This is a genomic window from Streptomyces mutabilis (assembly GCF_014649815.1).
GTDB lineage: Bacteria > Actinomycetota > Actinomycetes > Streptomycetales > Streptomycetaceae > Streptomyces > Streptomyces mutabilis.
The window spans coordinates 622838-735202 of sequence record NZ_BMTT01000002.1 but is presented as its reverse complement, the minus strand read 5'-3'; the positions used below and the strand labels follow the sequence as shown (position 1 = coordinate 735202).

The 112365-nt window shown below is 72.6% G+C and carries 103 protein-coding genes and 9 pseudogenes (2 of these 112 only partly in view); 60 read left to right on the top strand and 52 right to left on the bottom strand.

The features are described from left to right. The 3 genes in view from IE142_RS07625 to thpR are tightly spaced (at most 34 nt apart) and all read left to right on the top strand, a layout consistent with a single transcriptional unit that may run on beyond the window. On the top strand, window positions 1-419 hold the 3' portion of the coding sequence (locus IE142_RS07625; protein ID WP_043381673.1) for a MarR family winged helix-turn-helix transcriptional regulator. The gene continues 19 nt to the left of window position 1, outside the view; only the last 419 of its 438 coding nucleotides appear in the window; the start codon falls outside the window, past its left edge; it ends in the stop codon at window positions 417-419. Between the two features lie 25 nt (window positions 420-444). Next, complete coding sequence (locus tag IE142_RS07620; protein ID WP_191884952.1) at window positions 445-1806, top strand: MFS transporter; 1362 nt, start codon at window positions 445-447, stop codon at window positions 1804-1806. A 34-nt stretch (window positions 1807-1840) separates the two neighbouring features. Next, the gene (gene thpR, locus IE142_RS07615; protein WP_191884951.1) at window positions 1841-2437 is read left to right on the top strand and encodes an RNA 2',3'-cyclic phosphodiesterase; all 597 of its coding nucleotides are present in this window, start codon (window positions 1841-1843) and stop codon (window positions 2435-2437) included. Between the two features lie 140 nt (window positions 2438-2577). Here the strand turns inward: thpR and IE142_RS07610 are convergent, their stop codons facing one another. Together IE142_RS07610 and IE142_RS07605 are read right to left on the bottom strand one after the other, a co-directional pair. After that, a complete protein-coding gene (locus IE142_RS07610; RefSeq protein ID WP_191884950.1) occupies window positions 2578-3570 on the bottom strand; it encodes an aldo/keto reductase in 993 nt (330 codons plus the stop codon). A gap of 52 nt (window positions 3571-3622) precedes the next feature. Further along, a complete protein-coding gene (locus tag IE142_RS07605; protein ID WP_191884949.1) occupies window positions 3623-4210 on the bottom strand; it encodes a Uma2 family endonuclease in 588 nt (195 codons plus the stop codon). A gap of 91 nt (window positions 4211-4301) precedes the next feature. On the opposite strand from IE142_RS07605, the pseudogene IE142_RS07600 reads away from it, so the two are divergent. Then, a pseudogene (locus IE142_RS07600) lies at window positions 4302-5056 on the top strand (aminoglycoside adenylyltransferase family protein). Here the strand turns inward: IE142_RS07600 and IE142_RS07595 are convergent. Then, window positions 5035-5718, bottom strand: coding sequence for a GDSL-type esterase/lipase family protein (locus tag IE142_RS07595; protein WP_191884948.1), 684 nt, complete (start codon window positions 5716-5718; stop codon window positions 5035-5037). The pseudogene IE142_RS07600 and the gene IE142_RS07595 overlap by 22 nt on opposite strands. A 100-nt stretch (window positions 5719-5818) precedes the next feature. Between IE142_RS07595 and IE142_RS07590 the strand changes: the two genes are divergently transcribed. Beyond that, window positions 5819-6799, top strand: a complete 981-nt coding sequence (locus tag IE142_RS07590; protein WP_191884947.1) for a WD40 repeat domain-containing protein — start codon at window positions 5819-5821, stop codon at window positions 6797-6799. Here the strand turns inward: IE142_RS07590 and IE142_RS07585 are convergent. Continuing rightward, a complete protein-coding gene (locus IE142_RS07585) occupies window positions 6773-7576 on the bottom strand; it encodes a TetR/AcrR family transcriptional regulator (protein WP_191884946.1) in 804 nt (267 codons plus the stop codon). The two genes, IE142_RS07590 and IE142_RS07585, sit on opposite strands and share 27 nt — an antisense overlap. Window positions 7577-7669: 93 nt before the next feature. On the opposite strand from IE142_RS07585, the gene IE142_RS07580 reads away from it, so the two are divergent. Continuing rightward, complete coding sequence (locus tag IE142_RS07580; RefSeq protein WP_191884945.1) at window positions 7670-8680, top strand: ATP-binding cassette domain-containing protein; 1011 nt, start codon at window positions 7670-7672, stop codon at window positions 8678-8680. Further along, window positions 8677-9501, top strand: coding sequence for an ABC transporter permease (locus IE142_RS07575; protein ID WP_191884944.1), 825 nt, complete (start codon window positions 8677-8679; stop codon window positions 9499-9501). Before IE142_RS07580 ends, IE142_RS07575 begins: the two co-directional genes overlap by 4 nt. Window positions 9502-9574: 73 nt before the next feature. On the opposite strand, the gene serC is transcribed toward IE142_RS07575, so the two are convergent. Then, window positions 9575-10693 carry a phosphoserine transaminase gene (gene serC, locus IE142_RS07570; protein WP_191884943.1) on the bottom strand — a complete coding sequence of 373 codons (1119 nt, stop codon included), beginning with the start codon at window positions 10691-10693 and terminating at the stop codon, window positions 9575-9577. Between the two features lie 111 nt (window positions 10694-10804). Between serC and IE142_RS07565 the strand changes: the two genes are divergently transcribed. Next, window positions 10805-13666, top strand: a complete 2862-nt coding sequence (locus IE142_RS07565; RefSeq protein WP_191884942.1) for an FAD-binding and (Fe-S)-binding domain-containing protein — start codon at window positions 10805-10807, stop codon at window positions 13664-13666. Window positions 13667-13830: 164 nt separating this feature from the next. Here IE142_RS07565 and IE142_RS07560 read toward each other — a convergent pair whose 3' ends face one another. Further along, complete coding sequence (locus IE142_RS07560; RefSeq protein ID WP_191884941.1) at window positions 13831-14082, bottom strand: hypothetical protein; 252 nt, start codon at window positions 14080-14082, stop codon at window positions 13831-13833. A 186-nt stretch (window positions 14083-14268) separates the two neighbouring features. Between IE142_RS07560 and IE142_RS07555 the strand changes: the two are divergent. The 3 genes and pseudogenes from IE142_RS07555 to IE142_RS37625 all read left to right on the top strand — a co-directional run. Beyond that, window positions 14269-14481, top strand: a pseudogene (locus IE142_RS07555) (GntR family transcriptional regulator); the annotation flags it as partial. A 37-nt stretch (window positions 14482-14518) separates the two neighbouring features. Further along, the gene (locus IE142_RS36390) at window positions 14519-15133 is read left to right on the top strand and encodes an FG-GAP repeat domain-containing protein (protein WP_229830223.1); all 615 of its coding nucleotides are present in this window, start codon (window positions 14519-14521) and stop codon (window positions 15131-15133) included. A 345-nt stretch (window positions 15134-15478) separates the two neighbouring features. Continuing rightward, window positions 15479-15697 (top strand): annotated as a pseudogene (locus IE142_RS37625) (VCBS repeat-containing protein); the annotation flags it as partial. A gap of 332 nt (window positions 15698-16029) precedes the next feature. Here IE142_RS37625 and IE142_RS07545 read toward each other — a convergent pair. Continuing rightward, complete coding sequence (locus tag IE142_RS07545; protein ID WP_191885069.1) at window positions 16030-16650, bottom strand: dihydrofolate reductase family protein; 621 nt, start codon at window positions 16648-16650, stop codon at window positions 16030-16032. An 89-nt stretch (window positions 16651-16739) separates the two neighbouring features. Further along, window positions 16740-17192, bottom strand: a complete 453-nt coding sequence (locus IE142_RS07540) for an NUDIX hydrolase (protein ID WP_191884940.1) — start codon at window positions 17190-17192, stop codon at window positions 16740-16742. Between the two features lie 195 nt (window positions 17193-17387). On the opposite strand from IE142_RS07540, the gene IE142_RS07535 reads away from it, so the two are divergent. From IE142_RS07535 to IE142_RS07480, 12 genes and pseudogenes are all read left to right on the top strand, one after another. Then, window positions 17388-18398: an EamA family transporter gene (locus tag IE142_RS07535; RefSeq protein ID WP_191884939.1), complete on the top strand. Its 1011-nt coding sequence runs from the start codon at window positions 17388-17390 to the stop codon at window positions 18396-18398. Window positions 18399-18488: 90 nt separating this feature from the next. Next, window positions 18489-20270 carry a serine/threonine-protein kinase gene (locus tag IE142_RS07530; RefSeq protein WP_191884938.1) on the top strand — a complete coding sequence of 594 codons (1782 nt, stop codon included), beginning with the start codon at window positions 18489-18491 and terminating at the stop codon, window positions 20268-20270. 19 nt (window positions 20271-20289) lie between these two features. After that, the gene (locus tag IE142_RS07525; protein WP_191884937.1) at window positions 20290-20547 is read left to right on the top strand and encodes a hypothetical protein; all 258 of its coding nucleotides are present in this window, start codon (window positions 20290-20292) and stop codon (window positions 20545-20547) included. Between the two features lie 175 nt (window positions 20548-20722). Beyond that, complete coding sequence (locus IE142_RS07520) at window positions 20723-21517, top strand: TIGR03084 family metal-binding protein (RefSeq protein ID WP_191884936.1); 795 nt, start codon at window positions 20723-20725, stop codon at window positions 21515-21517. Continuing rightward, on the top strand, window positions 21514-23184 hold the full coding sequence (locus IE142_RS07515; protein WP_191884935.1) for an acyclic terpene utilization AtuA family protein: 1671 nt from the start codon (window positions 21514-21516) through the stop codon (window positions 23182-23184). Before IE142_RS07520 ends, IE142_RS07515 begins: the two co-directional genes overlap by 4 nt. Continuing rightward, window positions 23181-24779: an acyl-CoA carboxylase subunit beta gene (locus IE142_RS07510; RefSeq protein ID WP_191884934.1), complete on the top strand. Its 1599-nt coding sequence runs from the start codon at window positions 23181-23183 to the stop codon at window positions 24777-24779. The genes IE142_RS07515 and IE142_RS07510 overlap by 4 nt, the downstream gene beginning before the upstream one ends. A gap of 10 nt (window positions 24780-24789) precedes the next feature. Further along, complete coding sequence (locus IE142_RS07505) at window positions 24790-26637, top strand: acetyl/propionyl/methylcrotonyl-CoA carboxylase subunit alpha (protein WP_191884933.1); 1848 nt, start codon at window positions 24790-24792, stop codon at window positions 26635-26637. A gap of 80 nt (window positions 26638-26717) precedes the next feature. Next, the gene (locus IE142_RS07500) at window positions 26718-27857 is read left to right on the top strand and encodes an acyl-CoA dehydrogenase family protein (protein ID WP_191884932.1); all 1140 of its coding nucleotides are present in this window, start codon (window positions 26718-26720) and stop codon (window positions 27855-27857) included. 28 nt (window positions 27858-27885) lie between these two features. Further along, window positions 27886-28572, top strand: a pseudogene (locus IE142_RS07495) (AMP-binding protein); the annotation flags it as partial. A gap of 26 nt (window positions 28573-28598) precedes the next feature. Further along, a complete protein-coding gene (locus IE142_RS07490; protein ID WP_191884931.1) occupies window positions 28599-29333 on the top strand; it encodes an enoyl-CoA hydratase family protein in 735 nt (244 codons plus the stop codon). Then, complete coding sequence (locus IE142_RS07485) at window positions 29321-29983, top strand: TetR/AcrR family transcriptional regulator (protein ID WP_191884930.1); 663 nt, start codon at window positions 29321-29323, stop codon at window positions 29981-29983. Before IE142_RS07490 ends, IE142_RS07485 begins: the two co-directional genes overlap by 13 nt. Next, window positions 29976-30545 carry a hypothetical protein gene (locus IE142_RS07480; protein WP_191884929.1) on the top strand — a complete coding sequence of 190 codons (570 nt, stop codon included), beginning with the start codon at window positions 29976-29978 and terminating at the stop codon, window positions 30543-30545. The genes IE142_RS07485 and IE142_RS07480 overlap by 8 nt, the downstream gene beginning before the upstream one ends. A 42-nt stretch (window positions 30546-30587) precedes the next feature. Here IE142_RS07480 and IE142_RS07475 read toward each other — a convergent pair whose 3' ends face one another. Then, window positions 30588-31502: a YceI family protein gene (locus IE142_RS07475; protein ID WP_191884928.1), complete on the bottom strand. Its 915-nt coding sequence runs from the start codon at window positions 31500-31502 to the stop codon at window positions 30588-30590. 328 nt (window positions 31503-31830) lie between these two features. Further along, complete coding sequence (gene pdxH / locus IE142_RS07470; RefSeq protein WP_191884927.1) at window positions 31831-32508, bottom strand: pyridoxamine 5'-phosphate oxidase; 678 nt, start codon at window positions 32506-32508, stop codon at window positions 31831-31833. Window positions 32509-32761: 253 nt separating this feature from the next. On the opposite strand from pdxH, the gene IE142_RS07465 reads away from it, so the two are divergent. The 3 genes and pseudogenes from IE142_RS07465 (at window position 32762) to IE142_RS07450 (ending at window position 36527) form a co-directional block, all read left to right on the top strand. Beyond that, on the top strand, window positions 32762-33862 hold the full coding sequence (locus IE142_RS07465; RefSeq protein ID WP_043381618.1) for a citrate synthase 2: 1101 nt from the start codon (window positions 32762-32764) through the stop codon (window positions 33860-33862). 362 nt (window positions 33863-34224) lie between these two features. Beyond that, window positions 34225-34958 (top strand): annotated as a pseudogene (locus tag IE142_RS07455) (GNAT family N-acetyltransferase). Window positions 34959-35078: 120 nt separating this feature from the next. Beyond that, entirely contained in the window at window positions 35079-36527 is a 1449-nt protein-coding gene (locus tag IE142_RS07450) for a PAS domain-containing protein (RefSeq protein ID WP_191884926.1), read from the top strand. Between the two features lie 76 nt (window positions 36528-36603). Here the strand turns inward: IE142_RS07450 and IE142_RS07445 are convergent, their stop codons facing one another. After that, window positions 36604-37359, bottom strand: coding sequence for an SIS domain-containing protein (locus IE142_RS07445; protein ID WP_191884925.1), 756 nt, complete (start codon window positions 37357-37359; stop codon window positions 36604-36606). Between the two features lie 212 nt (window positions 37360-37571). Here IE142_RS07445 and IE142_RS07440 point away from each other — a divergent pair, with 212 nt between their 5' ends. Together IE142_RS07440 and IE142_RS07435 are read left to right on the top strand one after the other, a co-directional pair. Beyond that, the gene (locus IE142_RS07440) at window positions 37572-38264 is read left to right on the top strand and encodes an iron-dependent transcriptional repressor DtxR (protein WP_100046119.1); all 693 of its coding nucleotides are present in this window, start codon (window positions 37572-37574) and stop codon (window positions 38262-38264) included. Window positions 38265-38834: 570 nt separating this feature from the next. Beyond that, window positions 38835-39779, top strand: coding sequence for an alpha/beta fold hydrolase (locus IE142_RS07435; protein WP_191884924.1), 945 nt, complete (start codon window positions 38835-38837; stop codon window positions 39777-39779). Between the two features lie 23 nt (window positions 39780-39802). Here IE142_RS07435 and IE142_RS07430 read toward each other — a convergent pair. From IE142_RS07430 to IE142_RS07425, 3 genes and pseudogenes are all read right to left on the bottom strand, one after another. Then, window positions 39803-40225, bottom strand: a pseudogene (locus IE142_RS07430) (transporter); the annotation flags it as partial. A gap of 5 nt (window positions 40226-40230) precedes the next feature. Beyond that, a pseudogene (locus IE142_RS36380) lies at window positions 40231-40407 on the bottom strand (ABC transporter ATP-binding protein); the annotation flags it as partial. 141 nt (window positions 40408-40548) lie between these two features. After that, window positions 40549-41202, bottom strand: coding sequence for a bifunctional DNA primase/polymerase (locus IE142_RS07425; RefSeq protein WP_191884923.1), 654 nt, complete (start codon window positions 41200-41202; stop codon window positions 40549-40551). Between the two features lie 322 nt (window positions 41203-41524). On the opposite strand from IE142_RS07425, the gene IE142_RS07420 reads away from it, so the two are divergent. Then, a complete protein-coding gene (locus IE142_RS07420) occupies window positions 41525-42910 on the top strand; it encodes an NsdA family TPR-like regulatory protein (RefSeq protein ID WP_191884922.1) in 1386 nt (461 codons plus the stop codon). Window positions 42911-43109: 199 nt separating this feature from the next. Continuing rightward, window positions 43110-44975: a hypothetical protein gene (locus IE142_RS07415; RefSeq protein WP_229830217.1), complete on the top strand. Its 1866-nt coding sequence runs from the start codon at window positions 43110-43112 to the stop codon at window positions 44973-44975. A 76-nt stretch (window positions 44976-45051) separates the two neighbouring features. Here the strand turns inward: IE142_RS07415 and IE142_RS07410 are convergent, their stop codons facing one another. Then, window positions 45052-46368: an ABC transporter substrate-binding protein gene (locus IE142_RS07410; protein ID WP_191884921.1), complete on the bottom strand. Its 1317-nt coding sequence runs from the start codon at window positions 46366-46368 to the stop codon at window positions 45052-45054. Between the two features lie 117 nt (window positions 46369-46485). On the opposite strand from IE142_RS07410, the gene IE142_RS07405 reads away from it, so the two are divergent. Beyond that, entirely contained in the window at window positions 46486-46986 is a 501-nt protein-coding gene (locus IE142_RS07405; RefSeq protein WP_043381596.1) for an SCO4402 family protein, read from the top strand. Between the two features lie 47 nt (window positions 46987-47033). Next, entirely contained in the window at window positions 47034-47927 is an 894-nt protein-coding gene (gene purU, locus IE142_RS07400) for a formyltetrahydrofolate deformylase (protein ID WP_191884920.1), read from the top strand. A gap of 150 nt (window positions 47928-48077) precedes the next feature. On the opposite strand, the gene IE142_RS07395 is transcribed toward purU, so the two are convergent. The 3 genes from IE142_RS07395 to IE142_RS07385 are packed head-to-tail and all read right to left on the bottom strand — an operon-like array spanning window position 48078 to window position 50503. Continuing rightward, entirely contained in the window at window positions 48078-48863 is a 786-nt protein-coding gene (locus tag IE142_RS07395; protein ID WP_191884919.1) for an ABC transporter permease, read from the bottom strand. Beyond that, entirely contained in the window at window positions 48860-49825 is a 966-nt protein-coding gene (locus IE142_RS07390) for an ATP-binding cassette domain-containing protein (RefSeq protein ID WP_191884918.1), read from the bottom strand. The genes IE142_RS07395 and IE142_RS07390 overlap by 4 nt, the downstream gene beginning before the upstream one ends. Window positions 49826-49837: 12 nt before the next feature. Then, window positions 49838-50503, bottom strand: a complete 666-nt coding sequence (locus tag IE142_RS07385; protein ID WP_191884917.1) for a DUF4097 family beta strand repeat-containing protein — start codon at window positions 50501-50503, stop codon at window positions 49838-49840. Between the two features lie 224 nt (window positions 50504-50727). Between IE142_RS07385 and IE142_RS07380 the strand changes: the two genes are divergently transcribed. Continuing rightward, complete coding sequence (locus IE142_RS07380; RefSeq protein ID WP_191884916.1) at window positions 50728-51462, top strand: helix-turn-helix domain-containing protein; 735 nt, start codon at window positions 50728-50730, stop codon at window positions 51460-51462. A 7-nt stretch (window positions 51463-51469) separates the two neighbouring features. Here IE142_RS07380 and IE142_RS07375 read toward each other — a convergent pair whose 3' ends face one another. Together IE142_RS07375 and IE142_RS07370 are read right to left on the bottom strand one after the other, a co-directional pair. Continuing rightward, the gene (locus IE142_RS07375) at window positions 51470-53116 is read right to left on the bottom strand and encodes a zf-HC2 domain-containing protein (RefSeq protein ID WP_370466311.1); all 1647 of its coding nucleotides are present in this window, start codon (window positions 53114-53116) and stop codon (window positions 51470-51472) included. Next, window positions 53113-53703, bottom strand: a complete 591-nt coding sequence (locus IE142_RS07370; protein WP_191884915.1) for a sigma-70 family RNA polymerase sigma factor — start codon at window positions 53701-53703, stop codon at window positions 53113-53115. Before IE142_RS07370 ends, IE142_RS07375 begins: the two co-directional genes overlap by 4 nt. 358 nt (window positions 53704-54061) lie before the next feature. On the opposite strand from IE142_RS07370, the gene IE142_RS07365 reads away from it, so the two are divergent. The 3 genes from IE142_RS07365 to IE142_RS07355 all read left to right on the top strand — a co-directional run bounded on the left by IE142_RS07365 (window position 54062) and on the right by IE142_RS07355 (window position 56058). After that, a complete protein-coding gene (locus tag IE142_RS07365; protein ID WP_043383526.1) occupies window positions 54062-54442 on the top strand; it encodes an STAS domain-containing protein in 381 nt (126 codons plus the stop codon). A gap of 115 nt (window positions 54443-54557) precedes the next feature. Next, a complete protein-coding gene (locus tag IE142_RS07360; RefSeq protein ID WP_191884914.1) occupies window positions 54558-55070 on the top strand; it encodes an EF-hand domain-containing protein in 513 nt (170 codons plus the stop codon). Window positions 55071-55587: 517 nt separating this feature from the next. After that, window positions 55588-56058, top strand: a complete 471-nt coding sequence (locus IE142_RS07355; RefSeq protein WP_043381582.1) for an ATP-binding protein — start codon at window positions 55588-55590, stop codon at window positions 56056-56058. Between the two features lie 366 nt (window positions 56059-56424). Here IE142_RS07355 and IE142_RS07350 read toward each other — a convergent pair whose 3' ends face one another. After that, window positions 56425-57441: a GlxA family transcriptional regulator gene (locus IE142_RS07350; RefSeq protein ID WP_191884913.1), complete on the bottom strand. Its 1017-nt coding sequence runs from the start codon at window positions 57439-57441 to the stop codon at window positions 56425-56427. Between the two features lie 71 nt (window positions 57442-57512). On the opposite strand from IE142_RS07350, the gene IE142_RS07345 reads away from it, so the two are divergent. Next, entirely contained in the window at window positions 57513-58838 is a 1326-nt protein-coding gene (locus tag IE142_RS07345) for an MFS transporter (RefSeq protein WP_191884912.1), read from the top strand. On the opposite strand, the pseudogene IE142_RS36375 reads toward IE142_RS07345, so the two are convergent. Next, a pseudogene (locus IE142_RS36375) lies at window positions 58835-58965 on the bottom strand (IS481 family transposase); the annotation flags it as partial. The gene IE142_RS07345 and the pseudogene IE142_RS36375 sit on opposite strands and share 4 nt — an antisense overlap. A gap of 9 nt (window positions 58966-58974) precedes the next feature. After that, window positions 58975-60177, bottom strand: a complete 1203-nt coding sequence (locus IE142_RS07340; protein WP_191884911.1) for a flavin-containing monooxygenase — start codon at window positions 60175-60177, stop codon at window positions 58975-58977. A gap of 264 nt (window positions 60178-60441) precedes the next feature. Between IE142_RS07340 and IE142_RS07335 the strand changes: the two genes are divergently transcribed. Beyond that, on the top strand, window positions 60442-61053 hold the full coding sequence (locus IE142_RS07335; protein ID WP_191884910.1) for a GNAT family N-acetyltransferase: 612 nt from the start codon (window positions 60442-60444) through the stop codon (window positions 61051-61053). 7 nt (window positions 61054-61060) lie between these two features. Here the strand turns inward: IE142_RS07335 and IE142_RS07330 are convergent, their stop codons facing one another. The 3 genes from IE142_RS07330 to IE142_RS07320 all read right to left on the bottom strand — a co-directional run bounded on the left by IE142_RS07330 (window position 61061) and on the right by IE142_RS07320 (window position 62926). After that, on the bottom strand, window positions 61061-61744 hold the full coding sequence (locus IE142_RS07330; RefSeq protein ID WP_191884909.1) for a pyridoxine/pyridoxamine 5'-phosphate oxidase: 684 nt from the start codon (window positions 61742-61744) through the stop codon (window positions 61061-61063). Window positions 61745-61771: 27 nt separating this feature from the next. Further along, entirely contained in the window at window positions 61772-62197 is a 426-nt protein-coding gene (locus IE142_RS07325; RefSeq protein ID WP_191884908.1) for a pyridoxamine 5'-phosphate oxidase family protein, read from the bottom strand. Window positions 62198-62287: 90 nt separating this feature from the next. After that, window positions 62288-62926, bottom strand: coding sequence for a LysE family translocator (locus IE142_RS07320; RefSeq protein WP_191884907.1), 639 nt, complete (start codon window positions 62924-62926; stop codon window positions 62288-62290). Between the two features lie 82 nt (window positions 62927-63008). Between IE142_RS07320 and IE142_RS07315 the strand changes: the two genes are divergently transcribed. Further along, complete coding sequence (locus IE142_RS07315) at window positions 63009-63461, top strand: Lrp/AsnC family transcriptional regulator (RefSeq protein ID WP_191884906.1); 453 nt, start codon at window positions 63009-63011, stop codon at window positions 63459-63461. Window positions 63462-63488: 27 nt separating this feature from the next. On the opposite strand, the gene IE142_RS07310 is transcribed toward IE142_RS07315, so the two are convergent. After that, complete coding sequence (locus IE142_RS07310; protein ID WP_191885066.1) at window positions 63489-64124, bottom strand: TetR family transcriptional regulator; 636 nt, start codon at window positions 64122-64124, stop codon at window positions 63489-63491. A 134-nt stretch (window positions 64125-64258) separates the two neighbouring features. Between IE142_RS07310 and kbpA the strand changes: the two genes are divergently transcribed. After that, window positions 64259-65026: an AfsK-binding protein KbpA gene (kbpA, locus tag IE142_RS07305; protein ID WP_370466310.1), complete on the top strand. Its 768-nt coding sequence runs from the start codon at window positions 64259-64261 to the stop codon at window positions 65024-65026. 234 nt (window positions 65027-65260) lie between these two features. Then, window positions 65261-67669 carry a protein serine/threonine kinase AfsK gene (gene afsK, locus IE142_RS07300; protein WP_191884904.1) on the top strand — a complete coding sequence of 803 codons (2409 nt, stop codon included), beginning with the start codon at window positions 65261-65263 and terminating at the stop codon, window positions 67667-67669. A gap of 99 nt (window positions 67670-67768) precedes the next feature. Here afsK and afsS read toward each other — a convergent pair whose 3' ends face one another. The 3 genes from afsS to IE142_RS07285 all read right to left on the bottom strand — a co-directional run bounded on the left by afsS (window position 67769) and on the right by IE142_RS07285 (window position 71679). Beyond that, the gene (gene afsS / locus IE142_RS07295; protein ID WP_191884903.1) at window positions 67769-67960 is read right to left on the bottom strand and encodes a regulatory protein AfsS; all 192 of its coding nucleotides are present in this window, start codon (window positions 67958-67960) and stop codon (window positions 67769-67771) included. A gap of 212 nt (window positions 67961-68172) precedes the next feature. Then, complete coding sequence (gene afsR / locus IE142_RS07290) at window positions 68173-71145, bottom strand: SARP-family global regulator AfsR (protein ID WP_191884902.1); 2973 nt, start codon at window positions 71143-71145, stop codon at window positions 68173-68175. Between the two features lie 90 nt (window positions 71146-71235). Beyond that, window positions 71236-71679 carry a nitroreductase/quinone reductase family protein gene (locus tag IE142_RS07285; protein WP_191885065.1) on the bottom strand — a complete coding sequence of 148 codons (444 nt, stop codon included), beginning with the start codon at window positions 71677-71679 and terminating at the stop codon, window positions 71236-71238. A gap of 99 nt (window positions 71680-71778) precedes the next feature. Here IE142_RS07285 and IE142_RS07280 point away from each other — a divergent pair, with 99 nt between their 5' ends. Then, the gene (locus tag IE142_RS07280; protein ID WP_191884901.1) at window positions 71779-72624 is read left to right on the top strand and encodes an endonuclease/exonuclease/phosphatase family protein; all 846 of its coding nucleotides are present in this window, start codon (window positions 71779-71781) and stop codon (window positions 72622-72624) included. On the opposite strand, the gene IE142_RS07275 is transcribed toward IE142_RS07280, so the two are convergent. Further along, the gene (locus tag IE142_RS07275) at window positions 72596-74119 is read right to left on the bottom strand and encodes a CehA/McbA family metallohydrolase (RefSeq protein WP_191884900.1); all 1524 of its coding nucleotides are present in this window, start codon (window positions 74117-74119) and stop codon (window positions 72596-72598) included. The genes IE142_RS07280 and IE142_RS07275 overlap by 29 nt on opposite strands. A gap of 209 nt (window positions 74120-74328) precedes the next feature. Here IE142_RS07275 and IE142_RS07270 point away from each other — a divergent pair, with 209 nt between their 5' ends. The 3 genes from IE142_RS07270 to IE142_RS07260 all read left to right on the top strand — a co-directional run bounded on the left by IE142_RS07270 (window position 74329) and on the right by IE142_RS07260 (window position 78201). Continuing rightward, window positions 74329-76923, top strand: coding sequence for a bifunctional FO biosynthesis protein CofGH (locus IE142_RS07270; protein ID WP_191884899.1), 2595 nt, complete (start codon window positions 74329-74331; stop codon window positions 76921-76923). Window positions 76924-77090: 167 nt separating this feature from the next. Further along, window positions 77091-77540 (top strand): hypothetical protein, encoded by a 450-nt coding sequence (locus IE142_RS07265; protein WP_191884898.1) that lies wholly within the window; start codon window positions 77091-77093, stop codon window positions 77538-77540. Window positions 77541-77637: 97 nt separating this feature from the next. Further along, entirely contained in the window at window positions 77638-78201 is a 564-nt protein-coding gene (locus IE142_RS07260) for a hypothetical protein (RefSeq protein ID WP_229830215.1), read from the top strand. Here the strand turns inward: IE142_RS07260 and IE142_RS07255 are convergent. Beyond that, a complete protein-coding gene (locus IE142_RS07255; protein ID WP_043381516.1) occupies window positions 78185-78691 on the bottom strand; it encodes a DUF2165 domain-containing protein in 507 nt (168 codons plus the stop codon). The two genes, IE142_RS07260 and IE142_RS07255, sit on opposite strands and share 17 nt — an antisense overlap. 51 nt (window positions 78692-78742) lie before the next feature. Here IE142_RS07255 and IE142_RS36370 point away from each other — a divergent pair, with 51 nt between their 5' ends. Together IE142_RS36370 and IE142_RS36365 are read left to right on the top strand one after the other, a co-directional pair. Continuing rightward, the gene (locus IE142_RS36370) at window positions 78743-79093 is read left to right on the top strand and encodes a hypothetical protein (RefSeq protein ID WP_229830213.1); all 351 of its coding nucleotides are present in this window, start codon (window positions 78743-78745) and stop codon (window positions 79091-79093) included. After that, window positions 79021-79386, top strand: a complete 366-nt coding sequence (locus tag IE142_RS36365; RefSeq protein ID WP_229830212.1) for a hypothetical protein — start codon at window positions 79021-79023, stop codon at window positions 79384-79386. Before IE142_RS36370 ends, IE142_RS36365 begins: the two co-directional genes overlap by 73 nt. A 686-nt stretch (window positions 79387-80072) precedes the next feature. On the opposite strand, the gene IE142_RS07245 is transcribed toward IE142_RS36365, so the two are convergent. Beyond that, window positions 80073-80420 carry a DoxX family protein gene (locus IE142_RS07245; RefSeq protein WP_191884897.1) on the bottom strand — a complete coding sequence of 116 codons (348 nt, stop codon included), beginning with the start codon at window positions 80418-80420 and terminating at the stop codon, window positions 80073-80075. A gap of 93 nt (window positions 80421-80513) precedes the next feature. Here IE142_RS07245 and IE142_RS07240 point away from each other — a divergent pair, with 93 nt between their 5' ends. The 3 genes from IE142_RS07240 to IE142_RS07230 all read left to right on the top strand — a co-directional run bounded on the left by IE142_RS07240 (window position 80514) and on the right by IE142_RS07230 (window position 83115). Then, window positions 80514-81422 carry a LysR family transcriptional regulator gene (locus tag IE142_RS07240; RefSeq protein ID WP_191884896.1) on the top strand — a complete coding sequence of 303 codons (909 nt, stop codon included), beginning with the start codon at window positions 80514-80516 and terminating at the stop codon, window positions 81420-81422. A 100-nt stretch (window positions 81423-81522) separates the two neighbouring features. Next, entirely contained in the window at window positions 81523-82638 is a 1116-nt protein-coding gene (locus IE142_RS07235) for an ADP-ribosylglycohydrolase family protein (RefSeq protein WP_191884895.1), read from the top strand. Window positions 82639-82704: 66 nt separating this feature from the next. Beyond that, on the top strand, window positions 82705-83115 hold the full coding sequence (locus tag IE142_RS07230; protein WP_191884894.1) for a VOC family protein: 411 nt from the start codon (window positions 82705-82707) through the stop codon (window positions 83113-83115). 194 nt (window positions 83116-83309) lie between these two features. Here the strand turns inward: IE142_RS07230 and IE142_RS07225 are convergent, their stop codons facing one another. The 3 genes from IE142_RS07225 to IE142_RS07215 form a co-directional block, all read right to left on the bottom strand. After that, the gene (locus IE142_RS07225) at window positions 83310-84896 is read right to left on the bottom strand and encodes a sodium:solute symporter family protein (protein WP_191884893.1); all 1587 of its coding nucleotides are present in this window, start codon (window positions 84894-84896) and stop codon (window positions 83310-83312) included. A gap of 214 nt (window positions 84897-85110) precedes the next feature. After that, on the bottom strand, window positions 85111-87018 hold the full coding sequence (locus tag IE142_RS07220) for a DUF8823 domain-containing protein (protein WP_191884892.1): 1908 nt from the start codon (window positions 87016-87018) through the stop codon (window positions 85111-85113). 191 nt (window positions 87019-87209) lie between these two features. Beyond that, a complete protein-coding gene (locus tag IE142_RS07215) occupies window positions 87210-89675 on the bottom strand; it encodes a D-alanyl-D-alanine carboxypeptidase (protein WP_229830210.1) in 2466 nt (821 codons plus the stop codon). Window positions 89676-89864: 189 nt separating this feature from the next. Between IE142_RS07215 and IE142_RS07210 the strand changes: the two genes are divergently transcribed. The 3 genes from IE142_RS07210 to IE142_RS07200 all read left to right on the top strand — a co-directional run bounded on the left by IE142_RS07210 (window position 89865) and on the right by IE142_RS07200 (window position 92165). Next, the gene (locus tag IE142_RS07210) at window positions 89865-90623 is read left to right on the top strand and encodes a GOLPH3/VPS74 family protein (protein ID WP_100047997.1); all 759 of its coding nucleotides are present in this window, start codon (window positions 89865-89867) and stop codon (window positions 90621-90623) included. A 315-nt stretch (window positions 90624-90938) separates the two neighbouring features. Continuing rightward, complete coding sequence (locus IE142_RS07205; RefSeq protein ID WP_191884891.1) at window positions 90939-91796, top strand: helix-turn-helix domain-containing protein; 858 nt, start codon at window positions 90939-90941, stop codon at window positions 91794-91796. A gap of 177 nt (window positions 91797-91973) precedes the next feature. After that, window positions 91974-92165 (top strand): DUF397 domain-containing protein, encoded by a 192-nt coding sequence (locus IE142_RS07200; protein WP_043381490.1) that lies wholly within the window; start codon window positions 91974-91976, stop codon window positions 92163-92165. Window positions 92166-92335: 170 nt separating this feature from the next. Here IE142_RS07200 and IE142_RS07195 read toward each other — a convergent pair whose 3' ends face one another. Together IE142_RS07195 and IE142_RS07190 are read right to left on the bottom strand one after the other, a co-directional pair. After that, a complete protein-coding gene (locus IE142_RS07195; RefSeq protein WP_229830207.1) occupies window positions 92336-92857 on the bottom strand; it encodes a glutathione peroxidase in 522 nt (173 codons plus the stop codon). Between the two features lie 9 nt (window positions 92858-92866). Further along, window positions 92867-93865 carry an ArsR/SmtB family transcription factor gene (locus IE142_RS07190; protein ID WP_191884890.1) on the bottom strand — a complete coding sequence of 333 codons (999 nt, stop codon included), beginning with the start codon at window positions 93863-93865 and terminating at the stop codon, window positions 92867-92869. Between the two features lie 82 nt (window positions 93866-93947). On the opposite strand from IE142_RS07190, the gene IE142_RS07185 reads away from it, so the two are divergent. Beyond that, window positions 93948-95162, top strand: coding sequence for an MFS transporter (locus tag IE142_RS07185; protein WP_191884889.1), 1215 nt, complete (start codon window positions 93948-93950; stop codon window positions 95160-95162). A 171-nt stretch (window positions 95163-95333) separates the two neighbouring features. After that, window positions 95334-96422 (top strand): PP2C family protein-serine/threonine phosphatase, encoded by a 1089-nt coding sequence (locus IE142_RS07180; protein WP_191884888.1) that lies wholly within the window; start codon window positions 95334-95336, stop codon window positions 96420-96422. A 17-nt stretch (window positions 96423-96439) separates the two neighbouring features. Here the strand turns inward: IE142_RS07180 and IE142_RS07175 are convergent, their stop codons facing one another. The 7 genes from IE142_RS07175 to IE142_RS07145 form a co-directional block, all read right to left on the bottom strand. Continuing rightward, a complete protein-coding gene (locus IE142_RS07175; RefSeq protein WP_191884887.1) occupies window positions 96440-97141 on the bottom strand; it encodes a DUF5701 family protein in 702 nt (233 codons plus the stop codon). Continuing rightward, window positions 97138-97866: a CatB-related O-acetyltransferase gene (locus tag IE142_RS07170; protein WP_191884886.1), complete on the bottom strand. Its 729-nt coding sequence runs from the start codon at window positions 97864-97866 to the stop codon at window positions 97138-97140. Before IE142_RS07170 ends, IE142_RS07175 begins: the two co-directional genes overlap by 4 nt. Then, window positions 97863-98756 (bottom strand): Vgb family protein, encoded by an 894-nt coding sequence (locus tag IE142_RS07165; RefSeq protein WP_191884885.1) that lies wholly within the window; start codon window positions 98754-98756, stop codon window positions 97863-97865. Before IE142_RS07165 ends, IE142_RS07170 begins: the two co-directional genes overlap by 4 nt. Before the next feature lie 108 nt (window positions 98757-98864). After that, the gene (locus tag IE142_RS07160; protein WP_191884884.1) at window positions 98865-99698 is read right to left on the bottom strand and encodes a PIG-L family deacetylase; all 834 of its coding nucleotides are present in this window, start codon (window positions 99696-99698) and stop codon (window positions 98865-98867) included. Window positions 99699-100386: 688 nt separating this feature from the next. Next, complete coding sequence (locus IE142_RS07155; RefSeq protein WP_229830204.1) at window positions 100387-100941, bottom strand: phosphodiesterase; 555 nt, start codon at window positions 100939-100941, stop codon at window positions 100387-100389. A gap of 170 nt (window positions 100942-101111) precedes the next feature. Then, window positions 101112-102275 carry a zinc-dependent alcohol dehydrogenase gene (locus tag IE142_RS07150; protein WP_229830202.1) on the bottom strand — a complete coding sequence of 388 codons (1164 nt, stop codon included), beginning with the start codon at window positions 102273-102275 and terminating at the stop codon, window positions 101112-101114. Between the two features lie 20 nt (window positions 102276-102295). After that, a complete protein-coding gene (locus IE142_RS07145) occupies window positions 102296-102760 on the bottom strand; it encodes a hypothetical protein (protein ID WP_191884882.1) in 465 nt (154 codons plus the stop codon). Window positions 102761-103213: 453 nt separating this feature from the next. Here IE142_RS07145 and IE142_RS36360 point away from each other — a divergent pair. After that, window positions 103214-103414: pseudogene (locus tag IE142_RS36360) on the top strand (hypothetical protein); the annotation flags it as partial. 44 nt (window positions 103415-103458) lie between these two features. Here IE142_RS36360 and IE142_RS07140 read toward each other — a convergent pair. The 6 genes from IE142_RS07140 to IE142_RS07115 all read right to left on the bottom strand — a co-directional run bounded on the left by IE142_RS07140 (window position 103459) and on the right by IE142_RS07115 (window position 108800). Next, a complete protein-coding gene (locus tag IE142_RS07140; RefSeq protein WP_191884881.1) occupies window positions 103459-104001 on the bottom strand; it encodes a DUF1360 domain-containing protein in 543 nt (180 codons plus the stop codon). Next, window positions 103985-104956: a Rieske (2Fe-2S) protein gene (locus tag IE142_RS07135; protein ID WP_229830199.1), complete on the bottom strand. Its 972-nt coding sequence runs from the start codon at window positions 104954-104956 to the stop codon at window positions 103985-103987. Before IE142_RS07135 ends, IE142_RS07140 begins: the two co-directional genes overlap by 17 nt. A gap of 95 nt (window positions 104957-105051) precedes the next feature. Continuing rightward, window positions 105052-105513, bottom strand: a complete 462-nt coding sequence (locus tag IE142_RS07130) for a phosphotransferase (protein WP_191884880.1) — start codon at window positions 105511-105513, stop codon at window positions 105052-105054. A gap of 126 nt (window positions 105514-105639) precedes the next feature. Beyond that, window positions 105640-106734 carry an HTTM domain-containing protein gene (locus IE142_RS07125; protein WP_191884879.1) on the bottom strand — a complete coding sequence of 365 codons (1095 nt, stop codon included), beginning with the start codon at window positions 106732-106734 and terminating at the stop codon, window positions 105640-105642. Then, entirely contained in the window at window positions 106724-107341 is a 618-nt protein-coding gene (locus IE142_RS07120; protein WP_191885060.1) for a DUF5819 family protein, read from the bottom strand. Before IE142_RS07120 ends, IE142_RS07125 begins: the two co-directional genes overlap by 11 nt. 241 nt (window positions 107342-107582) lie before the next feature. Next, window positions 107583-108800 (bottom strand): ice-binding family protein, encoded by a 1218-nt coding sequence (locus IE142_RS07115; protein WP_268252953.1) that lies wholly within the window; start codon window positions 108798-108800, stop codon window positions 107583-107585. Here IE142_RS07115 and IE142_RS37315 point away from each other — a divergent pair. The 3 genes from IE142_RS37315 (at window position 108772) to IE142_RS38700 (ending at window position 110316) form a co-directional block, all read left to right on the top strand. Further along, window positions 108772-108903: a hypothetical protein gene (locus tag IE142_RS37315; protein WP_258876816.1), complete on the top strand. Its 132-nt coding sequence runs from the start codon at window positions 108772-108774 to the stop codon at window positions 108901-108903. The genes IE142_RS07115 and IE142_RS37315 overlap by 29 nt on opposite strands. Before the next feature lie 520 nt (window positions 108904-109423). Further along, window positions 109424-110047, top strand: a complete 624-nt coding sequence (locus tag IE142_RS36350) for a DUF5994 family protein (RefSeq protein ID WP_370466309.1) — start codon at window positions 109424-109426, stop codon at window positions 110045-110047. Continuing rightward, the gene (locus tag IE142_RS38700; protein ID WP_370466308.1) at window positions 110044-110316 is read left to right on the top strand and encodes a DUF5994 family protein; all 273 of its coding nucleotides are present in this window, start codon (window positions 110044-110046) and stop codon (window positions 110314-110316) included. The genes IE142_RS36350 and IE142_RS38700 overlap by 4 nt, the downstream gene beginning before the upstream one ends. A gap of 159 nt (window positions 110317-110475) precedes the next feature. On the opposite strand, the gene IE142_RS07110 is transcribed toward IE142_RS38700, so the two are convergent. Then, complete coding sequence (locus IE142_RS07110) at window positions 110476-111102, bottom strand: hypothetical protein (RefSeq protein WP_191884877.1); 627 nt, start codon at window positions 111100-111102, stop codon at window positions 110476-110478. 352 nt (window positions 111103-111454) lie between these two features. Between IE142_RS07110 and hemL the strand changes: the two genes are divergently transcribed. Next, window positions 111455-112365, top strand: partial view of a glutamate-1-semialdehyde 2,1-aminomutase gene (gene hemL, locus IE142_RS07105; RefSeq protein WP_191884876.1) — the 5' portion only. 406 nt of this gene lie beyond the right edge of the window; the window shows 911 of its 1317 coding nt (coding positions 1-911); it begins with the start codon at window positions 111455-111457; the stop codon falls past the right edge of the window.

The window sequence follows — 112365 nt, the reverse complement described above, 5'->3', positions numbered from 1 at the left end:
GCGACGACGCCGCCGCCGTGAACTCCCTGCGCTCCGCCGTGATGCGGCTGTCCCGTCGGCTCAAGCACCAGCGCGTCGACGAGTCGCTCAGCCCGACCGAGATGTCGGTGCTGGGCACCCTGTCCAACTGCGGCAGCGCGACCCCGGGCGAGCTCGCCCGCAAGGAACACGTCCAGCCGCCGTCGATGACCCGCATCGTGGCGCTGCTGGAGGCGAAGGGTCTGGTCCGGCTGGAGCCGCACCCCGAGGACCGGCGCCAGAAGGTCGTGACGCAGACCGAGCAGGCCGTGGTGATGCTCGAGGAGAGCCGCCGCAAGCGGAACGCGTTCCTGGCCACGCTGGTCGAGGGACTCGACGAGGAGGAGTGGGCGACCCTGCGTGCCGCCGCCCCCGTGCTCGAGAAGCTGGCGCACGTGTAAGCAGACCGACGAGGAGGCGAACCCTTTGAGTACGGGACCCGGAACAGCTTCCGCCCCCGCACCTGACGGCCACGACGACCCGACCACCCCCGACGCCCCTCGCAAGACGTCGATGTTCGCCTCCCTGAGGGTCAGAAACTACCGCCTGTTCTTCATGGGACAGGTGGTCTCCAACATCGGCACCTGGATGCAGCGCATCGCCCAGGACTGGCTGGTGCTCAGCCTCACCGGTTCCTCGGCCGCCGTCGGCATCACCACGGCCCTGCAGTTCCTGCCGATGCTGCTCTTCGGCCTCTACGGCGGCGTCCTCGTCGACCGGCTGCGCAAGCGGCCCACGCTGCTGGTCACCCAGTCGTCGATGGCCGTGACCGCGCTCTTCCTCGCCGTCCTCACCCTGACCGGTCACGTCCAGGTGTGGCACGTCTACGTCGCGGCCTTCGCGATGGGTCTGGCCACGGTCGTCGACAACCCGGCCCGCCAGTCCTTCGTCTCCGAGCTCGTCGGCCGGGACCAGCTCCAGAACGCGGTCAGCCTCAACTCGGCGAACTTCCAGTCCGCCCGCCTGGTCGGCCCCGCCGTCGCCGGCCTGATGATCACCGGGGTGGGCACGGGCTGGGCGTTCCTCGCCAACGGCCTGTCCTTCGTCGCGCCGCTGAGCTGCCTGCTGCTGATGCGCGCCCGCGAACTGCACGCCGTCGAGCGCGCGCCGCGCGGCAAGGGCCAGCTGCGGGAGGGCCTGCACTACGTGGCCGGCCGCCCCGAGCTGATCTGGACCATCGTGCTGGTCGGCTTCATCGGCACCTTCGGCTTCAACTTCCCGGTGTTCCTGTCCGCCTTCGCCGACGACGTCTTCGACGCGGGTGCGGGCGCCTACAGCCTCTTCAACACCCTCATGGCCGTCGGTTCCCTCGCCGGCGCCCTGCTCGCCGCCCGGCGCGGCACGGCGCGGCTGCGCGTGCTGATCGCGGCGGCGCTCGCCTTCGGCGCCCTGGAGATGGTGGCGGCGACGGCCCCGCGGTTGTGGCTGTTCGCCCTGCTCATGGTCCCGATCGGCGTCTTCAGCATGACGGTCAACGTCACCGCCAACACCAGCATCCAGATGTCCACCGACCCGGCCATGCGGGGCCGTGTCATGGCCCTCTACATGATGGTCTTCCTCGGCGGCTCCCCGGTCGGCGCCCCGATCGTCGGCTGGGTCACCGACGCGTACGGCGCCCGTGCGGGCTTCGCCGCGGGCGGCGCGGTGGCGGCGACGGCGGCGCTCGTCATCGGCCTGGTCCTGGCCCGCGTCGGCAACCTGCGCCTGTCGGTCGGCTGGCACCGGGGGCACCCGCAAGTGCGGTTCGTGCCGCGGGAACGGCGGAAGGAACTGGCGCCGGCGGCGTAGGGGCCGGGAGGTACGGGTCTGACAGGGTGATGCCATGAGACTCTTCGCCGCCGTACTGCCCCCCGAGGACGTGGCCGCCGCCCTCGCCGCCGAGGTGGCGGCGCTGAGGAGGCTGCCCGGCGCGGAGGGGCTGCGCTGGACCGGGCGTCCCGGCTGGCCCCGCGGCGGAGTCGCTGATTGGCACCTCACCCTCGCCTTCTACGGCGAGGTCGACGACGACCTCGTACCGGACCTCTCGGCCCGCCTGGAGCGGGCCGCCCACCGCACCGCACCCTTCCCGCTGGCGCTGCGCGGCGGCGGGCAGTTCGGGCACGGCCGGGTCCTGTGGACGGGAGCGGACGGTGACCTGGCGACGCTGCAGCTGCTCGCCGACCGCGCGGAGTCGGCGGGGCGCAAGTCGGGCGTCGAGATGGGCGCGCACCGGCGCTACAAGCCCCATCTGACGGTGGCCCGCGGCCGGGTGGCGTTCGACGTGCGGCCGTACGTCGAGGCCCTGGACGGCTTCGCCAGTCCCGCCTGGACGGTGACCGACCTCGCGCTGGTGCGCAGCAATCTGCCGAGGTCCGGGGTGCCGGGCGAGCAGCCCCGTTACGAGACGGTCGCCCGCAGCCCGCTCGGCGCGTCCGGTTAGGCTCGGGGACGTGGACCCGAAGACCCGTAACCGGATCATGGCCGGTGTGCTCGTGCTCATGCTCGTGGTGGTGGCGGTGGCGGCGGCCCTCGGCTGACCGGGCCGTGGGCGGCCGCCGCCCCGCTCACCACGTCACTGCGCTACCAGGCGAACGCCTCCGGAGAGGGCCCGGGTCCCGGGAAGATCTCGTCCAGCCCGGCCAGCAGCTCGTCCGACAGCTCCAGCTCCACGGCCCGCAGCGCCGACGCGAGCTGATCGGCCGTGCGCGGGCCGACGATCGGGCCGGTCACGCCGGGCCGGGTCAGCAGCCAGGCCAGCGCGGCCTCGCCGGGCTCGACGCCGTGCTTGTCGAGCAGGTCCTCGTACGCCTGGATCTGTGCCCGCTTGGCGGGGTCGGCCAGGGTGTCGGCCGCCCGGCCGGAGGCGCGGCGCCCGCCCTGCACCTCCTTCTTGAGGACCCCGCCGAGCAGTCCGCCGTGCAGCGGCGACCAGGGGATGACGCCGAGGCCGTAGTCCTGCGCGGCCGGGATGACCTCCATCTCGGCGCGGCGCTCGGCCAGGTTGTACAGGCACTGCTCGCTGACCAGGCCGATGGTGCCGCCGCGCCGGGCGGCGGTCTCGTTGGCCTGCGCGATCTTGTAGCCGGGGAAATTCGACGACCCGGCGTACAGAACCTTGCCCTGCTGCACCAGCGTGTCGATGGCCTGCCAGATCTCGTCGAAGCCGGTGGCGCGGTCGATGTGGTGGAACTGGTACAGGTCGATGTGGTCGGTCCGGAGCCGCTTCAGGCTGGCGTCGACCGCCCGCCGGATGTTCACGGCGGACAGCTTGTCGTGGTTGGGCCATGCCTCGCCGTCGGCGCCCATGTTGCCGTACACCTTGGTGGCGATCACGGTCTTGTCGCGCCGGTCGCCGCCCTTGGCGAACCAGTTGCCGATGATCTCCTCGGTGCGGCCCTTGTTCTCGCCCCAGCCGTACACGTTGGCGGTGTCGAAGAAGTTGATGCCGGCGTCCAGCGCCGCGTCCATGATGGCGTGGCTGTCGGCCTCGTCGGTCTGCGGACCGAAGTTCATCGTCCCGAGGACGAGCCGGCTGACCTTGAGTCCTGTGCGTCCCAGCTGCGTGTACTCCATGGTCCCCAAGCCAACGGCTTGGAGTGCGCTCCAGGCAAGCGGGTCGGGTGGGTCAGTCGCGGGGGAAGGTGTCGGTCCTCAGGGTGAGGCCGAGGACGGTGTCGGTGAGGTCCAGTTCCTGTCCGAAGGCGACGCGGGTCTCGGTCGTGTAGTCGCCGTCCTTGGGGTGCGTGAAGACGTGGCAGCGGCCCTGGTACGGGTCGGCGATGAGGTAGAGGGGGACCTCGGCGGTGGCGTAGGCGAGCTTCTTGGGGCCATAGTCGTTGGCGGCGGTGCCCTGGGAGATGACCTCGGCGACGAACTCGACGTCCTGGTATCGCCGGTGGCCCGTTTCGTCATGCTCCGCGCCGTCGCGGAGCTTGGCCACGTCCGGGCAGAAGCCGTTCATGGGGCCCGGGAAGTCGATGCGGACGTCCGAGAGGACCAATACGTCCATACCGAAACGGTCCTCGATGGCCCGTACGATCCGGCGGATGATTGCCCAGTGCGTGTCGCGCTGCGGTGTCATGTGGACGTTGCCCTCGACGATCTCGACCCGGAATCCTTCGGGGACGGGCATCCGCTCCAGCCGCTTGAACCACTCGTCCAAGCACTCCGTGTTGGCGTCGGCCATGGCGATCCTGTCGTCTACGACGGTCATCGTGGCGCTCCTCCCCGGCTGCCCCGACGACGGTTACAGCCGCGCGGTACAAACGATACGCACGGCGACCGGGGCACGGGAGGACGCGCATATGCCAGAGCGGGACCGCACCGACCACCTCGTCACCCTGGTCCGGCGCCACCTCGGCCACGACGCCGTGCTCGGCGTCTACGCGCACGGCTCCGCCACCCTCGGCGGCCTGCGCCCGCACAGCGACCTCGATCTGCTCGTCGTCGTACGGAACCCCACGACGCACGCGCGACGCGCCGCACTCACGGAAGAGTTGCTGACGGTGTCCCAAGGCGCAGGGCGCCGCCCCGTCGAGCTGATCGTCGTCGTCCACGGCGACGTCCGGCCGTGGCGCTACCCGCCCCGCCGCGACTACCTCTACGGCGAGTGGCTGCGCGCCGCCTACGAGCGCGGCCACGTCCCCGGGCCCGAGGACGACCCCGACCTGGCCCCGCTCCTGACCATGGTGCTGCGCGCCGACACCCCGCTGCACGGCCCGCCGCCCTCCTCGACCCCGTCCCGCACACGGACCTGCGGCGGGCGATCGTCGCCGGGTTGCCGGAGCTGACGGCCGAGCTGGAGCCGGACACCCGCAACGTCCTGCTCACCCTCGCCCGGATCTGGAGCACGCTCGTCACCGGCGGGATCCGGTCGAAGGACGCGGCGGCCGACTGGGCCCTCGCCCGGCTGCCCGCCGGGTACCGCGAGCCCTTGGCCCACGCCCGCGCCGTCTACCTCGGGCACGAGCACGACGAGCACTGGGACGAAGGCGTGCGCCCTTGCGCCGACCACATGGTCCGGGCGATCCGGGAGACCTACGGGGAAGCGGCCGAGTAGGGCCCGCCCAGCCCCCACCCCTCGCCCATCGCCTCCGCGAACGCGCCCGCGATGAGGTGCTCGCCACTCGCGTTGGGATGCGTGCCGTCGTGGGTGTCGACGTGGAAGTCGTACGACTGAGGCGGCGGGACGAGAAGCAGGGAGGAGCCCGGTTCGTCGAGGTCGGCGACCGTCTTCGCCAGGAGTTCGTTGAAGCGGTGGACCTGCCCGGCGAACGTCTCGTCGGCGTCCACCCGGACGTTGTGCAGCACCGGCATCACGGCCATGCGGACCCGCGGGTTCGCCGAGCGGGCGTCCGCCACGAAGGCGTGGACGTTGTCGGCGGTCTGCTCGGCGTTGGTGTAGAAGCCGAGGTCGATCAGGCCGAGCGAGACCAGGAGCACGTCCGCGCGGCAGGACCGTACCGTCTCGCCGATGACCGGGGTCATGTGGTGCCAGCCCTCGCCCCAGCCCGCCAGGTGGGCGCGGGGGAAGTCCGGGTCGGCGTAGGCGTACGAGGTCGGCTCGTCCGTCGACGGGTCGTGCAGCGTCTCGCGCGGGCCCACGAACGTGAAGGGGCGACCGCAGGAGTCGCGCAGGTGCCGCCACAGCCGGTAGCGCCACGTGTGTTCGCCGGCGCTCCCGATCGTCATGGAGTCACCGACGAACATGAACCTGAGCATCCGCTCATCATGGACGATGGGCCCGACCGGCGCGATGTGAGTCCGGCCACGCAGGGTGACCGCCGACGTGAACGCCCGTGCGGGATGGCAGGCTTGGCGCATGCGCCGATCTCTCGCCGTCCTCGCCTCGGCCCTCCTCGCGGGCGCGTTCGCCGTGCCCGCCTCCGCCGCCGACGGGGACGACGGGAGCGACGGCTTCACGATCAAGGACCCGCGCATCACCGAGTCCAGCGGCCTCGCCGCCTCCCGCCTCCACCCCGGCGTCTACTGGACGCACAACGACCAGGACAACGGCCCCTACCTGTACGCCGTGGACGGCTCCACCGGCGAGACCGTCGCGCGCGTCGCCCTCTCCGGCGTGGGCACGCCCCGGGACGTCGAGGCGATCTCCATCGGGCCGGACAACCGGATCTTCGTCGGCGACATCGGGGACAACGACGGCGTGTCCTGGCCGTACGTGTGGATCTACGAGCTGCCCGAGCCGACGGAACTGAGGGACCAGACGGTCAAGGCGACGCAGTACGTCGTGAAGTACGCGGACGGCTCCCGCGACGCCGAGTCGATGGCCGTCCACCCGACGACCGGGCGGGTCTACATCATCGACAAGCACGAGGACGGCGGGCATCTGTACGAGGGCCCCGAGAAGCTCTCCGCCTCCGGCGCCAACGTCTTCCGGCCCACCGCCCCCGTCGAGCTCTGGGCCACCGACGCCGCCTTCTCCCCGGACGGGAAGACGCTCGCCGTGCGCGGGTACCTCGGGGGCGTCTGGTACGACTGGAACGGCGGGAAGATCCAGCGCAAGGGGCGGATCAGTGTGCCGCTGGGGCAGGGGGAGTCCGTCACCTACACCCCCGACGGGGAGAAGCTGCTGCTCGGCATGGAGGGCGTCAACAGCCCGGTCAAGGCCGAGGACGCGCCGGGCCGGAGCAGTGGGTCGGGCGGGGGCGGGTCCGGTGCCTCGGGCGGGGGCGCCGACGGGGCCGACGGTCCGGGCGGGGACACGCTCAAGGTCGGGGCGGTCGGGCTGCTCGTGGCGTGCGCCGTCCTGTTCGGACTACGACGGCTGTTCCGCGGCCGCTGACCCGTCCGTCGCCGGCCCGTCCGCCGCGCGCCGCGCGGCCACCAGCACCTCCAGCCCGTCCAGGATGCGCCGCAGCCCGAACTCGAAGTGGTCGAAGCCGGTGCCGAAGGCGTCTTCGGACAGGGAGGCCAGCACGGGGTAGCGCCCGCTGGTCATGGCCTTCACCAGCGCCGGCTCCTGGGCCCGCCAGAACTGCGCGTCCGTCATCCCGGAGGTGCGTTCCGCCTCCTCCTGGTACACCTGCGTGCGGGCGGCCCCGACCACGTACCCGTCGATCATGACGATCGTCGACACCAGCTCCGGGTCGGTCAGACCCATCGGCCTGATCCGGGCGAGCACCTTCTCCATGCCGTCCAGCGCGGCCGGGCCGAGGACCGGGCGGGACTGGTTGACCTCCAGCAGCCAGGTGTGCCGGCGGTAGAGGGCGAGCGTGGCGTGGCCGAGGGCCTCCAGCGCCGAGCGCCAGTCGCCGTCGCCGAGGTCGTCGGGGTCCTCGGAGGGGCGCTGCACGCGGTCCAGCATCAGGTCGAGCAGCTCGCCCTTGCCCGGGACGTAGCGGTACAGGGACATGGTGCCGGTGCCCAGCTCCGTGGCGATGCGGCGCATCGAGACCGCGCCCAACCCGTCCCGGTCGGCGACCTCGACGGCCGCCTCCACGATCCGCTCCAGCGTCAGCCCCGGCTTGGGCCCCCGGCTGGGTCGCCGGCCGCTGTCCCACAACAGTTCCAGGGTGCGGTTGATGTCACCGCTGCCGCTGGTCTCCGTACCGCTCGCCATGGGGCCAGTCTAGGTGCGCGGACAGAAACTGGGTACGGCGTACGCGCAAACGGGTACGGTGTACTCAGTTGTGGAGTGAAAGGGGGACCGACCATGAGCGACGGGCACGCGGTACGGGCCGAGGGGCTGGAGAAGCGGTACGGCGACAAACGCGCCCTCGACGGCTTCGACCTGGCCGTCCGCGAGGGCACCGTGCACGGGCTGCTGGGGCCGAACGGCGCGGGCAAGACCACGGCCGTGCGCATCCTGTCCACGCTGATCCGGCTGGACGGGGGACGGGCCGAGGTGGCCGGCCTCGACGTCGCCCGGCAGGCGCGGGAAGTACGGGCGCGGATCGGCCTGACCGGCCAGTACGCGGCCGTGGACGAGGTGCTGACCGGCCGGCAGAACCTGGAGATGTTCGGGCGGCTGTTCCACCTGGGCGGCAGGCGGGCGCGGGCGCGCGCCGTCGAGCTGCTGGAGCAGTTCGACCTGACCGACGCCGCCGACCGGGGCGTCGGCAAGTACAGCGGCGGCATGCGGCGGCGTCTCGACCTCGCCGCGTCGATGATCCTCGCCCCGTCCGTGCTGTTCCTGGACGAGCCGACCACGGGTCTGGACCCGCGCAGCCGGGGCGAGGTCTGGGACTCGGTCCGGTCGCTGGTGGCGAGCGGCACGACCGTGCTGCTGACCACGCAGTACCTGGAGGAGGCGGACAAGCTGGCGTCCCGCATCACCGTCATCGACCGGGGCCGGGCCATCGCCGACGACACCCCGGACGGGCTGAAGAACCTGGTCGGCGGCGACCGGATCGAGGTCGTCGTGGCCGAGCGGTCCGAGATCGGGCGGGTGGTGAAGACGGTCGCCCGGGTCTGCGAGGGCGAACCCGAGACCGACGAGGGGACGCTGCGCGTGCACGCCCCGGTCACCGACCGGGTGTCGGCCCTGACCGAGGTGGCGCGCACCCTCCAGGACGAAGGTGTCCGGGTGGAGGACATCGGGCTGCGCAGGCCGAGCCTCGACGACGTGTTCCTGCGCCTGACCGGACACCGCACGGACCGCACGGACCGCACGGACCGTGCGGACCGTGCGGACGCCGCGGAGAAGGACGCGGTGGCGGCATGAGCGCCCTCGACCTGACGCCGGCCCCGCCCGAGCGCGGCCGGCTGTACTGGCTCCTCGCCGACTGCGGCAACATAGTCCGCCGCGGCCTGACCCACTACCAGCGCCAGCCCGTCAACATCGCCTGGCAGCTGGGTTTCCCGATCCTGTCCGTCCTCCTCTACGGCTATGTCTTCGGCAGCGCGATGACCGTGCCCGGCGGCGGGGACTACAAGGACTTCCTGATGCCGGGCATGTTCGTGATGACCATGGCCTTCGGGTTCATCAACACCGCGACGGTAGTCGTCCACGACTCCACGAAGGGCGTCATCGACCGGTTCCGCTCCATGCCGATGTCGTCGTCGGCGGTGGTGGCCGGGCGGGGGGTCACGGATCTGGTCGTCGCCTGCGCCGAGCTGGCCATCATGATGCTGACGGCGTTGGCCATGGGCTGGCGGCCGGACGGCGGCTGGGGATTCCTGGCCGCGTTCGGACTGCTGCTGTGGCTGCGGTTCGCGCTGATCTGGATCGGCGTGTGGCTGGGGCTCCTCGTCCCCAACCCGGAGGCGGCGGGCGGCCTGTTCGCGGTCGCGTTCCCGCTGACGATGATCTCCAGCATCTTCGTCGCCCCGCAGCTCATGCCGGACTGGCTGGGCTGGGTGGCCGCCTGGAACCCGATCTCCTCCACGGCCGCGGCGGCCCGCGAGCTGTTCGGCACGCCGGTCGGCGGCGGCGACTCCTGGGTCGAGCAGCACGCGCTGCTGATGGCGGGGGTGTGGCCGGTGGTGCTGACGGCGATCTTCCTGCCGCTGGCAGTGCGACGCTTCCAGCGGCTCAGCCGGTAGGCGCGGGGGAGCAGTGAGGGGCGCCCGGCTGATCGCCGGGCGCCCCTCACCGTCGTACTGCGAGCGTGTCGCGTCAGAGCTTCTCGATCACGTAGTCGACGCACTTCGTCAGCGCCTCGACGTCCGCCGGGTCGATCGCCGGGAACATCGCGACGCGCAGCTGGTTGCGGCCGAGCTTGCGGTACGGCTCGGTGTCCACGACGCCGTTGGCGCGCAGCACCTTGGCGACCGCGGCGGCGTCGATGTCGTCGGAGAGGTCGATGGTGCCGATGACCTGGGACCGCTTGGCCGGGTCGGAGACGAACGGGGTGGCGTACTTGGCCTCCTCCGCCCAGGTGTACAGGCGGGTCGAGGAGTCCTTGGTGCGGCCGGTGGTGAAGTCCAGGCCGCCCTGGCCGTTCATCCACTCAAGCTGTTCGTTGAGGAGGAACAGGGTGGCCAGCGCCGGGGTGTTGTACGTCTGGTTCTTGCGGGAGTTGTCGATCGCGGTCGGCAGCGAGAAGAACTCCGGGACGTGCCGGCCGCTCGCGTGGATCCGCTCGGCGCGCTCGATCGCCGCCGGGGAGAAGACGCCGATCCACAGGCCGCCGTCGGAGGCGAAGGACTTCTGCGGGGCGAAGTAGTAGACGTCGGTCTCGGCGATGTCGACCGGCAGGCCGCCGGCGCCGGACGTCGCGTCGACCAGCACGAGGGAGCCCTCGTCGGCGCCGACGACCCGCTTGACGGGCATGGCGACGCCGGTCGAGGTCTCGTTGTGGGTGAACGCGTACACGTCCACGCCGGCCTCGGCCCGCGCCTCGGGGTGCGTGCCCGGGTCGGCGGAGACGACGGTCGGCTCGGCCAGCCAGGGCGCCAGCTTGGCGGCCTTGGCGAACTTGGAGGAGAACTCGCCGAAGCTCAGGTGCTGCGACTTGTTCTCGATCAGGCCGTGGGTCGCGATGTCCCAGAACGCGGTGGAGCCGCCGTTGCCGAGGACCACCTCGTAGCCGTCGGGGAGCCGGAACAGCTCGGAGATGCCCTCACGGACCTTGCCGACCAGGTTCTTGACGGGCGCCTGGCGGTGGGAGGTGCCGAGCAGGGACGTACCGGTGGCGGCCAGGGCGTCCAGCGCCTCCACCCGCACCTTGGAGGGACCCGCGCCGAATCGACCGTCCGCGGGCTTGATGTCAGCAGGAATCTGGATCTCAGCCACGTGCCGGAGCGTATCCCGTCGGCCAAACCGGACGGAGACATGTCCGTCCGATGAGACGAGATCTCCGCCTTGCGGACCTGTGCCAAGCCACAAGCGCTCATGCTGGAGGGCATGACCGATCTGGAGGCAGCACTGCGCAGGGCCGTACGCGGCGAGGTCGGATTCGACGTCACGTCCCGGGCGCTGACCACCATGGACGCGTCCAACTACCGGCGGGTGCCGCTCGGCGTGGTGGCACCCCGGGACGCCGACGACGTGGCGGCGGCGCTGGAGGTCTGCCGGGAGCACGGGACGCCGGTGGTCGCGAGGGGCGGCGGCACGTCGATCGCCGGGCAGGCGACGGGCACGGGCGTCGTCCTGGACTTCACCCGGCACATGAACCGGCTGCTCTCGCTCGACCCCGAGGCCCGCACCGCGGTCGTCCAGCCCGGCCTGGTCCTCGACCGCCTCCAGGAGGCCGCCGCCCCGCACGGCCTGCGCTTCGGCCCCGACCCCTCCACCTACAGCCGCTGCACCCTCGGCGGCATGATCGGCAACAACTCCTGCGGCTCCCACTCGGTGGCATGGGGCACGACGGCGGACAGCGTGCGGGAGCTGACGGTGCTCACGGCGCGGGGGCGGTCCCTGCGGCTCGGGCGGGACTGGGCCGGGGCGCCACAGGGCCTGCGCGAGCTGGTCGACGGCGACCTGGCGCGTCTGCGCACCGGCTTCCCGGACCTCCCCCGCCGCATCTCCGGCTATGCGCTGGACGCGCTGCTGCCGGAGAACGGCGCGGACGTGGCCCGCTCCTTCTGCGGCTCGGAGGGCACGCTGGGCGTGCTGACGGAGGCGGTGATCGGGCTGGTCGAGGCGCCGAGGGCCCGTGCGCTGGCAGTCCTCGGATACGCCGACGAGGCGGGGGCGGCGGAGGCCGCTGCCGGGCTGCTGCCGCTCGGGCCCCTGACAGTGGAGGGCATGGCGGTGGACCTCGTCCCGTCCACGCGGGGGCTGCCGCGGGGCGGGGCGTGGCTGTTCGTGGAGACGGGCGGCGATTCGGAGGCCGAGGCGCGGGCGCGCGCGGAGGCGGTGGTGCGGGCGGCGGACGTCGTGGACACGCTGGTGGTGACCGACCCGGCCGGTCAGCGGAGGCTGTGGCGCATCCGGGAGGACGCGAGCGGCACGGCGACGCGGATGCCGGACGGTGCGGAGGCGTGGCCCGGCTGGGAGGACTGCGCGGTGCCGCCGGCCCGCCTGGGCGGCTACCTGCGGGACTTCCGGGCGCTGCTCGCCGCCCATGACCTGCGCGGCACCCCGTACGGCCACTTCGGCGACGGCTGCATCCACGTACGCGTCGACTTCGACCTGCTGACGGAAGCCGGGGTCGCCCGCTTCCGCCGCTTCTCGGAGGAACTGGCGGACGTGGTCGTCGCGCACGGCGGCTCGCTCTCCGGGGAGCACGGCGACGGGCAGGCGCGGGCGGAACTGCTGCCCAGGATGTACGGCGAGGAGACCGTCGCCCTCTTCGAGCGGGCGAAGGGCGTCTGGGACCCGGACGACCTCCTCAACCCGGGCATGCTGGTCCGCCCGGCCCCGCTCGACGCGAACCTCCGCTTCTCCGTCCTGCCGCGCGAGCCGGTGCACGTGGAGTTCGGCTACCCCGCCGACGGGGGCGACTTCTCGGCGGCGGTGCGCCGCTGCGTCGGCGTCGCGAAGTGCCGTACGACGTCGGTGACCGGCTCGGGCGTGATGTGCCCGTCGTTCCGGGCGACGGGGGAGGAGGAGCACTCCACGCGGGGCCGCGCCCGCCTGCTGCACGAGATGCTCGCCGGTGAACTGGTGACGGACGGCTGGCGGTCGACGGAGGTCCGCGACGCCCTCGACCTGTGCCTGTCCTGCAAGGGCTGCCGCTCCGACTGCCCGGTCGAGGTCGACATGGCCACGTACAAGGCGGAGTTCCTGCACCACCATTACGCGGGCCGTCGCCGCCCCGCCGCCCACTACGCGATGGGGTGGCTGCCGGTGTGGCTGCGCTGGGCGTCGCGGGCGCGGGTGGCGCCGGTCGTCAACGCGCTGGCGTCGGTGGGGCCGTTGTCGGCGGTGGCGAAACGGCTGGGCGGGATCGCGGGGGAGCGGGAGGTGCCGCGGCTGGCGGGGGAGACGTTCAGCCGGTGGTGGCGCGGGCGCGGCGGGCCGCGCGGAGAGGGCGAGTTGGTGGTCCTCTGGCCCGACACCTTCACGGAGCACCTCTCACCCTCCGTGGGCCGGGCGGCCGTACGGGTGCTGGAGGCGGCGGGGCTGCGGGTGGTGCTGCCGCCGACGCTGTGGGGGCGTGCGGTGGTCGGGGACGGTACGTCGAGGTCGGCTCTGGCACTGTTGGCCGCCCGCAGGGGCCGGGTCTGCTGCGGACTGACGTACGTGTCGACGGGCCAACTGGACCGCGCCCGAGCGGTGATGCGCCGCACGCTGGACCTGATGGCCCCGGTGCTGGAGACCTCGGCACCGGTCGTCGTCCTGGAACCGAGCTGCGCCGCCGCCCTGCGCACGGACCTGCCGGAGCTGCTGCACGACGATCCGCGAGCCGCTCGGCTCGCGGCCCGCGTCCTGACCTTCGCGGAGGCACTGGAGTGTCACGCCCCCGACTGGACCCCGCCCGCCGTGGACCGTCCGGTCACCGGCCAGACCCACTGCCACCAGCACGCGGTCCTGGGCGACGCGGCCGACCGCCGCCTGCGCGAGGCGGCGGGCCTGACCGGCGAGCTGGGCGGCGGCTGCTGCGGCCTCGCGGGCAACTTCGGTTTCGAGGACGGCCACTACGAGGTCTCCGTCGCCTGTGCCGAGGACCAGCTGCTCCCGGCGGTGCGCGAGGCGCCGGCCGGGGCGGTGGTCCTGGCGGACGGCTTCTCGTGCCGGACGCAGCTGGAGCAGCTGGCGGGGGTGCGGGGGCGGCATCTGGCGGAGGTGCTGGCGGAGGGGCTGGAGCAGCGGCCGGAGTGACGGAGGCCATGGCCGGTGGAACTCGACCTCGGGGCGGGACGCCGTGGGGCCGTCGAGCAGAGGCTGGGGGATGCCGCGCAGGTGGAGTTCGAAGAAGGCGTGAACACAGTCGGGCTTGCCCTCGGGTCCGGACCAGGGGAGCAGGCGGGGTTCGCGCGGTGCCGTCATGCCGCTGCCCCCAGCTCGTACGGGGCGGGGAGGACGACACACGGGCGTACGGCCACGGTGCCCGTGCCGTCGAGGGTGGGGGGCAGGCCGTAGGGGCTGCGGTGGGTGGGGAGGGGGACGATGCCAATAGTGGACGAAGAAAGCGGTGCGGTGAGGGTTGCCGGGCGCGGGCCGGTGCGGCGGTGAGTGCCTCGGGGTTCGAGAAGCGGGGCCGCCCAGGTGACGAGGCGGCCGATAAGGTACGGCATGTCATCAGCTCCTCAGGGGTCTCAGCTGGTGGCCGCGCCCCCGGACGGCTCCACCCGTCGCGGGGGCATTCATCTGGAGTAGCCAGCGCGGTCTACCGCGGTCGCGCGGTCTACCGCGCCGTATTAGCGTCCACCGCATGACTCCCGAGCTCGACACGCACCCGGCCCGTCTGGCGGCAGGTCGCCGCTGCCATTGAGGCGCGTATCGCTGACGGCACCTACTCCGTGGGCAGCCGGGTTCCATCGGTGGTCGAGCTGTCGGCCGAGTTCGGCATTGCCGCCTCGACTGCGCAGAAGGCGCTGGCCCACCTCAAGGCGGAAGGGCTGATCCGGGCCGAGGTCGGCCTCGGTTCCTTCGTCGCCGAGCGGCCGGGAGGCAGTGGCGCCGACCCGGCTTGACCGGAACCGTGCCGGACAGCCGCTGCGTGATGTCTGTATGGACGGTTCGGGTGGTCGAGGGGGAGGGGCGCGGCGGCGCGTCGGTGAGCGGGAGTGGTTCGTGGTGGGCGGTGCGGCCCTTGTCGCGCTGGCCGCCGTCACGGGTGCGGTGATCGCGGGCGACTCCGCGACCGACGTCACAGCGCCGCACGACTGCCGGACCTCGGTGCACGGCACCGCGCCGGTGACACAGCGGCCCGCGTCCGAGACCACCCCCGCCGCCGACTTCGACGGGGACGGTCACCCCGACCTGGCCTTCGGCTCGCAGGGGGACGTGGAGGGCGGGGCCGGAGGCGGCAGCATCGAGGTGGCGTACGGGGAGGGGGACGGGACGGGGCCGACACGCTGTCAGCACCTCACGCAGGACGACCCCGGCATACCGGGGAAGAACCGAGACGAGAGCTTCTTCGGGTCCGACGTGGTCGCCCGCGACCTCGACGAGGACGGGTACACCGACCTCGCCGCCGCCGTCTTCGACTGGAGGCCGAGCGTGATCGTCATGTGGGGCTCGGCGACCGGGGCTGTCCCGCGCCACCCGGGTGCCGGGGACGGACACCAGTCACGTCTCCTGGGACATCGACCCGATCCTGGACGAGCAGCTCGCCGCGGGTGACTTCGACGGCGACGGGCACACCGATCCGGTCTCGGGCTGGGCTCCGGGAAGGGGCTGCTCAAGGGGCCGTTCGAGAGGGACGGCACCCCGGCGGAGACGGCCGCCGTCCCGGCCCCGCGCCGGCCCGCGGGGAACGTCGACTCCGCGAACTACGTCGACCTCGTCGCCGGGGACCTCGACGGCGACGGCGCCGACGAGCTGGTGACCGTCCACGACGCCTGGTCGCCGGACGCCACTTGGTCCTAGACGCCATGGCCGGTCGGCTACTTCGAGGGCGGCCCGAACGGTCTCACCCAGCCCGACGGAGCGGACCTCCCCGACGCGGCGACGGCGGCCGTCGGTGACGTGGACGGCGACGGCTGCGGCGACCTGGTCCTCAGCCCCCGGGGCGGCGACGCGAGCCGCGGCTCGGTGACGGTGGTGTACGGGTCGGAATCGGGGCCGAGCAAGCGCAGGACGACGATCGACCGCGACACGCCGGGCGTGCCCGGCGAGGAGCCCCAGGACGAGGACGCCGGCTTCATCTCCCTGGACACCGGGGACGTGAACGGTGACGGATACGCGGACTCGGCGGCCGGGGCGCCGCGATGGGACCCGTACGCCGAACCGGGCCCCGAGCAGGTGCTGTTCCCGGCGGGCGGCCCGGACGGACTGACCGGCGAGGGCGCCCGGGTCTTCGAAGGCGGCACCTTCCCCGGCTCGGGCGAGCGAACGGGCTTCGGCTCGGCGGTGGCCCTCACCGACCTGGACGGCGACCGCCGTGCCGAGCTGGTGGTGGCCGAGCTGGGCGGCGACGCGGCCGACGGCTCCGCGTGGCTGTCGCCCGGCACGGGCGACGGGCCGTCCGCCGAAGGTGGCCCGGACGAGGCGGCTGCCGTCGTCGGCCGCTCTCCGGATCACTGCCCGAGGCGGTACTTCAGGTGGGTGGCCAGGGGAGTGTGCACCACCCGAACCGGTTCGAGGTCGCGCCGGACCGCGCCCGGTCCCTCGAAGAGCCGCAGTCCGGCTCCGAGGAGCGTGGGGACCACGTGGAGCTGGAGCTCGTCGATGAGGCCCGCCCCGAGGTACTGCCGCACCGTGTCCGCGCCGCCCGCGATGTCGACGTTGCGGTCTCCGGCGGCGGTCTTCGCCTGCTCCAGGGCGCTGTGGATGCCGTCGGTGACGAAGGTGAAGGTGGTGCCGCCCTTCTTGACCAGGGCGGGGCGGGGGCGGTTGGTGAGGACGAAGACCGGGGTGCGGAAGGGCGGGTCCTCGCCCCAGAACTCCTCGCCCGTGTCGTACATCATCCGGCCCATGACCACCGCTCCCGTGGCGTCGAACCACTCCCGGAGCAGCTCCGAGTCGCGGTTCTCCACCCCTCCGGTCATGCCCTGGCGTTCCCGCCAGCTCGCCAGGTTGTGGATCCAGGCGAAGATCGGCTCGCCGCCGTCACCGCCCGGGTTGTCGAGGGTGACGTTCGGGCCGGCGACGTAGCCGTCGAGGGTGCTGGCCAGGTCCGCGGTCACGGTGGTGGTCATGGGGGGTGCTCCCGGGGTGGTGGAGTGTGCTGCCTTCACCCTTGCGTCGATCGGGGGCCGGCGCTTTCGACACGTCCTGCGAAAGCGATTCAGGCAGCCGTCTCGCCCCGCACCAGCGGACGGCACACCGGTTGGACGTCCTCGGGCAGGTCGTCCGGTCGGCACCAGCGGGCCTCCAGGATCTCGAGCGGGTCGATGCGCAGATCACCGCCGAGCAGACGGGCCTCGTAGGCCACCTCCAGGCGGGTGCGCAGGCCGCTGTTCAGCATGACCAGGCGGCCCACCTCCACATCGAGGCCGGTCTCCTCCCGCACCTCGCGGACCACCGTCCGCCGGAAGTCCTCACCCTTGCGCGCGAAGCCGCTCGGCAGCCCCCACTGGCGGCCCGGCGGCCACATCCGGTGCTTCAGCAGCAGGACCCGGCCCCGGTCGTCGCGCACCACGCCGGTCACGCCGACCACGTACTTCGTGTGCAGCAGCCACATCACACGGCTCTGGACCGGGCGCAGGACGCGCCACAGGCGGGCAATGAGTCGTCTCACAGGGCGGACGCTACCTCCTCGGCGGGCGGGCCGATCCGGGGGAGGGCGCCCACGGATCGGATGTCCGTTGACAGCGGCGTTCCCCGCCCCCGACAGTTGCATGGCAGGAGTACGCGCCTGTCCTGGTCCACTACTGTGGACCGTGCCGTACAGCTCGATGAACGAACCCGTCCCGCTGACCGTCCCGGAGCACCCGTGAGTACCCCCAGCGCTACCCCCGGCACCCCCACCCCGGCCGCCCCCGCCTCCACGGCGGGCCCCGGGGCAGCGCCCGCCACCGGTCAGGCCACCGGCCGGTCCCCCGCGCCGGACGGCGCGCAGGGCGGGCGGTGGGGGTCCCTCGGGCCCGTCGGTCTCGTCCTGGCCGGCGGTCTGTCCGTGCAGTTCGGTGCCGCGCTGGCGGTGAGCCTGATGCCGCGGGCCGGTGCGCTCGGCGTGGTGACGCTGCGGCTGGCGGTCGCCGCCGTCGTGCTGCTGCTCGTCTGCCGGCCCCGCCTGCGCGGGTACTCGCGGGCCGACTGGGGCACGGTCGTCGTCTTCGGCATCGCCATGGCCGGCATGAACGGCCTCTTCTACCAGGCCGTCGACCGCATCCCCCTCGGCCCCGCCGTCACCCTGGAGGTGCTCGGCCCGCTCGCCCTGTCCGTCTTCGCCTCGCGGCGCGCGGTCAACCTGGTCTGGGCCGGGCTCGCCCTGGCCGGCGTCTTCCTGCTCAGCGGCGGCGGCTTCGACGGCCTCGACCCGGTCGGTGCCGCCTACGCGCTCGCGGCGGGGGTCATGTGGGCGGCGTACATCCTCTTCAGCGCCCGCACCGGCCGCCGTTTCCCGCAGGCCGACGGGCTGGCCCTCGCGATGGCGGTCGGTGCGGTGCTGTTCCTGCCGCTGGGCATCGCCGAGTCGGGCGCCGAGCTGATCGACCCGATGACGCTGGCGCTGGGCGCCGGGGTCGCGCTGCTCTCCTCCGTACTGCCGTACACCCTCGAACTCCTCGCCCTGCGCCGCCTGCCGGCCCCCACCTTCGCCATCCTCATGAGTCTGGAGCCCGCCATCGCCGCGGCGGCCGGTTTCCTCGTCCTCGACCAGGCCCTGTCCGCGACCCAGGCCGCCGCCATCGCACTCGTCATCGCGGCGAGCATGGGGGCGGTGCGGACCCAGATGGGACGTGGGCGGGCGAAGGCGGCCCCGGACCTGCACCCGGGGAACTGATCACGAGCGCCGCCCCGGCCGGACCGGCGTTCGACCGCACCGCATAGGCTGCGGACGGGTCATCTCATCGGGATCATGGGGAGGGAACCGATGAACCACACGGCCGACGTCTTCCAGCCTTTGCAGGACGACGATCCACACGCGGTGGGCGGCTACCGCCTGGCCGCCCGGCTCGGCGCCGGCGGCATGGGGCGGGTCTACCTTTCGCACACCCAGGGCGGCCGCCCGGTGGCCATCAAGGTCGTACGGTCCGAACTGGCCGACGACCCGACCTTCCGGCGGCGTTTCGGCCGGGAGATCAAGTCGGCCCGGAAGGTGAAGGGCGCCTACACCGCCGAACTGATCGACGCCGACGCGGACGGCACCCCGCCCTGGCTGGCCACGCTGTACGTGCCGGGCCCCGCCCTGTCGGACGTCGTCGCCCGGGGCGGCCCGCTGCCGGTGGGGGCGGTGCTGTGGCTGATGGCGGGGGTCGCCGAGGCGCTGCAGGCCATCCACGGCGCGGGGATCGTGCACCGCGACCTGAAGCCGTCGAACGTGCTGCTCGCCTCCGACGGGCCCCGCGTCATCGACTTCGGCATCTCGGTCGCCGCCGACAGCACCGCGCACACCGCCACGGGCACCGCCATCGGAACGCCCCAGTACATGGCGCCCGAGCAGGCGTCCGGGGGCGACGTCACGGCGGCCACGGACATCTTCTCGCTCGGCCAGACGGCCGCGTTCGCCGCACTGGGGGAACCGCTCTACGGGGACGGGCCCGCGGTCAGCGTGCTGTACCGGATCGTGCACTCCGAACCCGACCTGTCGGGGCTGCCCGAGCGGCTCCGCCCGCTGATCGCCCGGTGCATGGCCGCCGACCCCGGGGAGCGGGCCACCGCGGCGGAGGTCGTCGAGTGGTGCCGACGGGAACTGGGACGGGACGTCGGGGCAGGGAGCGGGCCGGATGTCTGGCGGGCGGTCGCCGGGCCGGAAGTGACGGTGCCGCCGCCCGCTCCGGCCCCGGAGCCGGCACCGGATCGCACCGCGGCGCACACGCGGCCGTGGACCGCCCCGCAACCGGTGGCCGTCCCGCAGGGACCCGCCACCGCACAGGGGCGGGGTGCGGCACGGTCGCCGGGCGCCGCCCAGTGGCCCGCCGGTCCGTACGGCACGACCGCGCCGCAGCGGCCGGCCGGGCCGGAGGAACGAAGGCGCCGCAGGAGACGCGTCGCCCTGATCGCGGCCGCCGCCCTGGCCGCGGGCGGGCTCGTGATCACGGCGGCGTGGACCGTCCTGGACGTGGCGTGGGACGGCGTCCGGGACCGCGCCCGGGACGCGGCGGCGTCCGGAGCACCCTGGACGGGGGCGGAGGCGGACGAGTCGTCCGCGCCCGGGGACGGTGAGTCCGGATCGGCCGCCGCGACGGGGTCGGGTCCGTCGACCGCACGGGGGACCGACCCGTCGGCCACGTCCGGATCGGTGGCCGACGGCTCCGCCGCCGGGACGGCGACGCCGCCAGCCCGCGCCTACGGCCCCCGGTCGGTGGACGCGGACACCTCACTGAGCCTCAGCGACGGGAAGACGCGCGAGGACCGCAAGGGGGACATCCGCTTCGACTGCGAGGACGTCGGCTGCGCGCTGGAGAGCGACACCAGCGTCTTCACGCTGATGTTCGGCGAGCCGGGTGCCACGTACGAGCACTGCGACCTGATGACGGCCGGCCAGAGGAGCCACCGTGTCCAGCTGGCCGCGGCGTCGGCCGGCACGGAGATCTGCGTCCGGCACCGCAACGGGGACATCGCGCTGCTCGTCGTCCAGACGAAGTCGACCGCAGTGCCGGAACTCGCCTTCCTCAACGCCGATCTCACGGTCTGGCACGCGAAGAAGGACTGAGAAGTCGGCGGTGGGCCCCGTGGCGCGGGCCACGGGCGCGCCCGCGCGTGCCGCCGTGCCGCTGTACGCGGTCGGGGCGGAGCACTCGCTGCTCGCCGCCCAGCCCTGCGCCTGTACCGCGGTGCCGTGCAGCGACGACTTGGTGCAGGAGATCAGGCCGCTGCGCCAGGTGCCGCCCGTGGCGAGGGGGACGGTCCACGGCCGGGTGCTGCCGGAACAGTCGAGTGACTTCCACGACTGCGCGTACCCCACCTGTACCGACAGTTCGGCGGGTTGAGGCCGCGCCCGGGGCGGGGCGCCGCTGGATCGGGGGCGCCGCGGGCGCGGGGAGGGGGTGCCGATGGAGCGGAAAGCGAAATTTTCAATGCAAGCATGCTTGATTGTTTCTGGATCTCCCTGCCATGCTCCACCTCACACCGCCCCGCACGCCGCGTGCCCGAGGGGAGCGCCCCGTGTCCGACCCGACGCCCGTCATCGACGACCTGCGCGAGGAGAGCGAGGAACTCGACGCGCTGGTCGCCCGGTTGAGCCCCGAGGAGTGGCGGTTCGCCACCCCCGCGCCCGGCTGGACGATCGCCCATCAGATCGCACACCTGGCCTGGACCGACCGGGCCGCCCTGGTCGCCGTCACCGACGAGGACGGCTTCGGTGCCCTGGTCGAGCAGGCCCTCGCCGCACCCGACCGGTACGTCGACGACGGCGCCGAGGAGGGCGCCCGACTGGAACCCGCCACGCTGCTGGCCACCTGGCGGGACGGACGCGCCGCCCTCGACAAGGCGCTGCGCGCCTCGTCCCCCGGCGCCCGCTTCCCCTGGTACGGCCCGCCCATGGCCGCCGCCTCCATGGCCACCGCCCGCCTGATGGAGACCTGGGCCCACGGCCTCGACGTCGCCGACACCCTCGGCGTCACGCGCCCGCCCACCGCCCGCCTGCGGCACATCGCCCGCATCGGCGTCCGCGCCCGGGACTTCGCCCACGCCGCCCACGGACTCACCCCGCCCGCCGAGCAGTTCCGCGTCGAACTCACCGGCCCCGGCGGCGACCTGTGGACGTACGGCCCCGAGGACGCCCCGCAGCGCGTCACCGGCCCCGCCCTCGACTTCTGCCTCCTGGCCACCCAGCGCGCCCACCGCGCCGACCTCGCCCTCACCGCCGAGGGCCCGGACGCCGACCGCTGGCTGGACATCGCCCAGGCCTTCGCCGGACCGCCGGGAGCCGGACGCCCGCCGAAGGGAACCGACCAGTGAGCGTGCTCCGCATCGGCAACGCCTCCGGCTTCTACGGCGACCGCTTCGACGCCGTGCGCGAGATGCTCACCGGTGGCCCCCTGGACGTCCTCACCGGCGACTACCTCGCCGAACTCACCATGCTCGTCCTCGGCCGCGACCGGCTGAAGAATCCGGACGCCGGGTACGCGCGCACCTTCCTGCGGCAGCTGGAGGAGTGCCTCGGCCTCGCCCACGAGCGGGGTGTGAAGACCGTCGCCAACGCCGGCGGGCTCAACCCGTCCGGACTCGCCGACGCCGTACGGGCGCTGGCCGACCGGCTCGGCATCCCCGTGCGGGTCGCGCACGTCGAGGGCGACGACCTGACCGCCGCCCATCCGGGGACGCTGGCCGCGCACGCCTACCTCGGCGGCTTCGGCATCGCCGAGTGCCTGCGCGCGGGCGCCGACGTGGTCGTCACCGGGCGGGTGACCGACGCCGCGCTGGTCACCGGGCCCGCCGCCGCGCACTTCGGGTGGCAGCCGGCGGAGTACGACCGGCTGGCGGGCGCGGTCGTCGCCGGGCACGTGCTGGAGTGCGGGGCGCAGGCGACCGGCGGCAACTACGCGTTCTTCCGGGACGGTGACGTACGGCGGCCGGGCTTCCCGCTCGCCGAAGTGCACGCCGACGGGAGCTGCGTCGTCACCAAGCACGACGGCACCGGCGGCTTCGTCGACATCGGCACGGTGACCGCCCAACTGCTGTACGAGACGAGCGGCGCCCGGTACGCGGGCCCCGACGTCACCGCCCGGCTGGACACCGTACGGCTCACCCAGGACGGGCCCGACCGCGTACGGATCGACGGCGTGCGGGGCGAGGCGCCGCCGCCCACGCTCAAGGTCGGCCTCAACCGGCTCGGCGGCTTCCGCAACGAGGTCGCCTTCGTCCTGACCGGACTCGGCGTCGAGGCCAAGGCCGCGCTGGTCCGCGCCCAGATGGAGCCCGCCCTCGGTGAGGTCGCCGACGTCCGCTGGGACCTCGTCCGCACCGACCGGCCCGACGCGCCCACCGAGGAGACGGCCAGTGCCCTGCTGCGGCTCGTCGTACGCGACCCCGACCCGGAGAAGGCCGGCCGGGCGCTGAGCGGAGCCGCCGTCGAACTGGCCCTGTCCAGCTACCCCGGCTTCCACGTCCTGGCCCCTCCGGCCAAGGGCGCCCCGTACGGCGTCTTCGAGGCCGTCCACGTCCCGCAGGACGCCGTGGACCACGTGGCCGTCCTGCACGACGGACGCCGGGTGCCGGTGGCGCCCGCGAAGGACACGGCCGTACTCGAAGCCGTACCGGAACCACCTCCGCCGCCACCGCTCCCGCCCGGCCCCACCCGCCGCGCACCCCTCGGCCTCGTCGCCGGTGCCCGCAGCGGCGACAAGGGCGGGGACGCCAACGTCGGCGTCTGGGCGCGGACGGAGGAGGCCTGGCGGTGGCTCGCGCACGAACTGACCGCCGACCGCTTCCGCGAGCTGATCCCCGAGGCCCGCGACCTGCCCGTCACCCGGCACGCCCTCCCCGGCCTGCGCGCCCTGAACTTCGTCGTCGAGGGCCTCCTCGGCGAGGGCGTCGCCGCACGGGCCCGATTCGACCCGCAGGCCAAGGCGCTCGGCGAATGGCTGCGCGCCCGGCACCTGGACATACCGGAGGCCCTGCTGTGACCGTCCTGCCCTCCGCCCTGGACCCCGCCGCCCCCGACCACCGGGCCAACCGCGAGGCGATGCTCGCCAAGCTCGCCGACCTGGACGCCGAGCACGCCAAGGCCCTCGCGGGCGGCGGTGAGAAGTACGTCGCCCGGCACCGAAAGCGCGGCAAGCTCCTCGCCCGCGAGCGCATCGAACTGCTCCTCGACCCCGACACGCCCTTCCTGGAGCTGTCGCCGCTGGCGGCCTGGGGGAGCGAGTACACCGTGGGCGCCTCCCTCGTCACCGGCATCGGCGTCGTCGAGGGCGTCGAGTGCCTGATCACCGCCAACGACCCGACCGTGCGCGGGGGCGCCAGTAACCCCTGGTCGCTGAAGAAGGCACTGCGCGCCGACGACATCGCCCTCGCCAACCGGCTGCCCTGCGTCAGCCTGGTCGAGTCCGGCGGCGCCGACCTGCCGTCGCAGAAGGAGATCTTCATCCCCGGCGGCGCGATCTTCCGCGACCTCACCCGGCTGTCCGCGGCCGGCATCCCGACGATCGCCGTCGTCTTCGGCAACTCCACGGCCGGGGGCGCCTACATCCCCGGCATGTCCGACCACGTGATCATGGTCAAGGAACGGGCGAAGGTCTTCCTCGGCGGGCCGCCGCTGGTCAGGATGGCGACCGGCGAGGAGAGCGACGACGAGTCACTGGGCGGAGCCGAGATGCACGCCCGCACCTCGGGACTGGCCGACCACTTCGCCGTCGACGAGCCCGACGCGATCCGCCAGGCCCGCCGCGTCGTCGCCCGGCTCAACCACCGCAAGGCGTACCCCGATCCGCCGCTCGCCGAGCAACCGAAGTACGACCCGGAGGACCTGCTCGGCATCGTCCCCGGCGACCTCAAGGCCCCCTTCGACCCGCGCGAGGTCATCGCCCGGATCGTCGACGCCTCCGACTTCGACGAGTTCAAGCCGCTGTACGGGACGAGCCTGACGACCGGCTGGGCGAGCCTGCACGGCTATCCGGTGGGCATCCTCGCCAACGCCCGGGGGGTGCTGTTCAGCGAGGAGTCGCAGAAGGCCGCCCAGTTCATCCAGCTCGCCAACCAGCGCGACATCCCGCTCCTCTTCCTGCACAACACCACCGGCTACATGGTCGGCAGGGAGTACGAGCAGGGCGGCATCATCAAGCACGGCGCGATGATGATCAACGCGGTCAGCAACAGCCGCGTGCCCCACCTCTCCGTCCTCCTGGGCGCCTCCTACGGCGCCGGACACTACGGCATGTGCGGCCGCGCCTACGACCCCCGCTTCCTGTTCGCCTGGCCCAGTGCCAAGTCCGCCGTCATGGGCCCGCAGCAGCTCGCCGGCGTGCTCTCCATCGTGGCCCGCCAGTCGGCCGCCGCGAAGGGACAGCCGTACGACGACGAGGGCGACGCCGCGCTGCGCGCCATGGTGGAGCAGCAGATCGAGTCCGAGTCGCTGCCGATGTTCCTGTCCGGGAGGCTCCACGACGACGGCGTCATCGACCCGCGCGACACCCGAACCGTCCTCGGCCTGTGCCTGTCCGCCGTCCACACCGCACCCTACGAGGGCGCACGCGGTGGCTTCGGCGTCTTCCGGATGTGAGGGACCCATTGTGATCAGCACTGTCCTCGTCGCCAACCGGGGCGAGATCGCCTGCCGCGTCTTCCGCACCTGCCGCGAGTCGGGCATCCGGACGGTCGCCGTGCACTCGGACGCGGACGAGAACGCCCTGCACGCGCGCGTGGCCGACGCGGCGGTGCGGCTGCCGGGCGCCGCCTCCGCCGACACCTATCTGCGCGGCGACCTGATCGTGAAGGCGGCGACCGCCGCCGGCGCCGACGCCGTCCACCCCGGCTACGGCTTCCTCTCCGAGAACGCCGACTTCGCGCGCGCCGTCACCGACGCCGGCCTGACCTGGATCGGGCCGCCGCCGGAGGCGATCGAGGCGATGGCGTCCAAGACCCGCGCCAAGGAACTGATGGGCATAGCGCCCCTCACCGACGTCACCGAGACCGACCTGCCGGTGCTGGTGAAGGCCGCGGCCGGCGGCGGCGGACGCGGCATGCGGGTCGTACGGCGCCTCGCCGACCTCGACGCCGCACTGACCGCCGCCCGCGCGGAGGCCGCGAGCGCCTTCGGCGACGGCGAGGTGTTCGTCGAGCCCTATGTGGAGGGTGGCCGCCACGTCGAGGTGCAGGTCCTCGCCGACACCCACGGCACGGTGTGGACGCTCGGCACCCGCGACTGCTCCCTCCAGCGCCGCCACCAGAAGGTCATCGAGGAGGCCCCCGCACCGGGCCTGAGCGCCTCGCTCACCCAGGACCTGTACGGGCAGGCCGTCCGCGCCGCCCGCGCGGTCGGCTACGCCGGCGCCGGGACCGTCGAGTTCCTGGTCGCCGACGGCAGGGCGCACTTCCTGGAGATGAACACCCGCCTCCAGGTCGAACACCCCGTCACGGAGGAGGTCTTCGGCGTCGACCTCGTCGCCCTCCAGCTGCGGGTCGCCGAGGGCCACGCCCTGGAGGCCGACCCCCCGCACGCGCGCGGCCACGCCGTCGAGGCCCGCCTGTACGCCGAGGACCCGGCGAACGGCTGGGCCCCGCAGACCGGCCGTCTGCACCGCCTCGCCGTCCCCGACGGCATCCGCCTGGACACCGGTCACACCGACGGCGACGACATCGGCGTCCACTACGACCCGATGCTCGCCAAGGCGGTCGCCCACGCGCCCACCCGCGCGGAGGCCGTCCGCCGCCTCGCAGGCGCCCTGGAACGGGCGGCGATCCACGGCCCGGTCACCAACCGGGACCTTCTCGTACGATCCCTGCGGCACGAGGAGTTCACGTCCGCCCGCATGGACACCGGCTTCTACGACCGCCACCTGGCCGACCTGACGTCACCCGCCCCGGACCCCCTCGCGCCCCTGGCCGCCGCCCTCGCCGACGCCCACGGCCGCTCCCGGTTCGGGGGCGGCTGGCGGAACGTCCCGTCACAGCCCCAGGTCAAGCGGTACACCATGGCGGGCGAGGAACACGAGGTCCGCTACCGCCACACCCGCGCCGGCCTCACCGCGGACGGCGTACGCGTCGTCCACGCCGACGCCCGCCTCGTCGTCCTCGAATCCGACGGCGTACGGCGCCGCTACGACGTCGCCCGCTACGGCGATGACCGGGTCCACGTCAACACCACCACCCTCACCGCCCTGCCCCGCTTCCCCGACCTCACCGCCCAGCACGCCCCCGGCTCCCTCCTCGCTCCCATGCCCGGCACGGTCGTCCGCGTCGCGGAGGGCCTGACGGAGGGCGCGAGCGTCCGGGCCGGGCAGCCCCTCCTGTGGCTGGAGGCGATGAAGATGGAACACCGGATCACCGCCCCGGCCACGGGCACGCTGACGGAACTGAAGGCCGTACCCGGTCAGCAGGTCTCGGTCGGCTCTCTGCTGGCGGTAGTTCAGGAGGCATAGGGGGGCGGGGCCGCGTCGAATATGCGGCTCCGCCGCGTGGGCGCGAACAGGCACGACGAACCCGCACCCGAAGGAGCACAGTGACCACCCTCATGGAATCCGAAGAGCACAAGTCCCTCCGCGAAGCGGTAGCCACCTTCGCCAAGAACCACCCCCGCACCCTCGACACCGACAACCGGCAGTTGTGGCAGGAAGCCGCCAAGCTCGGCTACATCGGCGTCAACCTCCCCGAGACCTACGGAGGAGGCGGCGGCGGCATCACCGAACTCTCCCTGGTCCTGGAGGAGATGGGCGCCGCCGGCAACCCCCTGCTCATGATGATCGTCTCCCCGGCGATCTGCGGCACCGTCATCTCCCGTTTCGGCACCGACGCCCAGAAGCGGGACTGGCTCCCGTCCCTCGCCGACGGCACCCGCCTGATGGCGTTCGGGATCACCGAACCCGACGCGGGCTCCAACAGCCACCGGATCACCACCACCGCCCGCCGCGACGGCACCGACTGGCTCCTGACCGGCCGCAAGGTCTTCATCAGCGGCGTCGACATCGCCGACGCCACCCTCATAGTCGGCCGCACCGAGGACGCCCGCACCGGCAGGCTCAAGCCCTGCCTGTTCATCGTCCCCCGCGACACCCCCGGCTTCGAGCGCCGACAGCTCGACATGGAACTGAACGCCGCGGAGAAACAGTTCGAGCTGACCCTCGACGACGTACGGCTGCCCGCCGAAGCCCTCGTCGGCGACGAGGACGCGGGGCTCCTCCAGCTCTTCGCCGGGCTCAACCCCGAGCGCATCATGACCGCGGCGTTCGGCATCGGCATGGGCCGATACGCGCTTTCCCGCGCCCTGGAGTACGCCCGTGAGCGCACCGTCTGGAAGACCCCCATCGGCGCCCACCAGGCCATCGCCCACCCCCTCGCCCAGGCCCACATCGACCTCGAACTGGCCCGCCTGATGACACAGAAGGCCGCCCACCTCTACGACGCCGGTGACGACACGGGTGCCGGTGAGGCCGCCAACATGGCCAAGTACGCCGCGGGGGAGGCCTGCGTGAAGGCCGTCGACCAGGCCGTGCACACCCTCGGCGGCAACGGCCTCACCCGCGAGTTCGGGCTCGCCCACCTGATCACGGCCTCGCGCGTGGCCCGCATCGCCCCGGTGAGCAGGGAGATGATCCTCAACTACGTCTCCCACCAGACCCTGGGCCTGCCCAAGTCGTACTAGACCGCGTTCTGGACCTGTTGGAGGATCCGTGTCCCGCAGCGAGTACGCAGACGTCCCGCCCGTCGACCTGCCCATCCACGAGGCCGTGCTCGGCCGGGCCGCCGAGTACGGGGACACCCCGGCGCTGATCGACGGCGCCGACGGCACCACCCTCACCGACGAGCAGGTGGACAGGTTCCACCGGCGCGTCGCCGCCGGTCTCGCCGAGGCCGGCGTCCGCGAGGGCGACGTCCTCGCGCTGCACAGCCCCAACACGGTCGCCTTCCCGCTCGCCTTCCACGCCGCCACCCGCGCGGGAGCCTCGGTCACCACCGTGCACCCGCTCGCCACGGCGGAGGAGTTCGGCAAGCAACTGGAGGACTGCGCGGCCCGCTGGATCGTCACCCTCTCGCCCCTGCTGGACACCGCCCGGCGGGCCGCCGGACTCGCGGGCGGCGTCCAGGAGATCCTCGTCTGCGACAGCGCGCCGGGCCACCGCTCGCTCATCGACATGCTCGCCTCCACCGCCCCCGAACCGTCCGCCTCCACCGCCCCCGAACCGTCCGTCGCCATCGACCCCGCCGAGGACGTCGCCGCCCTGCCGTACTCCTCCGGCACCACCGGCACCCCCAAGGGCGTCATGCTCACCCACCGGCAGATCGCCACCAACCCCGCCCAGCTCGAACCGGCGATCCCGGCCGCACCGGGCGAACGGGTCCTCGCGGTGCTCCCCTTCTTGTGGCGCGAGCTGAGGGAGCGCCCGTGACCCTCGTCGCCCGCACCCGCACCCGCGGCGTCGAGACCCTCACTCTCGACTCCCCGCACAACCGCAACGCCCTGTCCGCCGCCCTCGTCACCGACCTCGCCGCCGCCCTCACCGCCGCCGGCGAGGACACCGACGTACGCGCCGTCCTCCTCACCCACACCGGCAACACCTTCAGCGCCGGTGCCGACCTGCGCGACCCGCCCCACCCCGACGCCCTGGTCGCACTGCTCCGACAGGTCGTCGAACTGCCCAAACCCGTCATCGCCCGCGTCGCCGGACACGTCCGCGCGGGCGGCCTCGGCCTGCTCGGCGCCTGCGACATCGCGGCCGCCTCCACCACGTCGACCTTCGCCTTCACCGAGGTCCGCATCGGCGTCGCCCCCGCCGTCATCTCCCTGCCGCTCCTGCCCCGCACCGGCGCTCGCGCCCTCGCCCGCCACTACCTCACCGGCGAACGCCTCGACGCCGCCGAGGCCGCCCGCATCGGCCTGGTCACGGCGGCGGGCGACGACGTGGACGCCGTACTGGCACCCGTCCTCAACGGTGTGCGCCGTGCCTCACCGCAGGGCCTGGCCGAGACGAAACGGCTGCTCACGGCTAGGGTGCTGGAGGCCTTCGACCGGGACGCGGACCGCCTGACCGCGCTCTCGGCCCGGCTGTTCGCCTCCCCGCAGGCCCGCGAGGGGATGACGGCCTTCCTCGAACGACGGGATCCGGAATGGGTGGTGTGAGCGGCGCCGTGCACGCAGCCGACCGCGCGGAGCGCGTTCCCAAGCAGGACCGCAGCCGGGCCACCCGGCAGCGGCTCCTGGAAGCCGCCGTGGCCTGCCTCGCCGAACACGGCTGGGCCGGCTCCACGGTCGCCGTCGTCGCCGAACGCGCCGGCGTCTCCCGGGGCGCCGCCCAGCACCACTTCCCGACCCGCGAGGACCTCTTCACGGCCGCCGTCGAATACGTCGCCGAGGAACGCTCCGTCGCACTGCGCGCCCTCTTCCCCGAGCGCGCCGGCGCCGACGACCGGCACGCCGTGATCGCCGCGCTCGTCGACCTCTACACCGGCCCCCTCTTCCGCGCCGCCCTCCACCTGTGGGTGGCCGCCTCCGACGAGGAGCAGCTGCGCGGCCGGGTGACCGAACTGGAGGCCCGCGTCGGCCGCGAGACCCACCGCATCGCCGTCGACCTCCTCGGGGCCGACGAGAGCCGCCCCGGTGCCCGCGAAACCGTCCAGGGCCTCCTCGACATGGCCCGCGGCCTCGGCCTCGCCAACCTCCTCACCGACGACGCGGCCCGCCGGGAACGGGTCGTGGAGCAGTGGGCGCGGCTGCTGGACGGCGTACTGGACGGCGTACTGGACGGGACGCCGGGCCGACACCATGGGTGACCGGTTCCAGGCGATCGTCGACATCGACGCGTGCGGGGCCGACGCATGTCGGCTGGCCGGGCGGGTGCTGGAATGGCTGGTCGCCGAGGGCGTCGTCCTCGCCGAACGCACCCGGTGCGTACCCGGACAGCCCCTCGGACACCCGCCCGGCCCGCACTGGGAGCGGGCGGTCACCGACGACTGGGACCTCGCGCCCTCGGACGGACTCGCCGTCCACACCCGGCGCACCGGCTTCACCAGCGGGGCGGACATGCCCGGCGCGGCCCACTGTCCGCACTGCGCCGCACCCACACCACTGGACGGCCCGGACGACGACACGGCCTGGCAGCGCTTCAGCACCGCCATGCGGATCTGGCACGACACGGGCGCCGCGACCGTCGACTGCCCCGCCTGCGCCACCGCCGTCCCCGTCCAGGACTGGACGTGGGACGAGGCACCCGTCGCCCTCGGCCACCTCGGCTTCGAGTTCTGGAACTGGCCCGACCTCACCGCCGGCTTCCGCGCCCGCCTCACCGCACTCCTCGGCGGCCACCGCACGGTGTACGTGTGGGGCCGCTTCTAGGCGGTGGGACGATGGCGCACTGAGGCGTCGCCTGGGGGGTGTCTACTCCGGGGGCGTGGGAGTGTCGTGGGTGCGGTACATGGCCTGCACATCCATTTCCAGCTGGATGGTGGGACCGACGACCGCGATACCGCGGGCCAGCATGGAGCGCCAGTTCAGGGTGTAGTCCTCCCGGTGGAGTTCCGCCTTGGCGAGGGCCGCACAGCGCAGCTCCTGGTCGTAGCCCCCGTTGACCATCCCGAGGTAGGTCGTGTCGAGGCCGACGGAGCGGCTGGTGCCGTGCATCGTGAGCGTGCCGTGCAGGGTCCACTTGGACCCGCCGCGGTAGGCGAACCGGGTACTGGTGAAGTCGATGTGGGGGTAGCGCTCGACGTCCAGGAAGTCGGCGGAGCGCAGGTGGTTGTCACGGGTGTTGTTACCCGTGTTGATGCTGGCGGCTTCGATGCGTACCGAGACCTGCGAGTCGGTCATTTCCGGTGCGACGCGGATGCCGCCCTGGAAGCGGGTGAACCGGCCGTGGACATGAGCCATGCCGACGTGTTTGGCGATGAACCGGATCGCGGTGTGCGGAGGGTCGAACAGCCAGGTCCCGGCTGTCGGAAGCTCCAACTGGCGCGCGGGTGCGAGGCTCACGCGTGTCGGCGCCGGAGCGACCCCGGCCGTGATGTCGACGGTCTCGCGGGCGGGTGACAGGCCCTCGGCGGCCGTCATGACGCTGTAGGAGCCCGGAGGCAGCGTCGCTATGAAGTAGCCGTTGGGATCCGTGGTTCCACGTGTCACCACCCGGTGGCTTTCCACCGCGCTCACGGTGACCTCGGCCCCGCCCATGGGCTGCCCCAGGGGATCGACGACCTGGTAGCCGAACGCCCCGGCGTCGGGTGGCAGGGGGACCGACATGCTCGCTCCGGCACCGGAGCCACCGCGCGAAAGTCGGCGTCGTAGCAACCTGAGGGCCATGGAGTTCACCTTTCTTCACAGGGGTACCGCGACGCGGCCCACTCGGTCGGCGATGTTCGCAGTCGCCAAAGTGGGTGGCGACGGGAGGGCGTATGCGGAGGCGGCGGTTCACTGGTGATCATAAAGCTAGGCGGCCCATGTCATCGCACCTCGGCTTCGCTGCTTTGCAGCAGTGCTGTGGCGAACGGCACGGAAGGCTGCCGCGATTTTCACCAGCGGTCCTGATCTCCACCACGGACCCGACACGAGCTCGGTCTCGTGGGCGACGAGGGCGACGAGCAGGCACATGCACCGCGCGCCGTTCCGGAACTCCGGTCGCGTGGGGGCGTCAGGGGGCGAGCCGCTCCACCCGCCATCCCCCGTCCGCCCGAGCCACGTACCGCAACCGGTCGTGCAGCCGGTTCTCCCGCCCCTGCCAGAACTCCACCGTCTGCGGCACCACCCGGAACCCGCCCCAATGCGGCGGCACCGGCACCCGCTCGCCCTCCGGATACCGCGCCGCCAGCTCGGCGTACGCGGCGTCCAGGGCCTCCCGGCCCGCCACCACGGACGACTGGGCGCTGGCCCACGCGCCCAACTGCGAGCCGTGCGGCCGGGTCCGGAAGTACCCGGCGGTCTCGTCCCGGCCGGTGCGCCGGGCCGTCCCTGTCACGACGACCTGCCGGGCCATCGGATGCCACGGGAACAGCAGCGACACGTGCGGGTTCTCGTGCAGCTCACGGCCCTTGCGCGACCCGTAGTTGGTGTAGAAGACGAACCCCTGCTCGTCGAAGTGCTTCAGGAGCACCGTGCGGGAACTGGGCCGGCCCTCAGCGTCCGCCGTGGAGACGACCATGGCGTTCGGCTCGAACAGCCCGCCCTCCGTCGCGGCCTGCTTGAACCAGCGCGCGAACTGCTCCACGGGCGTGGCGGCCAGATCGGACTCTGAGAGCCCCTCGGCCCGGTACTGCTTGCGCATCGAGGCGAGATCGAAGGGGACGGCATCGCGGTCGGTCACACCGGCCATCCTGCCGTATCACCGCGCCCCCCACTGCGTCCCTCGTCACCATGTGGCACCCAGTGCCGCGACCCCTCCCCAAAGGTGGCACTCAGAGATATCGTGCTGGTCCCGTCCCGGTTGGATGACCCTCGGCCGAACGGGGCATCACAGGGGTGACCGCAGACCAGGACCGCGAGTCGTCGTACGACCGCGGATCCCCAGGACCCGGTGATCCGAGACGGGCCGGTCGCCACACATCACGATCACGAGGAGCCGCCTGATGTCCGACTTCGTACCCGGACTCGAAGGAGTCGTCGCGTTCGAGACGGAGATCGCCGAACCCGACAAGGAAGGCGGTGCCCTCCGCTACCGCGGTGTCGACATCGAGGACCTCGTCGGGCACGTCTCCTTCGGGAACGTATGGGGCCTGCTCGTCGACGGCGCCTTCAACCCCGGCCTGCCGCCCGCCGAGCCCTTTCCGATTCCCGTGCACTCCGGCGACGTCCGCGTCGACGTCCAGTCCGCCCTCGCCATGCTGGCGCCGGTCTGGGGCCTCGAACCGCTCCTCGACATCGACGCCGAGCAGGCCCGCGCCGACCTGGCCCGCGCCGCCGTCATGGCCCTGTCCTACGTCGCCCAGTCCGCCCGGGGGCAGGGCCTGCCCATGGTCCCGCAGCGCGAGATCGACAAGGCCCAGTCCGTCGTCGAACGCTTCATGATCCGCTGGCGCGGCGAACCCGACCCCAGGCACGTCGCCGCCGTCGACGCCTACTGGACCTCCGCCGCCGAGCACGGCATGAACGCCTCCACCTTCACCGCCCGCGTCATCGCCTCCACCGGCGCCGACGTGGCCGCCGCCCTCTCCGGAGCCGTCGGAGCCATGTCCGGCCCGCTGCACGGCGGCGCCCCCTCCCGCGTCCTGCACATGATCGAGGAGATCGAACGCACAGGCGACGCCGAGGCCTACGTCAAGAAGACCCTCGACGCGGGCGAGCGTCTCATGGGCTTCGGCCACCGCGTCTACCGCGCCGAGGACCCCCGAGCCCGCGTCCTGCGCCGCACCGCCCGCGAACTGGGCGCCCCCCGCTACGAGGTCGCCGAGGCCCTGGAGAAGGCCGCCCTGACGGAACTCCACGCCCGCCGCCCCGACCGGGTCCTGGCCACCAACGTCGAGTTCTGGGCGGCCATCATGCTGGACTTCGCCGAGGTCCCGGCGCACATGTTCACCTCGATGTTCACCTGCGCCCGCACGGCCGGCTGGTCCGCGCACATCCTGGAACAGAAGCGCACCGGCCGCCTGGTCCGCCCCTCGGCCCGCTACGTCGGCCCCGGCTCCCGCGACCCGCGCGAGATCGAGGGTTACGACACCATCGCGAGCTGACGCCGGCCCCGTACACGCAGACGACCCGCGAGTCTGGTTCCTCCGGAAGAGGAGCCGGCCGGACGTACCGGCGACTCGCGGGTCGGGTGACTGCTCGGGATTGGGCCGGCTGCACGCGTCGTTCGCGCACTGGTCCGGCACCGCACTGAGTGTGGTGGCGAGCCGCTAGCCCGCAGTCACCTCACGCGTCCGGTATTCATACATCTGCCGAACCACCTCCCTTCTCGTGTACGGCTCACCCTAAGAACTGGTCGGCCATCGAATCAACGGCTTTTTCCGCGGCCGGTACGACGCCCCTCCGGCGTCCGTCCCGATGCCGATCTCCATGGACGCGTCCGGGCTGGTCACCTACCGTTCCGCCCATGACGCAGCGGCATGGGGAACCGTCGGTGAGGCGGGCGATCGTCAGTGGTTCGGTCTTCGAGGAGCGGATCGGGTACGCGCGGGCCGTCGTGGACGGGGACCGGGTGCACGTGTCGGGGACGACCGGGTTCGACTACGCGTCGATGACGATCTCCCGTTCGGCGAGGTGCGGCCGGCCGTGACCATGATGGTGTGCGGGCTCGCGGACGAGCGGATGCGGATCGAGGTCGAGGTGGACGCGCGGCGCGGGCCGGTCGGACCCGGGCCGGGGCTGCGGATGGAGGCCGTGGAGGTGGGCCGTGGCGGTGACGGGGACGCCATGGTGGAGGGGTGGCGGTACGTGCACAACGAGGTCGTGCCGCGCGCGGCGATGGGTCCGCAGGAGGCGCGGGAGCGTGCTGCGCGGTACCGGCTGGCCAACGCCTATCTCGGGGACGTGCTCGTCGGGTGCTCCACCGTGCGGCCGCCCGAGGGGGAGGAGCGGGTGGCGACCGTGATCGCCCGGGTGCTGCCCGCGTTCCGGGGGCGCGGGATCGGCACGGCGCTCCACGAGGCGGGCATGGCGCGGGCGCGGGCGCTCGGCGCGGGGGTGGTGGAGACCGTGGTGCTGGCGGCGAACGGTGACGGGTTGCGGTTCGCCGAGGGGCGTGGGTTCGTGGAGCGGGACCGGTACGTGTTGGATGGGGAGAGCGACGAGTGGGTCGAACTGAGGCTCGCGGCGACCCCGTCTTGACGGGGGCGTATGCCGAGTTTCCGCAGTACAACGATTTCCGCAATCTTGCGGGAACCCGGTGTGTGCTGCATCACGTTCGAGTTGAATGAAGGCCAGTGACGCAGCCTGCAGGGGGTCCAGGTGAGTGCTTCCCGGCGTAGTGGGACCACCGACGAGCTGGGGCCGGAAGAGCCGGAACAGCCGGAACAGCCGGAGCGGGACGGCGCGGACCTGTTGGCCGCGCTGCTCGACGGCATGGACGCGGCCCTGTGCGCGTTCGACGCGGACGGAGTGGTCACCCATTGGAACCGCGAGGCGGAGCGGATCCTGGGCTGGAGCGCCGCCGAGGCCGTGGGGCGGCAGGGGTTCGCCGGGTGGGCCGTGCGCCGGGCGGACGCCGGGGAGGTCGAGGAGCGGCTGCTGTCCGCGATGCGTGCCCCGGGGCGGCAGGTGCACGAGTTCGCGCTGCTCACCAAGGACGGCGGGCGGGTGCTGGTGCGCACCCAGTCCGCGGCCGTGCGCGGTCCCGACGGGCGGCCCGCGGGGGTGTACTGCGCGTTCAGCGAGGTGCACGCGCAGATCGACCTGGAGCGCTCGATCGCGCTGAGCGAGGCCCTGCTGGAGGACGCGAGCTGGGGCGTCGTGCTGGTGGACGCGGATCTGCGGCCGGCCGTCGTGAACGCCCACGCGGCGCGTGCCCTGGGAGCCGGGCGTACGTCCGTACTGGGACGGCCGCTCGGTGAGCTGCTCGCGCAGGGTGTGGAGGAGCTGGAGAGCGCGCTGGCCCACGTGCTGGCGGAGGGTGCGCCGCCCGGGCCCGCCGAGGTGTGGGTGAGTGTGCGTACGCCGGAGGGTGAGCGGCGCCGGTGCTGGCGCAGCGGGTTCGTGCGGCTGGCGTCGCCGCTGGCGGAGGAGCCGGTGCCGTTGGGTGTCGGCTGGCTGTTCCAGGACGTCACGGAGGGCAGGCAGGCCGAGCAGGAGGCGGCGCTGCTGCGCTTTCGCTCCAACCAGCTGCACCGGGCTGCGCGGGCGGCGGCGGAGTGCGAGGATCCCGTGGAGGCGGCGATCGTCCACCTGGACTTCGCGTTGGCCGGATTTGCCGACCACGCCTTGATCGACCGGGTGGTGGGGGAGACGGGCCACCGGGCGGGGAACACCGAGGCGGTGGTTCCGGAGGCGGCGGGGCCGGTGCGGCTGGTGCGGGTGGCGGCGACGCCGTCGGGCGCGCCGGGGCCGAGCGTGCCGGCCGGGACGTCGGGGATGCCGGTGCGCTACGGCGAGGGGCACCCGGCGGTGCAGTGCGTGGAGCGGGCGGGTTCGGTGCGGGCCAGTGCCGGTGTACGGGCGATGCCGGCGGAGCGGGTGCGGGAGTGGGCGACGGCCCGGCAGTGGCCGGCGGACACGGTGCACGCCCTGTGCGCGGTCCTGCGCAGCCGGGGGCGGACGCTGGGCGTCGTGACGTTTCTGCGCGGCTCGGGCCGGAGCGCGTTCGAGCGCTCGGACGCGGTGTACGCCGAGGACGTGGCGGTGCGCATCGCGGCGGCGCTGGATCTGGCCGGGGCGGTGGAGGAACGGCAACGGCAGCGGTAGGGCAGCGGTAGGGGTGTTCCGGACGGTTCCCCGGATCGATGCCGTGGGTCGATGTCGTGGGTCGGGGCCGGTCGGCTCAGCGGCGGTAGAAGATCCGGTCCCCGTACTGGTCCATCACGCGGCCGTTCCACTCGTGGCCGCCGTCGACGTTGCCCGAGCGCAGCAGGGGCGGTTCGACGCCGCGGTCGGCGAGGGCGGCGGCTGCCGTGGCCGTCATGGCCTGCATCAGGGCACTGGTGACGACCGTGGAGGCGGGCGCGAAGGGCGCCGGGACGGTGTCGAGCGTGAGTTCGGCGTCGCCTACGGCGATCTTGGAGTCCAGCACGATGTCGCAATGGTCCTTGAGGAAGGTGCCGGAGGCGTGCCGCGACTTGGTCTCGGAGGCGTACGCCACCGACGTCACGCCGATGACGCGTACGCCCAGGGCGCGGGCGTTCATGGCCATCTCCACGGGCAGCGCGTTGCGCCCGGACAGGGAGATGATCACCAGGGCGTCGCCCTCGCGGAGCGGCGAGGAGTCCAGTACGACGCCGGCGAGGCCGTCGACCCGCTCCAGCGCGGAGCCGAGCGTGGCCGGCATGACGTCGACGCCGACGACACCGGGCACGGCGAGCAGGTTCATCAGCGCGAGGCCGCCGGCGCGGTAGACGACGTCCTGTGCGGCGAGGGAGGAGTGGCCGGCGCCGAAGGCGAAGAGCCGGCCGCCGCCGAGCACGGTGTCGGCGAGCAGCGCGCCGGCCGCCTCGATGGAGTCGGCCTCCTCGTCGCGGACCCGTCGCAGGAGGCCGATCGCGGCGTCGATGAACTGGCCGGCCGGCGTGCGGTCGCTCATGCGGGACCCCTTCGGTGTGGCTGCGTCGCGGATCACCGTGCGGTCTGGACCAGTGCGGTGTCAATACGGCGTGGAGCCCGGTGTGCGGCTCGTGCGGGTGGCGGGGTTCGGCGGCGCGGCACGGTTGTCGGTGGTATGCGTCAGAATTGGTCGCAGGGCCAGCGCACGCGCCGGTGGGCCGTAGCCTCCGGCAATCTCATCAAGGGGCACGTATGTCCGGACTGATCGACACCACGGAGATGTACCTCCGCACCATTCTGGAGCTGGAGGAGGAAGGTGTGGTCCCGATGCGCGCCCGGATCGCCGAGCGGCTCGATCAGAGCGGTCCGACGGTCAGCCAGACGGTGGCGCGGATGGAGCGCGACGGTCTGGTGTCCGTGGCGGCCGACCGGCATCTGGAGCTGACCGACGAGGGCCGCCGGCTGGCCACGCGGGTGATGCGCAAGCACCGGCTCGCGGAGTGCCTGCTCGTCGACGTGATCGGCCTGGAGTGGGAGCAGGTGCACGCCGAGGCCTGTCGCTGGGAGCACGTGATGAGCGAGGCCGTCGAGCGCCGGGTGCTGGAGCTGCTGCGGCACCCGACGGAGTCGCCGTACGGCAACCCGATCCCGGGCCTTGAGGAGCTGGGCGAGACCGACGGCGCCGACCCGTTCCTGGACGAGGGGATGGTGTCCCTCGCCGACCTGGACCCGGGCGTGGAGGGCAAGACGGTCGTCGTGCGCCGCATCGGCGAGCCGATCCAGACGGACGCGCAGCTGATGTACACGCTGCGCCGGGCGGGCGTGCAGCCCGGCTCGGTGGTGAGCGTGACGGAGTCGGCAGGCGGCGTGCTGGTGGGCAGCGGCGGTGAGGCGGCGGAGCTGGAGTCGGAGACCGCCTCGCACGTGTTCGTCGCCAAGCGCTGACGGTCGTCGGGCCGTCGGCTCCGCGCGGTGCGGGCCGGATTCGCGCCATGGCGCGAATCCCGCCGATTCCGGGATTCGGTGCGACGAATCGCAGCCTCCGGCCCCTGCGCGTGCAAGGCTGTGGCGCAGGGCATATGACGTGAGGGCTCTGGGCCGTGGTGCGACAGCGATGTCGCCCCGACCGGAGAGGGGGAGGGGCGTGCTGCTGAGACGGAGAGGGCCCCGGCGCCGTGTGGCGCCGGGGCCTGTCCTCCCCTGTGCTGACCCGGAGCCCCGAGCTCTCAGGGTCAATCCCCTCGGACCGTTTTCCCCGAGCGGTCCGCCTCCCGTTGAAGATCTCCCCTCGGCGGCGGCGATCAATCCCTGAGGGGGGTCACTCGAATGAGGGGTGTTGGGCGCCGGGACGGCATCTTCGAATAGGTGTTCGGTATTCTGCGGGCGTCGGACGGCCGTGCAGACGGCGGCCGGTCACGGCGACAACGACAGGCACGGCAGGCAGGACACGGTTCACAGGAACGGCCGGCCCGGCAGGGCGGGCGGTCCGAGCGGAGCTTGGGGGTGCCAGGATCCATGGCGCGACGCATCGACGTGACCGGCGCGGGGGGCGTACGCCTCGCGGCCTGGGAGTTCGGCGACCCTCCCAAGACCGACCGGTTCGACCATACGGGCCCCACGGACCCCACGGGCCACGCCGGCCATCCGGACCGGACGGGCCACCCCGGTGGGTCCCCCGCCCCGGCCGGTGAGCTGCCGGGCGTGCTGTTACTGCACGGCCTGATGGGCCGCGCGTCCCACTGGGCCCCCACGGCCCGCTGGCTCGCCGCCCGCCATCGGGCCGTCGCCCTCGACCAGCGCGGCCACGGCCGCAGCGACAAACCGCCGCGGGGCTCCTACACCAGGGATGCCTACGTGGAGGACGCCGAGGCCGCCCTGGAGCAGCTCGGTCTCGGCCCGGCCGTCCTGATCGGCCACGCCATGGGCGCGCTGACCGCCTGGCAGCTCGCGGCCAAGCGTCCCGACCTGGTCCGCGGCCTGATCATCTGCGACATGCGGGCCTCCGCACTCGGCGGGGCCTCGCAGCACACCTGGGCCGAGTGGTTCCGCGCCTGGCCGGTCCCCTTCGCCACCCTCGCCGACGTACGCAAGTGGTTCGGCGAGGACGATCCGTGGGTGGAGCGCCCGAATCCGGCCCGGGGCGAGTTCTACGCCGAGGTGATGGCCGAGTCCCCGGACGGCTGGCGGCCGGTCTTCGAGCCGGAGCACATGCTGCGGTCCCGCGAGACATGGGTGTACGACGCCCACTGGGAGGAGCTGGCCCAGGTCCGCTGCCCCACCCTCGTCGTCCGCGGCCTCGACGGCGAGCTGGGCCGCGCCGAGGCGCAGGAGATGGTCCGCGTGCTGCCGCACGGCCAGTACGCGGAGGTCGCCGACGCCGGCCACCTCGTCCACTACGACCAGCCGGAGGCGTGGCGAGCGGCCATCGAGCCGTTCCTGGACGCCCTCGGCAACGGCTGACCGCGTCCGGGGTCCTCACGGCGGTCTTCCACCGCCCGGCGCACGTTCAGCCAGATGGTCAGCGCGATCACGGGGGCGCACAGCAGGGCCGTGCCGACCATGCCGCCGAAGATCGAGACCCAGGCCGGCCCCACCTGACCGGGGGCGACGTTCCTGTAGCCCTCCCGCGGGATGGAGTACGGGAAGCGTGCCGAGGTCCACGCCCCGGTAGCCAGCATCGCGCCGAGCAGCGCGAAGGACAGGCCCAGCGTCTCGGGCAGGGTCCGCCAGTCGCCGAGCATCGCCGTGGTCAGGACGGTGACGACAGTCGCGTACGGCAGGGTGACCAGCGGCAGGGCCAGCGCGCGGGCGCGCAGTTCCACGCAGGCGTCCCTGGTCGACGCGATGGTCATCGCCACCATCCAGAACGCGGACGTGTCCTGCCCGAACTGGCTGTACATCTGAACGGCTCGCCGCGGGTGCCGGAGAGGGTGGTGGTCTTCCCGGCCCCGTTCGGCCCGACGAGTCCGACGAACTTGCCCGCGGGCGGCTCCGGATCGATCCCGCCCACGGCGACCTGCTGCCCGAACCGCTTCCAGAGCCCTTGAACCCGTACGGCGCTCACACTCACCACTCCTCCCTCCGTCAACTCGGCACTCTGAGAGGGAGAAGCGCCCCTGAAGGGGGCGCGGGGCTGCGCCGATGTGCGGCTCCGCCGCGCGGGCGCGATCAACCACATACAGCGGGCGGCCGCCGGAACACGGCAGCCCGGCGGACGAGAAGGCGCCCCCTAACGATCCCGCCCGCACGCATACGCCAACGGCGACACCAACTCCTCCACGTCCGGCAGCCACCGATTCGCCGCCGTCGGCCGGCAGGCCCACTGCACGGCCCCCCGCGTCCCGTACCGCGTGGGCGGCGCAGCCACGTACGCCCCCTCGCCGAGCGCGGTGAGATCGAGGAGCCGCGGAGACCACCCCAGCTTCCGGACCAGCTCCGGCACCTTGGCGGCGGCCCCCGGAAGGACGAAGAACCGCATCCGCCGGTCCGGCGTCAGCGTCACCGGCCCCAGCGTCAGCTCCATCCGCTTCATCCGCGCCAGCGCCAGGAACCCCGCGGTCTCCGGCACGTCGATCGCGTCGAACGTGCGCCCCGTGGGCAGCAGGATCGACGCCGTCGGGTGCTTCTGCCACAACCGGCGGGCGACGGTCGCGGTGCCCGTCGCCTGGGTCGCCCAGTCCCCGCTCGCCGGGTGCACGCCCGGGGCGGCGCACGCCGGGTCGCCGCAGGAGCAGCGCTGCACCCCGTCGGCTGCTTCCAGCCAGGTGCCGGGGACCACGTCCCAGTGGCGCTCCTCGGCATAGCGTACGGCGGTCTCCAGCAGCGACGCGCCGCGCTGCTGCGGGATCTGGGCGGCTTCGGTGGCGGGGATGGTCTCTGTCACGTGGAACTCAACTCCCGTGCTCACCGCGGGTTACGGCGCTGGCGCGCGCGGGGGAGGAGCATCGATTCCGCATCCGGGGCGCATGGGTGCATGTGCGGGGGCGCGCGGGAGGATTCGCCGCGGGAGCTGGGTAGCCACGTCTGGGGCCGACGCGGGCAGTCACCCCGGCAATCCTCGCAAGCGACCGATCTTTCGCAAGCTTCGCAAGTCTCGCATTGTCGGCACAACGACGGGGCATTGATCTTCACGGCCGGATTTTCCGGACCTTCGGGAACCGCCGGGACAGCATCGAAACCGCATGAGACCGCATGGGGGTTACGCCATGGCCGCAAGGCCTCTCGTCGCGCGGCAGCCGAACGAACGACTGCAGGCGCTCATTCAGGAAGCGGGCTGCTCGAACGCGGGCCTCGCCCGCCGGGTCAATGTGTGCGGGGTCGAGCACGGGCTCGACCTGCGGTACGACAAGACCTCGGTGGCCCGTTGGCTGCGCGGGCAGCAACCGCGCGGCCGGGCACCGGCCATCATCGCCGAGGCGCTCGGACGCAAGCTCGGCCGGACGGTCACGATCGACGAGATCGGCATGGCCAACGGCAAGAACCTCGCCTCGGGTGTCGGCCTCCAGTTCTCGCCGACGGTACTGGGAGCCATCGAGCAGGTCTGCGAGTTGTGGCGCAGCGACGTGGGGCGGCGGGACTTCCTGTCCGGCTCCTCCGTCGCCGCGTCCGCGCTCGTCGAGCCCAGCCGGGACTGGCTGATTTCCGCCCCCGACTCGCAGGTGTCGCGCTCGGCCGGGCCGCGGGTGGGGCCCTCCGACGTGGCGGCGGTGCGGGCGATGACGCAGGCGCTGGTGGAGCTGGACCACCAGCACGGCAGCGGGCACGTGCGCCCGGTCGTCGTGCACTACCTGAACAGCGTGGTCTCCGGGCTGCTCGCGGGCTCCTACCGGGAGGCGGTGGGACGGGAGTTGTTCGCCACGGTCGCGCGGCTGACCGAACTCGCCGGGTACATGGCCGTCGACACCGGCCAACCCGGCCTCGCCCAGCGGTACTACATCCAGTCACTGCGGCTGGCGCAGGCGGCCGGCGACCGCGGTTACGGCGGGTACGTGCTCGCGGCCTCCATGAGCCACCTCGCCGCGCAGCTCGGGAACCCGCGGGAGATCGCGCAGTTGGCGCGCGCCGCACAGGAGGGGGCGCGCGGGCGGGTGACGCCCCGCGCGGAGGCGATGTTCCACGCGGCGGAGGCCCGCGGGCACGCGCTGCTCGGCGACGTACGGGCGGCCCACACGGCGGCAGGACGGGCGGTCACCGCGATGGACGCGGCGGATCCGGCGGCCGGGGACGACCCGGTGTGGATCGCGCACTTCGACGAGGCCTATCTCGCCGACGAGTTGGCGCACTGCCACCGGGACCTCGGGGAGGCCGACGCGGCGGCGCGGTGCGCCCGGCAGGCGCTGGACGGGCACCCCGAGTCGCGGGCGCGCAGGCTGGCCATCGGCCATGTGCTGCTGGCCACGGCCCAGGTGCAGCAGCGCGAGGTCGAACAGGCCTGCACCACGGCGACGAAGGCCGTGGAACTCCTCGGAAGTCTGCGCTCGAACCGGGGCGCCGAGTACCTGGAGGACTTCCAGGCGCGGCTGGAGCCGTACCGCGAGGAGGCGGTGGTGCGGGAGTTCGGGGCGCGGCTGGATCTGCGGACGGCCGCGTGAACGAGGGGCCCGCTGCCGCGTGAACGGGCGGGTGACGCCTGCGGTGTGACGGAAGAGGCATGTCCAGCGTGGAGCGGTCCGGTTTTGTTACTGCGGTCACAGGGAAGGAGTTGACGCCCCGGGCAGCGTGGCAGTGGGCTCCGGGGACCCGGTAGCGTGAGCCGACGATCCCGAAGGTCCCCCATTCGTAGGAGTCCCGGTGACGCAGAGTGGACAGGGCGAGGAGCCCTCGCCGCGACAAGCGCGCGAAGGCATCGTGCTGCCCTCGGACGGTGGCGAGCCGTTGCTGCCGGGCCTGACCGGCGCGAGCGCGTCGGCCGGCCCTGCCTCGGCGCCGCCCGCCGCCCAGCCCTGGGACCAGCCGTGGGGGCCCGATCAGCAGAGCCCGGCCCCCGGACAGGGCTGGCCCACTCCGCCCGACGCCCAGCCCTGGGGGTCCCCGGAGGCCGGTTCCCAGCCGTCCGCCGCGCACGCCTGGCCCGCGCAGAGCGGCCCTGCCCAGTCCCCCGGCGCTCTGCCGCCCCAGGCGGGCCCGGGTCCGCTGCCCCCGGAGGGTGCGCAGGCCGGCCCGGGGTACGGGGGGCCTGCCGGCGGCCAGACGTACGGGGGGTCCGGCGGTGGTCAGGCGTACGGCGGATCGTTCGACGGTCAGGCGTACGGGGGACAGTCCGGAGAGCAGGCGTACGGCGGTGCGTACGGCAGCCAGGCGCCCGGCGGATCTGCCGGTGGCCAGGCTCACGGGGCGCAGCCGCCGTACGGGCAGCAGGGGCAGTACGACCAGTACGGGGCGCTCGGTCAGGCCGGTCCGCACGGGCAGCCCCCCGCGGTGGTCCAGCAGCAGGCCGCCGCCCCGCTCCCTCCCGCCGACGAGGGCGCCACCCAGTACCTGCCGCCCGTCGGGGCCGCTCCCGCCGACGAGGGCGCGACGCAGTACATGCCCCCGATACCCGCGGCGGGGAACTTCGCCGACGAGGGCGCCACGCAGTACATACCCCCCGTCTCCCCGGGCGCGCTGCCCCCGGAGAGACCCGCCCGGCCCCAGTACTCCGAGTCCACGCAGTTCCTCGGCACACCACCGCAGTACCCCGCACAGCCCACGCCCGGGTACCAGCCGGCCCCCGCCACCCCCGACGCCGAGGCCACGCAGTTCATCGCGCCGGTGCCCGGCGGCCCAGCCGCCCCGGCCTCGTTCGGCGTCGCGCCCGGCGGCGACGAAGGGCGGCAGCCCCCCGCCGAGTTCGACAGCCTCTTCCGCAGCGCCCCGGGCGCGGACGGACCGGCTTCCTCCACCCAGCAGATGCCCCGTTTCGACGAGCCGCGGGCAGCCCACCCCGGCGGCCCCTCCGCCTACGCCCCGCAGGGCCCGGGCGGTGGCGGCGGCAGGCGGCGCGGCGGTCACGACGACGGCGGCCGGGGCGGACACGGCGGGCGCGCCGGCTCGCGCGTGCCGCTGCTCGCGGCCGTGGGCGTCGGGATCGCCGTCGTCGGCATCGGCGCCGGCGCGATGATGGCCAACGGCGGCGGGGAGGAGGCCAAGGGCGACAACCAGCCCGTCTCCGCGACGGCCCCGGTGGTCTCCGAGTCCGCGTCGGCCCCCGCGTCACCGTCGGTCGACCCGGCCCGGGAGCAGGCCGTCGCGCTGGACAAGCTGCTGGCCGAGAGCGGCACCGGCCGGACCACGGTGATCAACGCCGTGGCCGACGTGAAGTCCTGCGACAACCTGGCCCAGGCGGCCAAGGACCTGCGCGCGGCCGCCAAGCAGCGCACCGGGCTGGTCACCAGCCTCTCCGAGCTGTCCGTGGACAAGCTGCCGCGGCACACCGAGCTGACCACCGCTCTCACCAAGGCGTGGCAGGCATCCGCGTCGGCCGACGATCACTACGCGGCCTGGGCCGACCGGACGGCCGGGAAGAAGGGCTGCAAGAAGGGCAAGGCCGCCACCCAGCCCAAGGAGGCCAACCGGGAGAGCGGCACGGCGAGCACGGAGAAGGCCAAGGCGGCCAAGCTCTGGAACGCCATCGCCAAGCAGTACGGCCTGACGGAGCGCGGGCCCACCCAGCTCTGACCGGCGCGCCCGGCTCGACCGGCCCACCTCGGCTCCGGCCGGCCCGGACGGCGACCCCGGCGCGGCCGGGGCCCGCTCAGACCACGTCGGCGTTCTGCAGGGTGCGGGTGGTGTCCACGGCGCCCTGGCGGGCGGAGACCAGCCGGCCCTGCCGTACGACCTGCAGGGTGACCTCGGTGTTGACCAGGCGCGGGAAGCCGACCGACGCGAGCTTGCCGGCGAACGTCCACTGGAGGGCCGGGGTGAGTCCGTCCGTGCCGACCTTCAGGCCGCCGTCGAGGGCCCGCCGGACGGTGTGGGCGCTCACCTCGCCGTCGCCGAGCGACTCGAGGACCTTCTTGAGGACGGTGTACGCGATCCAGGTGGTCTGCACCCCGGCGTCCGCCGCGTCGACGTCGTTGTCGCCGAACGCCTCCTGTTCGATCACCTTCTTCATCCCGTTCCAGGCCGGGTCGTCCACTTCCGGGTACCAGCCCGTGACGTACGCCCCCTCGTAGGGTCCGGACGTCCCGCCGCTCGCGTTGACCGTGGTCTGGTCGACGCTGCCGAGCACGCTCGCGGTCCGCACGTCGGGGTAGTCCTCGCGGGCCCGGCGGAAGGAGTCCATGAAGGTGCCGGTGCGGTCGCCGAGGACGGGCACCACGCACCCCGGGTCCACGGGATCACCGGTCGCGTGCTCCAGGGCCCGAGCGGACTGGCCGCCGTACTCGGTGGCGTCCTCGGCCGCCCGCTGGTCCTGGGCGCGCTCGTGTCCGCCCGAGGTGAGCCCCGCGTCGAGCAGGACGGGGAGCTGGTCGCCCGCGATGGTGTCGGGACGGACGAGGGTGACGGGTCCGCAGGAGTCGGCGAGCGCGCTGCCGAGGCCGGCCAGCAGCGCGGGCTGGCCGCCGTTGACCGGGTAGGACAGGGGGCTGGTGAACTCCGCGTTGGTGATGCCGTAGCCGCCTATGTACGGGATGCCGGCGCCCTCCAGCACGGGGAAGAAGGAGTCGGCGTGCTGACTGTAGGAGCCGACGACCGCGACCGCCTCCTCGTTGACGGCACGCCGGGCGCACTTGGCCGCGGTCACCCCGTCGTTGTGGTCGTTGCAGGTCAGCACGTTGAGCCGACGGCCGCCGATGCCGCCGTTCGCATTGACCCAGCGGGCGTAGGCCTGCGCGAAGGACGTCATGCCCGGCTTGTTGGTCGCGCCCGTTTCCTGCGGCGCCCAGGTCATGACGGTGATCGGGTCGTCCTCGGAACCCCCCGTGGTACCGGGGAAGACCCCGCAGCCGGCGGCGAGCGACACGCACGCCACCAGCGCGCCCGCCGACAACGCGCCGGTACGGGTGGCCCGGGAGCGGCCGCTCGGGCGGCGGAGGAAGCTGCTGCGGGTGGGACGCCTTCCGGTCATGTACCCGCACGATTCCGTCACACGGCCAACCCGGAGGTGACCTGTGGTCAATGTGCGGTGACACGGAGGTGAATTGCGGGGGTCGGTGAGCCGTCCCGAATGAGGAACGTACGATCGATGACCGTGCAAGGTTCGGAGAACTCTTCCCGTCGCGGCCGTCGCTCCTCCACCATGGGCGGCATGCCCCTCAACGACATGCCGTGGTGGCGCTGGCGCAGCAACGTGCGCTCCGCGCTGCACATGCTCTCCGCCCCCGCCTTCCAGCGGGACGTCTGGCTGGCCGGTGTGGACGGCTACGGCGACGTCACCGACGCGGTGTACCGGCTGGTGGAGGACACCTGGCTGGACCACTGGTCGGCGGAGAAGTACGTGGGCACGGTCTTCCGGGACTCGCAGGAGGCGGCGCTCGTCGACACCGCCGTGCTGCGCGTACTGAGGATCATGCACCAGGTGGGGCCGGACGCGCCGGTGAACGCCTATCTCGACCACCCGGACTGGCCGGAGGCGGTGCGCGCGGCGCGCGACGCGCACCTGCGGCTGGCCACCGGTGACGGCGAGGACCCGGAGGCGGAGCCGCGCTCGCTGGAGCTGCTGCGGATCCTGACCCGGTCCGCCTGACGGGACGGCGCTCGGGCGGCGGGCCGGGATATGGGACCCTGTCCTGCATGAACGAGCAGTCCTCCGTCGCCGTCCCGTCGGCCGCCGCCCCGGCCGGCCAGTACGTCCTCACCCTGTCCTGCCCCGACAAGCAGGGCATCGTGCACGCCGTGTCGAGCTACCTGTTCATGACCGGCTGCAACATCGAGGACAGCCAGCAGTTCGGCGACCACGACACGGGACTGTTCTTCATGCGGGTCCACTTCTCGGCCGACGAGCCGGTGACCGTGGACAAGCTGCGGGCCAGCTTCACGGCGATCGGCGACGCCTTCCAGATGGACTGGCAGATCAACCGGGCCGACCAGAAGATGCGCATCGTGCTCATGGTCAGCAAGTTCGGGCACTGCCTGAACGACCTGCTCTTCCGGGCCCGGACCGGCGCGTTGCCGGTGGAGATCGCGGCCGTGGTCTCCAACCACACGGACTTCGCTGAGCTGGTGGGGTCGTACGACATCCCCTTCCACCACATTCCCGTGACGAAGGACACGAAGGCGGACGCCGAGGCGCGGCTGCTGGAGCTCGTGCGCGAGGCAAACGTCGAACTCGTGGTGCTGGCCCGCTACATGCAGGTCCTCTCGGACGACCTGTGCAAGCAGCTCAGCGGCCGGATCATCAACATCCACCACTCCTTCCTGCCGAGCTTCAAGGGCGCCAAGCCGTACCACCAGGCGCACGCGCGGGGCGTGAAGCTGATCGGCGCGACCGCGCACTACGTGACGGCGGACCTCGACGAGGGACCGATCATCGAGCAGGAGGTCGAGCGGGTCGGCCACGACGTCACGCCGGACCAGCTGGTCGCCGTCGGGCGGGACGTGGAGTGCCAGGCGCTGGCGCGGGCGGTCAAGTGGCACGCGGAGCACCGGATCCTGCTGAACGGCCGGCGGACGGTCGTCTTCGCCTAGGCCGTCGGCGCGTCGGCGCCTGGGGCCGTCGTACTGGTCCCCCGGAACGCCGGAAGGGCGGCGTGACGCCGGCGTGTGCCGGAGTACGCCGCCCTGGGGCGGAACGGATCGGCGGCCGAGGAGTGACTCGGCCCGCGTGGTCACGGCGGTCTACTTCGGGTCGCTGTCGAACTTCGAGGTCGACCAGAAGTAGCCGAGCGCGGTGAGGGCGAGGCACCAGACGAGGGCGAGCCACCCGTTGTGGCCGATCCCGGTGCCCAGGAGGAGACCGCGCAGGGTCTCGACGGCGGGCGTGAACGGCTGGTACTCGGCGACGGGCTGGAACCAGCCGGGCATGGAGTCGACCGGGACGAAGGTGCTCGAGATCAGCGGGAGGAAGATCAGCGGCATCGCGTTGTTGCTGGCGGCCTCCGCGTTCGGGCTGACCAGTCCCATCCCCACGGCGATCCAGGTCAGGGCCACGGTGAAGAGCACGAGGAGCCCGAAGGCCGCCAGCCACTCCAGGGCGGTGGCGTCCGCGGAGCGGAAGCCGATGGCCAGGCCGACGGCGCCGACGAGGACCACGCTCATGATCGACTGCACCACGCTGCCGATGACGTGCCCGATGAGTACGGAGCCGCGGTGGATGGCCATGGTGCGGAAGCGGGCGATGACGCCCTCGGTCATGTCGTTGGAGACGGAGACCGCGGTGCCGATCGTGGTGGACCCGATGGTCATCAGGAGCAGGCCCGGCACGATGTAGGCGACGTAGTCGGAGCGGTCGCCGCCGCCGATGCCGGCGCTCATCGCGTCCCCGAAGACGTAGACGAAGAGCAGCAGCAGCATGACCGGTGTGAGCAGGAGGTTCAGGGTGAGGGACGGGTAGCGCCGGGCGTGCAGGAGGTTGCGGCGCAGCATCGTGGACGAGTCGCGCACGGCGAGGTTGAGGTTGCTCATCGGACGGTCTCCTTGGGCTGGTCGGTCTGGGCGGGGACGGTGGCGGTGCCGGTGAGGGCGAAGAAGACGTCGTCGAGGTCGGGGGTGTGCACGGTCAGCTCGTCGGCCTCGATGCCGGCCGAGTCCAGCCGGTCCAGGACGGTGCGCAGTGCGCGCTGGCTGCCGTCGCTGGGGATCTGCAGGGCCAGCGCCTCGTCGTCCCTGGCGCTCTCGTGCAGTGCGGAGGCGGCGGACCGGTAGGCGGCGGGGTCGGTGAAGCGGAGGCGGACGTGTCCGCCGGGGATCATCCGTTTCAGCTCCTCCGCGGTTCCTTCGGCGGCGATCCGGCCGCCGTTGAGCACGGCGATGCGGTCGGCGAGTTCGTCGGCTTCCTCCAGGTACTGGGTGGTGAGGAAGACGGTGACGCCGTCGGAGACGAGCTCGCGGATGATCTGCCACATGTTGTGGCGGGAGCGCGGGTCGAGGCCGGTGGTCGGTTCGTCGAGGAAGATGATCCGGGGGTCGCCGACCAGGGTCATTGCGATGTCGAGACGGCGCTTCATGCCGCCGGAGTAGGTGGATGCGGGCTTCCTCGCGGCCTCGGTGAGGTCGAAGCGCTCCAGCAGCTCGGCGGCGACCCGCCGGCCCTCGTCGCGGGAGAGGTGGTGCAGGTCCGCCATGAGGAGCATGTTCTCCTCGCCGGTGATCAGCCCGTCGACGGCGGAGAACTGCCCGGTGACGCCGATCGCGGCCCGCACGGCCTGGGCGTGGGTGGCGAGGTCGTGGCCGCCGACGCGGATGTCACCGGCGTCGGCCGTGATGAGCGTGGAGAGGATCTTGACGGCGGTGGTCTTGCCGGCGCCGTTCGGGCCGAGCAGGGAGAAGATCGTTCCTTCGGGGACGGTCAGGTCGACACCGTCGAGGACGGTCTTGTCGCCGTAGGACTTGCGCAGTCCGTTCGCCGCGATGGCCAGGTGGGTCATGACTGTTGCTCCTCAGAGGCTGCGGGCGGTGATGTCGCCGTGGGCGGTGGTCGCGTGGATGGTCAGGCCGGGGGTGCCGCCGGTGTTCCTGAGCGCGTTGTCGATGCGGCCGTAGGAGGTGCCGGCGTCCAGGGAGGCGGAGACCCCGGCGGCGGCGCCGACCGACACGTCGCCGGACTGGGTGCGCAGGGTGAGGGTGCCGCGCACGGCCTCCGCGATCCGGATGTCTCCCTTCGCGGTGCTGATCTCGGCGGGACCGCCCAGCCGACCGACCGAGACGTCGCCGGCGGCGGTGGTGAGGCGGAGGCTCGCGGCCTCGTCGACCTTGACCGGGCCGTGTGCGCCCTCGTAGCCGACGTCGCCGAGCCGTCCGACGCCCCGGAACTCGGTGGCGGCCGTCCTGGCCTCGACGCGGGAGCCGGCGGGCAGCCGGACCGTCACCTCGATGGATCCGGAGGCGCCCAGAAGCTGGTTGTTCGCCGGGGTCTCGATCCGCAGGATCCCGTCGCCGAACTCGACCCTGGTCTGCTCCGCCGCCTTCACGTCGCGCCCCTTCGAGGCGTTCGCGGGCAGGACCTCGACCGTGGTGTCGGCGCGGTCCGCGGCGATGAACTGGATGCGTCCCGCGGGGACGTCGAGGACGGCGGAGATCGGGGCCGGGGTGTCGAAGGTCTGCATCGTGCCCTCCTGTACTCATCGGTGTTTCTGACATGCGAAACGCTACGTTGCCTTTATGAATCCATCAACAGTTCTGTTGCGCTGTGGTAGAAAACATGCAGGTCAAAGGTGGTTAATCGTTGCATCGGATCGAAAGGTAACGCAACATCAGAAGGAGTGGCCGTTGCAATGGAAAGGAAGTGAACGCTATAGTGGCGTCACCAAGGGAGCGCGAAGGAGACACGATGCCGGGAGGCAGGCTCACCCAGCAGGAACGTCAGCAGATCGCACTGGGGCTGGCCGACGGCCTCGCCTACGCGGAGATCGCCAGACGCCTCGACCGCCCCACCTCGACGATCACGCGCGAGGTGATGCGCAACGGCGGTCCCACCGCGTACCGCGCCGACCTCGCGCACCGGGCCACCGAGCGTCGCGCCCATCGCCGCAGGCAGCCCGCTCCCCGGGGGTCGCAGGCGCTGCCGCAGGCCCACGGACGTGACGCCGAGGCCGTGCGCGAGTACGAGGAGACGCTGACCACGGTCTTCATACAGACGGGCACGCCGAAGATGATGGCCCGGGTGATGGCCTGCCTCTGCGTCAGCGACACGGGCAGCCTCACCGCGTCCGAACTCGTCCGGCGCCTCCAGGTCAGCCCGGCGTCCATCTCCAAGGCGGTCGCGTTCCTCGACAGCCAGGGCCTGGTCCGCCGGGAACGCGACGAGTCGCGCCGCGAGCGGTACGTCATCGACGACGACGTCTGGTACCAGTCCATGATCGCCAGCGCCCGTGGGACCCTGCAGGTGGCCGAGACCGCACGTCAGGGCGTCGGTGTCCTCGGCGCCGGCACCCCGGCCGCGGAGCGTCTGGAAAGCATCGCCCGCTTCCTCGACTTCATCTCCGAGAGCATCGTCCGCGCCGCGGACCAGGCGCGTGAGGTCCTCCACACGGCGCCCGCCACGCCCCGCGACGGCGTCGAGTGAGCCGCCCCTACATCCGGCTCAGGCTGGCCGCCGCGAACAGGACGTCCCTGATCGCCTCGCGGTCGCCCACCTGACCGGCCGCCGCCTCCGCCGGAGGCACATGGCCCGCGGCCAGCCGGCAGAACTCCACGCCGTCCAGGGCGACATGGGCCACCTCGTGGTCGGCGGAGCCCGTCGCGCCCGGCGAGTCCAGCGGGATCAGCCACTCGCCGCCGCCCGATCCCTCGATCTCCAGCCGCAGGCTGCGCCCCGGCGCCCCCGCGGTGACCAGGTGTGGGCGAGTGCCCGGTGCGGCCAGTCCGGCCCGGCGCCGTTCGGCCAGGACGCCCGGCAGCATCCGGGCCGCGAGGTCGACCATGCGGTTCAGATGGCGCGCGGAGGGAGGCTCGTACGGGTAGTCGACCGCGTCCGCGATGTCCTCCGCGTGCACCCAGCACTCGAACGCCCGGTCCAGCATGGCGTCGTGCAGCGGCAGCTCGCAGTCGCCGTACGACACGGGCATCCCGCCGGCTGCCCCGGTGAACGAAACGGTCCGGACGATGCCGTGGCTCTGCTCGCGCCAGGGCGCCCGCACCGCGCGGGTGGGCGGGTAGTGGGAGGCACGCCAGTACGCCTCCGTGCGGCCGGCCGGCGCGGAGGTGGGCGCGGCGATGTCGCCCAGCGGATCGGCGAGGCCGAGGGCGGACGCGACCAGCCCGTCGACCGTCAGCAGGTGTGCGATGACCCCGGCGACGGTGGTACGGCGGCTCGCGGCGCCGTCGGCCTCGAACCAGCGCAGCCGGACCGGGGCGTGCCACTCGGCGTCCTCGAAGTCCTGCAGCAGCGCGTCCAGCCGCGCGGTCTCGGCGTCGTACGGCGTCGCCCACTCGGGCACGGGGATGCGCGGCGGGCGCCGCTCCAGGCACCCCTCCAGGACGCGGGTGCGCAGTGCCGGGTCCAGGTCGAGGCTCTCCGGCCGCTGGAGCAGGGTCACGGCGTCGCGCAGCCGCAGCGCCTCGTCGGCACAGGGGGCGCACTCACCGATGTGCTCCTCGACCGCCGCCGCCTCCTCGGCCGAGCAGGCGGCCAGCGCCCACGCGCCGAGGAGCGACGTCAGTACGTGGTGCTCCAGCGTGAGGGGACCGCCCGGGGCCACGTCGGGCAACGTTCGCCCGGTGTCCTCGGCGGACGCGCGGGGGAGCGGTATGCGGGGGGCCGGGGCGGGACCGCCGGGCTCTCCGGGGGACGACCCGCCCGGCCCGCCGGGCTCGTCCCCGTCGTGCCTCCCGCCCGGCCCGTCGGGTTCGTGCCGCCCGCCGGGTCCGGCTGTGCTGCCTGGTCCGCTGGGCCCGGCTGTGTTGCCTGGCCCTCCCGGAGCGGCCGTGCTGCCCGGCCCGCCCCGCCACGCTGAGCCGCCTGTCCCGCCCGGCCCCGGGGCCGGGTCCGGCCGGTCGTCCCCTCGCGGGCCGCCCGGGGCCCGGTTCCGCGCCGCTCCGCCGGAGGCGTCCGGCGGAGCGGCGCCGTCGGCCGAGGGCGTGCCGGGGACGGCCGGACTCCCCGGGCGGACCGGCTTGCCCCGCTCGGCATGGCCGCCCCGCGCCTGCGTGTCCTCGTCCCCGGTGCTCCCGCTTCCCCGGGCGTCCGCGCCCCCGTCCTCGTCGTACGCCCCCTTCACGCCGCACCCCCGTATCCCGGCGGCGCTCCGGGCGTCCCGGGGGCGCCGGCGTCGCGGGCCGTGGACAGGAGCTGGAGGCCCAGGCGGAGGCGGCGGCGGGCCTCGTCCTCCGTGACGCCGAGGTCGGCGGCGGTCTGGCGGTAGTCGCGGCGCTGGAAGTAGGCCAGCTCCAGGGCGGCGCGCAGCGGCGCCGGCATGGACTGGACGATGTAGTCGGCCCGCGCGGCGACCGAGGCGCGGCGCACCTTGCTCTCCAGCTCCTCGACGGTCCCGGAGCCGTCGCGGGCGAGGGCGGCCGTCTCCGTGGTCCGCAGCCGCTGCACGGCCAGCCGGTGGGTCAGCGCGGCGATCCAGGTGCGCAGCGGGCCCTGCCGGGGGTCGTAGGCGTCCGGATGCTCCCAGACGTGCGCGAAGACGTCGCGCGTGAGATGGTCGGCGGCCCGCTCGTCGTCGAGCACGCGGTGCGCGAGCCCGTGCACCAGCGAGGCGAACCGGTCGTACAGCTCACCCAGGGCGGCGGCCTCGCCGCGTGCCAGCCGCTGCTGCATCTTGCGGTCCCAGCGCTGCGGTAGGTCCCTCTTCGCCATGCGGCCTCTTCACCCCCTGTATCCGTACGTACCTTGGGCGTCGCCCTCCAGCCTGCGGCCGGCGTCTCCCCGAATGTAGTCGGCACGTCCGACGCCACACGCTCCTTTGTGCCAATGCGCGCCCCCGGCGGCCCGCACGTGCTAAACGCCTCCCCTACCCTCTATCGTGCGACCGGATCCGACCGAACAGGATCGAAACCGTCTGGAACAAGCCTTTTCTGATCGTTCCCCGTTTCCGGGCGGGCGTTTGCGGGAACGGCCGGTGGGCAGGCGCGCGCCCAAGAAGCGTAAGCATGGCTTCCGTTTCGGGTGAATTCCGGGCTTCTCCGGACGTCCGATGTACCGGCGACTGAAGGGCATGGTGGTGACGTTCAATGTGACCGGCGGCGAGCGGGGCGAGTGGTCCGTGCTCCGGGTGTCGGGTGAACTGGACCTGGTGACGTCACCGGTGCTGCGGCAGCGCGTGCACGACGAGGTGGCCGAGGGTCGGCACAGCCTCGTCCTGGACCTCTCGGAGGTCCTGTTCTGCGATTCCAGTGGGGTCGGCGTGCTCATCGCCTCCCGGCGGCTCATCCGCTCCTGTCAGGGACGGCTGCGCCTGATACTGCCGGCCCAGGGAGCCGTCGACGGCTCCCACGTCAACCGCGTCCTCGGTGCGCTCGGGGTACGCCGGCTCTTCGACGTCCACCCCGACCTCGCCTCCGCGACCGGCGACAGGCCGCGCCCGCTGTCCGCCTGAACCCGGACTCCGCCCGGCCCGTCCGCCCGTATGCCGCCCGCGGTCGCGGCCGGCGTCGTACTCTCCGAGCGAGACGCAGACCACCGACACCGACGTGAGGCGGCCGGAGAGAACCATGATCAACAGCGAGTACGAGCGCAGGATCGCCGCACGCTTCGCCGCCTTCGACCAGGACGGCAACGGTCACATCGACCGTGCCGACTTCAACGCGGCGGCCAAGGCGCTGCTCGCCGAGTTCGGCACCGCCGCCCGTTCCGAGAAGGGACAGGCCCTGTACGGCGGCGCGGAGGCGCTCTGGCAGGGCATGGCGGGCATCGCCGACCGGGACGGCGATCAGCGCATCACCCGTGAGGAGTTCGTCACCGCGGCGGTCAAGCGGCTGCGGGACAACCCGGACCGGTTCGCGGAGATCGCCCGCCCGTTCCTGCACGCGGCCCTGGACGTCGCCGACACCGACGGCGACGGAACGGCCGCCGTCGGGGACGTGGCGCGCGTGCTCACCGTGCTCGGTGTGCCCGGGGACGCCGCGCGGTCGGTCGCCGCCGCGCTCGACCCGGACGGCGACGGCAGGGTCGGGGAGGCGGAGATCGTCCCGGCCTTCGCCCGCTACTTCACCGTCCCGGAGTAGCACGCCTCCACCCGTCCCCGCCCCGCCCCCCGGGCGGCTGTCGGCGCGGGTGTCGCGGATCGTGGCACGGATCCGTCACGGAGCGTTGATGCGGGGTTGTTCCCGCCGTGTTGTCCGTCACGGCCCGGAGTCGGTGCCACACTCCGGTACCTTGTGTGGGATGCGAGTGGTCCTGAGCGCCGGTCGTGCCGGAGTTGCCCCTGGGGCGGCTCCGGAACCGGGGATGCGCGCCTTGCCCCGCAGGGTGGAACGGCCGTCGACCGCCGCCTGTTCGACCCCCCGGAGCGAGCGTCGCACAGTATGCCGCAGAGGTACTCCTTCGCGCTGGAATATGCCCGAAGCGCTTGTTGACGTGACTGTACGTCAACCATGCTGTCCCACAGGGGATTCACGTTCCGTGATCCCTGCCCCGGCCGTTGTTCTGGCCATGCAGAGAATGGCTACGATCGTGGCCCTCATGAGGCGCGAGCCTTTGTGTCCGCCGGTTCGGATGGTGTGAGCGGTGCAGGTGCTTCAAGTGCAACTGGAGGTCCGGCCCGACCCCTCGGAAGTGGGGCGGGCCCGGCGGTGGGCGCGCTCACGGCTCGCCGGGTCCGGGATACAGGCCGACGAGCCGCTCGCCGAGACGCTGGTGCTCCTCGTCTCCGAGCTCGTCACCAACGCCGTGGTGCACACCGGTCGTTCGGCCGTGCTGCGGCTGGTGCTCCCGGGGGCGGAGGAGACCGAGGAGGCCACCGTCCGCCTCGAGGTGGACGACGCGAGCGACCGGGCTCCGGTGGCCCGCTGCGCGGACGGTGCGGCGACGGGGGGCCGGGGTCTCGCGCTCGTCGACGGCCTCGCCGACCGCTGGGGCTGGAGCCGGGAGGGCAGCGGCAAGCGCATCTGGTGCGAACTGGACCGCTGCGCCGGGCGCGAGGGCGGCGCACCCGCCTGCGGGAGCGTCGACGGCGCGGTCGCGTACGAGGGGTACGCGTACGAAGTGGTGTAGCGGCCGGCGCGGAAGTCGGACGCGCCCGGTGCACGGGACCCGCCGTCCACGGAGCCGGTGCGACGGTGCGCCGGGCTGTGCTTCCGTGCGCGTCACGTACCAACGGGGTGCAAGTGAGGAACAGCCCATTGCGGGTTGACGGATCGTGACCGCTTCCTCACGCTTGTAGTCGACGATTCGCCGCGAGGGGACGACGAGGGCTCGGTGACGGAGCCCTCGACGAGTGTGGGTCGTGTTTTCGGCGGCGGTTCCCTCGGGGGTGACGGGAGCCGGGCGGGAGCGCCGGAGTCGGGTGGCGGCGTACGGGGCCATGCTCGGGGCGATCGGCGCCGCGCCGCCGGCCGACGAGGTCCCGTCCGCCGTCCCTCACTCCCCACAGGCTGTGGACAAGTCCGACCGGAAGGTCCGCCGGTACGCGGACGGGGTGACCCCGAGAGCCGCCTGCAGGTGCTGCCGCATCGACTGGGCCGTGCCGAATCCCGAGTCGCGGGCCACCTGGTCGACGGAGAGGGCGGTGGACTCCAGCAGATGCCGGGCCCGTTCGACCCGCTGCCCGGTGAGCCACTGGCCCGGACTGACGCCGACCTCCTCGCGGAAGCGGCGGGTGAAGGTACGCACCGACATCGACTCCTGGGCGGCCATGTCCCGCAGCTGGATCGGCTCCTGGAGGCGGGCGAGCGCCCAGGCGCGGGCGTTGGTCGTGGAGGACTGCTGCGGATCGGGTACCGGCCGTTCGATGTACTGCGCCTGCCCGCCGTCGCGGTGCGGCGGTACGACCGTGCGGCGGGCCACCTCGTTGGCGACCGCCGTGCCGTGGTCCCGCCGCACGATGTGCACGCACAGGTCGATACCGGCCGCGACCCCGGCCGAGGTGAGCACGTCGCCGTCGTCCACGAACAGCACGTCGGCGTCCACCCGCACCTGCGGGAAGAGCCGCTGGAAGTGCTCGGCGGAGGCCCAGTGCGTGGTCGCCGGGCGCCCGTCGAGGTAACCGGCGGCGGCCAGGACGTACCCGCCCGTGCAGATCGCCACGAGCCGCGTGCCGGGCCGGACGTGGTCGAGAGCGGCGGCCAGCTCCTCGGTCAGCACGCCCTCGTCGTGGACCGGGCCGAGCTCGTAGGAGGCCGGGACGACGACCGTGTCGGCGGTGGCCAGGATCTCTGGACCGTTCTCGACCATGATCGCGAAGTCCGCGTCGGTCTCGACGGGCCCCGGCGGGCGCACGGAGCAGGTGACCACCTCGTACAGGCGGCGCCGCTGATCGTCCCGGGCGAGTCTGAAGATCCGCTGCGGAATGCCCAGTTCGAAGGGGAGCAGACCGTCGAGGGCGAGGACGACGACGCGGTGCGGCCGGGGGCCGGGGAGCGTGCGCTCGGAGGTCATGGCCCGATCTTAGCGAACCATGACCTTCGGGCCACTCGATCGGGCCGGTGCCGTGCCCGAAGCTCTATGACGTGCCCCAGACAACCGACGCCGCCGCAGCCGCCGTGCACGGCCCGAAGCCCTACCGCCCCCGCCGCCCCCGCATGCACCGCGCCTGGTGGGTAGCCGCGGTCACCTTCGTGACGATCATCGGCGCCGCGGCCTTCCGCTCTCTGCCCGGCATCCTCATCGACCCGCTCCACCAGGACTTCGGCTGGTCGCGCGGCACCATCGGCGCCGCCGTCTCCGTCAACCTCGCGCTCTACGGGCTGACCGCGCCCTTCGCCGCCGCGCTCATGGACCGCTTCGGCATCCGCCGTGTGGTCGCCGTCGCCCTGACCGTCATCGCGCTCGGCTCGGGCGCCACGGTCTGGATGGAGTCGGCCTGGCAGCTGATCCTCTGCTGGGGCCTGCTGGTAGGCCTCGGCTCGGGTTCCATGGCGCTCGCCTTCGCGGCCACCGTCACCAACCGCTGGTTCACCGAACGCCGCGGCCTGGTCACCGGCGTCCTCACCGCCGCCTCCGCCTCCGGACAGCTGATCTTCCTGCCGCTGCTGTCCTGGATCGTGGAGACGTACGACTGGCGCCCGGCGGCCGTCACGGTCGCCCTGGCGGCCCTCGCCGTGGTCCCCTTCGTCTGGCTCCTCCTGCACGACCACCCCGCCGACGTGGGCCTCGCGCCCTACGGCGCCGAGGAGTTCGTCCCCAAGCCCGCCCCCGTGCCGGGCGCCGCCCGCCGGGCCCTCACGGTCCTCTTCTCCGCCGCCCGCACCGGCCCCTTCTGGCTGCTCGCCGGCACCTTCGCGATCTGCGGCGCCTCCACCAACGGGCTGATCCAGACCCACTTCATACCCGCCGCCCACGACCACCACATGCCGCTGACGACCGCCTCCACGCTGCTCGCCGTCATCGGGATCTTCGACGTCGTCGGCACGATCGCCTCCGGCTGGTTCACCGACCGCTTCGAACCGCGCCGCCTGCTCGCCGTCTACTACGCCCTGCGCGGCATCTCCCTCCTCTTCCTCCCGCTCCTGCTCGCGCCCAGCGTCCATCCCCCGATGGTCTTCTTCATCGTCTTCTACGGACTCGACTGGGTCGCCACCGTCCCGCCCACCCTCGCCCTGTGCCGCGAGCAGTACGGGGAGGACAGCGCCATCGTCTTCGGCTGGGTCCTCGCCTCCCACCAGGTCGGCGCCGCTCTCGTCGCCTTCCTCGGCGGTGTCGCCCGCGACCGGTTCGGCTCCTACGACGTGGTCTGGGTCGCCTCCGGCGCCCTGTGCGCGGCGGCGGCGCTGATGGCCCTGGTGATCCGCCGCCGCCCGGCTCCGGCGCCCGGCACCGCCGCCAAGGCGCATTGACCTGCAGGGTTGGTCAGGCGGGTGATGGGTGGGTGGCCGCGCCGAGTGTGGTGTGGCAGCGGTGGTGGTTGTAGGTGTGCGGGAAGTCCGCCGGAGCTGCAGTTCGTTCGTCGTTGCTGGTGTGCGGCCCGCAGGCCTAGCCCGGCAGCCGCGACACCCGGCCCGCCTGTCTCTTCGCCACCGCCCCGGCGATCCGGGACGCGTCGATCGCCAGTTCGCGGAGCATGCCGCTGATGGGGTTGGTGAAGCCGGTGAAGTACAGGCCGGGGGCGTCCGGCGGGGTGCGGGCGCCCCGTGCGGACGGTCGGCCCCGCGCGTCGAGCACACCGAGGTGGCCGACCAGGCCCTCCAGGCCCCGGAGGTAGCCGGTGGCGGCGATCACCGCGTCCGGGGCGGTGCGGGTGCCGTCGGCGAGGAGCACCTTGCCGTCCTCGAAGCCCTCCACGGCGGCCACCACCTCCACCCGGCCGCGCCGCACCGCGTCGATCAGGCCGACGTCCTGCACCGGTATCGCGCCCTCGGCCGCCCGGGCGAGCAGGCCGCCCTCCGGTCGGGGCAGCCCGTGCGCCGACAGGTCGGGCGTACTGATCCGGGCCAGCGGACGGGCGAGCCGGTCCACCAGGCCGGCCGGCAGGTGCCGGGCGAGGACGCCGTTGTACTGCGTGGGCCAGCCGGCCGTTGAGCGGCGGACGAGGTGCGGTGCGGTGCGCACCGACAGCCGGACCCGGGCGGCGCCGCCCTCCACCAGGTCCACGGCGATCTCCGCGCCCGTGTTGCCGACGCCGACGACCAGGACGTCCCGGCCCGCGTAGGGGGTCGCGTTCCGGTACTCGGCGGCGTGCCGGAACTCGCCGGTGAACGTGGACCGGCCCGGCCAGTCCGGCACGCGCGGGGTGTGGTTGTAGCCGGTGGCGACCACGACCGCGGCGCCGGTCAGCTCACGGCCCCCGGAGGCGTGCAGCGTCCAGCCGGCGCCGTCGGGCGCACGCTCGACGCGGAAGACCTCGACGCCGGTGACGATCTCCAGCTTGTGGACGTCGGCGTACTTCTCCAGGTACCGCACCACGTCGTCCCTGGCCGGCCAGCGCCCGAAGCGGCGCGGCATCTTCAGGCCGGGCAGCGCCGACAGGCGGCGGGTGGTGTGCAGGCGCAGCCGGTCGTAGTGGCGGCGCCAGGACGCGCCGACGTGGTCGGCCCGCTCCAGGACGACGGCCCGCAGACCCCGCGCGCGCAGCGCCTGGGCGACGGCGAGGCCGCCCGGGCCGGCGCCGATGACGTACACGGGGCGGTCCGCGGGGTGTGCGGACGGCGGCTGAGCGGACGCTGTGGAGTCGGCCATGCGGCGAGCGTAATCAAGGCTCGGCTTGATGGGTCTCGGTCAAGACCGGAATCGGTTGCGGATCGGTCACGACCGCAGCGTGCGGTGGCTCGGCGGGGGGCGGATCCGGAACCGGCGGTGGGCATGGCCGCTGGGGGACATGGGCCCGGGGTCGAGATGGGCCCGGGTTCGGGCTCGGTTCGCGTCCGGTCGGCGACCGGTACGTGTCCGGGTCGGCACGCAGAAGCCCGGGCCGCGTCTGCGCGGGTCGGTTTCAATGGCCCGATGGCCTCGACACGCATGCACACCCTGCTTGCCTCCCTGCCCGAGCCCCGCGGACAGGGCCTGCACCTGCGCTCGTGGGACGCCGGCTCCTGCGCCGACGCGGAGACCTGGCTGCGCGGTTGCCTGGACCCCGACTTCCAGCGCTGGAACACCCCGCTCAAGCTGTGGACCGACCTCGCCGGCGCCCGTGAGTCGCTGCGCGCGCGGGCCCGGGAAGCCGAGGAGGGCAGGTGCTCGTCGTTCCGGATCACGGACGGGGAGAGCGGTGCGACGCTGGGCCACATCGGCGTCAACGAGATCAACCGGACGCTGAAGCTGGCCCGGGTCGGCTACTGGGTGCTCCCCGAGGCCCGCGGCCGGGGCGTCGCCACCCGCGCCCTGCTGCTCGCCTCGCGCTGGGCCTTCGCGGAACTCGGCCTCCACCGCCTGGAACTGGGCCACGCGGTGGGGCACCACGCCTCCTGCCGGGTCGCCGAACGCTGCGGTTACGCCTACGAGGGCACGATGCGCGGGGCGATGTTCGAGGCCGGCCGGCACGACGTGTTCCGGGACGCGCACCTGCACGCGCGGCTGGCGACGGACGCCGAGCCGGAGCCGCCCGGCAGGCGCTGACCGTCGCTCACGGCCACAGCAGGCGGGTGCGCCAGCCGTCCTCCGCGTCTTCCGCCCGCCGGTAGGACAGCCGTACGTGGCGGCGGCGGGCGTCTCCCTGGAAGAACTCCACCTCGTCGGGGCGCAGCCGGTACAGCGTCCAGGACGGGACCGGGGCGTCGGGCTCCCGCCCGGCCCGCTCCCAGGCCGCTTCGGAGGCGCGGGCCAGCTCCGCCGGCGACCCCAGCTCCTCGCTCTGCCGTCCGGTGAGCGCGGCGGCCAGGGCGCCGGCCGACCGCGCGTGCAGGTCGGCCCGCGCCTCCTCGGCCGGGGCGACGGCGACCGGGCCCCGCACCCGCACCTGGCGCCCCAGTACCGGCCAGTAGAAGGCGAGCGCGGCGTACGGGCGGGCGGCGAGGTGCCGGCCCTTGCGGCTGCCGGCGTGCGTGGCGAAGGACCAGCCGTCCTCGTCGGCCCCGTGCAGCATGACGACGCGTACGTCCGGCAGGCCCTCCGCGTCCGCCGTCGCCAGCGACACGGTGTGCGGCTCGCTCTGCCCGGCCGCCACCGCTTCGGCGAACCACCGCGTGAACAGGGCGAGCGGGTCGGCGGGCGCGGTGGCCGGGTCGAAGGGCGGCAGTGCGGTGACCGCGGGGTCCCACACCCGCAGTGACCTCAACAGCTCGTGAAGATCGGTCTGCTCGGTTCCCATGCCCCGATTGTCACGGGTGCCGGGCGCTCACACCGTGCCGAGGTCCGAGGAGACCCAGCGCTCGGGCCGCATACGGACGATGACCTGATCGCCGTGTTCGGCGGAGGCGAATGCTACGTAGCCGTCGACCCTGTCGGCCGGGAGGTAGCGGGCGGAGATCTCCCGCAGGTCCTCCTCGGTGGCGGTGACCGTCTCGACGACCGGCCCCTCCACCGACACGTACCGGATGGTGGGCTCCAGCCGGTCGACCATCAGCGTGAACCTCCCCGCGGCCTTGATCAGTTGGTACTTCCGGCTGTCCAGCCCGGTCATGATCCAGACGTCGCCGCCGGGCGCGTACTGGTACCAGATCGGCACGGTCAGCGGGGCGCGGTCCGATCCCGCGTCCACCGCGAGCGCGGCGATGTGGGGCTCGGCCAGGAACTGCTCACGCTCTTCGCGGGTCAGGGCCATTCCGGTCTCCTCCAGCGGGTACGGGTGTCGTTCGCTTCCTCAACGCCGGTCGGGCGGGCGGCTGTTCCCGTCGTGGGGCGCCCGCCGGAATCAGGACAGCGCCAGGCGCTGCACCAGCAGGAACGCGCCGATGCCCAGCATCGCGGCACCCGACGTACGGGTGACCGCGCGGGCGGCGGCCGGCCGGGCGCCCAGAACGGCACGGGCGGCGACACCCACCGTGAGGTACACGGCGGCACAGCAGGCCATGTGCAGCAGCCCCAGGACGACAGTCTGCACGGGCACCGGCGGGTGCGCACCCCGGGTGACCAGGAACTGGGGCAGTACGGACAGGTAGAGCAGCAGGCCCTTGGGGTTGAGCCCGCTGATCGTGGCACCGCGCAGGAAGACCCGGGCACGGGAACCGCCCTCCGCGGTGGCCGGGCCGTCGTCCCGCGCGGCACCGGGGGTGCCGGGCCGCCGCAGCACCCCCCACCCCAGCCACACCAGGTACGCCGCTCCCGCCACCGTCAGCGCCGTGAGCAGCCCCGGTGACCCGGCGACCAGGACCGCCAGCCCCGCCGCCGCCAGCAGCGTGTGCAGCGCGTACCCGGCGACCAGGCCGCCCACCGCCCACGTCACCGACCGTTCGCGCAGTCCCGCCGCGATGGCGTACGCCCAGTCCGCGCCCGGCACGCACACCAGCAGCAGGTCCAGGGCGAGGAAGGAGAGGAGAAGTGCGGAGTCCATGACGGGAAGGTTAGGAGCGGATGCCCCGAAAGTGTTCCCGAAGTTTTCCGTGGCCGGGCGCATGCGTGGAAGGATCTGCCCCGTGGACGACATGGACCGGAAGATTCTTGCCGAGCTTCAGCGGGACGGGCGGCTGACCGTGACCGAACTGGCCGCGCGGGTGCGGCTGAGCGTCTCGCCGTGTCACCGGCGGCTGCGCGAGCTGGAGCGGTCGGGGGCGATCGGTGGCTACCGGGCGGTGGTGGACCCGGCCGCAGTGGGCCTGAACTTCGAGGCGCTGGTCTTCGTGTCGATGCGGCAGGAGGACCGGGACACGGTCGCCGAGTTCGAGCGGGCGGTCAGCGAGGTGGGGGAGGTGCTGGAAGCGCAGCGGCTGTTCGGGGAGCCCGACTACCTGCTGCGCGTGGTCGCCGCCGACCTGGCGGCCTACCAACGGCTCTACGACGAGCGGCTCGCCACCCTGCCCGGGGTGCTGCGGCTGACGTCGACGCTGGTGATGAAGCACGTGGTGCGGGACCGGCCACTGCCGGCGTAGTGCGGGGGCGACTGAGGCGACGGGGTGCTACTTGGTGGGCTTCTTGCCCGTGACGCCGAGATACGTCAACAGTGCGAGACTGGGTTTGAGTTCGGCCTGCTTGACGCCCCAGGAGGAGAAACCTTTCTGGTGCGAGGCGGCGGCGGCCAGCATGACGACCAGGGAACCGGCGATCGCGGCGGGATTCACGTCCTTGTCGATCCTGCCCTTGGCCTGCAACTCGGCGACGGAGTCCGTGAGGGAGGAGTTCACCGAGTTCAGGACCTTCATGCGGATCTTGGAGAACCGCTTGTCGCCCTCGGCCGCGCCCAGGTCGACGACGCGGAGGATCGCGTCGTTCTTCCGCCAGAAGTCCAGGAATCCGTCGACGAGTTCCTGCGCCGTCTGCCAGCCCGCCTTGCCGGTCCACGAGCGTCCCGCCGTCAGCTCGGCCAGCGCGGAACTCTCGGCGGCCATTCGATCGGCGATCTCCAGGACGGCGCCCTCGACGTCCGGGAAGTACTGGTAGAAGGTCGCGGGCGAGGTGCCGGCCTTGCGGGCGACATCGATGACTTTGACATCGCGATAGGGGGAGGAGCTGAGCATTTCGCTGAGGCAGTCGAGCAGTTTCTGCCGGGTCGCCTGCCCACGTCGACCGGCCACGCGGCCGTCGACGGTACGCACTTGTCCTGTCATGCCGTCAGCTTACCGACGGGTGATCGGAGCGCGATTCGGCCGACTGCAAATGGGGTGCGCGGGCGCAGAGAGGCTGGTGTGCCTGGTCTGCGCGGTGCGGGCGACGCGGTTACTTTGACGGCATGGCCGAAAACGGGGCATCAGACAAGAGAGCGTCCGCTGGCCCGGAGCGGACTTCCGCGCGCCCGGAACCCCCGGAGGGCACCCCCTGCTGGGTGGACGCACAGCTGCCGGACGTCGAGGCGGGCAAGCGCTTCTACGGCGAGCTCTTCGGGTGGACCTTCGACGAACCGGAGGAGGGCGCCGTACGGGCGCGGCTGGACGGCGAGCCCGTCGCCGCACTGGTCCGCAAGACGGACGGCCGGATGCCCACCGTGTGGACCGTGTACTTCCACACCCCGGACGCCGTCGCCCAGGCCGGGCGCGTCCGGGCGGGCGGCGGTCAGATCGTCACCCCGCCCCACCCGGTCGGGGACCAGGGCATCAGCGCGCTCGCCGCCGGTCCGGACGGCGCCGTCTTCGCCCTCTGGCAGCCGGACCGGCACCCCGGCTTCGGGCGCCGGCACGAGCCGGGCACCTTCGCCTGGGCCGAGCTGTACACCCGCGACACCGAGGCGGCCAACGCCTTCTACGGCGACCTGCTCCACGACGCCCTCTTCGGCCCGGACGCCGACCCCGACTTCGGCCGGGCCCCCCTCGCCGGCGTCTTCCCCGCCGAGATGCCGCCGCACTTCCTCGTCCACTTCCTCACCGAGGACGTCGAGGCGGCGCTCGGCGCGGTGGCCCGGCTGGGCGGGCGGGTGCGGGTGCCTCCGTTCGAGACGTCGTACGGAGGGGTGGCCGTGGTCTCCGACGGCCAGGGTGCGTCGTTCGCGCTGCTGCAGCGCTGAGCCGAGGCTGTCGGGCGCAGAGCTTCTCCCGGGGGTCTGCTCCCAGGAGTCTTCTACCAGGGTCCTTTGCCCGGGATCGGGATGACACACCCCGATTGTCCCCAGGTTCGCCACCAGCGCTTCGGACAGGAAGAATCGGGGTGCGTGCCGCCACTCGGGTGCGGTGGTGAGACGCTGCACTTCGGTCGCGTACATATGTGGGTGGCGCGGCTCGTACGGGGAGGTGGCAGGCAAGTGGTGGATCAGCTGACGCAGCACGATCCGCGGCGGATCGGGCCGTTCGAGGTGCTCGGCCGGCTCGGTGCCGGCGGCATGGGGCTGGTCTATCTCGCGCGCTCGGCGTCCGGGCGGCGTGTGGCGATCAAGACGGTCCGGACGGAGCTGGCGGAGGACCAGCTGTTCCGCGTCCGCTTCACGCGCGAGGTGGAGGCGGCCCGCGCGGTCTCCGGCTTCTACACGGCGGCGGTGGTCGACGCGGACCCGCGCGCCGCGGTGCCGTGGCTGGCCACGGCCTACGTGCCCGCCCCCTCCCTCGAGGAGATAGTGAACGAGTGCGGGCCGCTCCCGGCCCAGGCCGTGCGCTGGCTGGCGGCGGGCGTCGCGGAGGCGCTCCAGTCGATCCACGGAGCGGGCCTGGTCCACCGCGACCTCAAACCCTCCAACGTCCTCGTCGTCGAGGACGGCCCTCGGGTGATCGACTTCGGTATCGCGTCCGGCGTTTCGAACACCCGTCTGACGATGACGAACGTCGCCGTCGGCACGCCCGCCTACATGTCCCCGGAGCAGGCCAAGGACTCCCGCAGCGTCACCGGCGCCAGCGACGTGTTCTCGCTCGGCTCCATGCTGGTCTTCGCCGCCACCGGGCACCCGCCCTTCCACGGCGCCAATCCCGTCGAGACGGTCTTCATGCTGCTGCGCGAGGGGCCCGACCTCGAAGGTCTCCCCGACGAGCTGCGCCCGCTCATCGAGTCCTGCATGCAGATGGAGGCCACGGCCCGCCCCAACCCGGCCGACCTCCAGTCCCAGCTCGCCCCGCACCTGTTCGGTTCCGGCTCCGACGACAGCGGTACGGCGTCGGCGTGGCTGCCGGAGCGGGCGGTGGGCCTGATCGAGAGCCGCCGGGGCGGCCGCCCCGCGCTCAAGCTCGCCACGACGGCCGGCGGCCGGGGCGGTGCCGGCGGTGGCGCCGGTGGCTCGGGAGGCGCCGTGCCCGCTCCCCCCGTGCCGCCCCCGCCCTCCCACGACCCCGTCGTACCGGCACCGCCCGTGCACGCGCCGCCGCCCGCACCCGTCGGCGCCCCCGACGCCGGCCCCGTCCGGCTGGCCGGGGTCTCGGTGCCCATCGGCCCCGGCCCGCGCGTCGCCGACATGCGCGCCGCCGCCGTCGCCGCACCACCGCCGGAGTCGGCCCTCGCCGCCTCCTGGTCCCGCCCGCGCACCGGCGTCAACGGCGCCGCCCCCGCCGTGCCGGCCGCGCCGCCCGCCCCCACCGCGCCCCCCGAGGCGTCCCCGGCGGGCTGGCGCCCCTGGCGCTTCCGCATGTCCAACGACGTCTGGGGCACCCCGTCCGTCGCCGAGGACCTGGTCTACGTCACCTCCTTCGAGGTGCACGCCCTGGACGTCGCCACCGGACGCCGCCGCTTCAAGACCAGGGACGTGGCCTGGTCGATGGCGGTGGCGGACGGCCGTATCCACGCCTCCGACGGCCCGACCCTCTTCGCCCTCGACGCCCGCGAGGGCGCCGACCTGTGGCGCGTACAGACCGACGCCTGGGTGTACTCGCTGCAAACCGAGAGGGGCACCGTCGTCACCGCCACCCGCGGCGGCGGCGTCCAGGGCTGGGAGGCCTCGGGCGGCCAGAAGCTGTGGGAGGTCACCGGCTGCCAGACCGACTTCGAGTCCCCGCAGGCGGGCGCCGCGCTCCACGACGGCACGGTGTACGTCTGGCAGGACGCCCGGCTGCGCGCCCTGGACGCCCGTACCGGCGACGAGCGCTGGTCGTACCCGATCGGCGACGCCGCATCCTGCGGCGGCGTCCCGGTCCGCGTCGCCCACGCCCCCGACGGCTACGTCTACGTCTCGGCGGGCACCCGTGTCCTCGCCCTGGAGGTCACCACCGGCCACGTCCGCTGGCACTTCGAGGCCCCGGCCGTCTTCCTCGCCCCGCCCGCCTTCGTGCCGGGTCCGGCCGTGACCGGCGGCGGCGTCTACCTCGCCGACTACCTCGGCACCGTCTACGCCCTCGACGCCACCGACGGCCGCGACCGCTGGCGCATCGCGACCGAGGCCCGGTCCTCCACCGACCCGGTCCTGGTCGCCGCGGGCCACGTCCACGTCGGCAGCGGCAAGGGCCTGTACACCCTGGACGCCGTCACCGGCACCCCCAAGTGGCGTTTCCAGGCGGGCGGCGACATCGTGGGCGCCCCCGCGGTCGCCGAGGGCCGCATCCACTTCGGCTCCACGGACCACCTCCTCTACACCCTCAAGGCCGACGACGGCCGCCTCCGCTGGAAGCTCGCCACCGGCGGCGAGATCACCGGCTCCCCGGTGGTGCGGGACGGCATCGTGTACGCGTGCAGCAAGGACCGCTGCGTGTACGCGCTGGACGCGGAGAAGGGCACGGGGACGGCCCGCACGACATGAGTCCGGGCGCCGGCGGCATCGTCGCCGGCGCCCGGACACACGTCGGCCGCGGCGGCTCCCCTCCGCGCCGCCGCGGCCGATCCCCGTGTGGAGGAAGGTCTACTTGCCGTCGCCGTCCAGGTCCAGGGCGGGCGGGGCCGGCATGTTGTTGTCCATCGTGGTGACGGTGTCCTTGGCCGGCGGTGAGGGCATGTTGTTGTCCTGCGTCGTGACCGTCGCGTCCGACGCCGGCGGGGTGGGCATGTTGTTGTCCAGCGGCGTGGCGGTCGCTTCGTCCTTCTTGTCGCTCATGCGCTTGCTCCTCTGCGGTGGTGAACGAGTGCGGAACGCCCGTCCGGGAACTCCCCCGAGGGCCACCGGACGGGCGTTCGGAGCCGCACACTAACCGGTGGGCTCTCCGGTCACCCGTCTGCCCCCCGACGCGACGGCGTGACAGGAACGAGACTGGCGGACGTCGATAAACGAATGCTGAACGCCCCCCGCGGTACGGCGCGGTGCGCTCCTCAGGCCGCCGTGGCGGGCTTCAACAGGGAGCGCACGGCATCCGCCTCCGGGGCGCCGTTCGCCTCGTAGAGGTTGAGGGCCTCCTGCCAGCACGCCCTGCCCCGGTCCACTTGTCCGAGATCGCTCAGCGCCTGCCCGAGCAGCTTCAGGACGTGACCGCGCATCCGGTCACCACCGATGCACCCGAGGGCGAGCGCCTGTTCGGCGTGTTGCGCGGCCTGCGCCGGGCGGCGAGAGGCGACGTGGGCCTCGGCGATCCTGAAGTGGGTCGATCCCGCCCAGAGGCGCTGCCTGTGGTCCTGGAAAATGGTCAGGGCACGTGAGAACTGTGCGAGGGCGTCGATGTGCCGGCCGGCCGTCGTCAACGCCACTCCCAGGGCGTAGTGGCCGTTGGCCAGGCGCATGGTGCTGCCGACTTCGATGTGGACGGCCAGGCCGTTCTGCGCGAACTCGACGGCCTTCGCGGTGTTGCCCATCCCCATGTACGCACGCGAGAGATTGCACAGGGCGGTCGCTTCGCACAAACCGTTGCCGGCCGCCCGGAACCCGTCTATGGCCCGGTCGAAGAACCTCTTGCCGTCGGAGTACCGGTGCTGGTGCAGGGCGATGAGCCCTCGGTCCTGGGCCGCCCAGCTCTCAGCGGTGGGGTCCGCCGCGTCGGCCGCGCACTCCATGGACAGGCGCGCCTCGGCCGAAGCCTGCTGGATGCGGCCCGACACCAGGAGGAAACCGGTGAGGGCGATGCGCGCCCTGCCCTCCGCACGGGTGTCTCCGACGGCCTGCGTCGCCTCGCGCATGGCCATGGCCGTCGCCTCGTACTGGCGGGAGTTCGCGCCGGACTCGGCCAGGTCGCGCGCCGCCCACAGGAGGTCGACGGCCCGGCGCAGCCTGGCCGTCCCCGAGGCCTGGCGGACGCACGCCAGCAGGGCCGCCGATTCGGTGTACAGCCAGTCCAGTGCCGACTGGCCGTCGTCGAAACGCAGGCCGGGGTACTCGGTCGACTCCAGGTCGTCCACCAGGCGGTCCCCGGGCCGTTCGATCGCGTACACCCCCGCCGCGGTCGCCAAATAGAAGTCCAGCAGCCGCGACAGCGCCGCCCCCCGCTCGCTCGGCGGATGCTCGTCCCGTTCCGCGCACGCACGCGCGTAGAGCCGCACCAGGTCGTGGAACCGGTAGCGGCCGGGCGCCGCCGACTCCAGCAGCGAGGTGTCGACCAGGGACTCCAGCAGGTCCTCCGTGTCCTCCGGGGGAAGGTCGAGCACCGCCGCCGCGGCGGCCAGGGAGATGTCCGGGCCGTCCGCCAGGCCCAGGAGCCGGAAGGCCCGCGCCTGGGCCGGCTCCAACTGGCCGTAGCCCAGTTCGAAGGTGGCCTTGACCGCCAGGTCGCCGGCCCGGAGTTCGTCCAGGCGGCGGCGTTCGTCCGCCAGCTTCGTCGCCAGCACCGAGACCGTCCAGGTGCGGCGGGCCGCCAGACGGGCCGCGGCTATGCGGATGGCGAGGGGCAGGAAACCGCACGCCCCGACCACGTCCAGCGCCGCCTCCCGTTCCGAGGCCACCCTCTCCTCGCCCACGATCTTCGTGAAGAGCGTCAGCGCCTCCTCAGGAGACATCACGTCCAGGTCGACCAGGTGCGCCCCGGCGAGGTCCACCATCCGCACCCGGGACGTCACCAGCGCCGCGCAGCCCTCCGCGCCCGGCAGCAGCGGCCGTACCTGGGCGGCGTCCCGGGCGTTGTCGAGGAGGACGAGGACGCGGCGGCCGTCCAGGACGGAGCGGTAGAGGGCGGCCCGCTCCTCCAGGAGGTCGGGGATGGCCGAGTCGGCCGTGCCGAGGGCGCGGAGGAAGGCGCCCAGTACCGTCTCCGGCTCCACCGCCCGCGCGCCCGCCCCCTGGAGGTCGACGTACAGCTGCCCGTCGGGGAAGGCGCTCCGCGCCCGGTGGGCGACGTGCACCGCGAGGGTGGTCTTGCCGACGCCGCCGATGCCGGCCAGCGCGGAGACCGCCATGACGCGGCCCGACGGCCCGTCATCGGACGCCGAGGCCAGTACGTCGCTCAGCTCCCGCACGAAGGCCGTGCGGCCGGTGAAGTCCGGGACGGTGGCGGGGAGCTGGGCCGGGCGTACCGGAGCGGGCGCCGTCTCCGCCGCCGGCGCCGACGGTTCGGACAGGGCCGGGTCGGCCTGGAGGATGCGCTGCTGCAGTTCCTGGAGCCCGGGGCGCGGGTCCACGCCGAGTTCGTCGGCCAGCAGGCGGCGCGTGTCCGCGTAGACGGCCAGGGCCTCGGCCTGGCGTCCGCTGCGGTACAGGGCCAGCATCAGCAGTTCGCGCAGGCGCTCGCGCAGGGGGTGGGCCGTGGTGAGCGCCGTCAGTTCCGAGACGGCCTCGGCGTGACAGCCCTGCTCGAGGTCCATGTCCAGGCGTCTCTCGAGGAGTTGGAGCCGCCACTCCTCCAGACGCACGCGCTGCCCCTCCGCGTAGGGGCCCGGTACGCCCGCCAGGACCTCGCCGTCCCACAGCGCCAGCGTCCGGCGCAGCACGTCACGGGCGTGGCACAGGTCCCCGCGGTCGCGGGCCCTCTCCGCCTCGGCGGCCAGGTCCCGGGCCACTCCCAGGTCCAGGGACCCCTCGCCCGGCAGGCGCACCGCGTACCCGCCCGACTCGCTCACCAGCACGCCGGGGTCCAGGATCTTCCGCAGCCGCGACGCGTACGTCCGTACCGCCGCCAGTGCCTGCGACGGCGGTTCCTCGCCCCACAGGGCGTCGATCAGCTCGGTCGCGGTGGCCGTGCGGCCCTCGCGGAGCAGCAGGGCGGCCAGCAGGGCCCGTTGCTGGGGGGAGCCGGTGGCCAGTGGTTCCTCGCCGCGCCAGGCGCGTACCGGCCCGAGCACGCCGAAGCGCAGCGCGGCCGACTTCTCGGATTCCGCCGGGGTTCCCGGATGCCGCTGCTCCGGAACCCGCGGTCCACCGTCCATGCCGTCCCCCTAGACGTCCTGAGCAACCAGGCCAGTTTGCCTTGTTCACGCCGACCACGTCAGCGGTGGGGGACGCCGATCACAGGTCCCTCACCTGCTCCCTCCCTCCTCCAGGTCCACCCGTACCGTCAGATGCCCCGTCCCGACGCCCATGGCCCGTACCGCCAGGCTGTTGACCCGGGTGAGGCGCCGCAGGCGTGCGATCGGGTCGTCGTCGGGGAGGAGGTGGGCCGTGCCCGTGTGCCAGCGACCCCGGATGCGTACCCGTACCCGCGGGTCGGCCCGGATGTTGCGGACGTACTGGGAGCGTTCGCCGAACTCCGACACCAGCCAGAAGGAGTACCCGACCCGGCGCCCGCCCACGGGCGTGCGCCGGGGCAGGCCGGAGACGCGGCCGGTGGTCTCCAGCAGGGTCTGGGCGGGCAGGCGGCGCATCACCGCGTTCAGCCGGCGTTGGAAGGCCGTGACCGCTCGGTATTTCCGCTCGGCGAAGGGCGGCTTCCGTGCGGACGGTTTCCCGGTGTTGGGCGACATCGACATCGTTCGTTCACGCTCCCGACTCGTAAGCCTCCATGCTCCCTGGAAAACCTCAGCGGGACAGCGTGTGCGGGCGGAGAGACGGGTGATGCGGTCGTGCGGGTCGTGACCTGGAATCTGTGGTGGCGGTTCGGACCCTGGGCCGACCGTCAGAAGGCGATCCTCGCGGTGCTGCGGGAGCTGCGGCCCGACGTCGTCGGTCTCCAGGAGGTGTGGGCCACCGACGCCACCGACACCGCCGACGGTGGCGGTAACCTCGCCGAATGGCTGGCCGAGGAGCTCGGCCTGCACTGCGCTTTCGCCCCCTCCGAGGCCCCCGGCCGATGGCAGCGGCGGATCGGGGACGACACGGTCGGCATCGGCAACGCGGTGCTCAGCCGCTGGCCGGTGACCGAGCGGGCGGCGCTGCGGCTGCCCGCGCCCGCGGAACTCTACGACGGGCGGCTCGCGTTCTACGCCCGCCTGGACGCGCCCGGCCACCCGGTCCCGTTTTTCACCGTCCACCTGAACTCCGGCACCCACGCCCGCGCCGTACGCCGTGAGCAGGCCGCCGCGCTCGTGGATCTCGTCGCCGCGCACCGGCACGGCACCGCCTTCCCGCCCGTCGTCACCGGGGACTTCAACGCCCCTCCCGAGTCTCCGGAGGTCCGCCTCCTGCGTGCCGGCCGGCTCCACGACGCGTGGGACCACGCCGACCCGGCGGCCCCGGCCGCCACCTGGGACGCGGCCAACCCGTACATCCCTCATCCGCCGGCGCAGGGCGCCCGGATCGACCACGTCCACGTGGGATCACCCGGGCCGGGCGGCCTCGGCGCGGTACGTGCCGTGCGGCGGGCCGGCGACGGCCCCGTGGACGGCGTGTGGCCCTCCGACCACGCGGCGGTCGTCGCCGACCTGGACGACGGGCAGGCGGTCAACCGCCCAGGAAAATCGGGTTCGTGAACGCCGCCAGCGCACCCGGCAACGGCCCCGCCGCCGCCTCGTGCCGCAACTCCGCCCGGACGTACGCCGCGTAGGACGCGGTCGTGCGCCACTCCACGATGTCCGCGCCGGACACCGGTAGCGGGGCGCTGGTGAACAGCACGCCCTGGTCCGTGACGAACCGGACCGTGCAACGCGGGGCGCCCGTCACCTCCAGGCGGACGGTGACCGGGGTGTCGTCGTCCACGCGCAGCCGCTCGCCGATGCCGGCGTGCTCGCCCCGGCCGCCGGACGCGGTGAAGGCCAGCGACACCTTCGCCGATTCGGCGACGTACGACCGCCCGGCCCGGATGCCCTCCTGGATCGCCTCCCGGGTCAGGTCGTCGGCGAGCACGACGGTCTGCGGGCGCCCGATCGGGTCCGGGGAGCGGTGGGAGTCGCTGCTGCCCATCGCCGGGATCCAGTCGCCGCCGCCGCGCCCGCCGCGCCCCTCGCGCACGGCGGCGACCAGCATGCCGTCCCAGTCGGCCAGCGCCACCTCGTCGTCGGGCGTGTAGGCCCCGTTCCACACCTCGACCGCGTCCGCCTCCCCGAACCCGAACTTCCAGTTGCAGCCGATGCAGGTGGCGTGCGGGTGGGCCGGGACGACCAGGCCGCCGGCGCGGCGGATCTGCCGGGCGAAACGGCCGAAGCGGTTGTCGCGGGCCCGGTAGCGCCAGTCGACGAAGGTGCCGGGATCGGTGCCGAGGGCCACGACGTGACCGTTGCGGGTCGTCACCTCCTCGCCCAGCATGATCAACAGGTCGTCCCCGGCCTCCGGCGCCCAGTGCGCGTGCGCCGAGTGGGTGTTGTGCTCCGAGGAGTTGATGAAGTCCAGGCCCGCCGCCCGCGCGAGCCGCGCGATCTCGGCGAGCGTGTAGCGGCCGTCGGAGTACACCGAGTGCAGGTGGCAGTCGCCCCGGTACCAGGCCCGGCCCCGTCCCTTGGCGCGCTCGGGCGGGTACACCGGCCGCGGCGCCTCGTCCTGCTCCCCGTACGTCAGCGTGATGGTGATCTCGTACGACAGGCCCTGCGGCGCCACCGTGTACGGGCCGAGCGCGACGTGCCACGTGCCCGGCCGCACCGGGCCCGGGATGTACCCGGGCGTCGCGTCGTCCGCCCGCACGAAGAACTCGGTGCGCGCCCCGCCCGACCAGCCCCTGAAGCCCCGGCCGCCGAGGTCGGTGCCGCGCTCGTCGAAGAGGCCGATGTCGAGGGCGTTGCCCGCGGTGCCGGCCGGGACGGCGGGCCGGTCGTAGGTGTAGGCGACGTGGAGTTCCCGGACCCCGGAGGGCACTTCGACGGGGACGTACACGAAGTCGGGCGAGCCGGTGGGCAGCGTGCCCCGTACCGTTCTCGTCCGCCGCTCCCGGGGTGCCGCCGATGCGAAGCTCACGGTCCCCAACGTAAGCGCCGCGGCCGCTCCCGTCACGAACACCGCGCGTCTGCCGATTCCGGCGTGGTCGTCCTCGCACATGCTGCTGCTCCCAAGGTGTCGTGAGTGACTGGCATGGGTGGTGCAGGGTGGTGCGTGCAACCCTGGTATTGAGCCGTGAACTTCCGTGCAAGAACAGGGGGTGGGCGCGTAGCGGGCCGGAAACCGGAGGGGGGTGCGCGGGGCCGGGTGCCGTGGGGGAGAGTGGACGGCCCCCGGCGCTTCGATCATGCCGCTCGTATGCTCGAAGGATGACGACTTCCGCGACCCCCGGAACCGGCTCGACGGGCCCCACCGAGAACTCCCTGCGCCGCGCCCTCAGACGCGCCCGGGACGGCGTCGCCCTCGACGTCTCCGAGGCCGCCGTGCTGCTCCAGGCCCGCGGTGAGCACCTGGACGCCCTCACCGCGTCCGCCGCCCGGGTCCGGGACGCGGGCCTGGAGGCCGCCGGGCGCCCCGGCGTCATCACGTACTCGAAGAGCGTTTTCATCCCGCTGACCCGGCTGTGCCGGGACAAATGCCACTACTGCACCTTCGTCACCGTCCCGGGCAAGCTGCGCCGCGCCGGACACGGGATGTTCATGTCGCCGGACGAGGTCCTCGACATCGCCCGGCGCGGCGCCGCCCTCGGCTGCAAGGAAGCGCTCATCACCCTCGGCGACAAGCCCGAGGACCGCTGGCCGGAGGCCAGGGAATGGCTCGACGCGCACGGCTACGACGACACGATCGCCTACGTCCGTGCCGTCTCCATCCGCATCCTGGAGGAGACCGGCCTCCTCCCGCACCTCAATCCGGGCGTCATGACCTGGACGGACTTCCAGCGGCTCAAGCCCGTCGCGCCCTCCATGGGCATGATGCTGGAGACCACCGCCACCCGCCTGTGGTCCGAGCCCGGCGGCCCCCACCACGGTTCCCCGGACAAGGAACCGGCAGTCCGGCTGCGCGTCCTGGAGGACGCGGGCCGCTCCTCCGTCCCCTTCACCTCGGGGCTGTTGATCGGTATCGGCGAGACCTACGAGGAGCGCGCCGAGTCCCTGTTCGCGCTGCGCCGCGTCTCCCGCGCCTACCACGGCATCCAGGAACTGATCATCCAGAACTTCCGCGCCAAGCCCGACACCGCGATGCGCGGCATGCCGGACGCGGAGCTGGACGAACTGGTCGCCACGGTGGCCGTCGCCCGGCACATCATGGGACCCTCCGCCTGCCTCCAGGCCCCGCCCAATCTGGTGGACGCCGAGTACGAGCGCCTGATCGGTGCCGGCATCGACGACTGGGGCGGCGTCTCCCCGCTCACCATCGACCACGTCAACCCCGAACGACCCTGGCCGCAGATCGACGAACTCGCCGAGAAGTCCCGCGCCGTGGGCTTCGAACTGCGCGAGAGGCTGTGCGTCTACCCGGAGTTCGTACGGCGCGGCGAGCCCTGGCTGGACCCGCGCCTGCGCCCGCACGTGACGGCCCTCGCCGACCCGGCCACGGGTCTGGCCCGCGAGGACGCGACCGTCGAGGGCCACCCGTGGCAGGAACCGGACGAGGTGTTCACCGCCACCGGCCGCACCGACCTGCACACCACGATCGACACAGAGGGCCGTACCTCGGACCGCCGCGACGACTTCGACGAGGTGTACGGCGACTGGGGCGCCCTGCGCGAGGCGGCGGCACCCGGCATGGCACCCGAGCGCATCGACACCGACGTACGCGCCGCCCTGGCCACGGCGGCCGACGACCCGACGAGGCTCACGGACGACGAGGCGCTGGCCCTCCTGCACGCCGACGGCCCGGCCCTGGACGCCCTGTGCAAGGTCGCCGACGACGTACGCAGGTCCGTCGTCGGCGACGACGTCACCTACATCGTCACCCGCAACATCAACTTCACCAACGTCTGCTACACCGGCTGCCGCTTCTGCGCCTTCGCCCAGCGCCGCACCGACGCCGACGCCTACACCCTCTCCCTGGAGCAGGTCGCCGACCGCGCGCAGCAGGCGTGGGACGTGGGCGCGGTCGAGGTCTGCATGCAGGGCGGCATCCACCCCGACCTGCCGGGCACGGCGTACTTCGACATCGCCAGGGCGGTCAAGGAGCGGGTCCCCGGCATGCACGTGCACGCCTTCTCGCCCATGGAGGTCGTCAACGGCGCGACCCGCACCGGCTTGTCGACCCGCGAGTGGTTGACCGCCGCGAAGGAGGCGGGCCTCGACTCGATCCCCGGCACCGCGGCGGAGATCCTCGACGACGAGGTGCGCTGGATCCTGACCAAGGGCAAGCTGCCGGCGGCGACCTGGATCGAGGTCATCGAGACGGCCCACGAACTGGGCATCCGGTCCTCGTCCACGATGATGTACGGCCACGTCGACCAGCCCCGCCACTGGCTGGGCCACCTGCGCACCCTCGCCGGCATCCAGCAGCGCACCGGCGGCTTCACGGAGTTCGTCACGCTGCCCTTCATCCACACCAACGCACCCGTCTACCTGGCGGGCATCGCGAGGCCCGGCCCGTCCCTGCGTGACAACCGCGCGGTGACGGCGATGGCCCGTCTCCTCCTCCACCCCCACATCCCCAACATCCAGACGAGCTGGGTGAAGCTGGGCACCGAGGGCGCGGCGGAGATGCTCCGCTCCGGCGCGAACGACCTCGGCGGGACCCTGATGGAGGAGACGATCTCCCGCATGGCGGGCTCGTCGTACGGCTCGTACAAGTCGGTCAAGGACCTGATCGCGGTCGCGGACGCGGCCGGTCGCCCGGCGAAGCCCCGGACCACGCTGTACGGACCGGTGCCCCAGGAGCGGCAGCGGGCGGCGACGGCGTCGGACGGTCACCTGCCGGAGCTGCTGCCGGTGCTGGACTGAGCGGTGCGCCGGGGCCGCCCGGCCGGCCCCGGCCCCGCTCCCCCTTCGCAGGCCGTGATCCCGTCCGACAACGAGGTCGGGCAGCGGGCACGCTCGGAGCTCGTCAGCGGGCGGCCGACGCGGTCGCACAGCCGCTCGGCCAGGCGTCCGTGGACGTGTCCCAGGACATGGGACACCCGCCTCGCACCCGTGGGGTCGATCGCGGTCAGCGATGCCACGAACACTGCTCGTGGTCCTTCGCCGACCGGAAGGAGGCGTACCTGCGGCACCGGACCGAGGGCCGGCAGCGGTGGTACACGGCGAGGGCGGCATCGAACGTCCGCGACGCGCGCCGATGGCGCCTCGTGCTCATCTGGTCGAGGGGCTCGGCCTCACGGCCGTGTTCCTGCGGCTGCTCGGGCTCTTCACGTTCGACCTGGCGGGTGTTTTCGCCGCCGTACTGGGTTGCGGGCTCGGCCTGGCTCGCCGTCCGGCGGCACGAGACGCTCGGCCGCGCCTGCACCTTCGCCGCCACCGAGCTGAGCGTGATCCATGAGCGGCTGGCGAAGGTCCCCGACGCCGAGGAGGCGATCAGCCGCGAGCACACGATGTGGCGGGCCTCCCGGGGAGCGGGCTGACGGCGCGGTAGCGGGGCCGGGCACGCGGAACGGTCACAGTAGGATGATCGGACCCCCGGTGTGCTCGGGGTTCTCGTAGCTGAGGAGATGCGTGCCCGTGCCAGCCCGACTTCCCTCATGGGCCTGGGTCTCCGGTCTGACCGTGGGGGCGATCGCGGCGGTGAGCGTCCTGGCCGTGCAGGCGGACCAGGGACCCCATCCCACCGCCGTGGCGACCAGGCCGAGCCCTTCGGCGTCGGCGGACGCGAAGCCGTCGCCCAAGGAGACCGCGCCGGCCCCGGTACCCGACGGCTCCGGCACCGGCCGTCGCATCGTGTACTCCCTCGACCAGAAACGGGTCTGGCTGGTCGACGCGAGCGACGCCGCACGGCGGACGTTCACCGTGTGGCCGGGCACGGTCAGCCCCGACCCGGGCACCTACACGGTCGGGAGCCGCACCGAGGGGGCCACGACCGGATCCGACGGTGTACAGATCGAGCAGATCGTCTACTTCGCCCAGGAGGACGGCGTCTCCGTCGCCTTCTCCAACGCCGTCGACGGCTCCTCGCCCCCTCCGCCCGCCTCCGGTACGAAGACGGGCGGCATACGGCTGCGGAAGGCGGACGGCGCGGCGGTCTGGGCCTTCGCGACGTCCGGTACGAAGGTCATGGTCGTCGGCTAGCGTCCGCCTCGCCGGGCGTCAGTTGGGCGACGATCAGTACGACCCCGCTGATCAGGAAGATCCGGGTCGCGGCGTCCAGCCCGTTCCAGTCCGCCGACTGCCACATCGAGAACCACTCCCCGCCGATCCCGATGAACCCGGCACCGAAGAGCAGCATCAGCATGAGAGTGCCGTAGGTGGTCATGCGCCGCGCGGCCGCGTGGTCCCGGCGTATCCACAGCCAGGTGGCGTAGATCAGCACGAGCGCCGAAACCGTCTCCCACACGATGATCGCGACGTACGCGGCGTCCTGGACGCCCTCGTTCGTGATCGCCCGCCACATCAGGTCGTCGTCCTTGAACGTCGTGTCCATAGCGAGGACGTGACGCACGAACTGCTGGTTGGTGCCGAAGTCGGTGATGTTCCCGAAAGCGACCAAGGCGATGTAGAGGGCGAGGACCGCGGTGAGGACGGTGGCGGCGAGGGGCAGGGTGCGTTGGGTGTTGGCCATGGGAGCACTATGGCGAAGTCCGGTGCGCCCGGGGCGGGTAGGGTCCGAGAAGTGATCTCTTCGAAGCGTTCCGTCGACGAGCTGCCAGGCGATCCGCGCCGCCTGAACTTGGAGTACCGCTCCTGGCACTTCGTCAGCTCGGCAGGAGACCGGAACGGCTTCGACGAATGGCACGTGTCGGTCTGGTCGAACCGATTCCTGGACCGGCCCAAGTGGTCGGCGACGGAGACCGTCCAGGACGACATCGGTTCGATGCGGTTGTTCCGGATGCGGATGGACGACCGGTTCAGTCCCTTCCCGTTCGCCGACGCGGAGAGCCATGAACGGGCTTGTCCAACCTGGTCCTCGGCGTCTACGACCTGGGCGGGGGCGGCTACCGCCAGGAGTTCCGGGACGCCGTGACGTCCGCCGACGGGGACCTCCTCGTCCTGTTCGACGTACGCCTCGACGAGGCGTGGCGGGGCTTCGGCCTGGGCCCGGTCCTCGTCTCCGAGGCGATCTGGACTCTGGCCGACGGTTGCAGCGCCGTCATCGCCGCCGACCCGCTGTGGGAGAGCGTCGGCTTCCGGCGTCGTGTCGATCCGCTCGGCCACCTCATGGATCCCGCGACCGAGGAGGCACGCGACCTGCGCAACGAGCGGCGCAAGGACCTCGACGCGCTGGCCGACGCCTACCGCGAGTCGCTCCGCCGCTGAACGGCCACGAACGAGCGCCGGGGAGCGAACCCTGACGTCCGGCCTGCCTGAGGAGCCGACCCGCCACCCGGCGGCATTCCCGGAACGCCCCCCAACCGCCGCCCCCCGGTCCTGTCCGTGGGCTGCCATCGGCTCTTGGCCCTGCCCGCGCCCTGCTCGCCGGCCCGCGCTGTACCGAGCGAGCCTGCCCACCGCCCCCGGCCTCGTCCGAGTCCCGTCCACCGGCTTTCTTCTGTCCGAGCCGTGCCCACTGGCCTCCGGTTCTGGCTGCGTCGCGCTCACCGGCCCGCACCGTAGCGATCCCTTCCAGGCTTGCGACGGCTGCGCACGTGCCATTCGTGGCCCGTGCGCGGGCCGTTGCCGTGGCTGCTGCTGGCTTCGTAGGTGGGGGCGGCCACCACTCGTGGACGAGTTGGGCAGCACTTGTCGATCACCGAGCAGTGAAATGTCGATGAGAAGCACCCCAGTGGTGTCCGAACTCGGCGATATCATTCTCCGCCAGCACCGGGCGGTGTCGCCGTCGATCGGCAACCGGTGCGAAACGCACTGACAGAGCCACTGCTGCCGTGCCGCGGAGCATGTGGCTGCACAAGACGTGAACACTCGGCTGGAAAGTGTCCTGCAGCACCTCAAATGAGCGGCCCAAGGACAGATCCCACCCAAGTGCTCACGTCTTCTTCTTCGGCTCACATGGTCACCAGGACCAGCACGGCCGTGTTCAGGGCCAGGTACCCGATGGGGAACGCGATGTTGTGGAAGACCCGCGCGCGGATGTGCGCGGCGACCGCGCCGACGAAGAAGAGGACGAGGCCGGCCGCGGCGGCGACGCCGAGGGGCCGGACGCCCAGGAGACCCGCGAGGAGCCCGGCGGCCCCGGCGGCCTTGAGTCCCGCGAGCCCCGGTAGCCACACCGCGGGCACTTCCACCTCGGCCGAGTTGGCGAGGACGAACCGCGCCCGCTTCAGGTCCGCGAGGGCGATCCCGGCATTGGCGATGATGGCGACGATGGTGACGATCACGTGAGCCGTGGACACGGCGGGCTCCTTCCAGCCGTTCTTCCGAGGGCCACCACCAGCCTCGCCGCGGGTTCCCGCGACGTCCAATACCTGCACCCATAACCTGGTGGCATGGATGTCGACACGCGTCTGCTGCGCTACTTCGCGGTCGTGGCGGAGGAGGGCAACCTGACCCGGGCCGCCGAGAGGTTGTACGTCTCCCAGCCCGCGCTGACCAAGCAGATCCGGCGGCTGGAGACAGGACTCGGGGTGGACCTCTTCACCCGGTCGCGGACCGGTATGGCCCTCACCGAACCGGGGCGGACGCTGGCGCGACGGGCCCCCGCCCTGCTGGCCGGGTGGGACGCGGCGTTGCGCGAGACGAGGTCCGCGGCGAGCCGGGCGGCCCGTGTCCTGCGGGTGGGATTCCTTGCCAGCGCCGCCAACGAGGCGACACAGCCGATCGTCACCGAGTTCGCCCGGCGTCGGCCGGGCTGGCGGGCCGACATGAGGCAGGCCGCCTGGTCGAACCCCTCCGCCGGACTCACCGACTCGGACGTCGACGTCGCGCTGGTGCGCCTGCCGTTCCCGGGCCAGGAAGCACTGCGGGTGCTGCCTCTGTTCAGCGAACCCCGCTGCGTCGCACTGGCCGAGACCCACCCGTTGGCCGCCCGGGAGACGATCGCCTTCCGCGAACTGTGGGACGAGCCCTTCGTCACGGCCCCGCCCGAGACGGGCCGCTGGCGGGAGTACTGGCTGGCAGCTGAGGAGCGAGACGGCCACCCGGTCCGCGTCGGCGCCGTCACCGAGCACCCGGACGACTGGCTCACCGCGATCGCCAACGGCTACGGCATCGCCCTCGCCCCTGAGTCCGCCGCCCGCTTCTACACCCGGCCCGGTGTCGTCTACCGTCCCCTCACCGGGGTCGGCCCCAGCCGGGTCGCGGTCGCCTGGGCCCCCGCCGACGACGACACGCCCGTCGTCCAGGACTTCGTCCGCTGCTGCCGCGACGCGCACAGCGACCGGCCCGACAGCTCGTGAACGTCTCCACACCGTTGCGGCCCTGAACCGGCCCGCCTCGTTCGAATACAGTGCTGGGCGTCGTACGTACGGACCGCGTCGGTGTCGAAGGGAGGTCCTGGTGGACGCGACCGCCGGTGCCGTCTGGGGGCGCGCCGAGCAGCAGGACTTCCGCAGCAGGGTACGCGGGACACTGCTCGGCGTGGCCGTCGGCGACGCCTTCGGCGCACCCGTCGACGGGCTGGACCTCGACGACGTTCGCCGGGCGCACGGCGCGGAGGGTCTGACCGACCCGGCGCCCGCCTACGGCCGGCGCGGCGCCGTCACCCACCTCACCCAGCTCACCCTGTTCTCCGTGGACGGGCTGATCCGCGCCCAGGTACGCCGCGACACCGGCGCCTGGCACCCGCCGACCGACCTGCACCGGGCGTACCGGCGCTGGGCCGCCACCCAGCGCGACTGGGGGCCCGACCTGCGGCGCGAGGAGGACGGTTGGCTCGCCCGCGAGGAGTGGCTGTACGCCCGCCGGGACGCGACCCGGGCGCTGCTGCTCGGACTCGGCGACGAGACGATGGGTACGCCCCAGGCGCCGAAGAACCCCGGAGAGCGCGGCGCGGAGGCCGCCGCCCGCTCGGCGCCGTTCGGGCTGCTGGTCGGCTGGGAACCGCAACTGGTCGCCCAGCTCGCCGTGGAGTGCGCGGCGCAGACCCACGGCCACCCCGACGGCTACCTGGCGGCGGGCGCGTACGCCGTGATCGTGCACGGGCTGGCGCGCGGGGACAGCATGGACGCCGCCGTGCAGCGGGCGCTCGCCCTGCTCGCCGCCCGTCCAGGACACGAACCCGTGGCCGCCGCCCTCCAGCACGCGCTGGGCGCGGTCCGGCAGGGGCTGCCGACGGCGGAACGCGTGAGCGAGCTGATCGGAGAGGGAACCGCGGAAGGGCTCGTCGGCGCCGCCGTGTACTGCGCCCTCGTCGGCGAGGACGTACGGCACGGGCTGCGGCTAGCCGTCAACCACGGCGGTCCCTCCGCCGCGGCCGGCGCCCTGACGGGCGGACTGCTCGGCGCCCTGCACGGCGAAACGGCGCTCCCGCCCGCCTGGCTGGCCGAGCTGGAGGGCCGCCCGACGATCCTGGAACTGGCCGACGACTTCGCGATGGAGATGACCCAGGGCCCCGCCCTGCACGGCCCGGCGGGCTCGTCCCCCGGGTGGCTGGCGCGCTACCCGCGGGCCTGACGGCAGTCTCCGCGGGAGTCAGGAACCGAGAAGCGCCGGTCACCGGCCACGGATAGCGTGACGGGCATGGACCTCAGCATTCACACCACCGTCCTCCCGCACGACGACCCGGACGCGGCGGTCGCCTTCTACCGGGACGTCCTGGGCTTCGAGGTGCGCAAGGACGTCGGGCAGGGCGCGATGCGCTGGATCACCGTCGGCCCGGTGGGTCAGCCCGACACCTCCCTGCTCCTGGCGCCGCCCGCGATCGACCCCGGCATCACCGACGCCGAACGCCGAACGGTCACCGAGATGATGGCCAAGGGCACCTACGGGTGGATCCTCCTCGCCACCAAGGACCTCGACGGCACCTTCGAGAAGGTGCGCGCCCACGACGCCGAGATCGTCCAGGAGCCGACCGAGCAGCCGTACGGCGTCCGCGACTGCGCCTTCCGCGACCCGGCCGGCAACCAGATCCGCATCCAGGAAGTGCGCTGAGCCCCGCCGAGGTCCCTTCAGCGGCTGGTCGCAGAGCGGGGAGGGACCGACCAGCACGCTGGTCCACGGAGGTGCGGTCTTCGTCACCTTCGAGGACGGTTCCGTGGTCTCCACGTACGCCCCCTAGGCGCCTGTCGGGCAGGCGCCGAGGGCGTACGTGGAGACCGGGCCGCGGCGGGCCGACCGGAGCCGGCTCAGTCCGTGGACGACCGGGCCGTCCCCACCACGCCTTGCGCTTCGCCCGCCGGCGTCGGGATCGCGGCCGCCGCGCCGGAGGCGTCGTCATCGCCGTCCGTGTTGACCCGCTCGATGATCGCGAGCCGTTCCGGCGTGTCCTCCGGCTTGAGGTAGCCGATCAGGACGTACAGGACCAGCGACACGGCCAGCGGGATCGACACCTGGTACTCCAGCGGCACTCCGCCCTCCACGTTCCAGTGGATCGGGTAGTTGATCAGCCAGAAGGCGAGCAGGCCGGCCGCCCAGCTGGTGAGCGCGGCGGTCGGGCCGGAGCGGCGGAAGGGCCGCAGCAGACCGAGCATCATCGGGATCGCGATCGGGCCCATCAGTCCGGCCACCCACTTGATCACGACGGTGATGATGTCCTTGAACGTCGGCGAGTCGACCTGCGTGGCCACCGCCATGGACAGCCCGAGGAAGACCACCGTGGTCAGGCGGGCCGCCAGCAGGCCGGACCGGGTGCCCCAGGCCCGCGCCCGCGCCGACAGCACCGGCGCCACGTCGCGGGTGAACACGGCCGCGATGGCGTTGGCGTCCGAGGAGCACATGGCCATGGTGTGCGAGAAGAAGCCGACGATGACCAGGCCCAGCAGCCCGTGCGGCAGCAACTGCTCGGTCATCAGCGCGTAGGAGTCCGAGCCGTCCGGCTTCTGCGACTCCACGAGCAGCGGAGACATCCACATCGGGAAGAACAGCACCAGCGGCCAGACCAGCCACAGCACCGCCGACAGCCGCGCGGAGCGGGTGGCCTCGCGGGCGTTGCTCGTGGCCATGTAGCGCTGGGCCTGGTTGAGCATGCCGCCGTTGTACTCGAAGAGCTTGATGAAGAGGTAGGCGAGCAGGAACACCGCACCGTACGGGCCGACCAGCGGTTCGGCGTGGCCCTGGAGTTCGGGTTCGTCCCAGACGCCGAAGAAGCCGCCGTGGTCGTCGAGCCTCACGACGACGGCGACGAACATCGCGACACCGGCCAGGAGCTGGATGACGAACTGGCCCAGCTCGGTCAGCGCGTCCGCCCACAGGCCGCCGATCGTGCAGTAGATGCCCGTGACGACGCCGGTGATCAGGATGCCCTGGTTGAGGGAGATGCCGGTGAAGACCGACAGCAGGGTGGCGATGGCAGCCCACTTCGCGGCCACGTCCACGATCTTCAGCAGCATCCCGGACCAGGCCAGGGCCTGCTGGGTGGGCAGGTTGTACCGGTTCTTGAGGTACTCCAGGGGAGAGGCCACGTGCAGCCGGGAGCGCAGCCGGTTGATGCGCGGCGCGAACAGGGTGGAGCCGATGGCGATGCCGAGCGCGATCGGGAAGGACCACGTCACGAAGGACGTCACGCCGTAGGTGTAGGCGATGCCCGCGTACCCGGTGAACATCACCGCGCTGTAGCCCGACATGTGGTGCGAGATGCCGGACAGCCACCAGGGCATCTTGCCGCCGGCCGTGAAGAAGTCGCTGACGTTGTCCACGCGTTTGTGCGACCAGACGCCGATCGCCACCATCACGGCGAAGTAGCCGATGAGCACGGACCAGTCGAGACCGTTCATGTGCCCCCTTCCGGGGTCCGCCTTGTGAACTCCGCTCAGCTGGTTGGCACTTCGCACGAGCGGGGTATGGGCGTGGCAGGCCGCGAAGTGCCCGCTCATCGTGGGTGCGACGACGCGGGCACGACAAGGAAGAGGAAGGTCAAGACCGAGTAAAAATGTTCGGCTCGCTGACCTCGGTTCACCTACATGAACGATTGGCGAGTCCGCCGACGGGCTACCTCAGCTCGTCCGGGCACGGCGTACCGCGCTTCAGGCCGTACGGCGACGCCAACCTGTACGTGCCCGCCTCGGGAGCGACCAGCGTCGTCCACTTGTCGCCCTCGGCGGTTTCCTCCGTCTCCGTCAGACAGCCGTTGACGTTGTCGTACGTCTTCGGCGTGCCCTCCGGGGCCTCCTCGGAGGCCTCCGTCTCACGGGGCGGGGCCAGCTTGTTGCCCTCGTCGTCGACGAGGCTCAGCCACGGTGAGTACGGCACACGGATCAGGATGCGGCCCGGCCGCTTCACGTCGATCGTCCACTCGTCCTGTCCGGCGCTCCGGACGACGGCGTCGGGTTCCGCCAGGGGCGTCGGGTCCAGCACCTGGAAGAGCTGCCAGTTGGCGTCCCCCCAGATCTGCTTCAGGTACGGCAGGCCCCGCTGGAGCAGCTCCCGCTCACGCTTGCCGCCGTCACCGTCCGGCTCGCCCTTGGGCAGCACCACGTAGTGCACGGCCCAGCGCTTCAGCCACTCGTGGTAGTTCGCCGAGTTGAGGGTGTCGTCGTAGAAGAGGGGGTTGCGCTCCATGTCGGCCTGACGGGTCCAGCCCCGGGCCAGGTTCACGTACGGCGCCAGCGCCGAGGCCTCGCGGTGGGAGCGGGCCGGAACGGCCTCCACCCGGCCCTTGCCCGCGCCGACCTCCTGCAACTCGTTGACGAGCGGTGCCAGCTCGCGCGCCCAGGACGCGGTCGGCTGGGTGTGGACGATGTCGTCGGCCGACTTGAAGCCGATCCAGCCCACGAAGCCGACGAGCGAGACCACGAGCGCGTACCACTTGCGGGACTTCGGCACCGTGAACGGCAGCGCGGCCACCAGCGCCACCCCGGCGAACAGCATCGCCAGGCGCGTGATGTTGGAACCGATCTGGGAGCTGATCAGCCAGACCAGCAGTACGGACAGGCCGTAGACCGCCGACGTGATCCGCACGGTCACCCAGGTGCTCGGCACGAACCAGAACACCAGCCCCGCGAACAGGACCGGCAGGACCGCCGAGCCGAAGGCCATCGGCTGGGTGCCGGAGAAGGGGAACAGCACGGCGGACAGCGCCACGACCGCGGCCGGCGCCAGCCCCAGCGACCACGCACCCGGACGGCGCTTCTGCAGGAACAGGGCCACCGCCACCAGGCCCACGAACAGGCCCGCGACGGGTGACGCCATGGTGGACAGCGCGGCCAGTGGAGCCGCGCACAGTCCCTTCGCCCACCGCCTGTGCCGCCAGCGGTGGGGCCAGCAGAACACCGCGGCGACCGCGCCCAGCCCGAACATCATGCCCAGCCCGAACGTCACCCGGCCCGACGCCGCGTTGCCCATCAGCCCGAACAGGCCCGCCAGTGACGCCCACAGGGGATTGCGGACCACCCGGCTGCGGATCAGGATCATCGTCAGCAGTCCGGCCGACAGCGTCCCCGCGATCATCATCGTCGTACGCACGCCGAGCACCGACATCAGGTACGGCGAGACCACGCTGTACGACACCGGGTGCATGCCGCCGTACCAGGCGAGGTTGTACGCGGAGTCCGGGTGCCGACCCACGAACTCCGCCCACGCGTCCTGCGCGGCGAGGTCGCCGCCACTGTTCGCGAACGTGAAGAACCAGGCGACGTGGAGGATGCCGGCGAGGGCGGTGACGGACAGCGCGGGGTGGCGCAGCATGCGCTCGCGCAAGGCCAGGAACGCCGCCTTCACCGCGGACGGCGCTTCCGGCTCGGCGCGGTCGCGGTCACGGCCGCCGTTCGCCGGACCATGACCGGCGTTCCCGTCCTCCGCGCTCTCCCCGTCCGCGCGGGGCGCGGGTACGCGTGGTCGCGGGCCGGCTCCCGGGCCCGGATCGGCGTCGTCGGCGCGTGTCGGCTCCGCAGTGGCCACCTGAAGGCACTCCCCGTGTCCCGTCTTCTCATTTCGGCCGCGTCCCGTTCCCGCGACCGGCGGCCTGCCCCGATTCGTGACGCTAGCACGCACGCCCGCACCGTGGGTTGTTCCCATGTGGGCAGCGAACACGCCCGCGGCCGGGCGGCCGCGGGGGCGTCACATCGCTCGGGGACCGGGTGCGCGGGCGGTCAGCCCAGGCGGGTCAGCTTGTCCGTGAAGGCGGGCTCCACGAGATCCTTCTGGAGGGCGACGGGAACCTTCACCGCACCGGCCGTGCCGCCGTCGCCCACGGTCAGCGTGCCGACCCTCGTGCCGGCGGCGGCCGTGTGCGGCACCTCGTCCGCGTCGAACGTCAGCTTCACCGTCAGGCCCGGCCAGCCCACGGCCTTGACGTCCTCGGCGGCGACGACCGGCGTCCGGCCGCCGAGGCCGTCGTCGACGTACCCGACGACGTCCCCCTTCTTCAGGATCGTGGCCGACTCCAGGACGTCCTGCGCGGCCCGGATCAGCTTGTCGCTGGAGTCGAGGGCGGCGGCGAGGATAACCTTGTCCGCGGTCGCGGGCTGGCGCACCACGGCTCCGACGATGGTCCGGGTCTCGCCGCCGACCTCCTTCTTCGCAGCGAAGACGAGGTTGCCGAGCGCGGAGGTGGTGGTGCCGGTCTTGATGCCGACGACGCCGTTGTGGCCGACGAGCTGGTTCCAGTTGGGGTGGTTGTTGCCCCTGTAGTCGTCGTACGACATCTTCTGGGCCACCTCGCGGAACGCGACCGACTCCATCGCCGCCTTGGCCAGCTTCACCTGGTCCACGGCCGTGCTCACCGTCGTGTCGTTCAGACCCGACGGATCGGTGTACGTGGTGTTGGTCATGCCGAGGTCCTTGGCAGCGGCGTTCATCTTCTCCACGAACGCCTTCTCCGACCCCGCGTCCCAGCGGGCGAGCAGCCGCGCCACGTTGTTCGCAGACGCGATCAGGATGGCGTCCAGGGCCTCGCGCTGGGAGATCTTGTCACCCGCGTACACGTTGACGGTCGACTCGTCGACCGCGTCCGACTGGTCCTCGGCCGCCTGGTCGATCTCGATCATCGGGCCGTCGGCGCCGCTCTTGAGCGGGTGGTCGCGCAGGATGACGTACGCCGTCATGACCTTGGCGACACTCGCGATCGGCACCGGCTTCTGCTCGCCGGACGAGCCGAAGGTGCCGATGCCCTGCACGTCCAGCGCGGCCTGCCCGCTGGACGGCCACGGGATCTCGGGCTTGCCGCCCTCGAAGGTGAAGCTGTCCTGCGCCGTGAGGTCCAGCTCCGGTGCGGGCAGCGGACGCATGGACTGCACCACGCCGAGGATGATCACCAGGAGCAGTACCAGCGGTGTCCAGATCTTGACCCGGCGCACCGTGGTCCGCAGCGGGGTCTCCGGGGGCGGCGGGGTGTTCGTCAGCTCCGCCAGCAGGTCCAGCGGCGGCTTCGGCGGCAGCGGCTGCTGCGTCGTCCGCTCGGGCCCGACGTGCGGTACGGCGGTGGTGGTTCCGGTACGGGGGGCCTGTGGGGCCTTGGGAAGCTCGGACGGCTCGGACGGTGCCTTCGCGGATTGCGGGGGCTTGCGCGTCGCAGGGTCGTCCGGATGCCGGAGCGCGACGAACTTGCTGGTCCGCTCGGCGTCACTCTCGGGCGCGGTGGCGGCGTCGCCCAGCTTCAGCATGGTCGTCGGCTGATCGACACCGCGCTCGGAGGGCCGTACGGCCTTGAAGACGGCGGTGGGCTGATCGACGGCCTCCTTCCCCGAGGCATCGGGGCCACCGCCCTCGCGGGAGCCGGCGGCCTCACCACCACGGTCCCGCCCAGCGGTGCCGGCAACCGAGGCGGCACGCGCGTCCGCGGGCGTCTTCCCGTCGCGGGATTCCCCGTCCGCACCGTCGGTGCCGGGGCCGTCCGTACCGTCCTCAGGGGCCGTCTCACCGCCCTCGCGCCCGAGCGTGGCCTTCGCGGCATCCCGGGACTCCCCGGAGCCCGCGTCAGCGTCCACGACGGGTTCCGAGGCGGCACCAGCCTCGTCCTCGTCCGTGTCGGCGCCCACACCGGCGTCCCGCCGGGCCGCCTCCACGGCCCCCGCGCCCGGCGTGTCCTCCGCGCCGTCCTCCGTCTCCTCGCGCCGCGCACCCGAGGCGGCCCGCTCCTCGGCGGTCGCCACCCACGCCGCGACGGCGTCCTTCAGCCGCCCGCCACCCGCGGCGGCGGGGCCCGCGGGCTCGTCGGCGGCGTCGGAGTCCTCGGGGCCGCCGGAAGCGGCGGACGACCCGGTCCTCCCGGACCCACGGGGGGCGACGGGCCCCTCGGAGGAGCCGCCCCCGGCGGAGCCTTCCACGTCGGCGCCGTCCTCGGCCGGCTCCCCGGTCTCCGCGTCGCGAACCGACAGCACCCGGGTGGCCGTGTCGACCCCGCCACGCGACCCCGCGGACTCCGCGGACGCCGCGGACCCGGCGGAGGCCGAAGGCGTCGCCGTCTCCCGCGCCACCGCCACCCGCGGATCACGCGTCTCGCTCGTCTCGGTCCTGGCTTCGGGAACCGGACCCGCGCTCCCCGACGTCGGTTCTTCCGACGACTCGTGCTGCTTCGACCTGTCGGGGGACTCGCCCGCCACCGATGCCTCCTCCATGCGCCGCACGCCTCGTGCGCGCTACCGAACCCGTACCGAAACCATGTACCAGTGTCCGGTGTACGGGTGGAACCCACGCGGTAGACGAGAACGACATACCTACTGGTTCCACTACGAACCGGTCACGCACCCTCGACAGACCAATGTGAGAGGGGTCACCCTGTCTGTCATCCACGCGGGGAGGCATGGATGGGCAGGAGCCGCAGAACACTTCCGGAGGAGCTTCTGCTGCTGGCGTTGGACCCGACCACGGGTACCACCGCACAGCCGCAGTCGCTCGACCTCGGTCTGGCCGGAGCGCAGCTGGTGGAGCTGGCGCTGGCCGGACGGATAGCCCCAGACGGGGATCGTATCGCCGTGGTGGCCCCACGGCCGACAGGAGATCCAACACTGGACTGCGCGTTGGAGTTGCTGCGAAGGCGTGGCGCTCCCGTACGGGCGGTCAACTGGATCGGCGGGCCCCGCCTGGGGCTGCGCCAGACCTATCTCTCGCATCTGGAGCGATGCGGCATGGTGCATGCCGTGGAGGGCCAGATGTGCGGGGTGCTGCCGACGACTCGCTACCAGGCGACGGACACGGCGATCAGCAGGGAGATCAAGGCCCGGCTGGACTCGGCGATCCGCACCGGCGTACCGCCGGACCCGCGGACCGCGGCGCTCGCCGCGCTGGCCCACGCGGTCGGTCTCGGCAAGCACCTCTACCCGGGCAACGAAGGACGCTCGTCACGGTCCCGCCTGCGGGACCTCATCCGGCACGACCCCATGGGCGGCCTGGTGGCGCACGCGGTGATGGACGTCCAGAACGGCGCGGCGGCCCAGCCACGCCGCAGCCCGGCACCGGCCGGCCGCCAGGCCGCGGGACCGGGCGCCAGGACGGCCCCGGAACCCGCCCGCGGTGTTCCGGCGCAACCACGCCACGGATCCATGGCGCGCGCGGTGGCCCACTGAGCCGCACGAGCCGTACCGCACCACAGCACCGACGCACACGCAGCACCGCACCGCCGCACTCTCAGTCCCCGAGCCCGGTAACGGGAGCCGCAGGTCCGCGCGGGGCGGTGGGACCGACCGTACGTCCGCGACAGCGGACAGCGGGATGGTTCCGCCGCCCCGCGCGGCCATGTGCGCGAGTGGCGACCCGAACTGGCGTGTACGCGGCGCATATCGACCGTTTCCCAGCGGTAGAAAGCACCTTGGTGGCAGTCTGCTCAGCAGCAGATACGCAAAGTGGCAGGTATGAGTCACGCAGCCGGAGGTGCACGTCCCGTGGCGTCCAATGTCAATCCCACCGTCAGGCGGCGCCGGCTGGGCCAGGAGCTGCGCCGGCTCCGCGAGCTCAAGGGCATGACGGCCGAGGAGGTGGCGGAGCGACTGCTAGTCTCGCAGTCGAAGATCAGCCGCCTGGAGAACGGCCGGCGCAGCATCAGCCAGCGCGACGTCCGCGACCTGTGCGGGGTGTACGAGGTCGAGGACCAGCGGATCGTGGACTCGCTGATGCAAATGGCGAAGGACTCGCGCCAGCAGGGCTGGTGGCACGCCTTCGGGGACATCCCGTACAGCGTCTACATCGGCCTTGAGACCGACGCGGAGTCGCTGCGGACCTACGAACCCCAGATCATCACCGGCCTGTTGCAGACCCGGTCCTACGCCGAGGCGCTCATCCAGGGCGCCCTGCCCGAGACGCCGGTCGCCGACGTCGAGAAACGGGTCCAGGTCCGGATACGGCGCCAGGAGCGCATCACCGCGGAGAACAACCCGCTGCGGCTGTGGGTGGTCCTCGACGAGGCGTGCCTGCGCCGGGTGGTGGGCAGCAGACAGGTGATGCGCGAACAGCTGGAACACGTCGCGGAGATGTCGCAGCTGCCGCACATCACCGTGCAGGTGCTGCCGTTCGACGTCGGAGCCCACCCCGGCATCAACGGGCAGTACTCGATCCTGGAGTTCGCCGACACCGCCGACTCCAGCGTCGTCTACATCGAGGGCGTCACCAGCGACCTGTACCTGGAGAAGGCGCAGGACGTGCAGAAGTACACGGTGATGTACGAGCACCTGCGGGCGCAGGCCCTGAACGTGGAGCAGTCGCGGCAGCGCATCGAGGACGTCGCGAAGGAGTACGCGCGCTGACGAGGCGGCGGGATGCTACACCCCGGATACGTCATTGTGGAAGAGTCGCCTGGAATATGCCATCCGGTCGGGTGAATGACTGCTCCGCTCAGTGAGGCCAGCGAGTAGCGTCGATCACGCCAAAGATCAAGCGTCATTGGCGTAAACCGCACTCAGCAACTCGCCACCGGAGCAGACATGGCAATTCTTCAGGGCGCCCAGGAATCGTGGACCAAGTCCTCCTACTCCGGAGGGAACGGCGCGTGCGTCGAGGTCCGGTCACCGGACACGGCGGCACTCGCGGTCCGCGACTCGAAGGTCGACGAGGGCCCGGTCCTGGCGTTCCCCGCCGACGCGTGGAACGCCTTCGTGACCTCGGTCAAGGAGTAACGGCCCGGGCGCCGTCCCCGGCACCGCCGACGGAGCCCTCTCGACCAGTTCGCCGACCTTGCCGAGAGGGCTCTGTTCATAGTCCCGGCCTCCGTCACCGGGCGGCCTGTCCGCCCGGCGACGACGACGCGCGGGCCCGCCCCAGGGGCAAGGCCAACCAACCCGCGCCCTCAGTCCGCGAGCCGTGCCTCCACCGCCGCCACGACCTCGGCCGCCTCCGGCTCGGTCTGCGGCGCGAACCGGGCGGCGACCTTGCCGTCCCGCCCGATCAGGAACTTCTCGAAGTTCCAGCGGACGTCACCGCTGTGGCCCTCGGCGTCCGCGAAGCCCGTGAGCCGGTCGTACAGCGGATGCCGGCCCGCCCCGTTGACCTCCACCTTCTCGGTCATCGGGAAGGTGACGCCGTACGTCGCCGAACAGAACTCGGCGATCTCGTCGGCACCGCCCGGCTCCTGGCCCATGAACTGGTTGCACGGCACGCCGAGCACGGTGAAGCCCTGCTCCGCGTACCGCTCGTGCAGCCGCTCCAGGCCCGAGTACTGCGGAGTGAGCCCGCACTTGGAGGCCACGTTGACCACCAGTACGACCCGGCCCGTGTACTGGGAGAGGTCCGCGGACCCGCCCTGGAGGGCGCCGATCTCGACGTCGAGGGGGAGGCTGTCGTCCTTGCGCGCGTTCTGTGAGGTCGTCATGGGCGGATGCTAGCCCCGCGACATGTCACACCCCTCGTCCGCCGCCCCTCCGCCCGCCTCGACGAGCACCTCCCCGGCCGCCGTCCGCGAGTACAGCACCGACCGGCCCGCCCGCCGCCGCTCCACCAGCCCCGCGTCGAGCAGCACCCGCAGGTGGCGCCCGACCGACCCGAGCCCCTGCCCGGTCACCCCGACCAGCTGGCTGGTGCTCATGGGGGAGCCGAGCAGCGTGAGCACGCCCGCGCGGGCCGGTCCGAGCAGCGCGCCGAGGGCGGCGGGCGGGCGCCGGGCACCGTCGTCCGCGAGGGCACCCGTGCACGGGTAGACCACCGCGTACCGCTCGGGCTCCTCCCACGCCACCCAGCCGTGCCGCTGCGCAGTGACGGGGACGAGGATCAGCTCGGCGCCGGACAGGTCGCGGGGCGGGTAGGGGTTCGAGTTGATCTGGAGCCGGCTGTCGCCGAGCCAGCGGGTGCCGGGCCGCAGGGCGTCCAGCACCGCAGCCCAGCCGCCCCGGCTCACCTGCGCGGTCCGCGCGACGACATCGGCCTCCAGGACACGACGGCGCCGGTCCCAGTCCGGCCGTACCGCCCCCGCCCAGACGTCCTCCAGCAGCGCGGCGGCCCGCTCGGGCAGGTCGTCGCGGTCCAGGGCGGCGGGGAGCCGGCGCCCGAGGCAGACCGCGAGGTCGGCGCGGGCCTCGTCGGGGCGGGTCGCCCGGATCCGCGCGACGCCCTCCTCGAAGCTCTCGCCCTCGCCCGGCGCAGGGGTGAGGAAGTCGGCGATCCACTCCCGGCCGAGGCCCGAACGGACGAGCAGCGCGGTCACGGGGTCGTCCGCGAGCCGACGCCGGTGCGCGGGCAGGTGGGTGTCGAGCCAGGCGCGTTCGCCGGGGTGCGCGGCCACACCGGCGTGCAGCAGCTTCAGGCACGCGAAGGTCTCGGCGAGCGGGGAGACGACGAAGCGGCTGCGGGCGAGCGTGTCGGCGTTGATCTGCCACCAGCCCATGCGGTCCGCCCAGTCCCCCGTGAAGTTTCGCCTCCACGCGAAACGATAACGGCCGACCGCCGGTCCGCCCGAGACTCCCCGCATGCCGGTCACGCCCCGCAAGAACTACGCGGACCTGTTCAGGACCCCCGAGTTCAGCCCCCTGTTCCTCTCCACCTCCGCCGACATCGCCGCCCGGACGGTGAGCGGACTGGCGCTCGGCACGCTCGTGTTCCGGGCGACCGACTCGCCGCTGCTGTCCGCGCTGAGCATGTTCGGCCCGGCGCTCGCCCAGGTCCTGGGCGCCACGCTCTTCCTCTCCGGTGCGGACCGGCTGCCACCGCGGGCGACGCTGGCGGGCCTCTCGCTGGCCTTCGCCGCCGCCACCGCGGCCCTCGCGCTGCCCGGCCTGCCGGTCTGGGCGATGCTCGCCGTCGTCCTCAGCGAGGGCCTGATCGCCTCCCTCGGCGGCGGGGTCCGCTGGGGCCTGCTCAACGAGATCCTCACCAAGGTCGGGTACCTGGCGGGGCGTTCGCTCTTCAACATGATGAGCGGCGTCACGCAGATCACCGGCTACGCGGCCGGCGGCGTCCTGGTGACGCTGCTGTCGCCGCGCCTGTGCCTGCTGCTCGCGGCCGGGCTGTACGGTGCGGCGGCCGGCCTCGCCCTCCTGCTGACCCGCCGCCCGCCCCGGGCCGCCGGCCGCCCCTCCGTGACCGCCACCTGGCGCGCCAACTCCCTGCTGTGGTCCGCCCGTCCGCGCCGCCACGTCTACCTGGCGCTGTGGATCCCCAACGGCCTCGTCGTCGGCTGCGAGTCCCTGTACGTCTCCTACGACCCCCGCGCCGCGGGCACGTTGTTCGCCTGCGCCGCGCTGGGCATGCTGGCCGGGGACGTGACGGTGGGCCGCCTGCTGCCGGCCCGGCTGCGTCCGCGCCTGGGCGTTCCGCTGCTGGTGCTGCTGGCCGCGCCGTACCTCGCTCTCTTCCTGCGCCCGCCGCTGCCGCTGACAGCCGTACTGGTCGCCCTGGCCTCCGTCGGCTTCGGCGCGAGCCTTGTGCAGCAGGAGCGCCTGGTCACCCTCACGCCGGACGAGCTGACCGGGCACGCCCTCGGCCTGCACTCCGCCGGGATGCTCACGGCGCAGGGCCTCGCCGCGTCCCTGGCGGGCACGGTGGCCCAGTTCACCTCCCCGGCCACGGCGATGAGCGCGATGGCCGTCGTCTCCCTCGCGGTGACGCTCGCGCTGACCGTGGCGAGCCGAAGGGACGCGGGCGACGGAGGGCTGCTGCCGAGGCGGGTGCCGGAGGCGGCGTGATCCGCGGGACCGTCGCGATCCGCGGGGCCCGTCCGGCTCTCGGCCTCGATTGGGTCAAGGACCGCTCGGTGACTCCTGCGGAATCAAACCCATGCATAGGCTAAGAGACTGGGGAGGGACGCCTGAGAACAGGACAGGGCGGCTCTTGAGCGCTGCGACACCGGAGTAGTCATGACCGTGAAGAAGTCGCCGTCCAGTTCCACGATGCTGGCCTGGATGCCCGTGGCGGCCATGACGGTGGTCGCCGTCGTCGACCTCACGGCCGGCCCGGACGTGGGGCTGCTGCCGCTGGTGTCACTGGGACCGGCGTTCGCCGGTCTGGTCGGCGGCTGGCGGCGCACGGCGGTGATCGGGCTGGTCGCGCTGCTCCTCTGCTTGGGCCTCGGCATGTACAACGGGCTCTTCGACCGGCCCCGCGGCTACACCGCCATGGTGTCGGTGGCCGGCGTCACCGGCGTCGGCATCGCGGCGGCCGTGATGCGCACGAGCCGGGAGGCGGAGCTGGCCAGCGTGCGGTCGATCGCGGAGGCGGCCCAGCGGGTGCTGCTGCGCCCGGTGCCGCTGACCGCGGGCCCGTTGCACGCGGCCGTCTCGTACACCTCCGCACTCGCCGAGGCCCGTATCGGCGGCGACCTGTACGAGGTGGTGGCCTCCCCGCACGGCGTCCGGGTGATCGTGGGCGACGTGCAGGGCAAGGGCCTGGGGGCGGTGGAGACGGCGGCGCGGGTCCTCGGCGCCTTCCGGGAGGCGGCGTACGACGAGAAGGACCTGGTCAAGCTCGGCGAGCGGCTGGAACGCAGCGTCGCCCGGGAGTTGGAGGACGAGAAGTTCGTGACCGCGATCCTCGCCGAGATCGGCCTCGACCACCAGGTCGTCCTCCTCAACTACGGCCACCCGGCCCCGATGATCGTCCGCCCCGACGGCACCGCCGACTTCCCCGAACCGCCCGCATACGCCCTCCCGCTGGGCCTGTCCGCCCACGGCGGCCCCGGCCCGGGGCCCTTCCCCGTCCCCTTCACCCCCGGCGACCAGCTGCTCCTCTACACCGACGGTGTCACGGAGGCCCGGGACGAGGAGGGCGGCTTCTACCCGCTCGCGGAGCGCGCCCACCTCCTTGAGGACCCCGACGTCCACCGCGCGCTGGACGCCCTGCGCGAGGACCTGGTACGGCACGCGGCCGGACCGCACCACGACGACGCGGCGATGCTGCTGCTGCGCTACCAGGAGCACGACCCGGCCACCGCGGCTCCGGCCGGGTGAGGTGAGGGGAGTGCTTCTCAGGCGTGGCGGGCGCCCGCGGACGCCATACCGAGCCAGGTGTGCGGGTTCCCGGCCCAGCACCAGCCGAGCTTCGGGGCCTTCCGGCTGATCCAGATCGCCGGGACCCGCCGGTCACCGGACCGCGACCCGCCGAGCGAGAAGCACTTGTTCTTCACCAGGATCTGCGGGTGGTGCGTCATCAGCGCGATGCCCTCCTCGATGGTGAGCAGGGTGCGGCCCCGTCCGGCGAGTGCGGCCATCGCGTCGTTCGGTACGGCCCCGCAGAACTCCTCCCCGCGCTCGATGTCGAACAGCAGGTGGACACCGTCCCCGCCGGGCGGCTCGGCCTCCTCGGTGGCGACGAAACGTTCCAGGGAGCCCGGCTCGAAGCTGCGGTCGACGAAGCCGGGCAGTTCGCCGCCGTGGAGGCTGGTCAGCGGCACGGTCCGTTCGATGGGCGCGAGCTCGCGGGTGACGACGAGGACGAACGGCACCCGGCCGTTCGCGGCCGGATCGTACGGGGTGCCCGCCGCGGCGCCCGCCCGCTCCACGGCCTCGGCGCGCAGCGGCGCCGCCAACTCGGCGAACTGCTCGGGGGTGCGGCCGGCGAGCGCCGGGTAGCCGAGCGAGGTGAGCGTCCGGACCTGCCGGTCGAACTCGTCCCCGGCGTCGTGGGAGAGGGAGCCGGAGGTCGTTACGGAACTCTTCCGGTCGGTCAACCGAGGTCCTCCTTCGCCTTCTTCGTCTTCTCCGTCGCGGCGGTCATCGCGACGGACTCGATGTCGGCAGGGCTGCCGGACATGATCGTGCGGACATGGCGGGTGACCATCTCGACCGGCCAGTCCCACCACGCGGCCCGCTGCAGCCGGGCGACGTCGTCGGCGTCGTACCGGGTGCGGATGGGCCGCGCCGGATTGCCGCCGACGATCGTGTACGGCGGCACGTCACCCGTGACCACCGCACCGGCGGCCACGATCGCCCCGTCGCCGATCCGTACGCCGGGCATGACGGTGACGCCGTGGCCGAACCACACGTCGTTGCCGACGACCGTGTCGCCACGGCTCGGCATGCCGGTGATCAGGTCGAGCGTGGCCTTGGCCCAGGCACCGCCGAACATGGTGAACGGGAAGGTGGAGACGCCCATCGTGGGGTGCTCGGCCCCGGCCATCAGGAACCGGGTGCCGGAGGCGATCGCGCAGTACTTGCCGATGACGAGCTTCTCCGGCCCGTACGCGTAGAGCACGTTGCGGGTCTCGAACGCGGTGGCGTCATCGGGGTCGTCGTAGTACGTGAAGTCGCCGACCTGGATGCGTTCGTCGGTGACGAGCGGCTTGAGCAGGACGACTCTCGGGTGCTGCGCGAGCGGATGCAGCACGCCGGGGTCCGGGACGGCCTCGGCGTCGCTTCCGGGACGGTGGCCGGGGTCGGTTCCGGGGTCGGTCATACGGGCACCTCGATCCGGGCCAGGGAGCCGGTTTCCAGGGCGCACCACAGCGCGCCGTCGTGCGGGGCGATGCCGTGCGGTTCGCTGTCGGGGCGGGACAGCGCGTACGAGGTGACGCGCCCGTCGACGGTGATCCGGCCGACCCGGCCACTGCCCCACTCGGTGAACCACATCGCCCCGTCGGGCCCGGCGGTAACGGCGTGCGGCCGGCACGCCGGGTCGGGCAGCGGGTACTCGGTGATCTCGCCGTCCACGGTGATCCGGCCGATCCGCCCGGCCCCGATCTCCGTGAACCACAGCGCGCCGTCCGGCCCCGCCGCGATACCGACCGGCGCCGCGCCCCCGGTCGGCAGGGCGTGGACGGTGCCGGTCCCGTCGGTGCCGATCCGCCCGATCGCGTTGTGCTGGTTGAGGGTCGTCCACAGGGCCCCGTCCGGCCCCGCCGTGATGGCGGACGGAAAGTCGCCGGGCGCCGGGTACTCGGTGATCTCGCCGTCCATGGTGACGCGGCCGATCCGGTCGGCGGCGGACAGCGTGAACCACATCGCGCCGTCCGGCCCGGCGACGATCCCGAACGGCCCGCCCTCCGGCGTCGGCGGCGCGAAGGACGAGTAGGAGCCGTCGGGCGCGATCCGCCCGATGCGGTGCGCCCGGTACTCGGTGAACCACACCGCTCCGTCGGGCCCCGCCGCGACGATGGTCGGCCCGGCCCCCACCGGGTGGACGGTGACACCGCAGCCGCCCGGGTCCCGGCGCGCGACGGCGCCCTGGTGAACGAGGGTGAACCAGAGGGCGCCGTCCGGCCCTTCGGCGAGGGCGTAGGGGCCGGCGTCCGGGCCGCTGACGGTCAACTCCCGTACAGACGCAGAGACTTCCCGAAATGCATTCATCAGTAGTCAACTTAGACCACTGACGTCGTCGGAGCCACCGACATCCCGGGAACCACCGACATCACCGAGACCACCGACGCCCCGTGAACTCTCGGTCGGACGGGCGGATCAGCGCAGTCCGGCGAAGAGATCGTTCTCGGGGACGGCCGCGCCCGTGGCGTCCTGGACACGTACGAATGTCTCCACGCCCATCAACTCGCCGAACCTCTCCTTGCCCATCTTGAGGAAGAAGATGTTCTCGCCCTGACTGGCGTGGGCGGCCAGCGCGTCGAACTTCTGACCGCTGAACGCGGTGGTGTCCACCCATGTGGTGATCTCATCGTCGGGAAGGCCGATCTCGGCCAGCGCGGCGGCCTCGGCAGGATCCGGCTCCGGCATGTCCTCACCGAACTCGCGCATGGTCTCTCCGAACCGCTGCATCATCGAGCGGGGCATCGTCGTCCAGTACACCTTCGGTGTCAGCGCGGTCATCTCCAGCGCCGCCATCGTGATGCGGTGGGCCTGGATGTGGTCGGGGTGGCCGTAGAAGCCGTTCTCGTCGTAGGTGACCACCACGTCGGGCCGGTAGTGCCGCATGAGTTCCGCGAGTCGGGCAGCGCCCTCCTCCACGGGTGTCCGCCAGAAGGATCCGGGGGCGTCGTTGCTCGGCCAGCCCACCATCCCGGAGTCCGCGTAGTCCAGCATCTCCAGATCGCTGACCTTCAGGACGCCGCAACTCGCCTCGAGTTCTTGACGGCGCATCACGGCGACGGCCGCCGGATCGTGCCCGGGATCGCCCGGCTTGACACCCCCGGGCCCGTCCCCGCAACCGCCGTCGGTACACGTCACGAGAACCGTGCGGATGCCTTCCGCCGCGTAGCGCGCGAGGACCCCTCCGGTTCCGGTGGCCTCGTCGTCGGGGTGGGCGTGTACTGCCATGAGCGTCAAGGGCCGGTCAGTCATGAACAGTCCTCCTGCACGAGTACGTGCGGTCCGATGGTCCGAGTGCGCGGCGGGGCACCGCGATTCGGGGGCCCGGATCCTGGTGGGGCGGACGGCCTTGTGGCCTCCGTGTCTCCCGCCCCGTGCGGCACCGGTCCCGGTCGATGCAACCGTGCCGGCCGGACCGGCTGTTCCCGCCACGAAGGCTTTTTCCAGGTGCCGGGGCTCAACGCGAAGGTGGTCGGTCCCGATGGAGTGCCGCGACGCGCGGGCCCACGCGGCCGGAGCCGACCTGAAGGGCATCCAGGAGACCTCGCGAACGCAGCTCCCGGAACGGACCCGGACATCGGCTCACGCAAGCGGCCCCGGACGACGAGTCCGGGGCCGAAACAGGCTCCTCGCTGGGCAAGAAACCCCAGGTCAGAGCGTTAACGCAGTGTACCCCCGGCAGGATTCAAACCTGCGCCACCCGCTTCAGGAGTTTTCCCTGGGAGGGCATGTGACCTGGGGAAACGGTGATCGCAGGCCATCTGGCCTGGGAACACTCACCTCTGTGGTTCCCACATGTTCATGGGGTTTCCCGATCTCGTGTGTGCTGGATGCGTTTCGGGTGAGCCCGCTCCAAGGGCATGGGGCCGACCGGGGACCACGTCTTCCTCTGCCGGGTCCCTCTGATCCGTGCCCTGCCACTCGTGCAGTGATGGGCGTCCTACTGGGCATGGGCGTTGCCGGTTTCGTCGGGCTCGCCGGTGGTTCGTCCGTGGCGGGAGCCCGCGTAGGCGGCGTCGCGGAGTCGGCGCAGGCGCCCGGTGGGGTGAAGTCCGGGCAGGCTATGGGCGTAGGGGTCGTAGGACACGGTGCTGGTGGCCGGAGCGGGGTGTACGGCTTCCAGGGACAGCGAGGCGAAGGTGCGCCAGGGTTCGTCGGGGGCGGCTGCGCGCAGGTCGAAGCGGACGGGCCGGCGGGCGATCTCCTGCCACAGGGTCGGCAGGGTGTCTTCCGCGGTGCCGCCCGGGTCGGGGACGGGGAAGGCCGCCAGGACGCGTTCGCGCTCACCCAGCCGGTAGGACAGCAGGGTCGAGTACGGGCCGGTCAGGGCATCGGGCCGCAGCAGAGGCAGATGGCGGCCGAACCGGCCTGGGCGGCTGGACGTGAACAGCAGGTCCAGCGTGCTGCCCCTGCCGTCGGCGTCCTCGACCCGGACGGCCAGGCCCAGGCCGTCCGGCAGCCGCCGGTGCAGCCCGAGCGCACGGGACCAGCGCACGGTCGCACGGTAGGAGCCGGGCCGGTCCAGCCATGGAACACCCCACCCCGTACCGGCGCGGCCGGCGACGGTCAGCGTCCCGGTGCACAGCACCCCGTGTGGGTGCAGGGCCGGCGCCGATCGCCACCTGGCCAACCGGGCGGCCACTCGGTGAGCGACCCGGTCAGCGATCACGCGGCCCCTCGGAACTCGGGGCGGATGACGGCGCGGACGCAGCCGTCGGTCTTCTCCTTGAACATGTCGTACGCGGTGGGCGCTTGGTCGAGCGAGAGGGTGTGGGTCGCCAGGTGGGCCGTCTCGATCTCGCCGGCGGCCAGCCGGTCCAGCAGCATCGGGATGTAGCGCTGGCCGTGCATCTGCGCGCCGCGCACGGTGAGCCCCTTGTTGATCACCGCGCCGAGCGGGAACTTGTCGACGGCGCCCGCGAAGACACCCAGGATGAACACGGTGCCCGCCTTGCGGCAGGCGTGGATCGCCTGGCGTACGGCGGTGGGCCGGTCGGTCTGGAGGCGGAGCTGCTGCTTGGCCCGGTCGTACAGGTGCATCGGCCCGTCGCTGTGTGCCTCCATGCCCACGGCCTCGATGCACACGTCCGGGCCACGTCCACCGGTGCGCTCGCGCAGTTCCGCGGCGACGTCCCTGCTGGTGTAGTCGATGGTCTCCGCGCCGACGTACCGTTCGGTCATGGCCAGGCGCTCGGGGACGCGGTCGATGGAGATCACCCGCTCGGCACCCTTGAGAATCGCGGCCCGGGCAGCCATCTGTCCCACGGCGCCGCAGCCCCAGACGGCGACCACGTCACCGGGCTTCACCCCGGCCAGGTCGGCGCCCATCCATCCGGTGGGCACGGAGTCGGAGACGAACAGGGCGCTGGTGTCGTCGATGCCCTCGGGGACCTTGAAAGCGCCGTAGTCGGCGAAGGGCACGCGGACGTACTCGGCGTGGCTGCCGCGCAGGCCGCCCATGGCGTGCGAGTAGCCGAAGATACCGGCGGTCTCGTAGCCGAAGAGTGCCTGGCCGATGCCCGGGTTGGTGTTGGTGTTGTCGCACAGGGACCACAGGTCGTTGGCGCAGTACCAGCAGCGCCCGCAGCCGACGAAGGAGCAGACGACGACCCGGTCGCCGACCTTGTGCCTGCGCACGGCGGAGCCGGTCTCGACGACCTCGCCGACGAACTCGTGGCCGATCACGTCACCGGCGCGCATCGCCGGGATGTAGCCGCCGATGAGGTGCAGGTCGGAGCCGCAGGTAGTGCCCGCGATCAGCCGCACGATGACATCCTGGTCGTTGCGCAGTTCCGGGTCCGGGACCTGCTCGACGGACAGCTTGTTCACGCCTTGCCAGCACAGCGCCTTCACAGCACTCCCTCCCCACCGGAGCGGCGGGTGAACAGTTCGATCAGCTTGCCGCCCGGCGTGGGGCGGGTGGTGGGCGGCGTGTCGGGCCGCAGCACCTCTCCCGCCTCCAGCAGGGACTTGGCGTCGCGCAACGCGCGCCGCAGCTCCTGACGCGGGTCCTGCCCGGCCAGCCGCGCGGGCACGGAGGCCGAGGCGGCGGAAACGGGCTCCTTGAAGCGCGCGGCCAGCTCGGTGCCGCGGTCGCCCGGTGCCGGCCGGATTCGTACGTCGATCCGTCCCGCGAGGTCCTCCAGGGGCGGTGACAGCTTCCCCTCGGACCCCACGTCCGTGGGCGGCCGGTTGACCGTCACGGTGAGCCAGCGGTCGCCCGCCCGCTCGTCGGCCCGGTGCGCCGGCCGGGACCGCCGTACGGCCGCCGCCCCGACGGCCGCGACCGGCACCGCCCACCACAGCTTCCTCATCGAACGCCCTCCGCTTCCGGTGTCCCGGCGGCCACCGTCCGGCGCCGGGTTTCCGTAGCCCCGCGGACGAAACGGACACGGTCACCGAGGCCGGTACTCAGCGCTGCCCCCGTCGTCACCCGTCCGACTGGAAGATGGGGCCGTTCGGCCTGCCATCGGCTGGGTGCGGGGGCGGACCCGTACCGGAGAGAACGACCTTCCACGAGGGCTGGACACACCCTGCCCCAGACACGGGGCCGGAGAGGCGGACCGTCGCCGTCGAACGGCCGACCAGGCGCTCTGTCGAGTGAGGAACGTGATGGCGACCCATTCCGAGCCGGTGGCTCCTGTCCCGGTGGCCGAGCGCCGTGGCCGGGGCCACGTGGTGGTCACCGCTGACCACGACCGACCACGAGAAGATCGGTCACCTCTACCTGATCACGTCGTTCGCGTTCTTCCTGATCGGAGGAGCGCGGTGTCGGCGCCCCGCCCCAGACCTGGCCCCGCCGCGAACTCGCTGTCGACCTGCTGCACAAGACGCTGTACGCCTTCGGCACCGGCGCGGTCGCCGACGCCCTGGCCGCCCGGTCGGGTCCCGGTCCCGGGCAGCGGCACACCGCGATGCTGCGCCCCGGCCGCCGGTCCGACGTGGGACCTCTGCCCCGGGAACGGTGACCGCCACGCCGCGCCCGCGCGGTGGTCGGGCGGGCGCGGCGTGGTCAGTCGCCGGTCGTCTTGGCGACCAGCGCGCTGTACGTCAGTTGCAGGGCGTCCGCGCCGGCCAGCGCGGTGAGCGCCCCCATGGCGGTGCGGGTGGCGCGCGGCCAGAGCAGTTGTCCGGCGGTGAGGGTCGACGCCACCCAGACGCTCATGCAGAACGGGCATGTCACCAGCTCGCCGACCGTGGCCTTGGCCCCTTCGGACTGCGCCTCCTCGTGCAGCTCGGCCGGTCCCTCAGGGCCCTGGAACGTGGTGAAGGGAGCCCTCAGCGGACTCGTCACCGACGCCTTGCTCAGCAACCGGCTCAGCCGGAACGTCGCGATCGCCGTCAGTGCCACGTCCCAGGGCTCGGGCCGGTCCGGCAGCGGACGACCGCGCATCCTGACCACCGCCGCCCACCCCGCCGTGTAGACACCGAAAGCCGTCATGGCCGCCGCGTAGCCGTGCAGCGGGCGGTCCTCTCCCGTCGAGTAGGTGCGTTCGGTGCGGCGCAGTCGTCGCCTCAGCCGCGCCACGACACCGCCATCAGTTGCCGTGCCCATGGCCTTCGTCCTTCCCTGCCCGCTCCGGTGCCCCGGCCGTTCGGTCCTCGTCCGCGCTCTCCGTGCCGTCCTCGCGGCGCAGCCTGATCTCCACGTGTCCGTCGACGACGCGGGTGTCGAAGGCGGGCTGGGGCGCGGTGGCGGGGCCGCGGACGTTCCAGCCGTCCGAGAGCCGGAAGACGCTGCCGTGCCACGGGCACTCGACGCACCCGTCGGCGACCGTGCCCTCGGACAGCGGGCCCGCCAGGTGGCTGCACCGGTCCGCCAGCGCGTGGAAGGTGCCGCCGGTCTCGCGCACCACCAGGACCGGAACGTCGTCCACGGCGCGCCGCACGGGCCGGCCGGCGGGGAACTCGTCCACGGTGCCGATCCGGTGCCAGTCTTCGCCGACGACATGGGGTACTTCCTCGGCGTGGTTGGCTCCGGAAGCCTGCCGGTAGGCGAGGTGGCCGCCGAGCATGCCTCCCAGGCCGACCGCCGTCAGCCCGAGGAAGCCGTACGCGCGGCCCGCTGTGGCCCGTCCGGTGAGGCGGCACAGGAGCGAGGCGCCGTACAGCCCCACGGCCGCCGTGTTGGCCACGGCGTGCACGAGCCCCACCCGTGTCTGCTGCCGGTGCAGCTCGGCCCAGTCGACCGCGCCCGCCAACGCGGCCGGACCGGCCGCCGCCATGCCGACCCCCACCAGGAGGCCGGCCTCCCGGGTGCGGCCGGGCCACAGGTCGAGGACGGCGGCGGACATCCAGCTGCCGATCGGCACCTGGACCATCAGGGGGTGCACAGGATGACCGAGCCATCTGCCGTGCAACGCGTCTCGAGCCCGGCCCAGCGGGAGCGCTCGCACACTCCTGGTGAGCTTGTCGATCGCCGCGTCCGCCCTGGGATCACGCTCCAGGGCGTCGAGCAGCCACAGCATCCGATTCTGGCCCATACGGCGACGACCTGGCTTTTTGCTCATGGGCGAAGGGTCCCCATGAGGGCAGGGGACAAACAGCGGCCGGGCCGGCCAGGAGGAGGCGGAGTCAGCCCTTGCCCTGCCAGGAGGAGGCGGAGTCAGCCCTTGCCCTGCCAGGCCGCAGCGTTGGCGGCGAACGCCTCCTTGGCCTCCGCTGGTGCGGTGCGCCAGGAGGGAAAGCGGCGGGCGAAGGCGTCCGCCTCAACGAGCGTGTGTCCGGTTTGGAGCAGGCGCAGGATGAGGATGGCGGGATCGATCCAGGCTGCGCCGCGTGTGGGCCAGGCCCAGTCGATGATGTGGGCGCGGTGGTCCACGAGCACGTTGTGCGGGGCGAGGTCGGTGTGCAGCAGGGTGTCGCCGGAGAAGAGGGCGGCAGTTCCGGGCGGGGCGTAGGCGGCCCAGCGCTGTTCGGCGGCCTTGATGGGAACGTCTGTGGGAGCGGTGGTCTCCTGGAGTTCCGCAAGAGCCGCAGCGACGAGGGGCAGGTCCGGGGAGCCCGGGCTGCAGTCGGCGTGCAGCCCCGGGAGGACCTCGTACCCGAGGAGGTCCCAGCCCGCCACCTCGATGTGCCAGTACAGGCGGGGGGCAGGCGCGGGGGACGACCTGCGCTCTCCCCGCAGGCCGCCGCTGACGGTGGCGCCGGCGAGCCGTCGGTGTCATCTTGTCCGCCTCCCTTCCGCCGACCGTCACCGCGGGTGCAGCTCGGCGCTCCCGGACTTGACCTGCGGAGGCACGGCACCACCCCCCGCCACCCCGGTCTCTCCGCGGGGACGCGGCAGCCGTACGCCGAGCCGCCGTGCCGTACGGCGCCCCAGGCGGGGCAGTGAGGTGTAGAAGCGGTCGGGCAGGAACACGGCGTCCGCGATGATCATGGCACCCGAGAAGACCGGCAGCCCCAGCAGGACCGCGATGCCGGCGTGCATGCCCAGCAGGACCGCGAGGAAGGGGTACTTGAGCCTGCCGAACAGTACGAACGGGAACGCGACCTGGGTGAGCACGGTCAGGTAGCTGATGGCCGCGATCGCGAGAGGGTACTGGTCCAAGAAGAGGGAGAGCGCGGGCCAGGGCTGGAAGAGTTCCAGGTGCAGTACGTAGTGGAGTGCCGTGCCGTCGGCCCAGTACGAGCCCTGGACCTTGTACAGGCCGGCTGATCCGTACAGGAAGCAGACCTGGGCAGCGATGACGAAGACGCCGCAGTTGTGCACCACGGTGGTCAAGGTGACGCGGGCGTCACGGAGTTGCCGCGCGGTCGGGCCGGGACTCTTCGCACGGGTCGCCGCACCGGCCGCGCGAGACGCCTTGCGCCGCTCGCGGCGTGCGTCCAGGGACCAGCGTCGGCCGCACGCGGTGAGCACGAGGTAGAGGGACATCAGGAGGACCAGGTTGTCGCCTCCGTCCGTCATGAAGATCGACCGGGCGTGGAACGACGTCACCACGACGGCGAACACCATGGACGTGGCCCGGGTCCGCCAGCCGAGCATGAACAGCGCGGACGTCACGAGAGCCATCCCGTAGCACAGCTCGAAGTAGGCCCGGTTGTCCGACAGGAGCAGGAAGCTGTACCACCCGGTCTGGTCGAAGAGCTGCGCGGCCAGCGCGGGTGTCCACGGGGAGTCCGGACCCCAGATCTCGTGGCGGTGCGGGAACTCGCGGAGCAGGAAGACCAGGTAGAGCAGTCCGTAGCCGATGCGCAGCACCGACGTGGCGTACAGGGATACCGGCCGGCCGGTGACGAGCGCGATCGCCGCGGAGGGGAGCTTGCGCAGCCTTTCACTTCCCATGAGAGGTCACCTTCCACCAGGGCAGGAGTCGGTTCTCGACAGGTTTCTGCGGGCTGTCCGCTGCGTTGGAGCCGGGTGCCGCGACGGGGAGAGTGATGACCCGGAGCTGAACGAAGTCGATGTCGCGGATGCTGTCGCCGCGGTGTTCGGCGATGCGGTCCGAGGCGATGTTGTTCATGTATTTCTGGAGCATCACGGCTCGCTCCGAGCGAGCGGTGTCGTCCTTCCCGTGCGATTCGGCGTAAGCGGCCCAGGCGCGGCGCAGCAGATTCTGCGCCGTGTGGCTGGGAAACGCCTGGTGTTCGATGGCCTCACTGTCCACGGCCGACAGGTCGAACCAAGGACTGACCTGCATCGATCCATCGGGGCCGGCGTGCGCGGTTCTCGCCAGGACCTGTCGGTTGACGGAATCGGGATTGGGTGCGAAAAGCCGCCAGTTCTGTTCGAAGAGGGGGTAGACCCATGCGTCGATCTGCTGGCTGTACCGCCGAGAGACGGGGTTGGGCGGTGCGACGTGGAAGAAGACGAGGGCGATGTGGACCAGAGTCACGGCCAGGCAGAGGAACACGGTCGTATGCAGGACCGCGTTGAGCAGGCGCACGCCCACGGGACGTGGTTCGCAAGCGCCCGGTTCGCCGTGGCGCTCTCGCGGCGGAACGGAGTCGCACTGCTCGAGGTCCTGCACGTCCGCTTGTCCGGTTCGGCTGGACACCGCCCACCTTGCTTTCATGTCTTCTGCCCGCGATCGGTATGCATCTGGAGACGCACCGGAGGCGCGCTGCGGAATCGATGTGATTCCGCAGCGCGCCGTCATCCGGTGAAGGGACTCATCGCAGCTCGATGGCTGTCTAGCCCTTGGCGTCCTTGTGTTCCTCGGTCTTCGGAGCGTCGCCGTAGCCGTAGCCGTGATCCGGCTTGCTGGGCATTCCTCCGTTCTCCTTGCCGGGCTTGCCGCCCTCGTCATGACCCTCTCCGTGGCCACCACCGGGCTTACCGCCATGGTCGTCCCCGCGGCCGGGCCCACCGGGCTTACCGCCATGGTCGTCCCCGCGGCCGGGCCCACCGGGCTTGCCGTTGTGGCCGCCGGTGGCGTTGCCGGCGGTGTTGCCCGAGGTGTTTCCGGCGGTGACGTTGTTCCCACCGGTGTTCCCGGCGGTGTTGCCGGCGGTGTTGCCCGCCGTGTTGCCGGAGGTGATTCCGGAGGTGGACCCCACGGTGCTCCCGCCGGTGACGAGCGGCCCGCCCAGGAGGCCGCCACCGATCAGGCCGACGGTGGTGCCGGTGGTCGTACCGGTCGTGGTGCCGACCGTCGTGCCGGTGGTGGTGCCGACCGTCGTGCCGGTGGTGGTGCCGACCGTCGTGCCGGTGGTGGTCCCGGTCGTCGTGCCGGTGGTGGTCCCGGACGTGGTGCCGGAGGTCGCGGTCGAGCAGTTGCCCGGGAAGATCCTGTTGTCGTCGAGCGTCACGGCACCGTTGCGGGCCAGCGCCCGGCCCTCGATGTTCGTCCCCGTGTTCACGCTGATCGAGGTCAGCGCCATAAGGGTGCCGACGAACGTCGAGTTGGTGCCGAGCGTGGCCGAACTTCCGATCTGCCAGTACACGTTGCACGCCGAGGCGCCGTTCGTGAGCAGCACCCGGCTGGAGGAGGCCGTCGTCAGCGCCTCGGGGATCTGGAAGACCCAGACGGCGTTCGGGTTCCCGCCGGCGTCCAGGATCAGGTCACCGGTGAGGCCCACACCGGACGAAGCGGTGTAGACGCCGGGGAGCAGGGTCTGGCCGGCACCGATTCCCGCCGCGAGGGCGAAGTCTGTGGCCTGGCTCGCGGCGTTGTTGTATGCCGTGACGAGGTCGCTCTTGGCGTCGTTGGCTACCTGGTCCGCCGCGTGCACGGCACCGAGTACCTGGCCCGGCGGGAACCCGGAGATAGCCGTCCCCGGACTCACTCCGAGATCCTGACTGAGGAGTGATGGTCCGGTGTTGGTGACCTCAGAACCTGCCAGAACCGAGAAACTGGCAGCCGTGCCGAGGGGCACGGGCGTGGCGATCGCCTCGGCAGGCGTCGGCACGACGGCGACCATCACGGCGGCAACCGTCGCAGCGAGTCCTGTGGTCAGCCATCCGGTCAAAGAGCGGCATCTGGCCGCCTGCGGGATCTTCAGCTTCATTTGAGAGGCCATTTCCTGTGGAGGGGCCGTCAGCTACCGGGCCTTTTTCCTGCCGGGAAGCTTGAGAATTGGTGGCATATTACGCAGAAGTGCGCCCGAGTGGGATTGATTGCAGGCGGGTCGTGCCCGGTTGGGGATTAAGAACTCCAATGCACGCCACTAGTCTTTAATTAATACTTAAGCCGACGGGGCTGGCTGACGGGAAGTAAAGAAACCGATGTTCCGCGGCGCGGTGCAGTCCGCGTCGAGGGGCGCCGTGGACGGCAGTCCGATGGCCGGCTGGTGGGCCAGGTGGCGGCATCCGGTCTGGATCGGCGTTCTCACCGGATACCTCTCCCTCTCCGCCACCACCACGCTGCGGCCGAAACCGCTGGCAGGCGGGGTTGTCGCATCGTTGAGCGCTGTCCTGTTCCTCTGGTGGTCCCAGCACCCGCTGCTCGGCGGCCGGGTCCGCTGGCGTGCCCTGCTGCCGGGCGCGGCCGCCACCGTGATCGGTCTGCTCGGTCTGAGGCTGGCTGGTCGGCGTGGGTGCTGTCGTCTTCGGCGGCGCGCTGGTCGGCCGATTGCTGCATGAGGAACTCCTACGGATCACCCGGGTCACCGTGGATCCGGTTCACTGGCCCGTCATTCCGCCGCAAGGTGCCGTGGCCGGGCATGTGGGGAAGGTCGGCTGGTTCCTGGCCGAGCAGGACTCGCACGAGCTGTTGTTGCTGTCGTACCGCGTGGGTCGCTGGAACCTGTTGGTGATTCCGCCGTCGACGCCGTCTGCCTCGGCCGCGTGGCTGATGGCCGCCGGGAGCGACCCCCAGGGCACGTCGACCGCGAGCCGGGCTCGTGGCGGAGGCGGAAGACCTGCGGACTGCCGCGAAGGACGGCCGTGCCCTCGGAAGCGGTCTGGAACCCCGAAGGCGGGCACGTGGTCGATCCTGCCCCGCGTCCACGGATCCCCGCAGCCGCCGCTGGCGTCCCGAACCAGGCGAAGGGGATGTGAGGATCATGGGAAGCCTCGTCACCGTGATCGTGCTCTTGGCGGCGATCGCCCTGGGCGTGCTCGTCTCTCCACCTGCTCAACGCCCAGCACGGTGAACGCATCGCCGCCTTCCACTACGGCCCGCGTGGAACGGGAAGGGGCTGACGTCACCGCTTGACGGCGGAAACAGGTGATGCTCATGACCGGATACGATCCCCCTTCGGCTGCCCGGCACGTGCCGGGTGGCGTTCACGAGGCCGTACGGCCCGGATATGCGCGCGCACCACGGAGTCGCGAGAAGGTGCGCTCGACGGTGCCTGGTGGCCACGGTCGCGCGACGTCCGTGGCGAGCTGCCCGCGCTGCGGGACGTCCTTCACCGGGAGCGACAACACCACCCGGGCGGGAAACTCATCGCCACCGGAAGCGCGCCGACCTCGCCGGAGTGAGGCCAGCCGATGATCCAGCAGGACCCGCACACCCTGGGCATCTGGGCACTCTCAGCCGAACCGATGTGCCCTCGATGTGCCCTGGCCGTCCGACGGCCCCTCCCCGGCACGGAGAAGGGCGAGGCCCGAAGACCCCGCCCGACCCTCACGCAACCCAGCTCAGGGCCACACCAGGCAGTACGGCTGGTGCCCCGCCTCGTGCAGCCGGTGGCTGAAGTCCTGCCACTCGTGCAGCAGTTGGTACACGTTGAACGCGTCCCGCGGCCCACCCCGGTCGGGGACCGTCGACCAGATGAAGGCCGCCGCGCCGACCGCCTCCTCGCCGATGCCGCGCAGGGGGTCGACGACGGTCATCGGGAGCTTCACCACCGCGTAGTCGGGGTGCAGGACGACCAGTTCCAGCGGGGGCACCTTGTGGAGGGGAACGCCCTCGATGCCGGTGAGGACCATGGCGGCCATGGTCTCCGGCTTGATCTTGGTGAACATGCCGTTCATCCCGAGCTCGTCACCGCCGAGTTCCTCGGGGCGCATCGAGATCGGGACGCGGGCCGCGGTCGCGCCGTCGGGCGCGCCGAAGTACTTGTAGGTCACCCCCACCCGGCCACCATTCCTGCTCCCCGCCCCCAGTCGGCCGACCTGTCCGTCGAGCCGGTCGGGCTCGCCCGGGGTGCCGTGTGCCTGACGTGCTTCGGTCGATTCCGCCGCCTCGCGCCGGTGCCTTCCCCGCCGGGCACGTCGAGGACCCAGGTCGTCGGTCCCCTCGCCCAGTCCGCCACCGCGATGCATATCTCCACCCGACTGCTTTTCTAGGACGCGTGGCCCCCGCCGCGCAACCCGATCATCGTGTCAGTGACCTCCCCCACGGCCGCTCGCCGAAACGTACGGTCGGACATATGCCCGTCGTAGGTCCGTCGTACATCCGCGGGACGGCCGGCAGCCCCTCTCCTCGCCGCCCGCGTGAGCTGCGTGGATGGACTCCAGTCTGGCAGACGGCACGGCGGTCGGGCGGGTTGTCTACCCTGAATGAGGTCACCCTGGGCAACCAGGGACCGCGCGGGAGCCGAGCAGGGGCCGAACTAGGTCCGGGCCGGGCCCGGGAAGTCGGAGAAGGTCGAGAAGGTCGGAGAAGTCGCAGGTCATGAGCGAACTGGCATATCCATACGAAGCACCGGCCTCGCAGGCTCTGTTCGACCGCGCGGCGGCCGTCACGCCCGGCGGTGTGAACTCGCCGGTGCGGGCCTTCGGCGCCGTCGGCGGCACGCCCCGGTTCATGGTCTCCGGCACCGGGCCGTACCTGACCGACGCCGACGGCCGCGAGTACGTCGACCTGGTCTGTTCCTGGGGCCCGATGATCCTCGGGCACGCCCACCCCGAGGTGGTCGCCGCCGTGCAGGAGGCGGTCGCGCGCGGGACGTCCTTCGGTACGCCCGCCGAGGGTGAGGTCGCCCTCGCCGAGGCGATGGTGGAGCGGGTCGCGCCGCTGGAGGAGGTGCGGCTCGTGTCGAGCGGCACCGAGGCGACCATGTCCGCCATCCGGCTCGCCCGCGGGTTCACGCGGCGCACGAAGGTCGTCAAGTTCGCGGGCTGCTACCACGGTCACGTCGACTCGCTCCTCGCCGCCGCCGGCTCCGGCGTCGCCACCTTCGCGCTGCCCGACACCCCCGGTGTCACCGGCGCCCAGGCGAGCGACACGATCGTGCTGCCGTACAACGACCTGGACGCCGTGCACGCCGCCTTCGCCGCCCACCCCGGCGAGATCGCCTGCGTGATCACCGAGGCGTCCCCCGGCAACATGGGCGTCGTGCCGCCGCTGCCCGGGTTCAACCAGGGGCTGAAGGACGCGTGCGCCGCGAACGGTGCGCTGTTCGTGTCCGACGAGGTCATGACCGGCTTCCGGACCAGCCGCGCCGGGTGGTACGGGGTGGAAGGGGTCGTTCCCGACCTCATGACCTTCGGCAAGGTCATGGGCGGCGGTTTCCCGGCCGCGGCGTTCGGCGGGCGCGCCGACGTCATGGCGCACCTCGCCCCCGCCGGGCCCGTCTACCAGGC

Bases quoted from the DNA above. Each gene is read 5' to 3' on its own strand.
- IE142_RS36390 (WP_229830223.1), top strand. From the start codon at position 14,519: ATGGACGGTTCGGGTGGTCGAGGGGGAGGGGCGCGGCGGCGCGTCGGT.
- IE142_RS07590 (WP_191884947.1), top strand. From the start codon at position 5,819: ATGCGCCGATCTCTCGCCGTCCTCGCCTCGGCCCTCCTCGCGGGCGCG.
- IE142_RS07530 (WP_191884938.1), top strand. From the start codon at position 18,489: ATGAACCACACGGCCGACGTCTTCCAGCCTTTGCAGGACGACGATCCA.
- kbpA (WP_370466310.1), top strand. From the start codon at position 64,259: ATGGCCGAAAACGGGGCATCAGACAAGAGAGCGTCCGCTGGCCCGGAG.
- pdxH (WP_191884927.1), bottom strand. From the start codon at position 32,508: ATGGCCGGTGTGACCGACCGCGATGCCGTCCCCTTCGATCTCGCCTCG.
- IE142_RS07325 (WP_191884908.1), bottom strand. From the start codon at position 62,197: ATGGCCCTGACCCGCGAAGAGCGTGAGCAGTTCCTGGCCGAGCCCCAC.
- IE142_RS07420 (WP_191884922.1), top strand. From the start codon at position 41,525: ATGGCCGCAAGGCCTCTCGTCGCGCGGCAGCCGAACGAACGACTGCAG.
- afsS (WP_191884903.1), bottom strand. From the start codon at position 67,960: ATGAGCGACAAGAAGGACGAAGCGACCGCCACGCCGCTGGACAACAAC.
- IE142_RS07210 (WP_100047997.1), top strand. From the start codon at position 89,865: ATGGGCAGGAGCCGCAGAACACTTCCGGAGGAGCTTCTGCTGCTGGCG.
- IE142_RS07180 (WP_191884888.1), top strand. From the start codon at position 95,334: ATGACCGTGAAGAAGTCGCCGTCCAGTTCCACGATGCTGGCCTGGATG.
- IE142_RS07445 (WP_191884925.1), bottom strand. From the start codon at position 37,359: ATGAGCGACCGCACGCCGGCCGGCCAGTTCATCGACGCCGCGATCGGC.
- IE142_RS07580 (WP_191884945.1), top strand. From the start codon at position 7,670: ATGAGCGACGGGCACGCGGTACGGGCCGAGGGGCTGGAGAAGCGGTAC.
- IE142_RS07225 (WP_191884893.1), bottom strand. From the start codon at position 84,896: ATGAACGGTCTCGACTGGTCCGTGCTCATCGGCTACTTCGCCGTGATG.
- IE142_RS07410 (WP_191884921.1), bottom strand. From the start codon at position 46,368: ATGACCGGAAGGCGTCCCACCCGCAGCAGCTTCCTCCGCCGCCCGAGC.
- IE142_RS07350 (WP_191884913.1), bottom strand. From the start codon at position 57,441: ATGACCTCCGAGCGCACGCTCCCCGGCCCCCGGCCGCACCGCGTCGTC.
- IE142_RS07405 (WP_043381596.1), top strand. From the start codon at position 46,486: ATGACCGTGCAAGGTTCGGAGAACTCTTCCCGTCGCGGCCGTCGCTCC.
- IE142_RS07135 (WP_229830199.1), bottom strand. From the start codon at position 104,956: ATGAGCAAAAAGCCAGGTCGTCGCCGTATGGGCCAGAATCGGATGCTG.
- IE142_RS07255 (WP_043381516.1), bottom strand. From the start codon at position 78,691: ATGGCCAACACCCAACGCACCCTGCCCCTCGCCGCCACCGTCCTCACC.
- thpR (WP_191884951.1), top strand. From the start codon at position 1,841: ATGAGACTCTTCGCCGCCGTACTGCCCCCCGAGGACGTGGCCGCCGCC.
- IE142_RS07170 (WP_191884886.1), bottom strand. From the start codon at position 97,866: ATGACCGACCCCGGAACCGACCCCGGCCACCGTCCCGGAAGCGACGCC.
- IE142_RS07110 (WP_191884877.1), bottom strand. From the start codon at position 111,102: ATGCATCGCGGTGGCGGACTGGGCGAGGGGACCGACGACCTGGGTCCT.
- IE142_RS07560 (WP_191884941.1), bottom strand. From the start codon at position 14,082: ATGCCGTACCTTATCGGCCGCCTCGTCACCTGGGCGGCCCCGCTTCTC.
- IE142_RS07165 (WP_191884885.1), bottom strand. From the start codon at position 98,756: ATGAATGCATTTCGGGAAGTCTCTGCGTCTGTACGGGAGTTGACCGTC.
- IE142_RS07575 (WP_191884944.1), top strand. From the start codon at position 8,677: ATGAGCGCCCTCGACCTGACGCCGGCCCCGCCCGAGCGCGGCCGGCTG.
- IE142_RS07585 (WP_191884946.1), bottom strand. From the start codon at position 7,576: ATGGCGAGCGGTACGGAGACCAGCGGCAGCGGTGACATCAACCGCACC.
- IE142_RS07330 (WP_191884909.1), bottom strand. From the start codon at position 61,744: ATGGGAACCGAGCAGACCGATCTTCACGAGCTGTTGAGGTCACTGCGG.
- IE142_RS07265 (WP_191884898.1), top strand. From the start codon at position 77,091: ATGGGACACCCGCCTCGCACCCGTGGGGTCGATCGCGGTCAGCGATGC.
- IE142_RS07320 (WP_191884907.1), bottom strand. From the start codon at position 62,926: ATGGACTCCGCACTTCTCCTCTCCTTCCTCGCCCTGGACCTGCTGCTG.
- IE142_RS07215 (WP_229830210.1), bottom strand. From the start codon at position 89,675: ATGGAGGAGGCATCGGTGGCGGGCGAGTCCCCCGACAGGTCGAAGCAG.
- IE142_RS07240 (WP_191884896.1), top strand. From the start codon at position 80,514: ATGGATGTCGACACGCGTCTGCTGCGCTACTTCGCGGTCGTGGCGGAG.
- IE142_RS07360 (WP_191884914.1), top strand. From the start codon at position 54,558: ATGATCAACAGCGAGTACGAGCGCAGGATCGCCGCACGCTTCGCCGCC.
- IE142_RS07610 (WP_191884950.1), bottom strand. From the start codon at position 3,570: ATGGAGTACACGCAGCTGGGACGCACAGGACTCAAGGTCAGCCGGCTC.
- IE142_RS07200 (WP_043381490.1), top strand. From the start codon at position 91,974: ATGGCAATTCTTCAGGGCGCCCAGGAATCGTGGACCAAGTCCTCCTAC.
- IE142_RS07380 (WP_191884916.1), top strand. From the start codon at position 50,728: ATGCCGGGAGGCAGGCTCACCCAGCAGGAACGTCAGCAGATCGCACTG.
- IE142_RS07465 (WP_043381618.1), top strand. From the start codon at position 32,762: ATGTCCGACTTCGTACCCGGACTCGAAGGAGTCGTCGCGTTCGAGACG.
- IE142_RS07435 (WP_191884924.1), top strand. From the start codon at position 38,835: ATGGCGCGACGCATCGACGTGACCGGCGCGGGGGGCGTACGCCTCGCG.
- IE142_RS07485 (WP_191884930.1), top strand. From the start codon at position 29,321: ATGGGTGGTGTGAGCGGCGCCGTGCACGCAGCCGACCGCGCGGAGCGC.
- IE142_RS07160 (WP_191884884.1), bottom strand. From the start codon at position 99,698: ATGACTGACCGGCCCTTGACGCTCATGGCAGTACACGCCCACCCCGAC.
- IE142_RS07340 (WP_191884911.1), bottom strand. From the start codon at position 60,177: ATGGCCGACTCCACAGCGTCCGCTCAGCCGCCGTCCGCACACCCCGCG.
- purU (WP_191884920.1), top strand. From the start codon at position 47,034: ATGAACGAGCAGTCCTCCGTCGCCGTCCCGTCGGCCGCCGCCCCGGCC.
- IE142_RS07605 (WP_191884949.1), bottom strand. From the start codon at position 4,210: ATGACCGTCGTAGACGACAGGATCGCCATGGCCGACGCCAACACGGAG.
- IE142_RS07385 (WP_191884917.1), bottom strand. From the start codon at position 50,503: ATGCAGACCTTCGACACCCCGGCCCCGATCTCCGCCGTCCTCGACGTC.
- IE142_RS07140 (WP_191884881.1), bottom strand. From the start codon at position 104,001: ATGGGCACGGCAACTGATGGCGGTGTCGTGGCGCGGCTGAGGCGACGA.
- IE142_RS07195 (WP_229830207.1), bottom strand. From the start codon at position 92,857: ATGACGACCTCACAGAACGCGCGCAAGGACGACAGCCTCCCCCTCGAC.
- IE142_RS07390 (WP_191884918.1), bottom strand. From the start codon at position 49,825: ATGACCCACCTGGCCATCGCGGCGAACGGACTGCGCAAGTCCTACGGC.
- IE142_RS07475 (WP_191884928.1), bottom strand. From the start codon at position 31,502: ATGGCCCTCAGGTTGCTACGACGCCGACTTTCGCGCGGTGGCTCCGGT.
- IE142_RS07275 (WP_191884900.1), bottom strand. From the start codon at position 74,119: ATGTGCGAGGACGACCACGCCGGAATCGGCAGACGCGCGGTGTTCGTG.
- IE142_RS07185 (WP_191884889.1), top strand. From the start codon at position 93,948: ATGCCGGTCACGCCCCGCAAGAACTACGCGGACCTGTTCAGGACCCCC.
- IE142_RS07125 (WP_191884879.1), bottom strand. From the start codon at position 106,734: ATGGGAAGTGAAAGGCTGCGCAAGCTCCCCTCCGCGGCGATCGCGCTC.
- IE142_RS07395 (WP_191884919.1), bottom strand. From the start codon at position 48,863: ATGAGCAACCTCAACCTCGCCGTGCGCGACTCGTCCACGATGCTGCGC.
- IE142_RS07270 (WP_191884899.1), top strand. From the start codon at position 74,329: ATGACGACTTCCGCGACCCCCGGAACCGGCTCGACGGGCCCCACCGAG.
- IE142_RS07285 (WP_191885065.1), bottom strand. From the start codon at position 71,679: ATGTCGCCCAACACCGGGAAACCGTCCGCACGGAAGCCGCCCTTCGCC.
- IE142_RS07190 (WP_191884890.1), bottom strand. From the start codon at position 93,865: ATGGGCTGGTGGCAGATCAACGCCGACACGCTCGCCCGCAGCCGCTTC.
- IE142_RS07365 (WP_043383526.1), top strand. From the start codon at position 54,062: ATGGTGGTGACGTTCAATGTGACCGGCGGCGAGCGGGGCGAGTGGTCC.
- IE142_RS07565 (WP_191884942.1), top strand. From the start codon at position 10,805: ATGACCGATCTGGAGGCAGCACTGCGCAGGGCCGTACGCGGCGAGGTC.
- IE142_RS07145 (WP_191884882.1), bottom strand. From the start codon at position 102,760: ATGAGGAAGCTGTGGTGGGCGGTGCCGGTCGCGGCCGTCGGGGCGGCG.
- IE142_RS07545 (WP_191885069.1), bottom strand. From the start codon at position 16,650: ATGACCACCACCGTGACCGCGGACCTGGCCAGCACCCTCGACGGCTAC.
- IE142_RS07370 (WP_191884915.1), bottom strand. From the start codon at position 53,703: ATGGCGAAGAGGGACCTACCGCAGCGCTGGGACCGCAAGATGCAGCAG.
- IE142_RS07230 (WP_191884894.1), top strand. From the start codon at position 82,705: ATGGACCTCAGCATTCACACCACCGTCCTCCCGCACGACGACCCGGAC.
- IE142_RS07480 (WP_191884929.1), top strand. From the start codon at position 29,976: ATGGGTGACCGGTTCCAGGCGATCGTCGACATCGACGCGTGCGGGGCC.
- IE142_RS07335 (WP_191884910.1), top strand. From the start codon at position 60,442: ATGGCCTCGACACGCATGCACACCCTGCTTGCCTCCCTGCCCGAGCCC.
- IE142_RS07595 (WP_191884948.1), bottom strand. From the start codon at position 5,718: ATGCTCAGGTTCATGTTCGTCGGTGACTCCATGACGATCGGGAGCGCC.
- afsR (WP_191884902.1), bottom strand. From the start codon at position 71,145: ATGGACGGTGGACCGCGGGTTCCGGAGCAGCGGCATCCGGGAACCCCG.
- IE142_RS07440 (WP_100046119.1), top strand. From the start codon at position 37,572: ATGTCCGGACTGATCGACACCACGGAGATGTACCTCCGCACCATTCTG.